Origin of the sequence: Streptomyces sp. NBC_01551, assembly GCF_026339935.1 — a bacterium.
Lineage (GTDB): Bacteria > Actinomycetota > Actinomycetes > Streptomycetales > Streptomycetaceae > Streptomyces.
On the sequence record NZ_JAPEPX010000001.1, the window covers coordinates 6,359,288 to 6,471,426 of the forward strand.

At 73.8% G+C, this 112,139-nt stretch carries 107 protein-coding genes and 1 pseudogene (2 of these 108 running past the window's edge); 68 read left to right on the plus strand and 40 right to left on the minus strand.

The features are described 5' to 3' along the window. The 6 genes in view from OG982_RS28595 to OG982_RS28620 are tightly spaced (at most 20 nt apart) and all read right to left on the minus strand, a layout consistent with a single transcriptional unit that may run on beyond the window. On the minus strand, window positions 1–309 hold the 5' end (the start) of the coding sequence (locus tag OG982_RS28595) for an ABC transporter ATP-binding protein (protein ID WP_266781892.1). The gene continues 489 nt to the left of window position 1, outside the view; the window shows 309 of its 798 coding nt (coding positions 1–309); the start codon lies at window positions 307–309; its stop codon lies beyond the left edge, outside the window. Further along, entirely contained in the window at window positions 306–1,289 is a 984-nt protein-coding gene (locus OG982_RS28600; protein WP_266949698.1) for an ABC transporter ATP-binding protein, read from the minus strand. Before OG982_RS28600 ends, OG982_RS28595 begins: the two co-directional genes overlap by 4 nt. Beyond that, a complete protein-coding gene (locus tag OG982_RS28605; protein ID WP_266949699.1) occupies window positions 1,286–2,143 on the minus strand; it encodes an ABC transporter permease in 858 nt (285 codons plus the stop codon). Before OG982_RS28605 ends, OG982_RS28600 begins: the two co-directional genes overlap by 4 nt. Next, window positions 2,140–3,099, minus strand: a complete 960-nt coding sequence (locus OG982_RS28610) for an ABC transporter permease (protein WP_266781886.1) — start codon at window positions 3,097–3,099, stop codon at window positions 2,140–2,142. Before OG982_RS28610 ends, OG982_RS28605 begins: the two co-directional genes overlap by 4 nt. Next, entirely contained in the window at window positions 3,096–4,784 is a 1,689-nt protein-coding gene (locus OG982_RS28615; RefSeq protein ID WP_266949701.1) for an ABC transporter substrate-binding protein, read from the minus strand. Before OG982_RS28615 ends, OG982_RS28610 begins: the two co-directional genes overlap by 4 nt. Window positions 4,785–4,804: 20 nt before the next feature. Further along, on the minus strand, window positions 4,805–5,827 hold the full coding sequence (locus tag OG982_RS28620; protein WP_266781882.1) for an agmatine/peptidylarginine deiminase: 1,023 nt from the start codon (window positions 5,825–5,827) through the stop codon (window positions 4,805–4,807). Between the two features lie 247 nt (window positions 5,828–6,074). Between OG982_RS28620 and OG982_RS28625 the strand changes: the two genes are divergently transcribed. Then, window positions 6,075–6,647: a TetR/AcrR family transcriptional regulator gene (locus tag OG982_RS28625; RefSeq protein WP_266781880.1), complete on the plus strand. Its 573-nt coding sequence runs from the start codon at window positions 6,075–6,077 to the stop codon at window positions 6,645–6,647. A 20-nt stretch (window positions 6,648–6,667) separates the two neighbouring features. On the opposite strand, the gene OG982_RS28630 is transcribed toward OG982_RS28625, so the two are convergent. The 4 genes from OG982_RS28630 to OG982_RS28645 form a co-directional block, all read right to left on the minus strand. Further along, a complete protein-coding gene (locus OG982_RS28630; protein WP_266949703.1) occupies window positions 6,668–8,434 on the minus strand; it encodes an urease subunit alpha in 1,767 nt (588 codons plus the stop codon). Next, window positions 8,431–9,150, minus strand: coding sequence for an urease subunit gamma (gene ureA, locus OG982_RS28635; RefSeq protein ID WP_266949705.1), 720 nt, complete (start codon window positions 9,148–9,150; stop codon window positions 8,431–8,433). Before ureA ends, OG982_RS28630 begins: the two co-directional genes overlap by 4 nt. Window positions 9,151–9,167: 17 nt before the next feature. Continuing rightward, window positions 9,168–10,337: an agmatine/peptidylarginine deiminase gene (locus OG982_RS28640; protein WP_266949706.1), complete on the minus strand. Its 1,170-nt coding sequence runs from the start codon at window positions 10,335–10,337 to the stop codon at window positions 9,168–9,170. A gap of 147 nt (window positions 10,338–10,484) precedes the next feature. Further along, a complete protein-coding gene (locus tag OG982_RS28645) occupies window positions 10,485–11,036 on the minus strand; it encodes a TetR/AcrR family transcriptional regulator (RefSeq protein WP_266781876.1) in 552 nt (183 codons plus the stop codon). Window positions 11,037–11,358: 322 nt separating this feature from the next. On the opposite strand from OG982_RS28645, the gene OG982_RS28650 reads away from it, so the two are divergent. Then, window positions 11,359–12,522, plus strand: a complete 1,164-nt coding sequence (locus OG982_RS28650; RefSeq protein WP_266791652.1) for an agmatine deiminase family protein — start codon at window positions 11,359–11,361, stop codon at window positions 12,520–12,522. 323 nt (window positions 12,523–12,845) lie between these two features. On the opposite strand, the gene OG982_RS28655 is transcribed toward OG982_RS28650, so the two are convergent. Continuing rightward, on the minus strand, window positions 12,846–13,595 hold the full coding sequence (locus OG982_RS28655) for an anti-sigma factor (RefSeq protein ID WP_266781874.1): 750 nt from the start codon (window positions 13,593–13,595) through the stop codon (window positions 12,846–12,848). Then, window positions 13,592–14,116: an ECF RNA polymerase sigma factor SigK gene (gene sigK, locus OG982_RS28660; protein WP_266791650.1), complete on the minus strand. Its 525-nt coding sequence runs from the start codon at window positions 14,114–14,116 to the stop codon at window positions 13,592–13,594. The genes OG982_RS28655 and sigK overlap by 4 nt, the downstream gene beginning before the upstream one ends. 405 nt (window positions 14,117–14,521) lie before the next feature. Here sigK and OG982_RS28665 point away from each other — a divergent pair, with 405 nt between their 5' ends. The 4 genes from OG982_RS28665 to OG982_RS28680 are packed head-to-tail and all read left to right on the plus strand — an operon-like array spanning window position 14,522 to window position 18,658. Beyond that, window positions 14,522–15,766, plus strand: a complete 1,245-nt coding sequence (locus tag OG982_RS28665; RefSeq protein WP_266949707.1) for an NAD(P)/FAD-dependent oxidoreductase — start codon at window positions 14,522–14,524, stop codon at window positions 15,764–15,766. After that, window positions 15,763–16,539: a DUF1365 domain-containing protein gene (locus OG982_RS28670; protein ID WP_266781871.1), complete on the plus strand. Its 777-nt coding sequence runs from the start codon at window positions 15,763–15,765 to the stop codon at window positions 16,537–16,539. Before OG982_RS28665 ends, OG982_RS28670 begins: the two co-directional genes overlap by 4 nt. Beyond that, window positions 16,536–17,837, plus strand: a complete 1,302-nt coding sequence (locus OG982_RS28675; RefSeq protein ID WP_266949709.1) for a cyclopropane-fatty-acyl-phospholipid synthase family protein — start codon at window positions 16,536–16,538, stop codon at window positions 17,835–17,837. Before OG982_RS28670 ends, OG982_RS28675 begins: the two co-directional genes overlap by 4 nt. Beyond that, the gene (locus OG982_RS28680; RefSeq protein ID WP_266781869.1) at window positions 17,834–18,658 is read left to right on the plus strand and encodes a DUF1295 domain-containing protein; all 825 of its coding nucleotides are present in this window, start codon (window positions 17,834–17,836) and stop codon (window positions 18,656–18,658) included. The genes OG982_RS28675 and OG982_RS28680 overlap by 4 nt, the downstream gene beginning before the upstream one ends. Here the strand turns inward: OG982_RS28680 and OG982_RS28685 are convergent. Continuing rightward, window positions 18,609–21,263, minus strand: coding sequence for a SpoIIE family protein phosphatase/ATP-binding protein (locus OG982_RS28685; protein WP_266781867.1), 2,655 nt, complete (start codon window positions 21,261–21,263; stop codon window positions 18,609–18,611). The genes OG982_RS28680 and OG982_RS28685 overlap by 50 nt on opposite strands. Before the next feature lie 269 nt (window positions 21,264–21,532). Between OG982_RS28685 and OG982_RS28690 the strand changes: the two genes are divergently transcribed. The 3 genes from OG982_RS28690 (at window position 21,533) to OG982_RS28700 (ending at window position 26,337) form a co-directional block, all read left to right on the plus strand. Continuing rightward, the gene (locus OG982_RS28690) at window positions 21,533–22,261 is read left to right on the plus strand and encodes a VOC family protein (protein ID WP_266791645.1); all 729 of its coding nucleotides are present in this window, start codon (window positions 21,533–21,535) and stop codon (window positions 22,259–22,261) included. 129 nt (window positions 22,262–22,390) lie between these two features. Next, window positions 22,391–25,678: an amidohydrolase family protein gene (locus OG982_RS28695; protein WP_266949710.1), complete on the plus strand. Its 3,288-nt coding sequence runs from the start codon at window positions 22,391–22,393 to the stop codon at window positions 25,676–25,678. A 122-nt stretch (window positions 25,679–25,800) separates the two neighbouring features. Further along, a complete protein-coding gene (locus OG982_RS28700) occupies window positions 25,801–26,337 on the plus strand; it encodes a hypothetical protein (protein ID WP_266781863.1) in 537 nt (178 codons plus the stop codon). A gap of 79 nt (window positions 26,338–26,416) precedes the next feature. Here OG982_RS28700 and OG982_RS28705 read toward each other — a convergent pair whose 3' ends face one another. After that, window positions 26,417–26,590 carry a CsbD family protein gene (locus OG982_RS28705; protein ID WP_266781861.1) on the minus strand — a complete coding sequence of 58 codons (174 nt, stop codon included), beginning with the start codon at window positions 26,588–26,590 and terminating at the stop codon, window positions 26,417–26,419. Window positions 26,591–26,737: 147 nt separating this feature from the next. Between OG982_RS28705 and OG982_RS28710 the strand changes: the two genes are divergently transcribed. The 3 genes from OG982_RS28710 to OG982_RS28725 all read left to right on the plus strand — a co-directional run bounded on the left by OG982_RS28710 (window position 26,738) and on the right by OG982_RS28725 (window position 29,184). Further along, on the plus strand, window positions 26,738–27,082 hold the full coding sequence (locus tag OG982_RS28710) for a hypothetical protein (RefSeq protein WP_266781859.1): 345 nt from the start codon (window positions 26,738–26,740) through the stop codon (window positions 27,080–27,082). Between the two features lie 440 nt (window positions 27,083–27,522). After that, complete coding sequence (locus OG982_RS28720; RefSeq protein ID WP_266781855.1) at window positions 27,523–28,149, plus strand: alpha-ketoglutarate-dependent dioxygenase AlkB; 627 nt, start codon at window positions 27,523–27,525, stop codon at window positions 28,147–28,149. Window positions 28,150–28,230: 81 nt separating this feature from the next. Further along, window positions 28,231–29,184 carry a hypothetical protein gene (locus OG982_RS28725; RefSeq protein WP_266949711.1) on the plus strand — a complete coding sequence of 318 codons (954 nt, stop codon included), beginning with the start codon at window positions 28,231–28,233 and terminating at the stop codon, window positions 29,182–29,184. Here OG982_RS28725 and OG982_RS28730 read toward each other — a convergent pair. Beyond that, window positions 29,138–29,893: a YoaK family protein gene (locus OG982_RS28730; RefSeq protein ID WP_266949712.1), complete on the minus strand. Its 756-nt coding sequence runs from the start codon at window positions 29,891–29,893 to the stop codon at window positions 29,138–29,140. The two genes, OG982_RS28725 and OG982_RS28730, sit on opposite strands and share 47 nt — an antisense overlap. Before the next feature lie 83 nt (window positions 29,894–29,976). On the opposite strand from OG982_RS28730, the gene OG982_RS28735 reads away from it, so the two are divergent. The 4 genes from OG982_RS28735 (at window position 29,977) to OG982_RS28750 (ending at window position 33,320) form a co-directional block, all read left to right on the plus strand. Further along, entirely contained in the window at window positions 29,977–30,411 is a 435-nt protein-coding gene (locus OG982_RS28735) for a VOC family protein (protein ID WP_266781849.1), read from the plus strand. Between the two features lie 19 nt (window positions 30,412–30,430). Then, entirely contained in the window at window positions 30,431–31,111 is a 681-nt protein-coding gene (locus OG982_RS28740) for an NAD-dependent epimerase/dehydratase family protein (RefSeq protein ID WP_266781847.1), read from the plus strand. 61 nt (window positions 31,112–31,172) lie between these two features. Further along, window positions 31,173–32,384: an RNA ligase gene (locus OG982_RS28745; protein ID WP_266781845.1), complete on the plus strand. Its 1,212-nt coding sequence runs from the start codon at window positions 31,173–31,175 to the stop codon at window positions 32,382–32,384. A gap of 3 nt (window positions 32,385–32,387) precedes the next feature. Continuing rightward, the gene (locus OG982_RS28750) at window positions 32,388–33,320 is read left to right on the plus strand and encodes an AAA family ATPase (protein WP_266949714.1); all 933 of its coding nucleotides are present in this window, start codon (window positions 32,388–32,390) and stop codon (window positions 33,318–33,320) included. A 71-nt stretch (window positions 33,321–33,391) separates the two neighbouring features. Here OG982_RS28750 and OG982_RS28755 read toward each other — a convergent pair whose 3' ends face one another. After that, entirely contained in the window at window positions 33,392–34,096 is a 705-nt protein-coding gene (locus tag OG982_RS28755; protein WP_266781841.1) for a hypothetical protein, read from the minus strand. A 359-nt stretch (window positions 34,097–34,455) separates the two neighbouring features. Between OG982_RS28755 and OG982_RS28760 the strand changes: the two genes are divergently transcribed. The 3 genes from OG982_RS28760 (at window position 34,456) to OG982_RS28770 (ending at window position 36,647) form a co-directional block, all read left to right on the plus strand. Beyond that, complete coding sequence (locus tag OG982_RS28760; RefSeq protein WP_266949716.1) at window positions 34,456–35,379, plus strand: sensor histidine kinase; 924 nt, start codon at window positions 34,456–34,458, stop codon at window positions 35,377–35,379. 44 nt (window positions 35,380–35,423) lie between these two features. Next, window positions 35,424–36,176, plus strand: coding sequence for a response regulator transcription factor (locus tag OG982_RS28765; RefSeq protein WP_266949718.1), 753 nt, complete (start codon window positions 35,424–35,426; stop codon window positions 36,174–36,176). Window positions 36,177–36,272: 96 nt separating this feature from the next. Beyond that, window positions 36,273–36,647, plus strand: coding sequence for a YbjQ family protein (locus OG982_RS28770; protein WP_266781835.1), 375 nt, complete (start codon window positions 36,273–36,275; stop codon window positions 36,645–36,647). Window positions 36,648–36,821: 174 nt separating this feature from the next. Here the strand turns inward: OG982_RS28770 and OG982_RS28775 are convergent, their stop codons facing one another. Beyond that, window positions 36,822–37,769, minus strand: a complete 948-nt coding sequence (locus OG982_RS28775) for a DMT family transporter (protein WP_266781833.1) — start codon at window positions 37,767–37,769, stop codon at window positions 36,822–36,824. Window positions 37,770–37,798: 29 nt separating this feature from the next. On the opposite strand from OG982_RS28775, the gene OG982_RS28780 reads away from it, so the two are divergent. From OG982_RS28780 to OG982_RS28795, 4 genes are read left to right on the plus strand one after another with little or no spacing between them, the layout of a single operon-like run. After that, window positions 37,799–39,304, plus strand: a complete 1,506-nt coding sequence (locus OG982_RS28780; RefSeq protein ID WP_266781831.1) for a PLP-dependent aminotransferase family protein — start codon at window positions 37,799–37,801, stop codon at window positions 39,302–39,304. Window positions 39,305–39,354: 50 nt separating this feature from the next. Beyond that, window positions 39,355–39,849 carry an LAETG motif-containing sortase-dependent surface protein gene (locus tag OG982_RS28785; RefSeq protein WP_266949719.1) on the plus strand — a complete coding sequence of 165 codons (495 nt, stop codon included), beginning with the start codon at window positions 39,355–39,357 and terminating at the stop codon, window positions 39,847–39,849. Window positions 39,850–39,856: 7 nt separating this feature from the next. Beyond that, window positions 39,857–40,531 (plus strand): RNA polymerase sigma factor, encoded by a 675-nt coding sequence (locus OG982_RS28790; RefSeq protein WP_266781827.1) that lies wholly within the window; start codon window positions 39,857–39,859, stop codon window positions 40,529–40,531. Next, the gene (locus OG982_RS28795; RefSeq protein WP_266949721.1) at window positions 40,528–41,112 is read left to right on the plus strand and encodes a hypothetical protein; all 585 of its coding nucleotides are present in this window, start codon (window positions 40,528–40,530) and stop codon (window positions 41,110–41,112) included. Before OG982_RS28790 ends, OG982_RS28795 begins: the two co-directional genes overlap by 4 nt. Window positions 41,113–41,235: 123 nt before the next feature. Here the strand turns inward: OG982_RS28795 and OG982_RS28800 are convergent, their stop codons facing one another. Next, window positions 41,236–41,718 (minus strand): MarR family winged helix-turn-helix transcriptional regulator, encoded by a 483-nt coding sequence (locus tag OG982_RS28800; RefSeq protein ID WP_266949723.1) that lies wholly within the window; start codon window positions 41,716–41,718, stop codon window positions 41,236–41,238. 167 nt (window positions 41,719–41,885) lie between these two features. Between OG982_RS28800 and OG982_RS28805 the strand changes: the two genes are divergently transcribed. The 3 genes from OG982_RS28805 to OG982_RS28815 all read left to right on the plus strand — a co-directional run bounded on the left by OG982_RS28805 (window position 41,886) and on the right by OG982_RS28815 (window position 45,525). Continuing rightward, on the plus strand, window positions 41,886–43,112 hold the full coding sequence (locus OG982_RS28805) for an MFS transporter (RefSeq protein WP_266949724.1): 1,227 nt from the start codon (window positions 41,886–41,888) through the stop codon (window positions 43,110–43,112). Window positions 43,113–43,314: 202 nt separating this feature from the next. Continuing rightward, window positions 43,315–43,794 carry a heme-binding protein gene (locus OG982_RS28810; RefSeq protein WP_266949725.1) on the plus strand — a complete coding sequence of 160 codons (480 nt, stop codon included), beginning with the start codon at window positions 43,315–43,317 and terminating at the stop codon, window positions 43,792–43,794. Between the two features lie 87 nt (window positions 43,795–43,881). Continuing rightward, the gene (locus tag OG982_RS28815; RefSeq protein ID WP_266949726.1) at window positions 43,882–45,525 is read left to right on the plus strand and encodes a glycoside hydrolase family 20 protein; all 1,644 of its coding nucleotides are present in this window, start codon (window positions 43,882–43,884) and stop codon (window positions 45,523–45,525) included. Window positions 45,526–45,548: 23 nt separating this feature from the next. Here the strand turns inward: OG982_RS28815 and OG982_RS28820 are convergent, their stop codons facing one another. Beyond that, window positions 45,549–46,385: an endonuclease I family protein gene (locus OG982_RS28820; protein ID WP_266781815.1), complete on the minus strand. Its 837-nt coding sequence runs from the start codon at window positions 46,383–46,385 to the stop codon at window positions 45,549–45,551. A 250-nt stretch (window positions 46,386–46,635) separates the two neighbouring features. Here OG982_RS28820 and OG982_RS28825 point away from each other — a divergent pair, with 250 nt between their 5' ends. Then, entirely contained in the window at window positions 46,636–47,202 is a 567-nt protein-coding gene (locus tag OG982_RS28825) for a DJ-1/PfpI family protein (RefSeq protein ID WP_266781813.1), read from the plus strand. A 147-nt stretch (window positions 47,203–47,349) separates the two neighbouring features. Next, a complete protein-coding gene (locus OG982_RS28830; protein WP_266949727.1) occupies window positions 47,350–48,327 on the plus strand; it encodes an SMP-30/gluconolactonase/LRE family protein in 978 nt (325 codons plus the stop codon). Here OG982_RS28830 and OG982_RS28835 read toward each other — a convergent pair. Further along, a complete protein-coding gene (locus tag OG982_RS28835; protein ID WP_266781810.1) occupies window positions 48,311–49,117 on the minus strand; it encodes a glutamate ABC transporter substrate-binding protein in 807 nt (268 codons plus the stop codon). The genes OG982_RS28830 and OG982_RS28835 overlap by 17 nt on opposite strands. Before the next feature lie 267 nt (window positions 49,118–49,384). On the opposite strand from OG982_RS28835, the gene OG982_RS28840 reads away from it, so the two are divergent. From OG982_RS28840 to OG982_RS28870, 7 genes and pseudogenes are all read left to right on the plus strand, one after another. Then, on the plus strand, window positions 49,385–50,455 hold the full coding sequence (locus OG982_RS28840) for a hypothetical protein (protein ID WP_266949728.1): 1,071 nt from the start codon (window positions 49,385–49,387) through the stop codon (window positions 50,453–50,455). Between the two features lie 83 nt (window positions 50,456–50,538). Beyond that, window positions 50,539–50,611 (plus strand): annotated as a pseudogene (locus OG982_RS28845). 57 nt (window positions 50,612–50,668) lie between these two features. After that, window positions 50,669–51,808, plus strand: a complete 1,140-nt coding sequence (locus OG982_RS28850) for a gala protein (protein ID WP_266949729.1) — start codon at window positions 50,669–50,671, stop codon at window positions 51,806–51,808. Further along, window positions 51,805–53,652 carry an ankyrin repeat domain-containing protein gene (locus OG982_RS28855; RefSeq protein WP_266781804.1) on the plus strand — a complete coding sequence of 616 codons (1,848 nt, stop codon included), beginning with the start codon at window positions 51,805–51,807 and terminating at the stop codon, window positions 53,650–53,652. Before OG982_RS28850 ends, OG982_RS28855 begins: the two co-directional genes overlap by 4 nt. Further along, window positions 53,649–54,851 (plus strand): AAA family ATPase, encoded by a 1,203-nt coding sequence (locus OG982_RS28860; protein WP_266781802.1) that lies wholly within the window; start codon window positions 53,649–53,651, stop codon window positions 54,849–54,851. The genes OG982_RS28855 and OG982_RS28860 overlap by 4 nt, the downstream gene beginning before the upstream one ends. An 18-nt stretch (window positions 54,852–54,869) precedes the next feature. Continuing rightward, a complete protein-coding gene (locus OG982_RS28865; protein WP_266781800.1) occupies window positions 54,870–56,075 on the plus strand; it encodes a VWA-like domain-containing protein in 1,206 nt (401 codons plus the stop codon). A gap of 95 nt (window positions 56,076–56,170) precedes the next feature. Beyond that, window positions 56,171–56,722 carry a TerD family protein gene (locus OG982_RS28870; protein ID WP_266781798.1) on the plus strand — a complete coding sequence of 184 codons (552 nt, stop codon included), beginning with the start codon at window positions 56,171–56,173 and terminating at the stop codon, window positions 56,720–56,722. A 174-nt stretch (window positions 56,723–56,896) separates the two neighbouring features. Here the strand turns inward: OG982_RS28870 and OG982_RS28875 are convergent, their stop codons facing one another. Further along, on the minus strand, window positions 56,897–57,493 hold the full coding sequence (locus tag OG982_RS28875; RefSeq protein ID WP_266781796.1) for a TetR/AcrR family transcriptional regulator: 597 nt from the start codon (window positions 57,491–57,493) through the stop codon (window positions 56,897–56,899). A gap of 195 nt (window positions 57,494–57,688) precedes the next feature. Here OG982_RS28875 and OG982_RS28880 point away from each other — a divergent pair, with 195 nt between their 5' ends. From OG982_RS28880 to OG982_RS28930, 11 genes are all read left to right on the plus strand, one after another. Beyond that, entirely contained in the window at window positions 57,689–58,555 is an 867-nt protein-coding gene (locus OG982_RS28880) for a phosphatase PAP2 family protein (RefSeq protein ID WP_266781794.1), read from the plus strand. After that, a complete protein-coding gene (locus OG982_RS28885; protein ID WP_266781792.1) occupies window positions 58,552–59,385 on the plus strand; it encodes a hypothetical protein in 834 nt (277 codons plus the stop codon). The genes OG982_RS28880 and OG982_RS28885 overlap by 4 nt, the downstream gene beginning before the upstream one ends. 5 nt (window positions 59,386–59,390) lie before the next feature. Further along, window positions 59,391–59,678 (plus strand): hypothetical protein, encoded by a 288-nt coding sequence (locus OG982_RS28890; RefSeq protein ID WP_266949730.1) that lies wholly within the window; start codon window positions 59,391–59,393, stop codon window positions 59,676–59,678. A gap of 134 nt (window positions 59,679–59,812) precedes the next feature. Then, window positions 59,813–60,079 (plus strand): GlsB/YeaQ/YmgE family stress response membrane protein, encoded by a 267-nt coding sequence (locus OG982_RS28895; protein ID WP_266781788.1) that lies wholly within the window; start codon window positions 59,813–59,815, stop codon window positions 60,077–60,079. Window positions 60,080–60,165: 86 nt separating this feature from the next. Beyond that, entirely contained in the window at window positions 60,166–60,669 is a 504-nt protein-coding gene (rraA, locus tag OG982_RS28900) for a ribonuclease E activity regulator RraA (protein WP_266781786.1), read from the plus strand. Between the two features lie 125 nt (window positions 60,670–60,794). Continuing rightward, window positions 60,795–62,420: a peptide-N4-asparagine amidase gene (locus OG982_RS28905; RefSeq protein WP_266949731.1), complete on the plus strand. Its 1,626-nt coding sequence runs from the start codon at window positions 60,795–60,797 to the stop codon at window positions 62,418–62,420. A gap of 27 nt (window positions 62,421–62,447) precedes the next feature. Then, a complete protein-coding gene (locus tag OG982_RS28910) occupies window positions 62,448–64,130 on the plus strand; it encodes a serine/threonine-protein kinase (RefSeq protein WP_266949733.1) in 1,683 nt (560 codons plus the stop codon). Window positions 64,131–64,217: 87 nt separating this feature from the next. After that, complete coding sequence (locus OG982_RS28915; RefSeq protein WP_266781780.1) at window positions 64,218–65,135, plus strand: ABC transporter ATP-binding protein; 918 nt, start codon at window positions 64,218–64,220, stop codon at window positions 65,133–65,135. Further along, entirely contained in the window at window positions 65,135–65,851 is a 717-nt protein-coding gene (locus OG982_RS28920) for an ABC transporter permease (protein WP_266791643.1), read from the plus strand. Before OG982_RS28915 ends, OG982_RS28920 begins: the two co-directional genes overlap by 1 nt. Window positions 65,852–65,878: 27 nt before the next feature. Next, a complete protein-coding gene (locus tag OG982_RS28925; protein ID WP_266781778.1) occupies window positions 65,879–67,045 on the plus strand; it encodes a sensor histidine kinase in 1,167 nt (388 codons plus the stop codon). Beyond that, window positions 67,042–67,647: a response regulator transcription factor gene (locus tag OG982_RS28930; RefSeq protein WP_266781776.1), complete on the plus strand. Its 606-nt coding sequence runs from the start codon at window positions 67,042–67,044 to the stop codon at window positions 67,645–67,647. The genes OG982_RS28925 and OG982_RS28930 overlap by 4 nt, the downstream gene beginning before the upstream one ends. On the opposite strand, the gene OG982_RS28935 is transcribed toward OG982_RS28930, so the two are convergent. Further along, a complete protein-coding gene (locus OG982_RS28935; protein WP_266949734.1) occupies window positions 67,644–68,405 on the minus strand; it encodes a transglycosylase SLT domain-containing protein in 762 nt (253 codons plus the stop codon). The genes OG982_RS28930 and OG982_RS28935 overlap by 4 nt on opposite strands. 351 nt (window positions 68,406–68,756) lie before the next feature. Continuing rightward, window positions 68,757–69,449: an AraC family transcriptional regulator gene (locus OG982_RS28940; protein ID WP_266949736.1), complete on the minus strand. Its 693-nt coding sequence runs from the start codon at window positions 69,447–69,449 to the stop codon at window positions 68,757–68,759. Between the two features lie 49 nt (window positions 69,450–69,498). Between OG982_RS28940 and OG982_RS28945 the strand changes: the two genes are divergently transcribed. Further along, a complete protein-coding gene (locus OG982_RS28945) occupies window positions 69,499–69,972 on the plus strand; it encodes a DUF2000 domain-containing protein (RefSeq protein WP_266949737.1) in 474 nt (157 codons plus the stop codon). Between the two features lie 20 nt (window positions 69,973–69,992). Here OG982_RS28945 and OG982_RS28950 read toward each other — a convergent pair whose 3' ends face one another. After that, complete coding sequence (locus tag OG982_RS28950) at window positions 69,993–70,901, minus strand: dihydrodipicolinate synthase family protein (protein ID WP_266949739.1); 909 nt, start codon at window positions 70,899–70,901, stop codon at window positions 69,993–69,995. A gap of 71 nt (window positions 70,902–70,972) precedes the next feature. Here OG982_RS28950 and OG982_RS28955 point away from each other — a divergent pair, with 71 nt between their 5' ends. The 3 genes from OG982_RS28955 (at window position 70,973) to OG982_RS28965 (ending at window position 74,533) form a co-directional block, all read left to right on the plus strand. Continuing rightward, window positions 70,973–71,959, plus strand: coding sequence for a LysR substrate-binding domain-containing protein (locus tag OG982_RS28955; protein WP_266949740.1), 987 nt, complete (start codon window positions 70,973–70,975; stop codon window positions 71,957–71,959). Between the two features lie 73 nt (window positions 71,960–72,032). Then, window positions 72,033–73,118 carry an S-(hydroxymethyl)mycothiol dehydrogenase gene (locus tag OG982_RS28960; RefSeq protein WP_266781767.1) on the plus strand — a complete coding sequence of 362 codons (1,086 nt, stop codon included), beginning with the start codon at window positions 72,033–72,035 and terminating at the stop codon, window positions 73,116–73,118. Window positions 73,119–73,222: 104 nt separating this feature from the next. Next, complete coding sequence (locus tag OG982_RS28965; protein ID WP_266781766.1) at window positions 73,223–74,533, plus strand: alpha/beta fold hydrolase; 1,311 nt, start codon at window positions 73,223–73,225, stop codon at window positions 74,531–74,533. Window positions 74,534–74,563: 30 nt separating this feature from the next. Here OG982_RS28965 and OG982_RS28970 read toward each other — a convergent pair whose 3' ends face one another. From OG982_RS28970 to OG982_RS28980, 3 genes are read right to left on the minus strand one after another with little or no spacing between them, the layout of a single operon-like run. Continuing rightward, a complete protein-coding gene (locus OG982_RS28970) occupies window positions 74,564–75,385 on the minus strand; it encodes a hypothetical protein (RefSeq protein WP_266949742.1) in 822 nt (273 codons plus the stop codon). Between the two features lie 16 nt (window positions 75,386–75,401). Then, window positions 75,402–75,779, minus strand: a complete 378-nt coding sequence (locus OG982_RS28975; protein WP_266781762.1) for an NUDIX domain-containing protein — start codon at window positions 75,777–75,779, stop codon at window positions 75,402–75,404. A gap of 35 nt (window positions 75,780–75,814) precedes the next feature. Then, complete coding sequence (locus OG982_RS28980; RefSeq protein ID WP_266949743.1) at window positions 75,815–76,606, minus strand: MBL fold metallo-hydrolase; 792 nt, start codon at window positions 76,604–76,606, stop codon at window positions 75,815–75,817. Window positions 76,607–76,624: 18 nt separating this feature from the next. Here OG982_RS28980 and OG982_RS28985 point away from each other — a divergent pair, with 18 nt between their 5' ends. After that, window positions 76,625–77,389 (plus strand): PIG-L deacetylase family protein, encoded by a 765-nt coding sequence (locus OG982_RS28985; protein WP_266781758.1) that lies wholly within the window; start codon window positions 76,625–76,627, stop codon window positions 77,387–77,389. A gap of 57 nt (window positions 77,390–77,446) precedes the next feature. Then, the gene (locus tag OG982_RS28990) at window positions 77,447–78,280 is read left to right on the plus strand and encodes an enoyl-CoA hydratase/isomerase family protein (RefSeq protein WP_266781756.1); all 834 of its coding nucleotides are present in this window, start codon (window positions 77,447–77,449) and stop codon (window positions 78,278–78,280) included. Between the two features lie 165 nt (window positions 78,281–78,445). Here the strand turns inward: OG982_RS28990 and OG982_RS28995 are convergent, their stop codons facing one another. Further along, window positions 78,446–79,942, minus strand: coding sequence for a PLP-dependent aminotransferase family protein (locus OG982_RS28995; RefSeq protein WP_266949744.1), 1,497 nt, complete (start codon window positions 79,940–79,942; stop codon window positions 78,446–78,448). Window positions 79,943–79,988: 46 nt separating this feature from the next. Here OG982_RS28995 and OG982_RS29000 point away from each other — a divergent pair, with 46 nt between their 5' ends. Further along, window positions 79,989–80,444 carry a carboxymuconolactone decarboxylase family protein gene (locus tag OG982_RS29000; RefSeq protein WP_266781752.1) on the plus strand — a complete coding sequence of 152 codons (456 nt, stop codon included), beginning with the start codon at window positions 79,989–79,991 and terminating at the stop codon, window positions 80,442–80,444. 35 nt (window positions 80,445–80,479) lie between these two features. Further along, on the plus strand, window positions 80,480–81,688 hold the full coding sequence (locus OG982_RS29005) for an MFS transporter (RefSeq protein WP_266949745.1): 1,209 nt from the start codon (window positions 80,480–80,482) through the stop codon (window positions 81,686–81,688). 8 nt (window positions 81,689–81,696) lie between these two features. On the opposite strand, the gene OG982_RS29010 is transcribed toward OG982_RS29005, so the two are convergent. After that, window positions 81,697–82,635, minus strand: a complete 939-nt coding sequence (locus tag OG982_RS29010) for an SDR family oxidoreductase (RefSeq protein WP_266949746.1) — start codon at window positions 82,633–82,635, stop codon at window positions 81,697–81,699. A 50-nt stretch (window positions 82,636–82,685) separates the two neighbouring features. Further along, entirely contained in the window at window positions 82,686–83,849 is a 1,164-nt protein-coding gene (locus OG982_RS29015; protein WP_266949747.1) for a hypothetical protein, read from the minus strand. A gap of 200 nt (window positions 83,850–84,049) precedes the next feature. Between OG982_RS29015 and OG982_RS29020 the strand changes: the two genes are divergently transcribed. The 5 genes from OG982_RS29020 to OG982_RS29040 all read left to right on the plus strand — a co-directional run bounded on the left by OG982_RS29020 (window position 84,050) and on the right by OG982_RS29040 (window position 89,156). Then, window positions 84,050–85,036 (plus strand): NADPH:quinone oxidoreductase family protein, encoded by a 987-nt coding sequence (locus OG982_RS29020; protein WP_266781744.1) that lies wholly within the window; start codon window positions 84,050–84,052, stop codon window positions 85,034–85,036. Beyond that, the gene (locus tag OG982_RS29025) at window positions 85,033–86,220 is read left to right on the plus strand and encodes an acyl-CoA dehydrogenase family protein (protein ID WP_266949749.1); all 1,188 of its coding nucleotides are present in this window, start codon (window positions 85,033–85,035) and stop codon (window positions 86,218–86,220) included. The genes OG982_RS29020 and OG982_RS29025 overlap by 4 nt, the downstream gene beginning before the upstream one ends. An 80-nt stretch (window positions 86,221–86,300) precedes the next feature. Beyond that, entirely contained in the window at window positions 86,301–87,419 is a 1,119-nt protein-coding gene (locus tag OG982_RS29030) for an acyl-CoA dehydrogenase family protein (protein ID WP_266791642.1), read from the plus strand. 475 nt (window positions 87,420–87,894) lie between these two features. After that, window positions 87,895–88,269 carry a tyrosinase family oxidase copper chaperone gene (locus tag OG982_RS29035; RefSeq protein WP_266781740.1) on the plus strand — a complete coding sequence of 125 codons (375 nt, stop codon included), beginning with the start codon at window positions 87,895–87,897 and terminating at the stop codon, window positions 88,267–88,269. A gap of 26 nt (window positions 88,270–88,295) precedes the next feature. Then, a complete protein-coding gene (locus OG982_RS29040; RefSeq protein ID WP_266949750.1) occupies window positions 88,296–89,156 on the plus strand; it encodes a tyrosinase family protein in 861 nt (286 codons plus the stop codon). Window positions 89,157–89,244: 88 nt separating this feature from the next. Here OG982_RS29040 and OG982_RS29045 read toward each other — a convergent pair whose 3' ends face one another. Continuing rightward, window positions 89,245–89,523 (minus strand): chaplin, encoded by a 279-nt coding sequence (locus OG982_RS29045; protein ID WP_266781736.1) that lies wholly within the window; start codon window positions 89,521–89,523, stop codon window positions 89,245–89,247. A gap of 128 nt (window positions 89,524–89,651) precedes the next feature. Beyond that, window positions 89,652–89,987 (minus strand): hypothetical protein, encoded by a 336-nt coding sequence (locus OG982_RS29050; protein ID WP_266949751.1) that lies wholly within the window; start codon window positions 89,985–89,987, stop codon window positions 89,652–89,654. 133 nt (window positions 89,988–90,120) lie between these two features. Here OG982_RS29050 and OG982_RS29055 point away from each other — a divergent pair, with 133 nt between their 5' ends. Continuing rightward, complete coding sequence (locus tag OG982_RS29055) at window positions 90,121–91,587, plus strand: carboxylesterase/lipase family protein (protein WP_266949752.1); 1,467 nt, start codon at window positions 90,121–90,123, stop codon at window positions 91,585–91,587. Here OG982_RS29055 and OG982_RS29060 read toward each other — a convergent pair. Continuing rightward, entirely contained in the window at window positions 91,565–92,773 is a 1,209-nt protein-coding gene (locus OG982_RS29060; protein ID WP_266949754.1) for an esterase family protein, read from the minus strand. The genes OG982_RS29055 and OG982_RS29060 overlap by 23 nt on opposite strands. A gap of 264 nt (window positions 92,774–93,037) precedes the next feature. On the opposite strand from OG982_RS29060, the gene OG982_RS29065 reads away from it, so the two are divergent. The 3 genes from OG982_RS29065 to OG982_RS29075 are packed head-to-tail and all read left to right on the plus strand — an operon-like array spanning window position 93,038 to window position 96,252. Then, entirely contained in the window at window positions 93,038–93,919 is an 882-nt protein-coding gene (locus tag OG982_RS29065) for an alkaline phosphatase family protein (RefSeq protein WP_266949756.1), read from the plus strand. A 2-nt stretch (window positions 93,920–93,921) separates the two neighbouring features. Then, window positions 93,922–95,190 (plus strand): MFS transporter, encoded by a 1,269-nt coding sequence (locus tag OG982_RS29070; protein WP_266949758.1) that lies wholly within the window; start codon window positions 93,922–93,924, stop codon window positions 95,188–95,190. A 33-nt stretch (window positions 95,191–95,223) separates the two neighbouring features. Continuing rightward, a complete protein-coding gene (locus tag OG982_RS29075; RefSeq protein WP_266949759.1) occupies window positions 95,224–96,252 on the plus strand; it encodes a hypothetical protein in 1,029 nt (342 codons plus the stop codon). 38 nt (window positions 96,253–96,290) lie between these two features. On the opposite strand, the gene OG982_RS29080 is transcribed toward OG982_RS29075, so the two are convergent. After that, on the minus strand, window positions 96,291–96,977 hold the full coding sequence (locus OG982_RS29080; protein WP_209522160.1) for a GNAT family N-acetyltransferase: 687 nt from the start codon (window positions 96,975–96,977) through the stop codon (window positions 96,291–96,293). Between the two features lie 532 nt (window positions 96,978–97,509). Here OG982_RS29080 and OG982_RS29085 point away from each other — a divergent pair. Beyond that, window positions 97,510–98,190, plus strand: a complete 681-nt coding sequence (locus tag OG982_RS29085) for a (2Fe-2S)-binding protein (RefSeq protein WP_266781723.1) — start codon at window positions 97,510–97,512, stop codon at window positions 98,188–98,190. Window positions 98,191–98,264: 74 nt separating this feature from the next. Next, complete coding sequence (locus OG982_RS29090) at window positions 98,265–99,692, plus strand: S9 family peptidase (RefSeq protein WP_266949761.1); 1,428 nt, start codon at window positions 98,265–98,267, stop codon at window positions 99,690–99,692. 7 nt (window positions 99,693–99,699) lie between these two features. On the opposite strand, the gene OG982_RS29095 is transcribed toward OG982_RS29090, so the two are convergent. Together OG982_RS29095 and OG982_RS29100 are read right to left on the minus strand one after the other, a co-directional pair. Continuing rightward, window positions 99,700–101,472, minus strand: a complete 1,773-nt coding sequence (locus OG982_RS29095) for a S8 family serine peptidase (RefSeq protein ID WP_266949762.1) — start codon at window positions 101,470–101,472, stop codon at window positions 99,700–99,702. Window positions 101,473–101,766: 294 nt separating this feature from the next. After that, window positions 101,767–103,137, minus strand: coding sequence for a cation:dicarboxylase symporter family transporter (locus OG982_RS29100; RefSeq protein ID WP_266781717.1), 1,371 nt, complete (start codon window positions 103,135–103,137; stop codon window positions 101,767–101,769). 105 nt (window positions 103,138–103,242) lie between these two features. On the opposite strand from OG982_RS29100, the gene OG982_RS29105 reads away from it, so the two are divergent. Continuing rightward, window positions 103,243–104,892, plus strand: a complete 1,650-nt coding sequence (locus OG982_RS29105) for a sensor histidine kinase (RefSeq protein ID WP_266781715.1) — start codon at window positions 103,243–103,245, stop codon at window positions 104,890–104,892. Next, window positions 104,889–105,590, plus strand: coding sequence for a response regulator (locus OG982_RS29110; protein WP_266781713.1), 702 nt, complete (start codon window positions 104,889–104,891; stop codon window positions 105,588–105,590). The genes OG982_RS29105 and OG982_RS29110 overlap by 4 nt, the downstream gene beginning before the upstream one ends. Here the strand turns inward: OG982_RS29110 and OG982_RS29115 are convergent. Then, on the minus strand, window positions 105,548–106,393 hold the full coding sequence (locus tag OG982_RS29115; protein WP_266781711.1) for a tyrosinase family protein: 846 nt from the start codon (window positions 106,391–106,393) through the stop codon (window positions 105,548–105,550). The two genes, OG982_RS29110 and OG982_RS29115, sit on opposite strands and share 43 nt — an antisense overlap. Then, complete coding sequence (locus OG982_RS29120; protein ID WP_266781709.1) at window positions 106,390–106,794, minus strand: tyrosinase family oxidase copper chaperone; 405 nt, start codon at window positions 106,792–106,794, stop codon at window positions 106,390–106,392. The genes OG982_RS29115 and OG982_RS29120 overlap by 4 nt, the downstream gene beginning before the upstream one ends. 255 nt (window positions 106,795–107,049) lie before the next feature. On the opposite strand from OG982_RS29120, the gene OG982_RS29125 reads away from it, so the two are divergent. Further along, a complete protein-coding gene (locus OG982_RS29125) occupies window positions 107,050–108,441 on the plus strand; it encodes a glutamate decarboxylase (protein ID WP_266949764.1) in 1,392 nt (463 codons plus the stop codon). A 100-nt stretch (window positions 108,442–108,541) separates the two neighbouring features. Here the strand turns inward: OG982_RS29125 and OG982_RS29130 are convergent, their stop codons facing one another. Next, window positions 108,542–111,007, minus strand: coding sequence for a DEAD/DEAH box helicase (locus OG982_RS29130; protein ID WP_266949765.1), 2,466 nt, complete (start codon window positions 111,005–111,007; stop codon window positions 108,542–108,544). A gap of 136 nt (window positions 111,008–111,143) precedes the next feature. Next, window positions 111,144–112,139: the 3' portion of a sigma-70 family RNA polymerase sigma factor gene (locus OG982_RS29135; RefSeq protein WP_266781703.1), read on the minus strand. Its footprint extends 696 nt past the window's final position; 996 of the gene's 1,692 nt are visible here — the last part of the coding sequence; its start codon lies beyond the right edge, outside the window; its stop codon occupies window positions 111,144–111,146.

Genomic DNA, 112,139 nt, shown 5'->3' on the forward strand with positions numbered 1-112,139 from the left:
CACGGTGACGCGCGGGTCCAGGGACAGGAACGGGTCCTGGAAGACCATCTGCACCTCCCGCGCCCGGGCGAGCCGTTCGGACCTGCCGCGCCGGCGCTCGCCGCGGTCCCGGCCGTGGACCGCGACCCGGCCCCCGTCCGCGTGCTCCAGTCCCACCACGATCCGGGCCGTGGTCGTCTTCCCCGAGCCCGACTCGCCGACGATGCCGAGGGACCCGCCCTCGGACAGCCGGAACGAGACGTCGTCCACGGCCGGGACGCTCCCGTAGCTCCGGCGCAGCCCGACGGCCTCCAGGACGGTCTTCCTCATCGGTGGCTCTCCTTTCGCGACGGGGACACCAGGTCGCCGTGATGGCACGACGCCAGGCGCGCCCCGCCGTCCGCCAGCGGCAGCAGGGCCGGGGCCTGCCGGGTGCAGAGGTCCGTCGCGTACAGGCAGCGCGCGGCGAAGGGGCAGCCCGTCAGCTCCTCGCGCAGGCTCGGCGGGCGGCCCTCGATGGCGGCGAGCCGGCCCTGCGGGGCGTCCAGGCGGGGGGTCGAGTCGAGGAGCGCGGCCGTGTACGGATGGCGCGGCCGGGCGAACAGCTCCTCGGCGGGGCCCGTTTCGACGATCCGGCCCGCGTACATCACGTACACCCGGTCGCTGATGGCCGCCGCGAGCCCGAGGTCGTGCGTGACGAACAGCAGCCCGGTGCCGAAGCTCTCGCGGAGTTCCCCGAGGAGCGCGACCACCTCCGCCTGCGTCGTGACGTCCAGGGCCGTGGTGGGCTCGTCGGCGAGGATCAGCGCCGGGTCACCCATGAGCGCGGCCGCGATCATGACCCGTTGCAGCATGCCGCCGGAGAGCTGCCCCGGGTACGTGCGCAGCGCGGCCGCCGTGAGGCCGACGGCCTCCAGCATCCGCACCGCCCGCTCCTCGGCGGCCTCCTTCCCCGTCCGGGCGTTGAGCCGCAGGCTCTCGGTGAGGAAGTCGCCGACGCGGCGCATCGGGTTGATGGCGGCCCGGGGGTCCTGGAAGATCATGGCCGCCGTGCTCGTGCGCAGGGCGCGCAGCCGCCCGGGGCCCATCGCGAGGACGTCGTCTCCGACGACCCGCACCGTCCCCTCCGCCCGCGCTCCCAGCGGCAGCAGCCCGAGCACGCTGCGCGAGGTCAGGCTCTTGCCGGACCCGGACTCACCGACCAGGGCGACGGTCTCCCGGAACCCGACGGTGAGATCGACCCCGTCGAGAACGGGCCGGGCCGTGTCGGGCAGCCGCAGCCGCAGCGCCTGGATGTCGAGGGTGTTCATCGGTCCCTCCTGGCGACCTTGTCGGCCCAGCGTTCGCCGACGACGTTGAAGGCGACCACGGTCAGCACGATGGCGACGCACGGCACGATCGCCGAGAGCGGGTAGCCGTACTGGATGGCGGTCTTGCCGTCGAAGACCATGCGGCCCCAGTCGGGGGTCAGGGCGGGCACGCCCAGGCCGAGGAAGGAGAGGCCGGCCAGGTCGATGAGGGCGTAGCCGAAGTTGATCGTGGACTGGGCGAGGACGACGGGTGCGACCCCGGGCACCACGTGCCGCAGGCAGATCTGCGGCCCGGAGTGGCCCTGCACCCGGTACGCCTCCACGTACGGGCGTTCGCGCTCGGCGAGGACGAGGGAGCGGGTGAGCCGGCTGACGTACGGGAGGTACGCGCTGGCCAGGGCGATGACCGGAGCCAGCAGGCCCTCCCCGTAGACCGACACGATCAGGATGGCCAGCAGCATGCCCGGGAAGGCGAAGACCAGCTCGGTGCTGCGGGACAGGACGGAGTCCAGCCAGCCGCCGCGCCAGGCGGCGGCGGTGCCGATGGCGACCCCGGCCACGGTGGAGAAGACGACCACCCCGAGCGGGCCGAGCAGGGAGGTACGGGCGCCCAGGACCAGGCGGGACAGCGTGTCGCGTCCGGAAGCGTCGACGCCGAGGAGGTGCTCGGAGGAGGGCCCCGCCAGCGCGTTGCCGAGGTCGACGGCGTTCGGGTCGTACGGGGCGATCCAGGGGGCGAGCACCGCGATGACGACGACCACGGCGACGAAGCCCAGGCAGAGCAGGGACAGGGGGGCACGGGAGGTCCGGATCCGGGCGAGCCCGGGCCGGCGCAGCAGGGTCGTGGCGCTCATGCGGCCCGCTTCCTGGGGCCGAGGGCGACCCGGGGGTCGACCAGTGGATGCAGCAGGTCGACGACGAGGTTCACCGTCATGAACAGCGCGACCATGATGAGGGAGATGGCCTGCACGGTGGGGAAGTCCTTGGTGGTGGTGGACAGTTCGAGGAGCTGGCCGATGCCGCCGACGCTGAACGCGGACTCCACCAGGACGGTGGTCACCAGCAGCGTGGAGACGATCAGCCCGCCGGTGGTGAGCACGGTGCCCAGCGCGTTGCGGAACACGTGGCGCCGGATCACCTGGTGGTCGCGGACGCCCCGGCTGCGGGCGACGGTGACGTGCTCCTGGCCGAGTACGTCGAGCATCGCGGCCCGGGTGACGCGCGCCAGCATCCCGATCAGGTAGAGCGCCAGCGCGACGGCGGGCAGCGTCAGGTGCCACAGCATCTGCCCCAGGCCCTCGCCGGTGCCCCCGGTGGGGAACCAGTGCAGTTTCACCGCGAACAGCCCCTGGAGCAGGACCGCGGCCACGAACGACGGCGTGCCGATGGCGAAGGTGGTCGTGACGAGGATCGTCGAGTCGGCGCCGCCGCCGCGGACCGCGCCGATCCAGCCCAGCAGCAGACCGAGGACGACGACCAGCACCAGCGCCATGGAGATCAGCAACAGGGTGCTGGGCAGCCGGTCGACCAGCAGCCGGGACACGTCCGTGCGGTACGTGATCGAGCGCCCGAAGTCGCCCCGGAGGACCTGGCCGAGCCAGCGGACGTACTGCACCGCGAACGGATCGTCCAGGTGGTACTGCGCGTTGATCGCCCGCAGCGCCTCCGGGGAGGCCGACCGCCCGGCGAGCAGGAAGCTCGCCGGATTGCCGGGCGCCAGGTACATCGCGCCGAAGATGACGAAGGAGGCGCCGAACAGGGTGGCCGCCATCTCGGCCAGCCGCCGCACGGCGAATCTCAGGAAACTCATCGCGCGGCCGCCCCGACGTCGGCGGCCCACGGGTAGTACAGGTACGAGATGGTGGTCGGTGCCCCGGTGATCCGCTTGTTCAGGAACACGGCCGTGGGCCACTCCGCCACCGGGATCCACAGGACCTGCTCGGCGGCCTTCTTCTGGAGCTGCGCGGCCGCCGCCGTCCGCCGGGCCGGGTCGTAGTCCGCGCGGGCCTTGGCGACGAGGTCGTCGTAGGCCGGGTCGCTGTAGCCGGCGTAGTTCTGGAAGGCCCCGGTCTGGAAGTTGCTCAGCAGGTCCATCGGGTCGGTGATGGAGTCGTAGTACGTCTCGGGGAACATGTCCAGGCCCTCGCGTGCCTGGGGGTCGGTGAACAGCGCGGTGAAGGCGTTCGGCGCGATGGTCTTCAGCCGCACGTCCAGGCCGATCTTGCTGCCGGCCGCCTGCACGGCGGTGGCCAGCAGGGAGACGTCCTGGCCGATCGGGCTCGTGGCGATGGTGACCGTCTTGCCGGTGGCGCCCGCCTCCTTGATCAGCGCCTTGGCCTCCTCGATGTTCTGCTCGGGCGAGGGCAGCCCGTCGAAGGCGGCCTTGCGTACCTCCTCGGGGGCCGCGGCCCAGACGGCCTTGGTGGTGAGCGAGTTGGTGGCGGTGCCCGCGCCGCCCAGGCCCGCCTTGACGAACCCGCGGCGGTCCAGCGCCATGGACAGCGCCCGCCGGACCCGTACGTCACCCAGGGGCCCCTTCATGCTGGTGACGTTGACGTTGACCGTGCTGAGCCCCTCGCCGAAGTAGAGCGTGCCGACCCCGCTCTTGCTCAGCCGGTCGTAGCTCTCGGTGGGGATCAGGTAGCCGCCGTCGGCCTCGCCGTTGAGCATGGCGTTGGTACGGGCGGACGGGTCGGTGAGGAAGGTGAAGACCGCCTTCGCCGACTTGGCCTTGCTGCCCCAGTAGCCGTCGAAGCGATGGAGTTCGATCGACTGGCCCTTGTTCCAGGCGCCCAGTTTGAAGGGGCCGGTGCAGTCCAGGCTGCCGGAGGTGCCGTAGTCCTCGCCCGCCTTCTCCACACCGGCCTTCGAGGCCACCACACCGGCCGCGGTCGCCATGTACTGGGGGAACTGCGAGTCCGGCTGCTTCAGCTTGACCGTGACCTGGAGCGGACCGGTCTTGGTGAGCGATTCGACGTTGGAGAAGTTGCTGTTCCAGGCCGATCCGCCGTCGGGGTCGAGCTGGCGTCCCAGGCTGAAGACCACGTCGTCGGCGCTCATCACACCGCCGTCGTGGAACTTCACGCCCGGGCGGAGGTCGTAGACCCAGGTGGTCGGGTCGGGGTTGGAGGCCTTCTCCGCCAGCCCCGGCGCCACGGTGAGCTGCGGGGTCCACCGCATCAGGCTCTCGCAGACGTTGGACAGGACCGTGTTCTGCGGGTAGTCGAAGGCGGCGATGTAGTCCAGCGTGGGCGGCTCCGCGTACAGGGCCCAGGTGAAGGAGTCGAGCTCACCGGCGGCCGCGGGCGTACCGGGGGACAGCTTGAAGGCGGCCGCGCCGCCGGGCGCCGGGCCGTCCTTCGGCGGGCCGGCGCAGGCGGTCGCCAGGCTCAGCGCGGCGACGGCGGCCAGCGCGGCGGCGCGCAGCGCGTACGTCCGGCGCGTGGATCCACGGGCTCCGGACCGGGGCAGGGAACGCGGCAGGGAACGTGGCATCGGTGCTCTCTCTTCCATGCTCAGCGGGAGGTGGCGACGGGCGCCGCGGCGGGCACCTGCTGGGTGATGCAGTGGACGCCGCCACCGCCGTACGCGATCACGCGCGAGCGGACGCCGACGACCTTGCGGCCGGGCAGCGCGGCCGCGATGACGGCCAGCGCCCCCTCGTCCTCGGTCAGGCCCGCGACCGGGACGACGACGCCGCCGTTGGCGACGTAGAAGTTCAGGTACCCGACCTCGGTGCGGCGGCCGGCCACCTCCACGAACGCGCTCTGCGGCAGGTCGATGATCTCCAGCGGGCGCCCGGCGGCGTCCGTGGCGGACTCCAGCACGGCGCGGTTCGCGCGCATCCGCTCGTAGTCGGGGTGGGCGGGGTCGCTCGGGAGCTGCACCACCACCGTGCCCGGGGCGACGAACGCGCAGACCCCGTCCACGTGCCCGTCGGTCTCGGTGTCCAGCAGGCCGCCGTACGGCAGCCAGATCACCTTGGTGACGCCGAGGCGGGCGATCAGCTCCGCCTCGATCTCCGCCTTGCTCATCCCCGGGTTGCGGTTCGGGTGGAGCAGACACTGATCCGTGGTGATCAGCGTGCCCTCGCCGTCGACGGTGACGGAGCCGCCTTCGAGGATCATGTCGGACGCGACGCGCTCCACGCCGAGGTGCTCCAGCAGGGCGGCCGCGATCTTGTCGTCGGTGTCGTAGGGGTGGTGCTTGCCGCCCCAGGCGTTGAAGCGGAAGTCGACGCCGGCGCGCTCCCCGTCGGGCCCGAGGACGAAGATCGGCCCGGAGTCGCGGAACCAGGAGTCGTCCAGGGGCAGCTCGACCACCTCGACACCCGCGCCGCACAGGGCGCGGGCCTCGGCTCCGCTGCCGGGCAGGGCCACCACGGTGACCGGTTCGAATTCCGCGATCGCGCTCGCGACCTGCGCGTATTCCGCCTTCACCGCGTCGAAGACCTCACCCCACAGCTCCTGGCGGGTGGGCCAGGCCATCAGGCAGCGCTCGTGCTCGGCCCACTCGGCCGGCATGCGGAAACTCGTCATGGTCTGCTCCTGTGTGAATATTCAGTCAGTTCAGAGAAGGAGTGTGCCGGTGATGTGCCCCGCATCCTTCACCGAACTGAAAATTCAGTCAATGGTTCTGGCCAAGCAGTTGCGGAATCGGCCTCATGGGGGCACTGGGCCACCCTGTGGCCAGGTGTGATCGCCTCGACGGGGCGCCTGATCGGCCCTGAAGATCCGGTCAGGAAATAGCCCCAGGTGACGGAGTCGGCGGGTAGAGTGACACCTCGTGTCAGACCGTCGAACAGAAATACTCAGAGCCGCCACGCGAGTGATCGCCCGCCGTGGCGTGCGCGGCCTTCGCGTGGGAGAGCTGGCAGCCGAGGCGGGGGTCTCCACCTCGCTGATCTACTACCACTTCACCGATCGCGCCGGGATCCTGCGGCGGACCCTGGAGTTCATCAGCGATCGCGCCGACCGCTACACGGCCGAGCGGGAGCCCGGCCTGGCGCCGGTCGACCCCCGGACCGAACTGGCGCAGGTCCTGCTGCTGGAACTCCAGGACACCCCGGAAGTACGCGAGAACAGCACCGCGTGGGGAGAGCTGCGGGCGAGCGCCGTCTTCGACGCCGACCTGCGGGAGGACGTCGCCAAGGCCACGCACACCTGGGTCCACGAGATCGCCGACCTCCTCGCCCACGCCCGGCCCACGGGCACGGCTCCGGCGCACGCGGCCGCCGCCGAACGCCTGACGGCCCTCCTCGAAGGCCTCAGCGTCCGCTGGCTCAGCGGCTCCCTCCCGCTGGAGCACGCGCGCCGGCTCCTGGCGGACGCCATCGAGGCCGAACTGGACCACGGCTGACGTCCGGAACGCCCCGCCGGCTACAGGAAGTAGAGGCGGCTGAGCGAGACCGAGTCGGTGGGCTCCGAGACGAGCGGCTCGCCGTCGAGTGACACCAGGCCGGTAGCGGGGTGTACGTCGACCGTGCCGGTGCGGGCGTTGCGGAGCATGCTGCGCGGCCCGATGCCGCGGGTGCCGCGGACGGCGACGCGGCGGCGCCGGGTCGGCATCCGGTCGCTGCCGAGGTTCGCGGCGGCGGCCGAGACGAAGGCGACGGAGATGTCGGCGGCGGTGGCGCCGTAGGCGCCGAACTGCGGGCCGAGGACCAGCGGTTCGCACCGGTCGGTCGACGCGTTGGGATCGCCGGTGACCCCGTAGGCCGGGAAGCCCGACTTGAGGACCAGTTGCGGTTTCGCGCCGAAGTAGCGTGGCCACCACAGCACGATGTCGGCGAGCTTGCCGACCTCGATGGAGCCGATCTCGTGGGCCAGGCCGTGGGCGATGGCCGGGTTGATCGTCAGCTTGGCCATGTACCGCAGGACCCGCTCGTTGTCGTCCCCGCCCGCCGCCGTGCCGTACGAGCCCTCGCCGTCCAGCGGGCCCAGCTCGGCCTTCATCTTCCCGGCCAGGGCGAAGGTGCGGCGTACCGTCTCGCCGGCCCGCCCCATGCCCTGGGCGTCCGAGGAGGTGATGCCGATGACCCCGAGGTCGTGCAGGACGTCCTCGGCGCCCATGGTGCCGGCGCGGATCCGGTCGCGGGCCATGGCCGCGTCGCCGGGCAGGTCCAGCCTGAGGTCGTGCGCCGAGACGATCATGCCGAAATGCTCGCCCAGCGCGTCGCGGCCGAAGGGGAGGGTGGGGTTGGTGGAGGAGCCGATGACGTTGGGGACGCCGGCCATCTTGAGGACGTTGGGGACGTGTCCGCCGCCGCAGCCCTCGATGTGGAAGGCGTGGATGGTGCGGCCGTCCAGGACGCGCAGGGTGTCCTCGACGGAGAGGCATTCGTTGAGGCCGTCGCTGTGCAGGGCGACCTGTACGTCGTGCTCCTCGGCCACGCGCAGGGCGGTGTCCAGGGCGCGGGTGTGGGCGCCCATGTCCTCGTGGACCTTGAAACCGGAGGCGCCGCCCTCGGCCAGCGCCTCGACCAGCGGGGCGGCGTCGGAGGAGGAGCCGCGGGCGAGGAAGCCGATGTTCACCGGCCAGGCGTCGAAGGCGTTGAAGGCGTGCTTGAGCGCCCAGGGGGAGTTGACGCCGACGCCCCAGACCGGGCCGAACTCCTGGCCGATGACGGTGGTGACGCCCGCGGCGAGCGAGGCCTCCATGATCCGCGGCGAGAGCAGGTGGACATGGGTGTCCACGGCGCCGGCGGTGGCGATCATGCCTTCGCCGGAGACGATCGAGGTGCCGGTGCCGACGACGACGTCGACCCCGTCCAGGGTGTCCGGGTTCCCGGCCCGGCCGATGGCGTGGATGCGGCCCTCGCGGATGCCGACGGAGACCTTGCGGATGCCGAGGACGGCGTCGATGACCAGCACGTTGCTGATCACGACGTCGCAGGTCTCGCGGACGGCGGCGGCCTTCAGGTGCAGGCCGTCGCGGGCGGTCTTGCCGAAGCCGGCCAGGAACTCGTCCCCGGGCTTCTGGGCGTCGTACTCGACCCGGACGGTCAGCCCGGAGTCGCCGAGCCGGACCCGGTCCCCGGCCCGGGGACCGTGGACCGCGACGTAGTCGTAGGGGTCGCCGCCGTCCGCCGGGACCGCACCGGGGCGGCCGTGGCAGCCCGCCGCGTCGAAAATGCTGCCACTCATGCCTGCTCGCGCTCCTGCTCCTGGTCCGGAAATGCGGTGAGGTAGCCCGTGGCGCGGGCCTTGGCCAGCGCGGCCTCGCGTGCGCCGGGGGCGTCCAGGGGGCCGTCGACCAGCCCCGCGAACCCGATCGCGACGCGGGCCCCGCCGATCGGAAGCAGCTCCACCGAGGCGGTGGACCCGGCGTCGAACCGGACGGAGGAGCCGGCCGGGACCGCGAGCCGGGTGCCGTACGCCGCCGCGCGGTCGAAGGCCAGGCGCGGGTTCGCCTCGAAGAAGTGGAAGTGCGAGGTGACGCTGATGGGCACGGCCGCCGTGTTGCGCACGGGCAGTCGCAGTGTCGGTTCGGCGGGGTGGTAGCCCGCCCCGTCCCCGGGCAGGGCCGCGCCCGGGGCGTCGGCGCCCAGCGAACCCCGCTGCCCGAAGGGGTCGTCGACGACGCACAGCCGGGTGCCGTCCTCGAACACCGCCTCGACCTGAAGGGTGGTCACCACATCGGGAACGCCGGGCAGTACCTCGTCGGCGCTCAGAACGCGCCGCCCCGCCTCGATCGCCTCGGCCAGCCGGCAGCCGTCGCGGGCCGCTTCGCACACGGTGTCCGCGATCAGCGCCGTGGCTTCCGGCACGTTGAGCTTCACACCCCGCTCACGCCGGGCGCGGGCCAGCTCCGCCGCCGTGAAGAGCAGCAGCCGGTCCCGCTCGGTCGGTGTCAGTCGCATACTGCCTCATCTGGGAGCTACGGAAGGGGTTCGTGCATCGTGGAGCAGTGGATGCCGCCGCCGCCCGCCATCAGCCGGTCGACGTCGAGCTGGACGACCGTCCGCCCCGGATAGGCCTCCGCCAGGGCCCGCTTGGCGGCGGCGTCCTTCGCCGCGTCACCGAACTGGGCGGTGACGACCGCCCCGTTGACCACGTGGAAGTTGAGGTACGAGTCCACGAACTGGGAGTCCTTCGACCGGACGGTGTCGGGGCCCTCGACGCGGATCACCTTCAGCCGCCGCCCGCGTGCGTCGGTCGCGCCGGAGAGGACGGAGAACTGTTCACGGGCGTCCCGCGCCCACACGTCGTCGCGGTCCGTCGGCGGGACCTGCACCATGACCACACCCGGCCGCACGAAGCGCGAGGTCACGTCGATGTGGTCGTCGGTGATGTCCTTGCCCTTGATGCCCGGGACCCAGATCATCCGGTCCGCGCCGTACGCGTGCAGGACGGCGTCCTCGATCTCGGCCCGGCTCATGCCGGGGTTGCGGTTCTTGTTGACGAGGCTGCTCTCGGTGGCCATCACGGTGCCGTCGCCGTCGGTCTCGATCGCGCCGCCCTCACCGACGAAGTCCGTCCTGGTGAAGGAGAGGTAGCCGTCGTCCGCGATGCGCCGGGCGACTTCGGCGTCACGGGAGTGGGTCTGCTTCCTGCCCCAGCCGTTGAAGTTGAGGCCGATCGCGTCGAGCCCGCCGCGGCCGTCCCGGCGGAAGACCGGCGCGGTGTCCCGCATCCAGAGGTCGTCCGTCGGGATCGAGTCGAGGACGGTGACCGCCGGGCCGCAGCGGGACCGGGCGGTGGCGGCGGCATCGGCGCCCGGGGCGCACATCGCCACCGGCTCGTAGCGAGCGATCGTCCGGGCGATCAGGGCGATGTCCTCCTGGACCCCGGCCAGCCGTCGGCCGCCCCAGATGGACGTGCGGGTCGGCCAGGACATCCAGGTGCGGGCGTGGGGGACGTCGTCCCGGTCCACCCACCAGCGCGGCGCCGCCGCGCTGGCCCGCTGCGGGGCCATGGCGAGGGCGCCCAGCGCCACACCGGCCGCCCCGACGCCGGCGGCGCCGAGGACGCACCTGCGCGAGGGTTCGGCCGAGCCGCCGAGCAGGCGGCCGAGGAGGGAGCGGCTGTCGCCGTGGGATGCGCTCATGGGTCTCTCCGGATCTCTTGGGGGGAGGAGGAGGTGTGGCTCGACTCTGCCATTGACTGAAAATTCAGTCAAGGTGCGGGTCAAACGAAAGCCCGACGCGGCAGGAGCCGGGTCGGGCGAGCCCGCCAGGAGAGTCGGGCGAGCCCCCTAGGAGAGTCGGTCGAGTTCGGCCGCGATGGCCGTGGCCATCAGCTCGCGCGCGTGCCCCAGGGGCAGGCTGCCGCTCAGCCAGCGCGAGCTGAGGCCTTCCACCAGCGCCGTCAGACGTTCGGCGGCTCCGGCGAGGGCTGCCGCGCCGGCCATCGGCCGGACCCGGCCCAGGAGCTCGCCCACCTCCTGCACCCATACCAGGGTCGCGCGGGCGAGGTCCTCGCGCAGATCGGGGTCGAACACCGCACTGGCCCGGAGCTCTCCCCAGGCCGTGCTGTTCTCGCGGACCTCGGGGCTGTCCTGGAATTCGAGGAGGAGGGTCTCCTCCAGTTCGCCCCGCGCGTCGAGCGGCGGAGCGTCGGGCTCCCGTTCCGTGGTGTACCGCCCGGCCCGATCGTTGATGAACTCCAGGGTCGCGCGCATGATCCCGGCGCGATCCTTGAAGTGGTAGTAGATCAACGCGGTGGACACGCCCGCCTCGGCGGCGAGTTCCTCCACGCGCAGGCCGCGCACGCCGCGTCGGGCGATGACCCGCGCGGCCCCTTCCATGATTGCTGTTCGACGGTCAGCCACAAGCCGACACCCTACCCGGGCGTCGATCTCCACCACGACCTCGGTCCTGACCGAAATTACAGCCGGTTGGGATCCGGCGGGCGGCAATTGACTGAATATCCAGTCAGTGGCAGAGTGGGGTACATCGCCGCGGAACTCGATGGTCCGTCCCGGGTCCGCGGCACGGCCGCTGGATCGCCGTGTCGTGTGCCTCGTGCCGACAATGGAACGGACGACGTTCTGCGAGCGCGGCCCTGACCGCTGCCCCTCGGTGAAAGCCCTCAGCTGAATGCCGGAGCCCTCTGTGTCCCCTTCGCCCCTGTCCTCCCCCCTCTCCCGTCGCACGGCGCTGCGCGCCCTCGCCGGCGGCGCCCTCGCCCTCGGAGCCGCCGGCTGCGCTCCCTCCTCCGACCCGGCGGACCCGGCCGCCTCGTCCGCCCCCGGTGCGCGCGAGGAGAGCGGCGCGGGGCGCAGGTTCGGCGCCGAGTGGGAGAGCCACGCCCGCACGTTCATGTCCTGGCCCGCCCTGGAGAACGTCTGGTACGAGGACCTGCCGGCGGTACGGGCCGACATCGCCCGCGTGGCCCGCGCGGTGGCCGCGTACGAACCCGTGGTGCTGCTCGCCCGCCCCGAGCAGCAGGCGGCGGCCCAGCAGGCCTGCGGTTCCGACGTCGAGGTGATCGCGCTGCCGGTGGACGACCTCTGGGCGCGCGACACCGTGCCGGTGTTCGTGGAGCAGCCCGGCAAGGGCAAGGCCCTGGGCGTCGACTTCAACTTCAGCGGGTGGGGCAACAAGCAGGAGCACCGCAACGACGCCCAGGTGGGTCGGCTCCTGCTCGCGAAGTACGGCATCGAGCGGGTGCGGGCGCCGCTCGTCGCCGAGGGCGGCTCCTTCGAGACCGACGGCCAGGGGACCCTCCTGGTCACCGAGAGCTCGGTCGTCAACGACAACCGCAACCCCGGCAAGAGCCGCGACCGGATCGAGGCCGAGCTCAAGGACGCCCTCGGCGTCAAGAAGGTGATCTGGCTCGCCGGCGTGCGAGGCCAGGACATCACGGACGCGCACGTCGACAGCCTCGTCCGCTTCACGGCCCCCGGCGTCGTCCTCCTGGACCAGGCGTTCCCCGACTCCCCGCCCGACGTGTGGTCCCGCGCGGCCGACCAGGCGAGGGGCGTGTTCAAGGACGCGACGGACGCGCGGGGCAAGCGCCTGGAGGTCGTCGACCTGCCCCAGCCCGACCTGGACAAGATCACCGGCCGTGGTGACGCGTTCGTTTCCACGTACGCGAACTTCTACGTGGCCAACGGCGCCGTCTTCATGCCCCGCTTCGGGGACGCCCGGGCGGACGACCGCGCGAAGGGCATCCTCCAGGAGCACTTCCCGGACCGTGACATCGTGCCGGTGAAGATCGACACCATCGCCTCGGGCGGCGGCGGCATCCACTGCTCGACCCACGACCAGCCGGGCAAGCCGACCGAGTAGCGCGCCAGCTCAGGCCGCGGACGGGACGGGCCGCTTGGACTCGTGGACGGGGACACAGTTGCCAGGCAGGGTGTGCGGGACGTGCGCGGTCTGGACGGCAGCGCGGGTGGTCCGGGCGACGTCCGAGGGCGAAACGGGAGAGGACCGGGCGCAGGGGAGACCTGACCGGATGGACGAGCAGCTGCTCGACCTGGCGTGACCCGGCCGAGCAGCTGCAAAGGACCCAAGGGGGCCTCAAACCCCTCAGGCGCCGACCCGCTCCGGCGGGCGCGGCTCCGAGATCCGGACCACGGCCGCCCCGCCGCCCCGCGCCGCCGCCGTTCTCAGGCGGGCAGGGCCAGCAGCATCAAGGGCGCGGAAGTGGGCTGCGGTGAGCCCCCGGCGGGTTCGAGGGTGAGGCCCACACCGACGGCCTTGCGCAGGTCGCCCTGGAGGAGGGTGGCTCCGTCGCGGTCCAGCAGCCCGGCCGGGCGCATGGTGCCGTGGTCGTCGTACCAGAGCTGGTACGTCCGGCCCGGCCCCGGTTCGGGGAGTCCCGCGCCCACGAAAACGGCTCGGTTCAGCCGCTGCGAGCCGACCACGGAGGTGACGGCGCCGGTGCTGGTGCGGCCGTGCACCGTGCGGGCGTCGGGCGCCGCCAGCACGGCGGTCACGTCCCGCATCCGCAGCTCCGTGCCCTGAGCCTGCTGCCGGGCCTCCTCGGCCTGTTGCTGCTGCCACACGGCGAGCCCGCCGAACGCGGCCGCCGCAGCGACGGAGGCGGCGAGCGCCAGCGGTAGCGCCTTGCGGCGCAGGACGGAGCCGACCGTACGGGGCCGGTCCTCCGCCGGCAGCCGCGGCGGCACCTGCCGTACGGAGTCGATGCCGTGCATCACCGCGTCCTTCATCCGCGCCGGCGGCGGCGCGGACACCGCGGCGGCGAGGCGGGCGGTCGTACCGCCGAACTCGGCCACTTCCTGGCGGCAGGATCCGCACTGCGCGAGGTGCGCGGTGAACGCGGCGTGCTCCTCGCCGCTCAGGGCGTGAAGGGCGTAGGCGCCGGTGAGGGTGTGCAGGTCTGCTTCGTTTCTCATGTGGTCACCCCCATGCAGTCGCGCAGCCGGATCAGCCCGTCGCGCATGCGTGTCTTGATGGTCGGAAGCGGTGCGCGAAGCGTCTCGGCGACTTCACGGTAGGTCAGGCCCTGGTAGTAGGCCAACGTGACGGCCTGGCGCTGGAGTTCGGTCAGCCCGCGCATGCACCGCCGCACCTGTTCGCTCTCCAGCCGGGTCTCGACCTGCTCGGCCACCTCGTCGTACGGCCGCTGCTGCTCGCGCGCCGCCCGGTCGTACTCGCGGTTGGTCGAGGCCTGGGCCGAGCGGACCCGGTCGACGGCGCGGCGGTGCGCGAGGGTGGCCGCCCAGGCGGGCACGCTGCCCTGGTCGGGCCGGTACCGGGCGGCCTGGCGCCAGAGGTCGATCATCACCTCCTGAGCCACCTCCTCGGACTGGGCCCGGTCGCGCACGACCCGCACGACGATCCCGAAGACCGTGCCGGCGAGGGCGTCGTAGAGCGCGGAGAACGCGTCCTTGTCGCCGCGGGCCACCCGGGCCATCAGGTCCTCGAGGGGCGAACCGCCGCCGTCGCGGGCGACGAAGGGGAGAGGTTGCCTCACCGCCGCCCCTTCCCGCCGGCCCGCGCCGCGCGGCGCCCGGTGGGGGCGGGCGGTCTGCCGGGATGCGTCTGCGTCCATTGCATGACAGTCCTTCGGGTCGGGATCAACCGGGACCCGCACAGTACGCGGGCCCGGCTCCTGAGCCCTCTTCGGAGTGGACACCCGTACGGATTGCCCTGGTCGTCCGGCAATTGCGCCGCGTAGCGGAAGCCAACAGGAACTCCACCGGAACGTGACCGCAAGGCGGACCAATCCGGGGTCCCGTCCGCGCCGAAGTACCCGTGAACGGCCGCCCCTGGCGGCGTGGCGACTCGTGGGGAGCTGGTACCTGTGCACACGCGGAGAGTGGCCGTCATCGGAAGCGGCGTCGCGGGACTGACCGCCGCCCACGTCCTGGGGAAGGCCTGCGAGGTCACCCTCTACGAGGCCGACGACCGGGTCGGAGGCCACGCCCACACCCACGAACTCCCCGCCGACGGCGGCGGAACCGTACGCGTGGACTCGGGTTTCATCGTCCACAACGAACGCACCTACCCCACCCTCCTTCGGCTCTTCGGCGAACTCGGCGTGTCCACCCAGGACTCCGAGATGAGCATGTCCGTCCGGTGCGACGGCTGCGGCCTCGAGTACGCCGGGGCGCGCGGCGCGGCGGGCCTGTTCACCGGCCGACCCGCCCTGCGCGGCCGCTACCTGCGGCTGCTGGCCGAGGTGCCGCTCTTCCACCGCCGCGCCCGCACGCTGCTGCGCGAGAGCCGCCCCGAGCACCACACCCTGGGCGACTTCCTCAGTGACGGCGGCTTCTCCCCGTACTTCGTCTCGCACTTCATCACCCCTCTCGTCGCCGCCGTCTGGTCCTGCCCCGCGCGGACCGCCCTGTCCTACCCGGCCGCTTACCTGTTCCGCTTCCTCGACCACCACGGACTGCTCTCACTCACCGGATCCCCGCAGTGGAAGACCGTCACCGGCGGCAGCTCCGCCTACGTCGACCGGATCGTCAAGGAGATCGGCGACGTCCGCACCTCCACCCCGGTGACCCGGGTCAGCCGCCACCCCGGAGCCGTCCTCGTCACCACCGCGGACGGCCTCACCGACGCCTACGACGCGATGGTGATCGCCACCCACCCCGACCAGGCCCTGCGCCTGCTGATCGACCCCACCCCGGACGAGCGCAGGATCCTGGGCGCGTTCACGTACGAGGCCAACCCGGCCGTCCTGCACACCGACACCGGCCTGCTGCCCCGCTCGCCCCGGGCCCGCGCGTCCTGGAACTACCACCTGGCCGACTGCCGCACCGCCGCCGACGCCGTGCGGGTCAGCTACGACATGACCCGCCTCCAGCGGCTGCCCGGTGCCACGGAGTACGTCGTCACCCTCAACCCGGGCGACCACGTCGACCCCGACCAGGCCCTCGCCCGCATGCGGTACGCGCACCCCGTCTACACCCACGCGTCGGTGGCCGCGCAACGGGAGTTGCCCCGGCTCAACATACGCGGCACCGCCTACGCCGGCGCCTACCACGGCTGGGGCTTCCACGAGGACGGCTGCCTCTCCGGCGTACGGGCGGCCGCCGCCCTGGGCGTCGAGTGGTGAGCGCCGGACCGGCCGTCGCCCCCGCCGCGGCGCCGGCCCTGTACGAGTGCGTCGTCGCGCACGCGCGGACCGCCCCGCTCCGGCACGCCTTCCGGCACCGCACGTACATGTGGCTCGTCGATCTGGACGCGCTGCCCCGACTCCCGCGCATGCTGCGCCCGTTGGCCCGCTTCGACGGCCGCGACCACTTCACCGGCGCCGCGCCGGCCATCCGCGCCGGCCTCGACGCCTACCTCGCCTCCCAGGGCGTACGGCTCGACGGCGGCCGGGTGCTGATGCTGGCCCACGCCCGCGTCTTCGGCTACGTGTTCAACCCCCTGACGCTGTACTGGTGCCACGACCGCACCGGGGCGCGGGTCTGCGTCGTCGCCGAGGTCCACAACACCTACCGGCAGCGCCACTGCTACCTGCTGCGCCCCGACGCGGCGGGCCGGGCCGAGGCCGCGAAGGACTTCCCCGTCTCGCCGTTCTTCCCCGTCGACGGGCACTACCGCATGCGCCTGCCCGAACCGCGCGAGCGGCTGGACGTCACCGTCCAGCTCGCGCGCGCCGGGCAGCGGCCCTTCACCGCGACCCTGCGCGGCCGGCGCCGGAGCGCCACCCCGCTCGCGCTGCTGCGCGCGGCAGCCCGGCACCCGTGGTCCACGGCCGCCGTCGCGGCCGGGATCCGCCGCCACGGCATCCGCCTCTTCCTCCGCGGCCTGCCCGTCCACCCCCGCCCGGCCCCTGCCCCCGTACCCGTACCCGTACGTCAGGAAGGCATCGCCCCGTGACCCTCTCGATCCCGCGCCCCGCCTATGCCCCCGACCCGCCCCGCGCGTACGTCGACGCCCAGGCCTGGCCGGACGTGGCCCGGCCGTCCGCGGCCCCGTTCGGGCACGCCGCCATCGCCCGCCGGATCATCCGGAGCGCGGTGGCGGCGCTGCCCCTGCGCTGCCGTTTCGGAGACGGGCCGGCCACCGGCACCGGGCCCTCGCTCACCGTCCACGACCCGGAGGCCTTCTTCGGCCGGATCGGGGCCGACGGCCTGATCGGGTTCGGCGAGTCCTACATGGCGGGGGAGTGGGACAGCGACGACCTGCCCGGCCTGCTGACCGTACTGGCCGCGCACGTGGACGAACTGGTGCCCGCCCCGCTGCGGCGCCTTCGCGGGGCCTGGGCGCACGGCAGGCCGCTGACGCAACTGAACTCGCGGTCGGGCGCGCGCGAGAACGCCCACCACCACTACGACCTCTCCAACGAGCTGTTCGCGCTGTTCCTGGACGAGACGCTGTCCTACTCCTCGGCGCTCTTCGCCGCCTTCCCCGCCCGCCAGGAGTCCCTCGGCACCGCCCAGCACCGCAAGATCGACCGGCTGCTCGACCTGGCCGACGTCGGCGAGGGCACCCGCCTGCTGGAGATCGGCACCGGCTGGGGCGAGCTCGCCCTGCGGGCGGCCGCGCGCGGCGCCCAGGTGACGACCGTGACCCTCTCCGTCGAACAGCACGACCTCGCCCGACGCCGCGTCGCCGAGGCGGGCCTCGCCGGCCGGGTGGACGTCGAGCTGCGGGACTACCGGGACGTCTACGGCCGCTACGACGCCGTGGTCAGCGTCGAGATGGTCGAGGCGGTCGGCGCCGAGTACTGGCCCGCGTACTTCGGCGCGCTGCGCCGGGCCCTGCTGCCCGGCGGCCGGATCGCGCTCCAGGCCATCACCATGGGCCACCGGCAGATGCTCGACACCGCCGCCACCCACACCTGGATCAGCAAGTACGTCTTCCCCGGCGGCCTGATCCCCTCCCGCGAGGCCATCGAGGAGAACGCCGCCGCCGTGGGCCTGCGCGTCATCTCCGACCACGGGTACGCCGACCACTACGCGCAGACCCTGCGCCTGTGGCGGGAGCGCTTCACCTCGCGGGCCGACGCCGTGGAGAGGCTGGGCTTCGACCGCACGTTCCGCCGGATGTGGGAGCTCTACCTGTCCTACTCCGAAGCCGGATTCCGCTCGCGCTACCTCGACGTCCGCCAGCTCCTGCTCACGGAGGCCGACCCCGGGCAGGAACCACAGCCGGATCCGGAGCCCCGGGCGTGACCGGCGCGGCGCGGGAGGCCCTGGCGGCCAACCTGGCCGCCGCCGGCGCCACCGCCCTGGCGGTCATGCTGGCGACGTTCGCCGTCGCGGTCCGCAAGGGGCCGCACCGGATCGTGGACGTCGCCTGGGGCCTCGCCTTCGCCGCCGTCGCCGCGGTCACGTACGGCCTCTCCGCCGGGTACGGGGACGACGCCCGCCGGCTCCTCGTCGCCGCCGCCACCCTCCTGTGGGGCGTGCGGCTGGCGGCGCACATCGCCCGGCGCGGCCGCGGCCACGGCGAGGACCCGCGCTACGCGAGACTCCTCGCCCGGGGGCGCGGCGGCCCGCGCCTGCGCGCGCTGCGCAAGGTCTACCTGCTCCAGGGAGCGCTGGTCTGGCTGGTCTCCCTGCCCGTGCAGGCCGCCTCGTACGTGGCCGCGCCCATCGGCGTCCTCACCGTCCTCGGTGCGGTCCTGTGGGCGGTGGGGCTGGCCTTCGAGGCCGTGGGGGACTTCCAGCTCGCCCGGTTCAAGGCCGATCCCGCCCACCGCGGCACGGTCATGGACCGGGGCCTGTGGGCATGGACCCGCCACCCCAACTACTTCGGCGACTGCCTGGTCTGGTGGGGCCTGTACCTGATGGCCTGCGGGACCTGGCCGACCGCCCTGATGTCCCTGCTCTCGCCGGTCGTCATGACCCTGCTGCTGACCAAGGGCAGCGGCAAACGCCTGCTGGAGGCCCATCTGGCCGACCGGCCCGGCTACGCCGCGTACACCGCCCGCACCAGCGGGTTCATTCCCCGGCGGCCTCGGGGTCCGGCAGGGCCTGCTCGGACCAGATGACCTTCCCCTCGGGCGTGTACCTGGCCCCCCACCGGCGGCTGAGCTGCGCCACCAGGAAGAGGCCGCGACCCCCCTCGTCCGTGGTGGTGGCGTAGTGCAGCCGCGGTGAGCTGCTGCTGCCGTCGAAGACCTCGCAGGTCAGCACCCGGTCGAGGAGCAGCCGGACCCGGACCGGCTCGGCGCCGTGCCGGATGGCGTTGGTGATCAGCTCGCTCAGCACCAGTTCCGTGCCGAAGGTGAGCTCGGAGAGCCCCCACTCCTCCAGCTTCGCCATGGCCAGGGCACGCATGCCCCCGACCGCGCTCGGCTCGAACGGCACGTCCCATTCGGCGATGTGGTCCGCCGGCAGGGCCGACGTCCGGGCGACCAGCAGGGCCACGTCGTCGCGGGGCCGCACCGGCAGCAGCCGTTCGAGGACCGCCCGGCAGGTCTCGGCGGGCTTGCGGTCCGCGTGGGCCAGGGCGGCGCGCAGCAGGTCCAGGCCCTCGTCGATGTCCCGCGTCCGGTCCTCGACCAGCCCGTCGGTGTACAGCACCAGCTGGGTGCCCTCGCTGAGCTGCAGCTCCGCCGACTCGAAGGGGAACCCGCCCAGCCCCAGCGGCGCGCCCGCCGGCAGCTCGGGGATCTCCACGGTGCCGTCCGGGCGCACCACCGCAGGCGGCACGTGCCCGGCCCGCGCCACCGTGCAGCGCTGGTTCACCGCGTCGTACACGGCGTACATGCAGGTGGCGCCGAGCAGGCCGCCCTGGGCGCCGCCGCCCTCCCCGCCGCTCTGGTCGATGTACTGCACGAGGTCGTCCAGCCGGGCCAGCAGCTCGTCGGGGGGCAGGTCCAGGGACGAGAAGTTCAGTACGGCCGTCCGCAGCCGGCCCATGGCCGCCGCGGCGTGCAGACCGTGCCCGACGACGTCCCCGACGACCAGCGCCACCCGGCTGCCGGGGAGCGGGATCACGTCGAACCAGTCGCCGCCCACCCCGGACTGCGCGGGCAGGTAGTAGTGGGCCACCTCCACGGCGCTCTGCTCGGGCAGGTCGCGCGGCAGCAGGCTGCGCTGGAGGGTCACGGCCAGGGTGTGCTCACGGGTGTAGCGGCGCGCGTTGTCGATGCTGACCCCGGCCCGGGCGACCAGCTCCTCCGCCAGCGACAGGTCCTCCTCGTCGAAGGGCTCCGGCTTCTGCGAGCGCCAGAAGTTGACCACGCCGAGCACCACCCCGCGGGCCTTGAGGGGGGCCGTGATCAGCGAGTGCACGCCGTAGTCGATGATGGCCCGCGCCCGCGGCGGGTCCTGGGCGTGCCAGCCGGTCGCGTCGGCCAGCTGGGGCACCACCTCGGCCCGACCGCTGCTGAGGCCGCGCGCCTGCGGGGTGGAGTCCACGAAGTCGATCAGCCTGCCGCGCGGGTAGAGCGGCACGTCGTCGTGGATCCCGCTGAACCCGGTGCGGCGCAAGTCGGCCGACGCGGCGGTGGGCTCCTCGCCGTGCAGCACCGGCTCCGCCAGATCGACGGTCGCGAAGTCCGCGAACCGGGGTACGGCGACATCCGCCAGCTCCTGGGCGGTCTGCTCCACGTCCAGGGTCGTGCCCACGCCGACCCCGGCGTCGTAGAGCAGTTTCAGGCGCCTGCGGGCCGCCTCGGCGCGGGTGCTGAGCACCTGCATCTCGGTCGAGTCCCGGATGGTGACGGCCGCCCCCTCGGGCCCGCCACCGGGCTTGGTCGGCCGCTGGTTGATCACCAGCAGCCGCTCCCCGGCCTCGTGCACCTCGTCGGTGGCCACCCGGCGGGACAGCAGCAGCTCGCCCAGGTGACGGTCGAGCCCCACACGGTCGATGCGCTGCCCCTCGGCGTCCGCCGGCAGCCGCAGCAGCCGTTTGGCCTCGTCGTTGGCGAGCAGCAGCACCCCGGCCCCGTCGGTGATCAGGACGCCCTCGCGGACGGCGTGCAGCACCGCGTCGTGGTGCTCGTACATCCGGGTCATTTCGAGCGGGCCGAGTCCGTGCGTCTGGCGCCGCAGGCGTCTGCTGATCAGTGCCGCGCCCGCGGTGGCCAGGGCCAGGGCCGCCGCGCTGGCGCCGAGGATGACGGGGAGCTGCCGGTTGACCACCCCGGTGACGTTCTCGACCGTGAGCCCGGCCGACACCAGGGCCTCCACCTGGCCGTCGTCGGTGAACACCGGCACCACGGCCTGGATCTCCTGGCCGAGCGGCCCCTTCACGCTTTCGGTGTACACCTCGCCGTTGAGCGACGGTTCGATCGTGCCGACGAACTTCTTCCCGATGCGGTCGGGGAGGGGGTGGGTGTAGCGGATCCCCTCCGTGTCCATGACGACGATGAAGTCCACCCCGGCGGCCTTGCGGGTCTCCTCGGTGAGCGGTTGCAGGATCTTGGTGGGATCCGGGGTCTGGAGCGCCGCGTGCAGCCCGAGCGAATGGGCGAACGTCTCCGCGACCGCGACCGAACGGGCGCGGGCCTCGCGGTCCACGTCGTGACGCGACTGGAGTACCAGCGCGAGTACCGCCCCGGCGGCGAGCAGCACCACGACCGCCACCTGAAGGACGAATACCTGTCGGGCGACGCTTCGCGGGCGATTCCGTCTCAGTGACCGCACCGACGTCCCCGGCACGGGCTGCAAGGATGGGTCACGAACTATTTGTAGCACTGCCGGTGGCCTGAGGTCGGTCGAGATACCCCGGCGGGGTGGCGCGGCGATTCGCGCCGGCCGCCGCGCGGGCGGTGCAACGCGCACCTCACGGCCTTGTCCGGGCTCTGGCACTACCGTGAATCCCGTGGGTCAGTCGCAGCCGCGTGGCGAGGAGGCCGGGAACCGTGTCGACGTCCAGCCATGAGATTTTCGGAGCGCCGTGCTGGGTCAGCCTGATGACCCGGGACCTCGCCTCCGCCCACGCCTTCTACGGCGCCGTACTGGGCTGGCAATTCCGGCCCACCCGGCTCGGCGAGCAGTTCTCGGTCGCCATGCTCGACGGCGTGCCGGTCGCCGGGATCGGCGCCCTGGCGCTGCGGCTGGGCATCCCGGTGGCCTGGACCCCGTACTTCGCGGTCGAGGACGCCGATGTGACGGCCGCGCGGATCCGCGAGCGCGGCGCCACGACGGCGGTCGGCCCGCTCGCCTTCGGGACCGGGCGCGCCGCGCTCGCCGCCGACCCCGACGGGGCGGTCTTCGGGTTCTGGCAGGGCGAGGTCATCCCCGACTGGACCGCCCGCGGGGACGGGGCCGCCGCGTGGATCGAACTCCACACCCGGGACGCGTTCGCCGCCGCGGTCTTCTACGGGGAGGTCCTGGACTGGGCCTGCGAACGGCCGGGCTGCTGCGACGTCTCCTACGAGCAGGGCCGCGTCATCGTCCGCCGGGGCCACGACACGGTGGCGCGGATCAGCGGCGGGGCCGTCGAGGCGGCCCCCGACCCGCAGGTCCGGCCGCGCTGGCACGTCCACTTCTCGGTGCTCGACCTGGAGAAGGCCGTGGAGACCGCCACCACGTTCGGCGGATCGGCCGTCTCCCCCGTCCAGACCGGGCCCACCAGCCGCTCGATCACCCTCCGCGACCCGGACGGCGCACTGTTCACCATCGTCTCGCCGAACACCTGACGGGCCGGTCCGGCCCCCTCCGGCCCCGCCGGCGTTCGAGGCTCCGCGCGGCGGGCCCGTTGCCCAGCGCGGGACCGCTCGTTGACCCGTCTGACGTGGGCGTTGGCGGTACGGGGACGAGGGATCCGGGTGGCGGTAGCACGCAGGACGGTACTGCAGGCGGCTTCTGCCGGTACGGCGGCGGCGCTCCTCGGGTCCGCCCCGGCAGCGGCGGCCACCGCCGCACCGGGCGTCGGCGCACCGGCCGCCGGCGCACCCGCTTCCGACGATCCGGTCAGGCTGCGCCTCACCGCCGCCACCAACGGCGCGGCGACCACCACCGCCACCGCGGACCGCGTCATCGCCGAGGTGCAGGGGATCCTCTGGGAGCTGACGCCGGACGGCTCGGCCGCGCGCGCACTGACCCCGCCCGACCTGGAGCCGACCCGCCCCGTGCTCTCGCCCGACGGCCGCCAGGTGGCGATGAGCGCCTACCGCGACGGCACCTTCCACATCTGGCTGATGAACGCCGACGGCTCGGGCCTGCGCAGGCTCACCGACGGCCCGTTCGACCACCGCGCGCCCGCCTGGTCCCCCGACGGCACCACGATCGCCTGCTGCTCCGAACGCGGTGGCGACCCGGTGGCGGGCAGCCCGTACCGCATCTGGACCGTACGGGTACGCGACGGCCACGCCCGCCGCCTCACCGGCCTCCCCGGCCAGAGCGGGCCCGGACAGGGCGGCGAGTGGGAGGACTTCGACCCGGCCTGGTCCGCCGACGGCTCCCGGGTGCTGTTCGTACGCGGAACCTTCGCCGGGGAAACCCTCACGGCCCGCACCCTCGCCTCGGTGGCCGCCACGCCCCTGGCCGACGCCGACGCCCCTGGGGCCCCCGGCGCCTCCGACGCCCCTGAAGCCGGCGACGACGATGCCCCCGCCGACGCCCCCGCACCTGTGCGGACCGAGCACACCGTCGCCGACGGCCGCCTGCTCGCCCCGGCGCTCTCCCCGGCCGGCCGCACCGCCTGGCTGTGCGCCCTGCCCGGGCCCCGCAAGGCCGAGCACCTGACCCTGTTCGTGGACGGCCGCCACGTCGCCCTCGACGGCGATCTCGCGCCCGCGCCGCCGCGCTGGGCCGGGGACGACCAACTGCTGATCACCCTCGACGGCCGGTTCCGGCTGATCCGCCCCCACCGGGAGAACACCGGCCGCGAACTCCCCCTCGACGCCACCCTCGACATCCGCCGGCCCCGCTACCGGGCCAAGGCGTACGTCCTGGAGGCCGAACGGGACCGCCCGGTGCGCGGCATCCACCTGCCGGCCCTCTCTCCCGACGGCCGCAGCGTGGCCTTCGCCTCCCTGAACTCCCTGTGGGTGGCGTCCGTGACCGGGGGCGCGCCGCGCCGGATCGTCCGCGCCGCCGCCACCACGTACGTCCAGGCCCCCGTATGGACGCCCGACGGCCGCGCCCTGCTCTACACCGACGACCGCGACGGCCTGAACGCCGTCCGCCGCCGCGAGCTGGCCGACGGCGCCGAACGCGTGCTCGCCCCCGGCGGGCGCGTCTACGGCGCCCTCTCCCCGGACGGCACCCGCCTGGCCGCCCTCGACATGTCCGGCCGCCTCCTCGTGCGCGACCTGGCCACCGGGGCCGAGACCCGCCTGGCGGACGCCCTCGGCGGCGGTGGGCTGCCCGGCCCGCCGAGCTGGTCCCCGGACGGCCGCCACCTCGCCCTCTGCGACCGCAACCGGCTCAGCCGGCGATTCCGCGAGGGCTACAACCTCATCCGGATCGTCGACGCGAGCAGCGGTGCGTCCCGTCTGTACGCCCTCGCCCCGCACGCCTCGCTGTCCGACCGCTACGCCTCCGGCCCCGCGTGGTCCCCCGACGGCCGCCACCTGGCCTGCGTCAGCGAATCAGCCCTGTGGCTGCTCCCGGTCACCCCCGACGGCGCCCCGGACGGCCCGGCCCGCCGCCTCACCGACGAACCCGCCGACCACCCCTCCTGGTCCGGGGACTCCCGCACGCTGCTCTACCAGTCCGGCGCCCGGCTGCGCCTGCTATCCCTCGACGCCGCGGGCGCCCCGGCCGGCCCGGCCCGGAGCGTGCCGGTCGCGCTGAGCTACCGCAGGCCGGCCCCCGTGGACACCGTCGTACGGGCCGGGCAGCTCTGGGACGCCACCGGCTCCGCGCCGCGCGCCGACGTGGACGTCCTGATCAGCGGCGGCCGGATCACCGCCGTCGAACCGCACCGGCCGGGGGTGCGCCGCCGGGCCACCCGTACCGTCGACGCGTCCGGTGCCACCGTGCTGCCGGGTCTGTGGGACGCGCACATCCACCCGTACCTGAACACCTACGGCGCGCGCGAGGGCGCGACCCTGCTCGCCTACGGGATCACCACCGCGGTCTCGCTCGGCGGTTCGGCGTACGAGCAGGCCCGGGTACGGGAGGACATCCTGGCGGGTCGGCTCGCCGCGCCCCGGCTGCTGGCCGGCGGAGAACTCCTGGACGGCTCCCGGGTCGCCTACAGCATGGGCCGCGCCCACCGCACGCCGGAGGGCTTCACCCGCTCGCTGGCCCGGGCCGCCGCCCTCGACTGGGACTTCGTCAAGACCTACGTCCGGGCCCCGTACCCGCAGATGGCGCAGGCCGCCCGATTCGCGCACGAGCGGCTGGGGGTTCCCGCCGGCTCGCACCTGTGCGCGGCCGGGATCCACGCGGGGCAGGACCTGACCACGCATCTGGTGGCCACCGAGCGCGCGGAGTCCGGGCACGGCGCGACCCCGTCGGGCCACACCTACCAGGACGCCCTGGAGCTCTACACCCGCGGCGGCTTCCATCTGATCGCCACGCCGTTCACGGCGCTGCCCCTGCTCGGCCAGGACCCCGGTGCCGCCGCCGACGCGCGGGTGACGGCCCTGATGCCGCCGTGGGACGTGGTGGCGGTCAAGGCGGTGGCCGGGGAGCCGCCCACCGAGGAGCAGCTGACCGCCCTGGAGCGGGAGGTCGCCGTCTACCGGCGGGCCCTGCGGGGCGGCGCGTGGCTGGCCCTGGGCACCGACGCGCCACTGACCCCGGTCGGACTCCAGCTCCACCTGGTGCTGCGGGCCCTGCACCGGTACGGAATGAGCCCGGCCGAGGCCCTGACCACGGTGACGCGGACCCCGGCGCGCGTCTTCGGCGTCGCGGACCGCCTCGGCACGGTGGAGACCGGGAAACTGGCGGACCTGACCGTCGTCGACGGGGATCCGTTCGCGGACTTCGCCGCCCTGATCCGGACCCGCGCTGCCGTCCGGGGCGGCGTCGTCCACGAACGCGCCGCGATCGTCGAGGAGTTCGCCCGGCGCACCCCGGCCGAGAACCCCGGCGACGACTGGCGCGCGGTCGCCCGCGAGCTGGCCCGGGACAGCTGCTGCGGCTCCCCGTTCGCGGGCTGACGGGCCGGCGGGCAGAGCGGCCGACGGGCCGGCGGGCTGGCCGAGTCCCGCCCTGGTGGCCGTCCGCGCCGGTGCGGCACCATCGCCGTGTCCGTACGGTCGCCGAGCCGAAGGAACCGCCCGTGCACACACCACCCCGCACGCACCCGCGCATCCGCTCCCTCGTCACCGCACTCGCCCTGATCGCCGGCGCGCTCCTCGCGCCCGGCGTCGGGGTGCTGGCCGGGGCCACCGACGCGCACGCCGCCCCCACCAAGATCAGCCACGCCACCGCGACCTCGATGTTCCGCCAGTCGGGGATCACCTGGTCCTCGTCGGGCAACTGCTCCGACCGCAACAATGGCAGCTGCACGTCGTTCGAGCAGCTGAACCTCGCCACCGCCCAGGCCGCGCAGACCCTCAGGAGCGCGAGCGGCTGCGCCCTGAACATCACCGGCGGCACGGAGACGGGGCACGCGAGCGGCACGTACTCCCACTGGAACGGCTACAAGCTCGACTTCGGGAAGGCGGGCTGCCTGACCACGTACGTCAAGAACACCTTCACGTACATCGGCCCGCGCGGCGACGGTGCTCCGCAGTGGAAGTCGGGCTCGGGCAACATCTACGCCGACGAGGGCAACCACTGGGACGTCCTCTACTACACCTGCGGCGGCTGCTGAGCCGGCCCTCACCCGCACCGCAGCGCGCCGCCTCCCCGCCGCCGCGAGGGCACCGGGGAGGCAGCGCGCCGTGCGGGCGTCAGTCCTTGAGCGTGTCCTTGATCTTCTCCTTGGCCTGGCGGGCGTCGCCCTTCGCCTGGTCCATGCGGCCCTCGGCGGTCAGACGCTCGTTGCCGACGGCCCGGCCGGCGGCCTCCTTGGCCGTGCCCTTGGCCTGCTCGGTCTTGGCCTTCGCCTTCTCTCCGCGGGACATGTGGTCCCTCCCGTACGTCGGAAACGGTGGACGTGAATGCGTCTGACCGCGAATGGCCCCCGTAAACCTGGCTGATTCGGGTTGATTCCCTTCCGGGATTTCCCGGCTAGGGTCCCGCCTTGTCAGTATTCCAGGGGAGGGAAACAGATGATCAAGCGAATCGCGAAATTATCGGTATTGCCGGCCGTCGCGGCGACCGTGCTTCTCGCCGCCGCTCCCGCCAATGCCGCGGGCTACCGCTGGAGCAGCTGCTACGAAGGGCGCTGCGACTGGGGTTACGTCGACGGTTCCTTCGGCACGATCTGGGACCAGAGCGAGGACGCCGCCGGCGCCGCTCTCGAGGTCCGGATGTACGGCGGCGGAACCGACAGGGTCACGACCCTGAACCACGACATCACGGAGCGGTGGTTCCCGTACGTCATCCGGCAGGCGCGGGTCTGCGAATGGGACGGGTTCAAGCTCTCGTCGTGCGGGGGCTGGAAGTCCTTCTAGTGCGCGCGTGACCGGCCAGGCGCGACAGTGACGCCCCGCCCGCCGCCGACGGCGTCAGGCGGGGCGTTCGCGCTCCGGACCGCGTCGCGGGTCGCCGGGGTCGGGCGTGCCGCCCATCATGCGGAGCATTCAACAGGAACGCGATGTTGAGTCAGGCCGTGCAATTCCAGCGCACGCCCTCCGTGGGAATTCGCGCGTCCGCCGGGTCGGCGCCAGACCGAGCCCGCCGAACATGAACTCAACGACGTATCCGGCGGCCACTGTCGCCAGATGGAAAGCGCCGAGGACGAAAACGGTCATGCGCGGGCCCTGATACGTCCGGTAGATGTTCAGGGTCGCCGCGAGCGGGTGTCCCTCGAAGAAGAAGGCGCGCCAGAAGGAATCCGGCACCCGGGTCGAATAATCGAGCAGGTGTTCGGGTGGCGCGCTACCCTGGAGGCATGCACGCACTCCAGGGCTCGCTCTTCGACCAGACCGACGAGATCGGCCTCGGCCCGCTCTGCGGGCTGCGCCGGACCGAGCTCGGCGCCGGGGCCTGGGTGGACCACCTGCCCGGCTGGCTGACCGGGGCCGACGCGCTGTTCGAGCGGCTGGCCGCAGAGGTGCCGTGGCGGGCCGAGCGGCGCCAGATGTACGACCGCGAGGTGGACGTACCACGGCTGCTCGCCTTCTACGGCGAGGGCGAGGCCCTCCCGCACCCCGCGCTCACAGACGCCCGGGCGGCCCTGAGCGGGCACTACGCCGCCGAGCTCGGCGAGCCGTTCACCACCGCCGGGCTGTGCCTCTACCGCGACGGCCGAGACAGCGTCGCCTGGCACGGCGACCGGGGCGGGCGCTCCGCCACCGAGGACACCATGGTCGCCATCGTCTCCGTCGGCGATCCGCGCGACCTCGCCCTGCGCCCGCGCGACGGCGGCCCCACCCTGCTGCGGCTGCCGCTCGGACACGGCGACCTCGTCGTGATGGGCGGCTCCTGCCAGCGCACGATGGAGCACGCGATCCCCAAATCGGCCCGCGCCGTCGGCCCCCGGATCAGCGTCCAGTTCCGCACCCGCGGCGTCCTGTAACCCCCTTACGGCCGCTCGCGCGGGTTCCTCCGATGGCGCACCGAGCTGGCGCACGCCACGCCGCCGGTGTCCGCTGGAGGGGTGGAGGTCCCCGTACCCGACCGCGGCCGGCCGGCCGGACTCCCTCCGGCGGCGGGCGCGGCCGTCCTGGCCGCCGGGATCCTCTCGATCGGCCTGCACCTGATCGGGCAGGAGCTGCTGTCGCTGGTGGCCCTGGGGATCGCGGGGCTGCTGTGGCTCGTCCTCGCCCGCGACTTCGCGGCCCGGCTGATCGGCGACCGCGGCCGTTTCCGGGCCGAGGCCGACACCCCGGCGGCGCTGACGGCGGTCGCCGCCACCACCGTGCTCGGGTGCCGGCTCTCGATGCTGGGGTGGCAGGGGGCGGCCGCCGCCGCGCTGGCGCTGGCCACCGTGCTCTGGCCCGGGCTGCTGCTCGCCGTCGTACGGCACTGGCACCGGCGGATGCCGGGAGCGGCCTTCCTCGTCTGCGTCGCGACCCAGGGGCTCGCCGTGCTCGCGGCGGTGCTGGCCGCGGCGGACGACGCCGACTGGCTCGCCCGGGCGGCGCTGGCCGCGTTCTGCCTCGGCCTGCTGCTGTACGGAGCGGCCCTCGTACGGTTCGACTTCCGCGAGGTGTTCCGGGGGGCCGGCGACCACTGGGTGGCGGGCGGCGCGCTGGCCATCTCGGCCCTGGCCGGCTCCAGGCTCACGGCGTCACCCGTCTGGACGGGCTGGGCGCACACCACCCTGCGCACCGTCACGCTCGTCGCGCTCGCCCTCTCGCTCGTCTGGTACGTGGTCCTCCTAGCCGCCGAACTGGGCAGCCCGCGCCCGCGCTACGACATCCGGCGCTGGGCGACCGTGTTCCCGCTCGGCATGACGGCGACCGCCTGCCTCTCGGCGGCCGACCCGACGGGCGTGGCCTGGCTGGGCCAAGCGGGTGAGCTGCTGCTGAGGATCGCCGTCGCCGCGTGGCTGCTGACCTTCGTCATGTTCGTCGCGGCCCACCGGCGTCGCCCCGGCCGCCGCCGCTGACCCCGGCGCCGCCCGGATCCCCGCCGCCCGGATCCGCGCCGCCCGCCCGGATCCCCGCCACCGCGACCCAGGCCAGCAGGGCGAGCGCCGCGAGCAGGGCCCAGCGCGAGCCGTGGTGCAGCGTCAGCAGACCGCCCGCGACGGCCCCGCAGAGCAGGGCCGCGACCGAGACCAGGCGCCGAACCGCGGGCGCTCCCCACGGGTCGGCGGCCAGTCCCGTCAGCGCCCGGGTGACCACGGTCGTCGTCAGGTCCGGTACCGCCAGCCGGTGGACGACCGCGTTCTGCAGGCCCATGCCGAGCGCGAGCAGGCCGACCACCGCGAGCTGGCCGCCCCCGGACGCCGTCGCGGCGAGAGCGCCGCCGACCAGGGCCGCCTGCACCGCCACCAGCGGGCCGAACATCCGCGCCGCCGTGCGGTCGCGGCGCAGCCGCCCGGTGGCCATCGCCCCGGCGATGAAGGCCGCCAGCGCCAAGAGCGAGGCCGCGCCGGACAGTTCCCGGTCCCCGGCGAGCGCGAAGCCGAGGAACGCCACGTTGCCCGTCATGTTGGCGACGAAGACGTGGTCGAGCCCCAGATAGCTCACCGCGTCCACCAGCCCGCTCACGAACGTGAGCACGACCAGCAGCGGCGCCACCGCCGCGTGCGGCCCGCTCTCCCCGTCCGGCCCCGGCGGGAACAGCAGGGCGGACAGCCTCCGCCGGATCATCCCGCTCCCTCCCGCCGCGCGACGTGCCCGTGCCGCCGCGTTTCCTGTGGCGGCGCCCCGAGCACCTCAGTAGGGTCCCGGCCATGGCATACACGTTTCAGGTGACCATCGACTCCGCCGACCCGCATCCCCTCGCCGACTGGTGGGCCGACGCCCTCGGCTGGGAGGTGGAGCCCAGCGACGAGGCCTTCATCCGCCGCACCATCGAGGCCGGCCACGCCACCGACGAGGACACCACCACCCACCGCGGCACCCTCGTGTGGAAGGCCGGGGCCGCGATCCGCCACCCGGAGGGCCTGGAGCGCGCGCCCCGCATCCTCTTCCAGTTCGTACTCGACGCCAAGACCGTCAAGAACCGCGTCCACCTCGACGTCCGCACCGCAGCCGACGACCCGAAGGCCGTGGTCGAACGCCTGATCGCCAAGGGCGCCACGCACCTCCACGAAGCCACCCAGGGCCCCTTCCGGTGGACGACACTCGCCGACCCGCAAGGCAACGAACTCTGCGTCTCGCACTAGCCGGGCCTACGCTGCCCCTGTGAACGTCATCCTCTTCGGCGGAACCGGAATGCTCGGCCACGGGGTCCTGCGCGAATGCCTGCGCGATGACGCCGTCGAACGCGTCGTCGCCGTCGGGCGGACCCCGCTCGGCGTCTCGCACCCCAAACTGCGCGAGCTCGTCCAGGCCGATCCCTCCGACCTCTCCGCGCTCTCCGCCGAACTGCCCGGCTTCGACGCCTGCTTCTTCTGCCTCGGCGTCTCCTCCGTCGGCATGAAGGAGGAGGCCTACCGCCGCATCACCCACGACCTGACGCTCGCGGTCGCCCGCCCCCTCGCCGCGGCCAACCCCCGGATGACGTTCGTGTACATCTCCGGGGAGGGCACCGACAGCACCGAGAGCCGCCGGGCCATGTGGGCCCGCGTCAAGGGCAAGACGGAGAACGAGCTGCTGTTGCTGCCGTTCCGGGCCTACATGTTCCGTCCCGGCATCGTGCAGCCGATGCACGGCCTGCCGTCCAAGACGCGTCTGCACCGCACCGTCTACACCGTCGCCGGCCCGCTCATCCGGCTGCTGCGCCGGATCGCGCCGGACCGGATCACCACCACCGAGCTCCTCGGCCGCGCCATGATCGCCGTCGCCACCCCCGCGACGGCCCCCGGCACCCATGTCCTGCGCACCCGTGACATCAACCGTCTCGGCGGCGCGGACCAGGCATAATTCGCTGTCGGACCGTCCTCCCGCACGTGAGAATGGAGCATCTCGATCCGGGAGGAACCCCATGAGCCAGGCCCACCTGACTCTGCACGACCTGCTGCCGCCCCAGGACCTGGCGGCCGCCATCGACGCCGGGCACGTGACCCGCAAGTCGCACCCCGAACTGCCGCTGTCCATCTACACGTACACGCGGACGGCCCAGTACGAGCAGGTGTGGAACCAGGTCACCACGCGTTGTCGAGGCCTCGTCGCCGACGACACCACCGGCGCCGTCGTCGCCCTGCCGCTGCCGAAGTTCTTCAACGTCGGCGAGCACGAGGCCGGGCGGCCGTACGCGCCCGCGCTGCCGCAGGACGAGCCGTTCGAGGTGTACGACAAGGTCGACGGCAGCCTCGGCGTGGTCTTCCACTACGCCGGCCACTGGCGGGTCGCCTCCAAGGGTTCCTTCATCAGCGCCCAGGCCACCTGGGCGCAGCGCCGCCTCGACGGCAAGGACACCTCGGGCCTGGTCCCGGGCGTGACCTACCTCGCCGAGATCCTGTACCCGGAGAACCGCATCGTCGTCGACTACGGCGACCGCCGGGACCTGGTCCTGCTCGCCGCCTTCGGGCGGGACGGCACCGAGGTCCCGCTCGCCGAGGCCGCCGCCCACTGGCAGGGCATCGGCTCCGTCGTCACGGTGTGGCCCGCCATGCCGCTGGCCGAACTGATCGCGCTGACCGAGTCCAACACCCTGCCCGGCGGCCGCACCGCCACCGGTACCGACGCCGAGGGCTTCGTGCTGCGCTTCGCGTCCGGCGTCCGGGCGAAGGCCAAGATCTCCGAGTACGTACGGCTGCACAAGGTGCTGACCCGGGTCACCGAGCGCGACATCTGGCGCGGCCACGGCATCCAGCGCTTCGCCGGCCTGCCCGCCAAGCAGCTGGCCCAGCACCTGGGTTGCACGGTCGCCGACATCGACGCCTGGGGCGACAAGCCGCTCGACGCGCTGCTGGACCAGGTGCCCGACGAGTTCGACACCTGGGTGCGCCAGGTCATCGCCCGCATCGAGGAAGAGGCCGCGCGGCGCGAGCGCGCCATCGACGAGGCCTTCCGGGGCCTCGCGCACCTGACCGGCGACCGGGGCGCCTTCGCGCGGGCCGCGAAGGCGCTGCCCGACAGCCGGCTGCGCGCCGCGATGTTCCTGCGCCTGGACGGCCGGTCCACCGAGCTCGCCGTCTGGCGGGACGTGCGGCCGGAGACGGCCGACCCCTACACCACCGACGAGGAGAACTGACCAGTGTCCGAAGACCCCGCACGCCCCGTCGTCCATGTCATGACGGGGCTGCCGGCCTCGGGGAAGACGACCGCGGCGCGGGCCCTGCAGGCCGAGGCCGGAGGGCGGATACGCCGTGTCAACCTGGATGACCTGCGGGCCATGCTCGACGTGCCCGACCCCGAGCGGAGCCGTTCGTACAAGCACGAGCAGACCGTCCTGGCCGTCCAGGACGCGGCCGTGCGCGCGGCGGTCGAGGACGGGTTCGACGTGGTCGTCGACAACACGCACCTGACACCGCACATCCCCAAGCGGCTCAAGGCCGCGGTCGGGGGGCTCGCCACCTTCGTCGTGCACGACTTCACGGACGTGTCGGTGGAGGAGTGCGTGGCCCGGGACGCCGCGCGGGAACGGCAGGTCGGCGAGGAGATCATCCGGATCCTCGCGGACAAGCACCAGCGGTCCCGCAAGGGCGGCTGGCGGCTCACCGCCGAGTGGCTCAACGACCAGCCCCCCGTGCAGCCGTACGTGGCCGACCCGGCGCTGCCCGCCGCGGTGATGTGCGACATCGACGGGACGCTCGCGCTGACCGGCGACCGTCACGTCTACGACTTCACGCGTTGCGGACTCGACCTGCTCAACGAGCCGGTGCGGTACGCCCTGGACGCCTTCAGGCGCGCCGAGGGCGACACCATCGTGCTGCTGTCCGGGCGGAGCGAGGACCACCGGGTGCAGACGGAGGAATGGCTGGCGCGGCACGAGGTGCCGTACGACGAGCTGTGGATGCGCGCGTCCGGGGACCAGCGCCGCGATGACGTGGTGAAGGCCGAACTGTTCGACGCGCACGTCCGCCACCGGTACGCGGTGCGGATGTCGCTGGACGACCGGGACCGGGTGGTCGCGGTCTGGCGCCGGATGGGCCTGCCCACCTGGCAGGTCAACTACGGGGACTTCTAGCGCGGCCGTGCGCCGCCACGCCCCGGAAGGCCGGCCCCCGAGGTGCGGGGGCCGGCCTTCCGGCTGCCGGGTTACGGCATCGGCACGGGCTGCGGGCGCGGCTCGCGCGGACGCGCCGGGCAGGCCTTCACGGGGCCGAGGTTCTGGACGTAGCGCGCGGCCACCCAGCGGGACTCGGAGCCGGCGAGGCGGTACCAGATGTCGTTGCCGTCAACCAGGTCCCCGGTGTTCTTGCACACGAGCTCGACGTGCCGGCCGGGCTGGAGCGTGCCGAGGTTGTTCGATCCGACGTAGGGCTTGTTGCGGATGGTCAGCGGGCCCTTGGAGACGACCTTGCCGTAGACGGCCTTGACCTGGGTGCCGTCGGTGGTGTTTCCGTTCGAGTTCTCGCCGGACCCGTTCGGGGTCCCGGTGGAGTTCTCCGAGTTGTCCCAGTCGCCGGTGTTTCCAGTGTTACCGGTGTTGCCCGTGTTTCCAGTGTTGCCCGTGTTTCCGGTGTTTCCAGTGTTGCCCGTGTTGGCGTCGGAGTTGCCCGTGTTGCCCGTGTTGCCCGTGCTACCTGTGTTGCCCGTGCTGGCGTCGGAGTTGCCGGTGTTCCCCGAGTTCTCGGTGCCGTCGTCCGGCCAACCGTGCTCGGTGCCGTCGTCCACCACGCTCCCCTGCTCCGGCGTGTCGGGCAGCGGGTCCTCGTCCGCCGCGGCGACGCCCGCTCCGACCAGGCCGAGCACCAGGCTTCCGGCGGCGAGAGCGAGGATGGTCCTGGGGCGCTTCAGCATGAGCCGGCTCCTCTATGAAGACGTCCGCCCGGCCGCGGCGCGCGGCCGGAGGCGGCGACCAGGCGGTCACCACGGACGACTATGACGAGGGCGTGGCCCAACGGCCCGGCGGCGCACCGCCGATTAACCCGATATGCGCAATATCTGGCGATGGTGCGCATGTGCGAGGCCATGCCCGCCCCCGAACGGGCACGGCCGCGCGGCGGGGCCCCCGGGGGGAGGGGCCGATGCCGGAGTGGACCGGCTCCGGGAAATCTACGGGCGGACCGCCACCGCCCGCGCCCATCCACAGGGTGAAACCCGCCTACCCCCCAGGGTGGGGACCCTGTACAACCAGGGGTGTACCAGAGGGGGTTGACGTGCAGTTGTCCGCGCACCCGGCGGCGGTCCGGATCCGCGCCGGGCTTCCGGTGACCGGCGAGGTCGTGTATGCCGTCGGCTCGCTGTGGATCTCCTCCACCATGGTCCGCAACTGGCCCGACCCCCAGGGCTACTGGCGCGACACCGACGCCCTCGCCTACGCGCTCCTCGTCGCGAGCTACCTGCCGCTCGCCCTGCGGCGGCGATTCCCCGTCGCCATCCTGGCGAGCACCGCGTTCTGCGTCGCCGCGTACTTCACCCTCGGCTACTACCACGTCGTCGCCGTCTGCGGGCTGCTCCTCCCGCTCTACACCGTCGCCTCGCTCATCCCCCGCCGGGTGTCGGCCCGGTGCGCGGCCGGGGCGCTGCTCGTGCTCCTGTGGGGCACCCGGCTCGCCGAACCGGGGATCGGGCCGCTCAGCGCCCGCGAGGCCCTCGCGGAGATGCGCCGGATGCTGGTCCTGCTGCGCGCGCGGGAGGCGGCGCCCGCCGACCCGGCCCTGCCCGGCGTACCCCGACTCGCGCAGCTCGACGAGCCCGCCAAGCGGGTCGGCGAGGCCGGGGTGGGCGTCGACGTACAGGTCACGGGCGCGGCGTACCCGCTGCCGTCCGGGATCGACCTGTGCGCGTACCGCGTCGTCCAGGAGGCGCTGACGAACGTGCTGAAGCACGCGCCCGCCGCCCGGACCACCGTTCGCGTGCACTACGCCGAGGACGAGGTCCGGGTACGGGTGAAGGACGACGGAAAGGGGCATGCCGGCGCGCGGGATTCAGTCCCTCGCGGGGCGCCCGGCCAGGGCTTGATCGGCATGCGCGAGCGGGCGACGATCTACCACGGCACGGTGAGCGCCGAACCCGCCCCCGAGGGCGGATTCGAGGTCAGGCTGCGGATTCCCGTGCCCCGGGCCGGCCGTGGTGCGTGAACCGGGACCGGGCGAGCCGGGCGAGCTGGGGAGGAGGTGCGGCGATGCCGAGCGTGCTCGTCGTAGACGACCAGTTCCTCATCAGGTCCGGGCTGACCGCGCTGCTGACCGCCGCGCCCGGCTTCGAGGTCGCCGGGGAGGCCGCGGACGGCGAGGAGGCGGTGCGGCTCGCCGCCGAGACCCGCCCCGACGTCGTCCTCATGGACATCCGGATGCCCGGGACCGACGGGATCGCCGCCACCGAGCGGATCCTGGCGCAGTACGCGGAGCGCGTGAGGGAGCCGGAGCGCGCGGAGAACGCGGGGCGCGCGGGGGAGCCGGAGCGCGTGGGCGAGCCGGAGCGCGCCGGGGAGGCGGGCGGACGCGGGGGCCCCAAGGTGCTCGTGCTGACCACCTTCGACTCCGACGAGCACGTCTACCGCGCCCTGCGGGTCGGGGCGAGCGGCTTCCTCGTCAAGGACACCCCGCCCGACCGGCTGCTCGCCGCCATCGCCACCGTCCACGCCGGCGAGATGCTGTTCAGCCCGCGCGCCCTGCGCGGACTGATCGACACCTACGCCGCCCCGGTCGCCGGCGCCCCGTACCCCGCTCTGGACACCCTCACCCCGCGCGAGCGCGAGGTGCTCGGCCTGGTCGGTGCCGGGTTGGCCAACGGCGACATCGCCGCCCGGCTCGTCCTGAGCGCCGCCACCGTCAAGACCCACGTACACCGCTGCATGAGCAAGCTGGCCCTGTCCAGCCGCGCGCAGGCCGTGGTCGTCGCGCACGAGTTCGGGCTCGCCGTCCGGACGCCGTGACGGCGTGCCGGAGCCGCGTGACCTGGATGGCCTGAACCAACCGTCTTCGAGGCCTTCCGGATGCGGGCGGCGGCCACCGGCGCCAGAGTGGGCCGCATGGGTATCGAAGACTACAGCGGCGGCCCAGGGCCCCAGCAGACCGGCGTCATGGTCGTCACGACCAACGACGTCCCCGGCTACCGGGTCGAGCAGGTCATCGGGGAGGTCTTCGGCCTCACCGTGCGCTCCCGCCACCTGGGAAGCCAGATCGGCGCGGGCCTGAAGTCGATGATCGGCGGCGAGCTGAAGGGCCTCACCAAGACGCTGGTGGAGACCCGCAACCAGGCCATGGAGCGGCTCATCGAGGCGGCGAAGGCGCGGGGCGCGAACGCGGTGCTCGCGATGCGCTTCGACGTGACCGACGCCGCCGACGTGGGCACCGAGGTGTGCGCGTACGGGACAGCCGTGGTCCTGGTCCCGTCGGCCGGCTGACCCGCGCCAACCGCCGCGGCGGCGGCCGGCCCCGTGACGATCAGCTCGCCCGAGCTGTCCGTCACCGTGGACAGCGCCTTCCCGCGTGTCGTCGACTACACCCGCCGCGCCACCGGGGACGTCCTGCACGGCAACGAGGAGGGGGCTTCAGCGGGGCGCCTTCAGAGGGGGCCCTCAAGGGGCCGTGCGCGGCGCGGACGGTGCGGGCTCCCGCAGGCCCGCCGCCAGCCCGGCGAGGACCACGGCCAGGCCCAGCCAGACCGCCGGGCCCGGTACCCCGCCCCCGGTCAGGACCCCGGCGCCGGCCGCGGCGAGCGGGGCGACGCCGGTCAGCAGCCCGGCTCGGCCGGAGCCCACGGCGGCCACGGTGCGGTACCAGAGCAGGAAGGCCACCGCAGTCACCATCACGGCCAGGTACCCGGCGGCCGCCCACTGGTCCGGGCCCAGCTCCACGAGGTCCGCCGGGCGCTCGAAGAGCAGGGTGAGCCCCGCCAGCATCACCGCCCCCAGCCACACCGCGTGCAGCGACACCCCCCACGCGCCGTGCCGCCGCAGCACCGGCACCGCGAGCAGCGTGAACCCCGCCTCGCAGGCCAGCGCGAGCGCGGCCCAGGCCACCCCGGCGGCGTCCGTGCGGCCGGTCCCCTCCACCAGTACGGCCCCGGCCACGACGACCGGGGCGGCCAGCAGGATCCGGCGGCGGGGCCGACGGCCCTCCAGCAGCGGGCCGATCACCCCGAGGAGGACCGGCACGGAAGCCACCGCGACGGCGATGACGGCCGGTTCGGCGTGCGCGACGCCACGTACGACGGCCACGTTGAACAGGACCAGGCCCGTCGCGGCGATCCCCGCCAGCCACAGCCATTCCCGGCCGCGCGGGAGCAGCAGTCGCACCCGCGCGGCCCGGGCGAGGGCGAGCAGGATCAGCGCGGCGGCCGCGTAGCGGACGGCCTGGGTGGCGAACAGCGGGGCGTCGACGAGCGAGCGGGAGACGGTGACGCTGCTGCCGACCAGGGCCATGCCGGCGATACCGGGCGCGAGGTCGCGCAGCGAGGCGGAGGGGGCGGGTGGGGCGGAGGGGACGAGGGTGGCGGGTGCGGGGTGGGTGGTGAGTGGCTCCATACGATCGAGCCTGGCCCCAGAATGGTCCCATGAGCAGGTCCAATGAGAGCGTGTCCCAGGGGTCCAAAGCCGGATCGGACTTCCTCCAGCTCGACCTCGGCCGGGCCCCGCTCGGCGGCCGCACCGAGTGGCTCGCCGGGCGCCTGCGCGCCGCGATCGCCGACGGCACGCTCCCGGTCGGCACCCGGCTGCCCGCCAGCCGGGTCCTCGCCGCCGAACTCGGCGTCTCGCGCGGCCTGGTCACCGAGGCCTACCAGCGGCTGGCCGAGACCGGCCAGGTGGCGGGGCGCGGCCGGGGCGGCACCGTCGTGGTCGCGGCCCCACCGCCCGCGCCGGCCGCCCCCGTGCGCACCCCGGACCGCGGTGGGCTGGTGGACGCGCTGCGCGCCGTACCCTGCCGGATCGACCTCTCGCCCGGGGTACCCGACCTCACCGCCTTCCCCCGTACCGCCTGGCTCCAGGCCGAACGCCGGGTCCTCGGCGGCCTCACCGCGGCCGACTTCGGCTACGGCAACCCGCAGGGCGCGCCCGCGCTGCGGGAGGCGGTGGCCGGCTGGCTGGCCCGCAACCGCGGCATCCGGGCGGACCCCGACGAGGTGGTGATCGTCGCCGGCGTCGCCCAGGCGCTGGCCCTCCTCGCCGTGGTGCTCCGCGAGGACGGCGTCCGGCGGATCGCGGTGGAGGACCCCGGCTCGCTCGGGGCGCGGCAGCAACTGGAGTACGGGCGGCTGGAGACGGCCCCGGTACGGGTGGACGCGGGCGGCTTGGACGTTGCCGCGCTCCGGGAGAGCGGGGCCGCGGCGGTCCTGCTGACGCCCGCGCACCAGTTCCCGACCGGCGTCGTCCTCGACGGCGAGCGCCGCCGGGAGTTGCTGGGCTGGGCGGCCGCGGGGGGAGTGGTCATCGAGGACGACTACGACGCCGAGCACCGCTACGACCGCGCGCCGGTCCCCGCGTTGAAGGCGATGTTGCCCGAGCGGGTCTGCTACGCGGGCAGCGTGTCCAAACTGCTCGCGCCCGCGCTCCGGTTGGGCTGGGTGCTGGCGCCGGAGCGCTACCGGGACGCGGTGGTTCAGGCCAAGCGGTACGCGGACCTCGGCAACGCGGTGCTGGCGCAGCTGGTGCTGGCCGACCTGATGGACTCCGGGGAGCTGGAACGCCACCTGCGCTTCGTGCGGCGGCGCCACCGCCGCCGCCGGGACGCGATGCTGCGGGCGATCGCGGCCCGTTTGCCGGGAGCCCGGGTCCACGGCGCGGCGGCGGGGCTGCACCTGATGGTCACCTTCGACGAGGACCGCTTCGAGGACACCGCCCTCGCCTCGGCGGCCCTCGGCCTCGGCGTCAAGGCGCACCCGCTGTCCTGGCACCGCCTCGGACCGGGCCCGCCCGGGCTGATCCTGGGCTACGCGGCGGGCCCGGCCGGCGAGATCGAGGAGGGCGTCGCGGTCTTCGGCGAAGCCTTGGGGACACTGCGGCGAAAAGTTTTTTCGCCGGGGCGGCAACCTCCGGCCCGGTCGCGCGTCGTGCGGGGGTGAAGGGCGTGATCCCGCGCCCCTCACCGACCGTGGAGAACCGGAGAACCACCGTGAAGAACCTGAAGAGCGTCACCCCGACCGCCCGCCGGGTGGCCGCCGTCACCACCGCCGCCGCCGGGGTGGCCGTCGCTCTCGCCGCCGGGCCGGCCTTCGCCGCGCAGGGCCCGTCCGCCATGCCGTCGCCCGTCCCCAGCGTGTCGGCCAGCACCGCCCCGGCGCCCTCCGTCAGCGTCCCGCCGCGCGGTACGCCCACCCCGAGCCGCAGCGTCCCGCCGCGCGGTACGCCCACCCCGAGCCGCAGCGTCCCGCCGACCTCCGCCCCGTCGCCGTCGGTGAGCCGCGCCCCCGGCAGCGCCACCCCGTCCCCCGCGCCGAGCGGCGTCCCGTCGGCCGCGCCCAGCGCCACCCCCGGCGGCGGCGAGGGTTCCGAGCTCGCGCATACTGGCTCCTCCGCCACCACCATGGCCCTCGGGGCCGGCGCCGTCGCGCTGATCGCCGTCGGTGGCGGCGCCCTGTACACCGTGCGGCGCCGCGTCAGCAGCTGAGGAACCCGTGCTCCACCTCGTCTCAACCGCAGGCCCCCTCGCTCCCGGTCACGGCCGGGAGCGGCGGGGTCCGTGGTGGTGGCTGCTGCGCCGGGAGCGGCCCGCCCCGGCCGCTGAGCGCCGGCCGCGCCAGTTCTCGTACACCTACGGCCAGGAACAGGACCGCTCCGGCTCCGGGCACGGCGATTTCGGCCAATCTCCCACCGTGAGCGCGCTCTACCACGCGCACCGGCTGCGCATGGTGCGCCTCGCGGTGCTGCTCGTCGACGACCTCGCCACCGCCGAGGACGTGGTGCAGGACGCGTTCACCGCCCTCTACCGGCGGCACGGGGAGCACATCACGGAGGTGGACAACGCGCTCGGCTACCTGCGCACCGCCGTCGTGAACACCTCGCGCTCCGTGCTGCGCCGCCGGCGGACGGCGCGGGCGTGGACCCCGCCCGAGGCCGCCGACGTACCGTCCGCCGAGGCGCACGTCGTCCTCGACGAGGCGCACCGCGAAGTGCTCGCCGCCCTGGGGCGGTTGACGCCGCGCCGGCGGCAGGTGCTGGTGCTGCGCTACTGGGCCGACCTGAGCGAGGCGGAGATCGCCGCCACGCTCGGCATAAGTCGGGGCGCGGTCAAATCGAACGCGAGCCGCGGGCTGGACGCGCTGGAACGGATCCTGGAGGGACGGATATGACGCCGTACGGCGAAGCGCCGGGTGGGAACCCGGCCGAGCGCCCCGTCGAACGGCGGCTGCGGCAGGCCCTGGCCGCGCGGGCGGGGGAGATCTCCGTGAGCGAGCTGCGGCCCGCCGATCCGCCGGGACCGCACGTCCGCGGGATGTCCGGTGTCGCGTGGCTGCGTACGCGCCGCTTCGCGCTGCCCCTGGCGGCCGGGCTGGCCGCCGCCGCGACGGTCATCGGCTTCGTCGTCCTCGCGCCCGGGGCCGGCCCGGCGCGCCAGGAGCCGCCGGCCGCGCCGCCCGAGTTCAGCACCCCGGGTACGCCGCGGCCCCCGAACACCTCCGGTCCGACGCCGCAGCGGGGAACTCCGACGCCGGAGCCGTCGGCTTCGCCGTCCCCCGGGGGCAGCTCGACGCCGAGTCCCTCCGTGTCGTCGCCGCCGGTTAGCCCGTCGCGGTCCGCCGTTCCGCCCTCGCGGGGCCCGACGCCGTCGGGTTCCCCGCGGCCGCCGTCGGCGTCCTCGGCCCCGCCGACCGGCACGGGCAGCCCGTCGGCTGCCCGCAGCGCGACGTCGTCGGAGCCGCCGAGGCTCTGACGGGCCGAGGAACCGAGGCTCTGACGGGCCGAGAAGAAGGGGTGCCCCGCCGATCGCGTCGGCGGGACACCCCTTTCCTCGCGTCGTGCCGCCTCCGCTTCCTTCGCGTCGGGCGGCTCCGCCTCAGGCGGCCCGGGCGGCGCCCGCCACCAGGGACGGCCCGGTGCGGTGCATGTTCTCCAGGGCGGCGACCAGCGGCGCCAGCTCCGGATCCCGCGCGGCCTCGTCCAGAGCCTCCCGCAGAGCGGCGTCGTTCGTCGGCCGCGCGGCGGCGAGCAGTTCCAGCCCGGCCTCGCTCACGTCGGTGTAGATGCCGCGCCGGTCGGTGTCGCAGATGAAGCGGTTGAGCAGCCCGCGGTCCTCCAGCCGGCTGACGAGCCGGGTGGTCGCGCTCTGGCTCAGCACCACCGAGTCGGCGACCTGCTGCATCCGCAGGTGGCCGGTGTGCTGGCGGCTGAGCACGTCCAGCAGGGAGTACTCGCGGACGCTCAGGTCGTGGCCGCCCTGGAGCGCCCGCTCGATGTGCGCCTCGATCCGGCCGTGCAGGAGGGAGAGGGCACACCAGCCCTGGGAGAGGGCGGTGGTTGCAGTGTCCGCGACCGTCATGGACTCCTCCTTCAGATCCTTCTGAGCGTTGTCTCACCAGGATATGACACTGCCGCAATAGCCCGCGTTTGCGATTAACCCGCGCCTGCAACTAATGTGGTCGCACGTAAGCCGCGAAAGCAACCGAATGCGGCCTGCGCTGTCTCACCTGAAAGACACCTCCCCTCATGCCTCTCGCACTCCTCGCCCTGGCCATCGGAGCCTTCGGGATCGGCACCACCGAATTCGTGATCATGGGCCTGCTCCCCGAGGTCGCCGCCGACTACGGTGTTTCCATCCCGACGGCGGGCTTCCTGGTCACCGGCTACGCCCTCGGCGTCGTCCTCGGCGCCCCCCTGATGACCGTGCTCGGCACCCGCGTCCCCCGCAAGCGGATGCTGATGCTCCTGATGGGCCTGTTCATCGCCGGCAACGTGCTCTCCGCGCTCGCCCCCGCTTTCGAGGTCATGCTCGCCGGGCGTGTCGTCGCCTCCCTCGCCCACGGTGCCTTCTTCGGCATCGGCTCGGTCGTCGCCGCCGGACTCGTCGCCCCCGAGAAGAAGGCCGGCGCGATCGCGATGATGTTCACCGGCCTGACCGTGGCCAACGTCGTCGGCGTCCCCCTCGGCACCCTGGTCGGCCAGAACGCCGGCTGGCGCGTCACCTTCCTGATCGTCGCCGCGCTCGGCGTACTCGGCCTGCTCGGCATCGCCAAGCTGGTCCCCGAGCTGCCCCGGCCCGAGGGGGTCCGGATCCGCCACGAGCTGGCCGCCTTCCGCAACGTCCAGGTACTGCTCGCCATGGCGATGACCGTCCTCGGCTTCGGCGGGGTCTTCGCCGCCATCACCTACATCACGCCGATGATGACCGACGTCGCCGGGTTCGCCGACACTTCCGTGACCTGGCTGCTCGTGCTCTTCGGCCTCGGCATGGTCGCCGGGAACCTGATCGGCGGCCGCTTCGCCGACCGGGCGCTGATGCCGATGCTGTACGTGTCGCTGGGCGCGCTGGCCGTCGTACTGGCCGTGTTCACCGTCACCGCCCACACGAAGGCCGGCGCCGCCGCCACCGTCGTCCTGATCGGGGCGCTCGGCTTCGCCACCGTGCCGCCGCTGCAGAAGCGGGTCCTGGACCAGGCCGCGGGCGCCCCGACGCTGGCCTCCGCCGTCAACATCGGAGCCTTCAACCTCGGCAACGCCCTCGCCGCCTGGCTGGGCGGGCTCGTCATCGCCGCCGGGCTCGGCTGGACCGCCCCGAACTGGGTGGGCGCGGCGCTGGCCGGCTCCGCGCTGGTCCTGGCCCTCGTCTCCGGCGCGCTGGCGCGCCGCACGGCCGGGTCGCGCCCGGGCGGCGCCGAAAGCCGCGTCGCCGCGGGCTCGACGGCCGAGGCCGAGGCCGTGCCGGTCCGCCACTGACCCGGCCGCCCGCGGTGCCGGTCCGCCATTGACCCGGCCGCCCGCGGTGCCGGTCTGCCATTGACCCGGCCGCCCGCCGTGCCGGTCCGCTTGCTGGGCCGGCCGGCCGGCCGCCCGCCGATCCGGTCCGCCGCTGAGCCGGGTCACCCCTGATCCGCTTCACACCGCATTGCTCGTTACGTCACCCACAGGAGAACCCCGCATGTCCCGCACCGCCGCCACCGCCGCCACCGCCGCCGCCCGTACCGCCGTCGCCCCGCTGACCACCGAGGACGCCGAGCTGCTCGTCGCCGCCGCCCGCGCCGCCGCCGAGCGCGCCGGGGTCGCCGTCAGCGTCACCGTCCTCGACGCCGGCGGCCACCTGCTCGCCTTCCGCCGCGACGACCGCGCCGTGCTGATCTCCGGCGAGACCAGTACCCGCAAGGCCTTCACCGCCCTCCAGCTGAACGCCCCGACCGCCGACCTCGTCGACGCCGTCCAGCCCGGCGGGCTCTTCCACACGCTGCCCACGGCCCTCGACCGCCCGCTGCTGTTCATCGCCGGCGGCCTGCCCGTCCACCGCGACGACCGCCTCATCGGCGCGATCGGCGTGGGCGGCGGCGCCCCCGACCAGGACCACGGCTTCGCGGCCGTCGCGCTCGCCGCGCTCGAAGGGCTGACCGGCGAGCCGATCACGGCCTGAGCGAGGAGCCGGCCGGGTCGAACTGACGCCCCGGGTCGCGCCGCCCCGTCCCCCGTGCCACTTTGGTACGGGGGACACGGGCACATCATGAACCAGTCCACGCGGATCAGGAGAGGCAACGTGATCGCGACGGCCACGGTCGCCGCGCTGGTCTCCCTCGTCTCCGTACCGGGCTGTACGGCGAGCCCCGCGAGCCCGGGCGCCACCCGGTCCGCCGCGACGGGCGGCCCGACCAGCGGGGTCCCCGCCGCCTCCGACACGGACACCCCCGAGGCCGCCGCCCCGTCGCCGACACCGTCCTACCCGCTCTCCACGGCCCCGCGCACCATCCCGGCGGTGCGGGAGCACGAGCCGGCCCGCGGCCCCGGCTGGAAGCCCGCCCCCGACGCCCGCGTGGTCGTCCCGCCGGCCAACAGCGCGGCCCTGTCCGACGAGGGCAAGCTGCTCGCCGGCGAACTCGGCATCGGCTACGCGGAGTCAGCCGAACCGCGCCGCGGCGACGTCCAACTCGCCCTCGGCGCGAAGAACTCCGGGACCCCCGAGTCGTACACCCTCACCGTGCGGGACGGGCAGGCGCACATCACCGGCCCCGACGAGGCCGGCGTCTTCTACGGCACCCGCACCCTCAAGCAGGCGGTGAAGAGCGGCGGTTCGGCCCCCGAGGGAGTCGTGCGCGACGCTCCCGCCAAGCCGCAGCGCGGCCTCAACCTCGACATAGCGCGCAAGCACTTCAGCCCCGACTGGATCGAGGACCGGCTGCGCGAGATGGCCGACCTTAAGCTCAACCAGCTCGGCCTGCACTTCTCCGATGACCAGGCCTTCCGGATCGAGTCCGACACGCACCCCGAGATCGTGTCCGAACCGCACCTCACCAAGGCCCAGGTCCGGAAGATCAACGCCCTCGCCGCCCGGCTGCACATCACGGTGGTCCCCGAGATCGACTCGCCCGGCCACCTCGGCGCGGTGCTGCGCGCCCACCCGGACCTCCAGCTGCGCGACGTACAGGGGCGGGCCGTCAAGGGCGCCGTGGACATATCCAACCCGGCGTCGGCCAAGCTCGTGGACGAACTGCTGCGCGAGTACCAGCCGCTGTTCCCGGGCGGGGCCTGGCACCTGGGCGCCGACGAGTACCAGGCGCTGGTCTACCGCGACCCGCAGGCCTCCTTCCCGCAGCTCGCGCAGGCGGCGCGGCAGCGGTACGGGCCCTCGGCGCGGGTCCAGGACCTGGCGACGGGCTGGCTGAACGACCGCGCGGACGTGGTGCGGCCGTCGGGGAAGGCGCTCAAGGCGTGGAACGACGGGTTCTTCGCGGGCGGGGTGACGAGCGCCGCCAAGGACATCCAGGTCGAGTACTGGACCGGTAAGGAGCTGGGCGCCCGGCCGCCGCTGGAGTACCTGCGCGAGGGCCGCAAGCTCGTCAACCTGAACGACGAGTACCTCTACTACGTGCTGGGGCAGCCCAACCAGTTCACGTACCCGACCGGCCAGCGGATCTACGAGCAGTGGACACCGCTGGTGCTGCGCGGTACGACCCCCGTGCCCGCGACGTACGCGGACCAGATCCTGGGCGGCCGGCTCGCCGTCTGGAGCGACCTGGCCGGGGCCCAGACCCAGGACCAGGTCGCGGCCGGCATCCGGCTCCCGCTGGCGGCGCTGTCCCAGAAGGTCTGGGACGCGCGCACGCCGCAGCAGCCGTGGACGGACTTCAAGGCCCTCGCGGACCGGCTCTAGCGCCGGACCGGACCGGGCCCGGACTACCAGATGGAGTTGACCCACTCGGGGTGGTCGATGAACGGGTTCCGGTTGTGCTGGTAGGTGTCGAATATGACCTGGTTGCGGCGCTGCTCGAAGGCGTCCGGCGGGTCCGCCTGGTTCCACTGCTTCAGCAGGCTGATCTTGCCGAACAGCGGGGCGGACCCGTTGTTGACCTTGTCGTTCATCTCCAGGTCGGCGAAGCCGTCGCCGCCGTCGTAGCGCACGGCCATGTAGAGGAGCATGCGCGCCACGTCGCCCTTGACCGCGTCGCGCGGCTCGAAGGAGTCGGAGTCGGTGTAGCTGCCCGGGGCCTCGGAGACCGGGCTGCCGCCCTTGTCGAAGTCCTTGTTGCCGCGGGTGCTGTTGACGGTGACGTCCTCGGGCCGCAGGTGGTGCAGGTCCGTGCCGGGGCCGGTGGCGGTGCCGAAGTCGCCGTGGCTCTTGGCCCAGACGTGCTCGCGGTTCCAGTCGTTGACGCCGCCGCCGTTGGTGTTCTTGGACTGTGAGCGGCCCGAGTAGACCAGGATGACGTTGTTCGGGTTCGCCGGGTCCTGGTCGGTCACCTTCAGCGCGTTCCACACGCCGTCGTAGGTCACCTTGGACTGGTTCTTGATGATGTCGTGCAGCGCGGTCTTCAGCGCGGCGCCGGTCTTGCCCTCAGTGCCGGCGTAGTACGCGTCGACGGCCGAGGTCGCGGTGGTCGCGGCGGCCGGGGCAGCCGCGTCGGCGTGGGGAGCCGCCGCGCGCTGCTGGCCGGCCGAGGCGGCCGCCGGTACGAGGAACACGGCCGCGGCGGCGATGCCGGCGGCCCATGGGGTACGACGGAAGATTCTCATGACGTGGGGGAACCTCTTCACACGCACCGCCCCCGCCTGGCAGTTGGCGGGGCGTCAGTGGCAGAGCGAGGGTCACATTGTCATGTGCCCAACAGGTTAAGGAAACGTGTCGGACCGGGGGACTTCGTCGCTGGTCCGAGTGGGTGATGGCGGGTGAGGCCCCCTTGGCAGGGAGGTCCGGGGCGGGCACGGTAGCGGGGGTCCCAGCGGGGGCCGAGCCGAGCGTGAACAGCCCCACCGGGAGCAGCCCATGGCAGTGAAGATCCTCATCGTGACCGGCGACGCGGCGGAGTCGCTGGAGGTCCTCTACCCCTACCAGCGCCTGCGCGAGGAGGGGTACGAGGTGCACATCGCGGCCCCGTCGGTGAAGAAGCTGCGTTTCGTGGTGCACGACTTCGAGGACGGCTTCGACACCTACACCGAGAAGCCCGGCTACACCTGGCCGGCCGACCTGGCCTTCGCCGACGTCGTCACCGAGGACTACGCGGCCCTGGTCGTCCCGGGCGGCCGGGCGCCGGAGTACCTGCGCAACGACCCGGAGGTGCGGCGGATCCTGTCCGCGTTCGCCGACGCCGACAAGCCGATCGCCCAGATCTGCCACGGGCCGCTGATCACCGCCGCGAGCGGCGCCCTGGACGGCCGCCGGGTCACCGCCTATCCGGCCCTCGAGCCGGACATGAAGGCGGCCGGCGCCGCGTTCCAGGACGCGGAGGCCGTCGTCGACGGCACCCTCGTCTCGGCCCGCGCGTGGCCCGACCACTCGGCCTGGATGCGGGAGTTCCTGAAGGTGCTGCGGGCCAAGGCGCCGGTCTCCTGAGTGCCTCAGGGCCGGCCGTGAACGAGAAGGGGAAGCTCCTCATTCCCTTGTGAAGTGTCCGGGTCCGGGACTGACGGGGCGCGGGTGGTGTGCTGAGGTGGGCGGGTCAACCCATGCTGTTGCCAAGGCATTTGGAAGGACACCGCCGTGACTGGAACGACCGGATCCCTGGGCCGACGCGGTTTCATCGGCGCGGCCGCCGCCCTCGGCGGCGCCGCGCTCGTCGGACCGCTCGCACCGCTCGCCCACGCGCGGGCCGCCGGGACACACCGCCCCGACACCATCGCCACCCCGGCCGGCTTCCAGCCCGAGGGCATCGCGGTCTCGCCCCGGGGCACGGCCTACACGGGTTCGCTCCTCGACGGCTCGCTCTACCGCGTCGACCTGGCCACCGGCGCCGGGCGGATCATCAGCCCGAGCCCCGGCCCCGGCTCGATGTCCGTCGGGCTCAAGTTGGACGCGTACGGCCGCCTCCTCGTCGCGGGCGGCGCCGACGGCCGGATCCGCGTCGTCCACGCCGGTGACGGGCGGGTGCTGGCGACCCACCGGGCCGCGACGGGCACCGCCTTCGTCAACGACGTCATCGTCGGCTGCGGCGGGGCCTGGTTCACCGACTCGTTCAACGACGTCCTGTACTTCCTGCCCGCCGAACGCGCTCTCACCGGCGCCGGCAGTGCCCCGCGCCCGCTGCCGCTCGGCGGCGAATGGGTCCCGACCCCGCCCGGCGGCCAGTACTGGGGCGCCAACGGGATCGAGCGGACCCCGGACGACCGGGCGCTGCTGGTGGTCAACGACAACGCGCGGGCGCTGTTCCGCGTCGACCCGCGCACCGGCGCCGCCACCCGTACCGTGCTCGACGGCGGGGCGGTGGGCAACGGCGACGGGCTCGTCGTACACGGCCGCACGCTGTACGTCGTACGCAACTGGGACTACGCCATCGACGTGTTCACCCTCAGCGTGGACGGGCGGCGGGCCCGGTTCGTCAAGCAGATCACCGACCCGCGCTTCGACGAGCCGACGACGGCGGCGGTGCACGGCGGCCGGCTCTACGTGGTCAACGCCCGCTTCGACTCCGACTGGTCGGACCCGGCCACCGCCTCGACGATCGTCAGCTGCTCGACGTGACCGCGGGGGCGGGCTCGTACTTGTAGTTCGCCGGGCCGAAGTTCTTCTTCACGGCCGCTTCCCAGGCGCCGTCCGACACCATCTTGGTGAGGGCGTCGTTGATCTTCTTCTGGAGTTCCTTGTTGCCCTTCTTGACGCCGATGCCGTAGTTCTCGTTGCTCAGGCTCAGCCCGAGCAGCTTGAACTTGCCCTCGTTCCCCTTCCTGGCCGCGTAGCCGGCCAGGATGGAGTTGTCGGTGGTCATGGCGTCGGCCGAGCCGTCCTGAACGGCGACGAGGCACTCCGAGTAGCTCTCCAGCTCCATCACGCTGGCCTTGGGCGCGAGGGCCTTCACCTTCGCGGCCGAGGTCGAGCCGGTCACGGAGCACAGCCTCTTGCTGTTGAGGTCCTCGGCCTTGGTGATGCCGGCGTCGTCGGCGCGGACCAGCACGTCCTGGTGCGCGATGAAGTACGGGCCGGCGAAGTCGACCTTCTCCTTGCGCTTGTCGCTGATCGAATAGCTGGCGGCGACGAAGTCGACCTCGTTGTACTGGATCAGCAGTTCCCGGTCGGCGCTGTAGACCTGCTTGAACTCGATCTCGTTCGCCTTGTAGCCGAGCTGCTTCGCGAGGTACGTGGCCACATCGACGTCGAACCCGGTGAAGCTGCCGTCCTGCTCGCGGAACCCGATGCCCGGCTGGTCGAACTTGATGCCGATTTCGATGGGCTCCTTGGCGTCCTCCGAGCACCCGGAGGCGGTCAGGGCTACCGCGATGGTCGCGGCGACCGCACCGGCCTTGGAAACCTTCATGCTGGACTCTTTCCTCGGGAACACGGGTCACGCGGGTCACGCGGGAGACGCGGGAAGGGTGAATCGGGTAAATCGGAGAATTGGGTAACTCGTTCACGAGCGGAACCATGGGTTCGGCTTGGCGCGTGTATGAGGAAGCTAGGAAGGTCGCGGCGCGGTGTCACGGGATCTGAGCAAAATTTGAGGATAACGATCCGGCCCCGGCGAAGGATCTTCGGCGAATATGGATCTTGACGTGGATCTCGATGGAACGAGGGGCGGGAAGCGGTGACGGATTCGGTGAGGATCGACGGCAATACGCTGCTGTTGGGTGATGGAGTACATGTCCGATTCATCAGGACATTGCGGCTTCCTGAATCGGGAACGCACGCATTGCCGCCGAATCTGGGGGAGTTCCCGCTGCGGCGGGTCGAGGATTACCCGGACACGGTTCCGGCGGAATGGCGGGCCAAAGGTGGCGTGATGCTGCCGGTGTACCTGCGCGAGGCGATGTGGCTGAGCTTCGCCGGGACCCGGGAGCCGGCCGCGCTCCAGGTCGGCGTGGGCAAGGTGTGCGCGGTCTCCGGCGAGCGGTGGTCGGGGCGGCTCGCGCGCGACCCGCAGAACTACGTGGTGCTGCCCCGGCAGCCGTGGCTCGACGGGATCAACTCGGGCGACGGGACGGTCCGGCAGTTCGTGGCGGTGCCCCTCGGGCTCGGCGCGACGGTCGAGGGACAGGTCACCGGCGAGGAGACCACGGGCGGGGTCCAGCTCCAGGCGTTCGGGCTCGGGCCGCAGGCGCTGGAGCGCTGGCGGGAGGCGGAGCGGGCCCGGCTGCTCCCTCCGCCGCCGCCCGCGCCGGGAGGCGGCGGCCTGTACGGCGGCCCGGCGGCTCCCGCCGGGGGCTTCGGCTACGGCGGTCCGGTGCCCCCGCCGGCGGCCGCCCCGGCCGCTCCCGCCATGGCCGCCGCTCCCGCGATGGGGCTCGGCGTCGGCGGCTCGATGCAGCAGGAGGTCTACCGCGACGACCGGGCGCTGACCGCCTGGGCGCGGGAGCCCGCCGCCCGGGTCTTCGTCCACCTGGTGACCCCGCCGGCCTGGCGCCGCATCACCGGCGAGGAACCGCCGCCCTCACCCGTCGACCGCGCCGCGTACACCAGGGCCGGGCTGCCCTGGTACGACTACTACGACGAGAGCGGCCACGACCTCCCCTCGACGGGAACCCTGGCCCAGGTCAAGCCGGTCGGTGACTGGCTCGGCGACGACCACACCCCCTGGACCCCGCCGACCCCGCCCCAGATCAAATCCGTCGGCCCGACCCCAAGGCCGGGCAAACCGGTCCGGGACGGCGACTGGTAGCCCTCGGGCCCCGTTCGGGTGGCGGGAACCGGTCAAACTGGTGATCGAGTTCCGGTCGGCGGGTCGGTATGATCGCGGGCAGCAAGGCCGTAGCGCAGAGGTCGTCGCGCCCACGCATCGAGCTGGAGGACGTCGGTTCGAATCCGACCGGTCTTGCGTCTTCTTCATGTCGTTGTGGACGCCGGGCACCGGCGAAGGACCGGTGGAGTGGTGATGACACAGCCGACACCCGTACGCTGCCCCGCGATCGAGCACCCCGACCTGCCACTCGCAGACCCGGCCGGGCTCGACCCGCTGCTCGAACGGCTCGCGGCGGCCGAACGCGTCGACACCGACGAGGAGTTCCCGCTCGGCACCCTCCGCAGCGACGGCCGCGTCGACCTGTGCAAGCAGGGCCTCGGTCCGGCCGGCGCGGCCCGGTTGCTGCCGGTGGCCGCCGCCTCCGCGCACGCCCGGCACCTGCTGCTCGGCACCAACTCCATCGGCGACGACGGCGCCCGCACCCTCGCCGGAGCCCTCGGCGAGGGGCACGGGCTGCGCACCCTGTACCTCGGCTGCAACCGGATCGGCCCGGACGGCGTGAGCGCCCTCGCCGGGGCCCTCGCCGACGACACCACCGTCCATGCCCTCTGGCTCAAGCGGAACCCCGTCCACGAAGACGGCGCCCGCGACCTCGCCGCCCTGCTGCGCCGCAACACCACGCTGCGCACCCTCGACCTGGTCAACACCGGCGTCGGCGCCGAAGGCGTACGGCACCTCCTCGACGCCCTCACCCACCGCGAGACCCCCCTGGAGCGGCTCTTCCTCGGCGGCAACGGCCTCACCGCCGCCGACGCCCCGCTGCTGGCCGCACTCATCCGCGACGCCGGGGTCCGCGAGCTGTACCTCCCCGCCAACCACCTCGGCGACGCGGGCACGGCCGTCCTCGCCGCCGCCGCGGCCGCCGACCCCTCCCGCCCCGTCCGCCTCGGCCTCGGCGGCAACGGCATCGGCCCCGCCGGCGCCCGCTCCCTCGCCGACGCCCTCGGCGGCATCGACACCCTGGACCTCGGCCGCGCGATGTCCGAGCGCAGCCTCGGCTCCCACGGCAACTCCACCGGCGACGAGGGCGCGTACGCCCTGGCCTCCGCGCTCCCCGGCAGCCCCCTGCGCCGCCTGGAGCTGCGCCACACCGGACTCACCGGGCGCGGCGCGAAGGGCCTGCTGGCCGCGATGCCCGCCGACTCCCCACTGGAGTACGTCGGACTCGGTCCCGGCCTGCCCCGCCGCGTCAAGCGCTCCTTCGCCGAACGCCTGCGCCCCGCCCGGCCCACCCACCCCGACCTGCGCGCCATCGGCAGCGTGTACCGATGAGCGGGGCGGGCCCGGGGTACCGGTACAAGGAGGTGCCCGAAGGGGTCCTGCCCGGCGGGATCGCGCCGGAGGACGTCTCGACCTGGCAGCGGATCCGCCGCTACGCCGTACCCGGCTGGATGATCGAGCGCGCCACCGCGCACCGGCTGGCCGGCGACTGGCGGGCCGCCTGCGCCGCCGCGGCCGTGGACGTCCGCTTCGAGCCGGCCGACATCGCGTCGCGCTACGGGGCGTCCGTCGCCGAAGCCCTGGAGGACGACCTCCGCCACCTGGCGCCCGACCTGCTGCGCTGGCACCTGCCCCGCGGGCTCGGCGGCCGTACGACGATCGCCACCGACCTCCGGGTGCTGCTCGCCACCTACGGCACGGCCCCCGGCGCGCCGTCCCTCTCCGTCTCCACCTCCGCCATGACCGAGGGGCCGCAGCGGCTGCGGCTGCTGTGCGAGCCGGTCGACCCGGTACGGCCGTACGTCCCGTACTCCGGCTTCCTCGTGGAGAACTGGACCGCGGCCCGCCCGCTCTGGGACGCCCGCCGCGCCGGCGCACTGCGCGAACTGCTCGGCGCCGGCGACGGACGGCTGCCCTTCTTCCACGCCGACGGCACGCCGCTGCGCCCCGACGAGCTGCCCCGCGCCGACCCCGGCGCCGCCGACCCCGCCGGCAACGCCGAGTGGATCACCCTCCTCCAGTCCCGCGGCGACTCCCGCGAGGCCTACGCGGCCGCGGGCGTCGAGCGGGACCTGACCGCCCCCGAGCGGACGCGGACCTACGGCCGCCCGGCGGACCCGGAGGCGGTCCTCGCGACCAACGCCCTCGACCTGACCCGGCTGCGGGCCGGAGTACGCCGCCTCGCCGCCGCCGGAGCCGGCGCCGCGTTCCGGGTCAGCACCGGCTACCTCACCATCCGGCTCGACGCGGTCGGCGAGGCCCCGCACGGCCCCGACGGCCCGGTCCGGGCCCGGTACATCGCACAGCGGGACGAGGCGGCGCGCCTCGCCCGGCTGCCGGAGTACGCCTGGAAGCGGCTGCCCGACCTCGAACTCGTACGGCTCGGCCGGATCACCCCGCGCGAACTCCACCCGCTCGTCACCGACGCCCTGTTCCCGGGCGCCGGCCCCGCCGTCGGACCGCCCGGTCCGGCCGAGGGCAAGCCCGTCCGGGTGCGGTGCCGCGGCGGCTGGCACGAGGTGCGCTCGCGCGGCGGCCTGCTGGAGATGCCGCACACCCCCGAGGAACAGCAACGGGAGCGCGCACTGAGGGCGTTCGGCGGCGCCGTCACCGGCTGCTTCGCCGTCGAGCAGACCTGGATCACGGGGGAGGGCCGGCTGCCGCGCGCCCTGCGCGCCGAGCACCGGGACTTCTTCCTGCGGGTCCAGCACGGCGACACCCCGGGCGTCCTGGCGCTGCTGGACGCCGGCGTCAGCCCCCGGATCCGGGACGGGAGGCGGCGCGGGCTGCTCCACGCACTCCACCTCCTCGACCACGAGCAGCTGCTGCCCAGGCTGTTGGCGGCCGGGCTGGACCTGGAGTCCCAGGACGTGAACCAGCGCACCCCGCTCCAGTCGGCGGTGCACTGGGGCGGCTCGGCGGACCTGGTCCGCGCGCTGCTCGCGGCCGGGTCCCGGATCGACGTCGTCGACGACATGGAACTGTCCCTCTCCCAGGACATCCGCCGCTACAAGCGCACCGACCTGGCCTTCCTGCGGCGCCGGGCGGACGAGGAGTTCCCCGGCATCGGCGCCGACTGGTGGGACGAGTACATGGAAGAGTCCGCGTACGACGAGGACCCCTCGGAGCCCGAGGACCCCGAAGACGGGTCTTCCGAAGGCGGGGAAGACGCATGAGCGCCCAGCGGCATGCGCAGCCCCCGCGCGCCCTCGCCGCGGCCGACGCCCTCAACGCCCGCCTCGGCGGCACCCGTACCGAGCCCGCCGTCAACCCCCAACTGGAGGCGCTCGCCCTAGCGGTGACGGCCAATCAGCCCGTCCTCCTGTGGGGCGAGCCCGGCATCGGCAAGTCCGCCGGCATGGAACGGCTCGCCACCGCCCTCGGGGTCGGGCTGGAGACGGTCATCGCCAGCGTCCACGAGCCCTCCGATTTCGCGGGGCTGCCCATCGTCGGCGACGACCCCGCCACCACCGGCGTCCCCATGGCCCCGCCGGACTGGGCGGTCCGCCTCGCCCGCACCGGCCACGGGCTGCTGTTCTTCGACGAGTTGTCCTCCGCCCCGCCGGCCGTGCAGGCCGCCCTGCTGCGCGTGGTGCTGGAGCGCCGCGTCGGCAGCCTCGCGCTGCCCGAGTCGGTACGGATCGTCGCCGCGGCCAACCCGCCCTCCAGCGCGGCCGACGGCTGGCACCTCAGCCCGCCGCTGGCCAACCGGTTCGTGCACCTCGACTGGACCCACGACCCCCGCACCGTCGCCCGCGGCATGGCCGGGACCTGGCCCGAGGTCGCCATCCCCGCCGTCGACCCCGCCCGGATCCCCGGCTCGGCAGCCCGGGCGCGCGGCGTGATCTCCGGCTTCCTGACGGCCCGGCCCGGCCTGGTGCACCACATGCCGAAGGAGGCCGAGGGCCGCGGCCGCGCCTGGCCCTCGCCGCGTACGTGGGAGATGGCACTCCGGCTGCTGGCCGCCGGGTACGCGGCCGGCGCGGGCCGCGAGGCGCTGGCCACCGCCCTCACCGGGGCCGTGGGGGAGGCCGCCGGCCTGGAGCTGCTCTCGTACATGGAGCACCTCGACCTGCCCGACCCGGACCGGGTGCTGGCCGACCCGGACGCCTTCGCGCTGCCCGAGCGCGGCGACCGGCAGCTGGCGTTCCTGATCGCCGTGGTCGCGGCCGTGCAGAGCGAGCCCACCCGCCCCCGCTGGGAGGCCGGCTGGGCGGTCCTGGCCAAGGCCGTCGACGCGGGCGTGCCCGACGTGGCCGCGCGGGCGGCCGCCGACCTCGCCGCGATGCGTGACCTGGACTGGCCCGTACCCGCCGGGATCGACGCCTTCGTGGAGCTGCTCCAGCTCGCGGGCGCGCTGCCCGGCAGCGGCTGAGGCCGAGGGCGAGGGGGAGTGGCAGACCCCGTCGGCGCGGCCGCGGACCTGGACCGGGCGAAGCTGCTCGCCGCCCGCTACAAGGCGGCGCAGGCCCGCCCGTACCTCGCCTCCGCCCTGTACGCGCTGACGGTGGTGCCGTCCGCGCACGTCCCCACCATGGGCGTGGACCGGCACTGGCGCTGCTACGTCTCGCCCGCCTTCGTCGACGCGACGCCCGTCGCCGAGCTCGCCGGGGTGTGGATCCACGAGGTCGCCCACCTGCTCCGCGACCACCACGCGCGGGCCGGCCGGCTCCCGGCCGCAGACCAGCGCGACCACCTCCGGGTCAACATCGCCCAGGACTGCGAGATCAACGACGACCTCCTCGCCGACGGGCTGGCCCTGCCCGAAGGCCGGGTGGAGCCGAGGCACTTCGGCCTGCCCACGGGCGGCATGTTCGAGAGCTACCTCCCCGCGATCCCGGCCACGCCCCCGCACGCGGCGGACTGCGGCTCCGGCGCGCACGGCACCCCGATGCCGTGGGAGCTCGGCGAGGCCGCGGGCCCGGCACGGCTCGGCCCGGTGGAGGCCGAGGCCCTGCGCCGCCAGAGCGCCGAGGCCATCCGGGCCCACCAGCGCGCCCGCGGCACCGTCCCGGCCGGCTGGCAGCGCTGGGCGCGGCAGCTGCTGGAACCCACCGTCGACTGGCGCCGGGCGCTGTCCGGGGCGGTCCGGGAGGCCGCCGCCTGGGCGGCGGGCGCGGTGGACTACACCTACCGCCGCCCCTCGCGCCGCACCCCCGCGCTCGGCGGCCGCGTGGTGCTGCCCAGCCTGCGGAGGCCTTTGCCCCGGGTGGCGATCGTCATCGACACCTCGGGGTCGATGGGCGAGGACGATCTCGCCGCCGCGCTCGCCGAAGTCACCGGTGTGCTGCGTGAGGTGGGCATCGGCGGCAACCGGGTCGCCGTGCTGGCCTGCGACGCCGACGTGCACGCCGTGACCCGGGTGACCAGTGCCGAGCAGGTGACCCTGGCCGGGGGCGGCGGCACCGACATGACCGTCGGCATCCGCGCCGCGCTGGCCCTGCCCGACCGGCCGAACATCGTCGTCGTGCTGACCGACGGGTACACGCCGTGGCCGCGGGAGACCCCGTCCTGCCGGCTGATCGCCGCCCTGATCGGGCAGGCGGCGCCGGAGCCGCCGGGCTGGGTGGAGACCGTACGGATCGACCTCGGGCAGTGACCCGGTTTGGCCGGGAACCTACGGTGGGGCCTGCCCGGTTCGCGCGCGCGTGACAGCATGGCCGGGCAACACCCGGTACACGGAGGGGGAGTTCAGTGAGCGGAGTACGCAAGGGCCTGGCCAAGGTGGAGATCGCGCTGCGGTGGGACCCCAGCCCGGCGGGCACGCCCGCGAACGACCTGGACATACTGGCCGCGGTCTACGGCGCGCGGGACCCGCACGGGGAGCCGGTCTACCTCGTGCACTTCGGCAGCCGCGCCCCCGACGGGACGATCACCTTGAACCGGGACAGCCAGACCGGCCAGGGCTTCGGCTTCGACGAGGTGATGACCCTCGAACTCGACCGGCTCTCGACCGAGTTGACCCGGGTCGTGGTGGGCGTGGTGATCCAGGACGCCGAGGCGGGCACGGGAGCGGGGACGGGGGTGAAGACCTTCGCGGACATCGGCGGCGCCGGGCTCCGCGTCCGCGAGGGCTACACGGACCTCGCCGAGACCGACTTCGCCGCCGTCGCGGCGGCCACGGCGGCCACGGTCGCGGAGTTCGTCCGCGACGCCTCGGGCGCCTGGACGCTGGACGCCGCCGTACGGGGCTACGAGGCGGGTCCGGAGGAGTTCGCCCGGACCATGGGGGCCGTCCGGTCATGATCTGATCAACCGTCGGTCCTGATGCCGCCTCGCGGCCGGGGCCGCACAGATCGGGCGGCGGGCACTCGTCGCGCGAGTGTCCGCCGCCCGGTCCGGGTGGCGCGCTGCCGCCGTCCCCACGAGGCAGCGCGGGCGGGTCGCCGTCCGGTCATCGAAGACGGCGGCCCACCGGTTCTAGGGGGTGAGCCCGAGGGCGGGAAGCAGGGCCGCGTCGACGAACCGGACCAGATAGTCGGCGTCGGCGTAGCGGCCCTCCAGCACCGGGCGGATCCGCAGCACACCCATCAGCTGCGCCGGCAGGAACTCCACCGCCGGATGGTCCGCGGTGATCTCACCACGCGCGACGGCCCGCTCCACCATCGCGTTGAACGCCGTCAGCTCCGGCTCCACCAGCGCCTCGCGCAGCGCCGCCTGTAGCTCCTCGTCGCTGAGCACGGCATGCCCGAGGGCCTGGGTGAGGCGGGTGTCGCGGCCCGAGGTGCCGGCCGCGATCCGGGCCGCCTCGCGCAGATCGCCGGCCAGCGAGCCGGTGTCCACGGCGGCGAGCGTGCCCTGCCGGTTCGCCCGCAGGGCGGCCGCCACCAGCTGCGGCTTGGTCTTCCACTGCCGGTAGAGCGTCGACTTGCCGCAGCAGGCGCGGGCGGCGACGCCCTCCATGGTCAGCGCCTCGTACCCGTGCTCGCGCAGCTGCTCCAGGACGGCGTCGTAGAACTCCTGCACACGCTCCGGGCTGATCTTGGAGCGGCGCGCGGCGGTCGGCGTCGACGTCATGGGGTGCGGCTCTCCTCGGCTGCTTGGTCCGGTAGGGCGAGTGTACGGGAATCGAGCGCTATCGCTACACCCGCGTATCGATACGCCAATGTATCGATACACTGGCGTGTCGATGTGCTCCGCGGCCCGACCGGCCGGTGCGGCGCAGCGCCGCGACACCCGTCGCGCAGGCTGTACAGGAAGTGAGACCGGGGGATGACCTCTCCTACGAAACCCGCCGGGCCGGCCCCCGGCCCCCAGGCGGCGCGCCGCCGCCTCATACGCGAGCTGCTGCTCGTCGCGGGCCTCTTCGCCGTCTACAAGGCCGGCCGGACGCTGTCGACCGGCCGCACGGACGAGGCGTACCGCAACGCCGGGTGGATCTGGGACGCCGAACGCGCCCTGCGCCTGCCCGGCGAGGGTGCGGTCCAGCGGCTGCTGCTGCACGGCGACGCCCTCGTCCACACCGCGAACACGTACTACGCGGCCGTCCACTTCCCCGCGACCGCCCTCTTCCTGATCTGGCTGTACGTGCGCAGGCCCGCCCACTACCTGTGGGCCCGGCGGGTGCTCGCCGTCCTCACCGGCGCCGCCCTCGCCCTGCACCTCGCCTTCCCGCTCGCGCCCCCGCGGATGCTCGACGCCGCGCGCCTGGTGGACACGGGGCAGGTCTACGGGCCCAGCGTCTACGGCGCCGCGCCGGCCACCGACACCATGGCCAACCAGTTCGCAGCGATGCCCTCGCTGCACTTCGGGTGGGCGCTGATGCTGGCCCTCGGGATGATCGCCGCGACCCGGTCGCGGTGGCGGGCCCTGTGGCTGCTGCACCCGCTGCTGACGCTGCTGGTGGTCGTCGGCACCGCGAACCACTACTGGCTCGACGCGATCGTGGCCACCGCGCTGCTCGGCGGGGCGCTGCTGCTGATCCCGGGGCCGGTGGTGAAACGTACCGCCGTCGTCCGGCGGCACGTCCCGGGCCGGGGCGTCGTCGCCGAGGCTGCGGGCGCCGCCGAGGGCCCGGGCGGCGCCGAGGCTGCTGGCGCCGCCGAGGCCCCCGCCGTGACCGTAGGGGCGGGACGATGAACGCCACGGCCCTCGCGCTGCTGCTGTGCCTCGCCTCCGCCGTCGCCTACGCGTCCGCCGCCGTGGCCCAGGAACGGCTCGCCCGGCGTGCCGTGGCCCGCAGCGCCAAGGCCCTCTTCGGCTCCGGCGCCTGGTGGTCGTCGGCCGGACTGAACGCCGCCGCCGCGCTGCTGCACGCCGCCGCCCTGCGGTACGGGCCGCTCACGCTGGTCCAGCCGCTGGGCGCCCTCACCCTCGTGGCCGCCGTCCCGCTCGGCGCGCGCGGGGCCGGGCGCCGGGTGGCGGCCACCGAGTGGCGGGGCACCCTGGCCACCGTCGCCGGGCTCGGCCTGCTGCTGCTCCCGGCCTCGGGCCCGGCCCCCGACGACACCCTCAGCCTGGCCGAGGCGCTCGCCGTGTCGGGCGCCACCGCCGCCGTGATCCTGCTGCTCACGGTACGAAGGGACCCGCGCTCGGGGCTCCGGCACGCCACGGCGTCCGGGCTGGCCTCCGCGGCGGCGTCCGCCCTGACCCAGACCGTGGCCATGGCGGGAGGCCGCGGCGGATCCCTGCTGAGCTTCCGGGTCGTGGCCGTGGCCCTGCTGGTGGTGGCGTTCGCGATCGGCGGGCTGCTGCTGTCCCAGCGGGCCTACCGGGGCGGGCTGGGCGCACCGCTGGCGGTGGTGAACCTGGCCAACCCGCTGGCCGCGGCCGCCATCGGCATGGTCCTGCTCGGCGAACGCCTCCAGGGCGGGATGCTGGGGGTCCTGCTCGCGGTGGCGGGCGCGTTCGCGGCGGCGCGCGGGGTGCTGCTGCTGACGCGGGCGCCGGGCGTCCGTGTGGCAGCATGAAACGCATGCCTGGTGTCGCCGGTACGGCTTGCGCGGATGACGGATCGTTCCTCTCGCTGTGGTCCAAGGGATCGGTGCTCTCCATCGGGTCGGTCGGCTCGGTGCTGTCCGTGGGCTCGGTCGGCAGCGCCCTGTCGGTGGCTTCGGTCGGCTCCTGGCTGAGCGTCGGCTCCCTGCTCTCCGCGCAGTCGTCGTGGTCGGTGATGTCGTGGCGTTCGCGCTGCGGGGTCATGGCGGCGGGGGTGGGGGCCGGGGTCGGTCTGGCCCTGGTGACGCTCTCGCGGGGACGCTGAGGTCCCGCCCGTTCCACCGGGATCCCGTTCCACCGGGATCCGGCTCCGCCGAGAACCGCTCGGGGCTGATCCGCGTCCTCGCTGGTGAGCGCGCGTACGGGTACGCGTGACGGACCAGAGTGGAGTGGACGGGCATGGGCATACTCAGCTGGATCATCCTCGGGCTGCTGGCGGGCGGCATCGCCAAGGTCCTGCTGCCCGGCCGGGACCCCGGGGGCCTGATCGGCACCACCCTCATCGGCGTCGCCGGAGCCTTCATCGGCGGCTGGCTCTCGGCGAAGTTCCTGGACCGGCCGATCCAGAACGAGTTCTTCGACCTCGCCACCTGGGGCTCGGCCATCGCCGGCTCCCTGGTGCTGCTGATCGGCTACCGCATCCTGTTCGGCAACTCCCGCGACTGAGGCCGCGCGGCCACACCACTTGGACGACAGGGCCTAGGCTGGGCGCGCACGGCGCGACGCACGAGCTGTGAGGAGCCCAGAGCATCATGAGCATCACCCCCGCCACCCCGGTCGTCCCCGTTGCGACCGCCGACCTGTACGACGAGCACGGCGAGAGCCTCGCGATCTGCGCGACCGGGTTCCGCGGCTTCGGCGGGCGCCGCCTCTTCGCGGGGCCGGTGCGGACCCTGTCCTGCCTGGAGGACAACGCCCTGCTGCGGGAGCTGGTGAACACTCCGGGGGAGGGCGCGGTGCTCGTCGTGGACGGCGGCGGCTCGCTGCGGACCGCGCTGATCGGCGACCTCATCGCCGGGGCCGCCGTCCGCAACGGCTGGGCCGGCCTGATCATCAACGGCGCCGTGCGCGACAGCGTCGCGCTCGGCGGTCTCGACCTCGGCGTCAAGGCCCTGGGCACCACCCCGCGCAAGAGCGCGAAAACCGGCGCGGGCGTCGCCGACGCCCCGGTCACGATCGGCGGCACCGTCTTCCACCCCGGCGACACGGTCTACGCGGACGAGGACGGCGTGGCCGTCCTCCCAGCCGGCTCCTGACCGGATCCTGACCGGCCACGCTCGCGCGCGCCGTCGCGCGCCGGTTCGGGCGTGGGCGAGATCAAGCCAGGGGCCGGGCGGGGGCCCTGGCGGGGGTGGCGCGGGGCCGGTTTCACTGCGGGGCCATGAGACGACACATCATGGGCCTGCTCGGCGCGCTCGCGCTCGCCGCGGGGACGTTGGCCGGGGCGGGACCCGCCGGCGCGGCCGCCTCCGATCAGGGGAGCGCCGTGCGCGGCGGGGCGGAGGTACCGCCGGAGTTCGGGAGCGACTGGCACGACCCGGTCAGCGCGGGGCCGGCGGTGGAGCGGCCCTCGACGCGGGCGTGCGAGGTGGTCCTCGCCGAGGCGCAGTTCCGGGACTTCACCCCGTACCGGGGGAGCTACACCCCGCCCGCCGCGTGCGGCTCCGGCCGCTGGGGCAAGGTCGTGCTGCGGCTCGACGGCAAGGTCAAGGGCCGCCAGTACGACCGCCTCGGCCACCTTTCGCTCGGCGGGGTCGAGATCCTGCGCACCTCCACCCCGCAGCCCTCGCCCGACGGCATCACCTGGTCCGTCGAGAAGGACGTCACCCGCTACCGGGACACGCTCGGCCGGCCCCAGCCCGTCGAGATGCTGATCGGGAACGTCGTCAACGAGACCTACACCGGCGTGATCGACGTCAAGGTCACCCTCACGTTCTACGCCGGGGCCGGCCCCGACACCCCGGACCGCGTCCTGCCGCTCGGTGATCCGGGCGCCGTCACGACTCCCCGCAACAGTGAACGGATCCTCGCCGAGGTCTACGCCACCGGCTCCGGCGGCGGGTGCGAGGAGTACTGGTACATGACCACCCCCGACGCGGCGCCGTACTCCTGCAAGGCCGCCGACGGCCCCTACCGCGAGGTCCGCGTCCTTGTCGACGGACAGCTCGCCGGGATCGCCGCGCCCTTCCCGACCGTGTGGACCGGCGGGTGGTCCAACCCGTTCCTGTGGTACGTGACGCCAGGGCCCCGCGCCTTCGACGTCCAGCCGGTCCTGTACGACCTCACGCCCTACGCCGCGCTCCTCAACGACGGCCGCCCGCACCGGATCGAGGTCTCCGTCGCCGGCGTCCCGGCCGGCCAGAGCGGCTGGAGCACCCCGACGAACCTGCTGCTGTGGCAGGACGAGGGACGCGCCGTCGTCACCGGCGCCCTCACCCGGCACGAGGAGGGCGAACCGGCCAACTCCTCCCGCTGGACCCCCGCCGCCGAGCACCGCCTCGACACCGAGGGCGGCCACCGCCTCACCGTCGCCGGCTACCTCGACACCTCCCACGGCAGGGTCACCACCACCGTCACCCGCGACGTGCGCAACACGTCCGTGCACCGCTGGACCGACGGCGAGAGCCGGGACGCGCTCACCGCGACCTGGACCGACCGGGAGAGCGTGACCCGCGGCGCCACCACCACCCGCACCGAGCGCACGTACACCATGGACGGGGCGACCACCCTCGGCACCGGGGACCGGCTGCGCACCGTCCTCTCGCTCGGCGACCGCGCCGACACCGTCACCCTGCGCGGCGGCCGACCGGTCGACTCCTCCCGGCTCGACGACCGGTACACGGGCGACGCCACCTACACCACGAACGTCCCGCGCGACCAGCGGCACGCGGTCGGCACCACCACCGCGCGCTACCGCCTGTACGGGTCGGAAGTGTCGGGCGGTTGTTACGACCGTACGGTGGGCACCGCACAGGGCGCCGTGACGGTGGACCGCCGCCGCTGCTGACACCGCGGGCGCCTACGATGACCGGCCATGGACACGAGTGAGGCCGGCAGACAGCTGGTCGATGGCCGATTCGAACTGATCAGCCCGCTGGGCGCCGGAGGCATGGGCACGGTGTGGCGCGCCCGCGACATCGCGTTGCACCGCGACGTGGCGTTGAAGGAGGTGCGCCCGCCGGACCCGGCGACCGCCGCCGCGCAGCCCGGGCTGGCCACCCAGCTGCGCGAACGCGCGATCCGCGAGGCCCGGGCGCTGGCCCGGCTCGCGCACCCGCACGTGGTGACGATCCACCACATCGTCGAGCCCGCCGACGGGGTGGAGGGCCACCCGTGGATCGTGATGGAGCTCGTCAAGGGCGGCTCCCTGCACGACCGGCTGGAGTCCGGGCCGATGCCGGTCGCGGACGTGCTGCGGCTCGGGCTCGACGTGCTGTCCGCGCTGCGGGCCGCGCACGCCGAAGGGGTGCTCCACCGCGATGTGAAACCGGCCAATGTGCTGCTGCGGCCCGACGGTTCGGCCGTGCTGACCGACTTCGGCATCGCGGCCCTGCACGGCTCGACCGCGCTCACCTCCACCGGGGTGCTGATCGGCTCGCCCGAGTACATCGCGCCCGAGCGGGTGCGCGGGGAGGAGGGGCTGGCGGCCTCCGACCTGTGGTCCCTCGGCATGCTGATGTACGTGGCTGCCGAAGGGGCGAACCCGATGCGCCGGGCCAGCAGCCTGGCCACCGTGGTCGCCGTGCTCGACGACCCGATCCCCGCGCCCGTGCGGTCCGGCCCGCTGGGGCCCGTACTGGAGCGGCTGCTGGTACGGGACCCTGCCGCGCGGCCCGACGCCGAGGAGCTGGAACTGCTGCTCCGGAATGCGAGCAGTGCTCTTGGCGGGGCGACGCCGGTCACGCCGCCCGTGCTCCTCGGTCAGTACGGGCCGCCGACCCCGCCGCCGTTCAGTGCGCCGACGTTCACCCCGGGCGGCGGATCCCCCTACTCGCCGACCACGCCCGTCGCGGCGCCGCGCACCCCGCGCCGGCGTCCGGCGCTGATGGCGGCCCTGCTGACGGTGGCCATCACCGGCGGCGTGATCGGCATCGTCCAGGCGCTCCCCGACGGCGGCTCCGGTTCGGGCAGCGACGCGAAGGGCTCCACGGCCTCCCACTCGGCCTCCGCTTCCGGCTCCGCTTCCGTCTCCGCTTCGGGCTCGGGTTCGGGCAGCGGCTCCACGCCCGGCCCGAAGGCGAGCGCCTCCGAGGCCGGCTCCGCCACCGTGGCCAAGGGCAGCATGCTCACCCCCGCCAACATCCGTATCGCGCTGGCGGCGTTCAAGGAGAAGACCGGCACCACCACCTTCGTGGACCTGCGGATCTACGACGGGTACGTGCTCGCCTCCATCCCCACCGCGCCCGACGCCAAGACCGTCGACGCGTGGCAGTACCGCGACGGCGCGGCCAAGCGGACCGGCCCCGACGGCACGGTCGACGAGGACGAGCCGCTGATCGACATGTCCAAGGTCAGCTGGGACGCCCTCCCCGAACTGATGGAGCAGTCCAAGAAGGAACTCAAGATGCCGAACCCCACTACGCGGTACGTCATCGTCGAGCCCTGGATGATGGACGAGGTCCCCTGCATGCGGCCCTACCTCAGCGACGAGTACGGCCAGGGCGGCTACGTCCTCGCCGGGATCGACGGCAAGATCAAGAAGGTCGTCGCCTCCTGACGGTTCCCCGGGCATGACATTTGTCCTGCCCGGGTCCGTACACGCGGATCTGATGCGCTGCCCGCCCCGTTCCATAGCGTGGCGGACATGCAGCAGCACACCACGAAGGAACCCGCCCCCGCGGTCCGGTTCCGGCACGCCGCCAAGTCCTTCGGCGCCGTCCGGGCCCTGGCGGGCATCGACCTCGACATCCGGCGCGGCGAGAGCGTCGCCCTGCTCGGCCGCAACGGCGCCGGCAAGTCCACCGCCATCAGCCTGCTCCTCGGCCTGGACCGGCCCGACGCGGGCGACGTCCGCCTCTTCGGGACGGCCCCCGCCGAGGCGGTACGGGCCGGGCGGGTCGGCGCGATGCTCCAGGAGGGACGCGCCGTCCCCCGGATCACCGTCCGCGAACTCCTCGCGTTCGTCGCCCGGACCTACCCGGCCCCGATGTCCGTCGCCGAGGCCCTGGACCTCGCCGGCCTCACCGCCGTCGCCGGCCGCCGCGTCGACCGGCTCTCCGGCGGTCAGGCGCAGCGCGTCCGCTTCGCCGTCGCCCTCGCCGGGAACCCCGAGCTGATCGTGCTCGACGAACCGACCGCCGCCCTCGACGTCGAGGCCCGGCGCGCCTTCTGGCAGTCGATGCGGGCCTACGCCCTGCGCGGCAACACCGTCCTGTTCTCCACGCACTACCTGGAGGAGGCCGACGCCCACGCCGACCGCGTCGTGGTCGTCGACCGCGGCCGGATCGTCGCCGACGGCACCGGGGAGCGGCTCCGCAGCGCCGCCGGGGGAGCCCTGGTCGCCTTCGACCTGGCAGGCCGCCCCTCCGGCGACCTGGCCGGGCTGCCCGGGGTGGTCTCCGTAGAAGTGCGCGGGGACCGTGCGCGGCTGCGGACGCTGGACCCGGACGCCACCGTGGTCGCCCTCGCCGGGCTCGGCGCCGTCCGCGGCCTCCGGGTCACCGAAGCATCGCTCGACGAGGCCTTCCTCGCCCTGACCACCGCCACCGAGGACACCCGATGATCTCCGCCTACGTCCGTCTCGAGGTCCGCCGCGCACTGCGCGACACCGCCTACGTCGTCTTCGGCATCGGCATGCCCGTGCTGATGTACCTGCTCTTCACCAACCTCGGTACCGTCGACGCCGAGTGGCGAACGGCTTCCATGGTCGCGATGGCCGCCTACGGAGCCCTCGGCGCCGCCCTCGGCACCGGTACCGGCGTCGCCGAGGACAAGGGCGTCGGGTGGCTGCGCCAGCTGCGGGTCACCCCGATGACCCCGCGCCAGGTGGTGGCCGGGCGGGCACTGACCGGCTCGATCGTCGTGCTCCCGGCCGTTCTCGCGGTGCTCGCGGCGGGCGCCCTCGTCAACGGGGTCCGGCTCGACGCCTGGCAGTGGGCGGCCGTCGCCCTCGTCCTGTGGATCGGCGCGTTCCCCTTCACCCTGCTCGGCCTCGGCAACGGCTACCGCCTCACCGCGCAGTCGACCGGCCTGGTCAACGTCGGGTGCAGCCTGGCGCTCTCCGTCGTAGGCGGCCTCTGGTTCCCCGTCGAGCTGTTCCCGCACTGGCTGCGCTCGCTGTCCGGCTTCACCCCCGGCCACCGGTTCGCCGAGGTCGGCCGGTCCCTCGCGACCGGCGCGGCCCCCGGCCTCACGGCGGTGGCCGTGCTCGCCGCATGGGCCCTGCTGTTCGGTGCGTACGCGGTCCTCTCGTACCGTCGGTCCGCGGAGACGGTGTAAGCCATGGGTACGGAACGGGGAACACGCATGTTCGGGGCGAGCGGACGGAAGGCGGCGCGCCGCGAGGAGGACTGCCGCGACGGCGGTACGGGCCCGATCGGCACGCCCAGGGGCTTCGCCCTGCTGCCCTGGCTGCTTCTGGGCATGGGGGCGATCTCCAACGTCGTCAAGGGTGAGACCCCCAACCCCTGGATCGGCGTCGCCGGGCTGCTCGCCTTCAACTCCCTCTACGTCACCCTGGTGTTCCGGGCCTTCGACCGCAGGGCCCGCGAATCCGCCGCCACCCGCTGGTGCCTGGTCGCGCTGGGCCTGGTCACCTTCGCGCTCGCCGTGGCGTACGGGGGCAACTGGCTGCTCTTCTTCCCGCTCGTGGGACTCGCCACCGGCGCCGTGGTCCGGGGTCGGCGCCTCGGCCCCGCGCTGTTCGTGGTCACGGCGACGGCCACGGCGGTCGCCGTGTACCAGGAGGGCTGGGACGCGGTCGGGGTGGTGTACGGGACGCTGGTGTCCGGCACGGTCACCGCGGCCATCCTGGCGCTCTCCGAGACCGTGAAGGAACTCCGCGACACCCGGCAGGAGTTGGCGCGCGCCGCGGTGGACCAGGAGCGGCTGCGCTTCTCCCGCGACCTGCACGACCTGCTGGGCCACACCCTGTCGGTGATCGTGGTGAAGTCGGAGGCGGCCCGCCGGGTCGCGCCCCGCGACATGGACGCGGCCCTCGCCCAGGTCCGCGACATCGAGTCGGTCGGCCGTCAGGCGCTGACCGAGATACGGGAGGCCGTCACCGGCTACCGGGAGGCCAGTCTGGCCGCCGAACTCGACCGGGCCCGGGGCGCGTTGACGGCGGCGGGCATCGAGCCCGTGGTACGGCAGTCCGGACCCCCGCTGCCCCCGCAGGCGGCGGCGCTGCTGGGCTGGGTGGTCCGCGAGTCCGCCACCAACGTGATCCGGCACAGCGGCGCGGCCCTGTGCGAGATAGAGGTGCGGAGCTCCGCCGAGCGGGTCCACCTGGTGATCACCGACGACGGGGGCGGCGTAGGCTCGACCCCGCCGGGCAGTGGCCTGACCGGCCTCACCGAACGCCTCGCGGCGGCCGGTGGAACCCTGGACAGCGGCCCGGCCCCCGGCCGCGGTTTCCGGGTCACCGCCGAACTCCCGGTGGAGCCGGCGGACCGGGGCGAGGAGAGTCGATGATCAGGGTCCTGCTGGCGGAGGACCAGGGCATGATGCGCGGCGCCCTGGCCCTGCTGCTCGGGCTGGAGGAGGACATCGAGGTCGTGGCGCAGGTCGCCGCCGGGGACGAGATCGTGCCCGCCGCCCTGGAGGCCCGGCCCGACGTGGCGCTCCTGGACATCGAACTCCCCGGCCGCAGCGGCCTCGACGCCGCCGCCGACCTGCGTTCCCGGTGCCCCGACTGCCGGGTGCTGATCCTGACCACCTTCGGCCGGCCCGGCTACCTGCGCCGGGCCATGGAGGCCGGGGCCGCCGGGTTCCTGGTCAAGGACGGCCCGGTGGAGGAACTCGCCGCCGCGATACGGCGGGTGCTGGCGGGGGAGACGGTGATCGACCCCGCACTCGCGGCCGCCGCGCTCAGTGCCGGACCGAACCCGCTGACCGCGCGGGAGCGGGACGTGCTGAACGCCGCGGTGGACGGGGCGACCGTGGCCGACATCGCGGCGAAGGTGTTCCTGTCCGAGTCGACGGTACGCAACTACCTGTCCTCGGCGATCGGCAAGACGGGCACCCGCAACCGCATGGAAGCGGTCCGCGCGGCCCGTCGCCAAGGATGGCTCTAGTACGGGCCGTTGACGTTGTCGATCGAGCCGTAGCGGGCGGCCGCGTAGTTGCAGGCGGCGGTGATGTTCGCGACCGGGTCGTACGAGTCCGTGGAGGTGCCGGGCACGTGGTAGGCCCGGAACGTCGGGTCGATGACCTGGAGCAGGCCCTTGGAGGGGATGCCGGCGGCGGCGTTGGAGTCCCAGTTGTTGATGGCCAGCGGGTTGCCCGAGGACTCGCGCATCACGTTGCGGTGGATCCCGTTGTAGCTGCCGGGGATCCCGTGCTTGGCCATGACGTCCAGCGACTGGCGGATCCACCCGTCGAGATTGTTCGCGTAGGTGGTGGCGGCGGCGGGCTTGGCCGCCGTCGCGGTGGCCCGCGCGGCGGCGGCCTTGGCCGCCGTGCCGAGCTTCAGTTTGAGGCCGGGCTGAATGATCGACGGGTTGCTGCCGATGGAGCTCCGGTTGGCCTCGTAAAGTGCCTGCCAGCCGCCGCTTACGGAATGCTCGACCGCGATCTTGGAAAGGGTGTCGCCGCCGATCACGGAATAGGTGAGGGGCGCGGCGGCCTTTTCCGCGGTGGGCGCGACCGCGGGTGCGGACGCGGGCGTGACCGCGGTCACGGAGGCGATCTTGGCGGGCTGCGTGACGGCCGCCCCGGCGGTGGTCGTGCTGATCAGCGGGAGGGCGAGGGCCGCGCCGCCCGTGCCGGCGAATGCCAGCCTGCGGGCGATCGGGTGCTGCTTCGGCCGACGGTGCTTAGCCTTTGCGGGCATGGCGGAATTCCTCACGTGGGGGGTACGGGAGACTCCGGGCGGCGGCCGGATTCGGCAGGGGGCCACCGGGAATGATGGTGACCGTAGGCCTTTCCTCCGGGCGGGAACAAGACTGGAATTTCCCCCGGAGATCGACTTCCCGGAATAGGTCCGTCAAATGACCATGAAGGCACCTTCGCCGGAAGCTCAAATCTCTTTCCGGGATAAGGGAATGGGTCGTTTCGGGAAAATGATGTTGGCGCGTTCCGCGTGACTCACATCACGGTTTAAGGGTGCGAGGGATGAATTCGGACAAGTCGCCCTTCCCTGGTGCCGATTCGGGCGACTCGCCTGATAGTGGCGAATCGCCCACTAGCGGGCGAAGCGGCCGGGAGTCGTGCCCACGAGCCGTTTGAAATGCCGGCTCAGGTGCGACTGGTCGTAGAAGCCGGCCGCGACCGCCACCTCCCCGGGCGGCTGCCCGCCCAGCAGGCTCGCGGCCTCGTCCAGGGTCACCCCCTGGTGCAGCCGTTCGTCGAGGAGTTCCCGCAGGCGGTGCGCCACACCGCGATCCGGCCGCTGCGGGCGCGTGACCAGCCGGGGCCGCAGGTGGGTGTGCAGCCGTTCCCGGATCAGGGCGAGGCGGCTCTGCGCCTCCAGCTCGTCGCCCCGGTCCGCGAGCGCGGTGTGCAGCCGGGCCACGCGTCGGCGCAGGAGGGGATCGACGAGATCGGGCCCGTCCACCGCCGCGCCGATGAGGCCCTCGTCCAGCTGGGTCAGGTCCAGGTAGAGGACCCGCTTGCGAAAGCCGTGGGAGGTCGCGGGCGAGCCGTTGTGCGCCACCTGTGGCGGGAGCAGGGACACGGTGTCGCCCGGAGTGCCGCGCTCGTGCCGGTCCAGGTCGTAGCGGACCGCCCCGTCGTCGACGATGAGCAGCGTCCACACGTCGTGGACGTGCATCGGGTACGCGTGCTCGGTGAAGCGGGCATGGAAGACCTCCACCACCCCCGGGACGTGCGGGCGCCACGCGGAAACCCGCTGCCCGTCCGTCCGACCCGCCACCATGCAAGGAACGTACAAGACCGCCCGGCGCGGGGTTCGGCAGTCTCGGATCATGAACACCGACACCGACACCGACACCGACACCAAGACCGACACCGGCAGCGGAACCGCTCCGGTACGTTTCGACACCAAGATCGCCGTACTGCTGCGCGAGGACCTGGAGACCTGGCAGCGCCTGAACGTGACCGCGTTCCTGGTCAGCGGCCTCGGCTCGGAGCGGCCCGAGGTGATCGGCGAACCGTACGCGGACGCCGACGGCACCCCGTACCTGCCGATGTTCCGCCAGCCCGTCCTCGTCTTCGAGGGCACGAAGGAGACGCTGGCCGCCGCGCACGGCCGCGCCCTGTCCCGGTCGCTTCCCCTCGCGGTGTTCACGTCCGGCCTCTTCGCCACCGGCAACGACCGGGACAACCGCGCGGCGGTGCGGGCGGTGGGGAGGGAGCGGCTGGATCTGGTGGGCATCGCCGTCCACGGGCCGCGCAACGCGGTCGACAAGGTGCTCAAGGGCGCCCGGATGCACCCCTGACCCCGGCCGGGGCCCCTGGGTCAGAGCCGGCCGTCCAGCACGCGCAGGGCTTCCGCCGTCGCCGCGTCGCTCGCCGGGAGCAGCGGAAGGCGGACGTGCGCCGTCGGGATGCGGCCCCGCGCGTGCAGGACCGCCTTGATCACCGTCGGGTTGGGCTCCGCGAAGGCCGCCGCCGACAGGCGCGCCAGCGCGTGGCCCAGCGCCCGCGCCCGGGGGACGTCGCCCGCCGCCCAGGCCTGTCCGAGCTCCACGAAGCGGGCCGTCGCCAGGTGCGCCGAGGCCAGGATCCCGCCCGTGGCACCGAGGGCGAGCATCGGCGAGACGTACGCGTCGTCGCCCGCCAGCACCTGGAACCCGTCCGGCAGTTCGCCCAGCAGCGCCACCGTGTCCTGGTCGATGCCCCCGGCCGCGTACTTGACCCCGGCCACCCCCGGCAGCGCCCCCAGCGCCCGCAGTTGCGCCGCGTCCAGCGGCTGCCCGGTCCGGTACGGGATGTGGTAGACGACCAGCGGTACGGGGCTCACCTCGACCAGCCGGGCGAAGTGCGCGAGCGCCCCCGCCGCCGAAGGCCGTACGAAGGCCGGCACCGTCACCAGCGCGGCCCGCGCCGTCGGCCACCGCTCCAGCCGGGTGAGCGAGGCCTCGGCGGCCCGCGTGCCGCTCGCCCCGGCGCCCACCGTCAGCAGCGCGCCGCGCTCCCGGCAGACCCGGGCGCAGACGTCCGTGACGAGGTCCCGCTCGCCCTCGTCGAGCGAGGCCGTCTCGGCGGTCGTGCCGAGCGCCACGATCCCGGTCGCGCCCGCGTCCAGCACCTCGTGGGCGAGGGCCTCCAGGGCGTCGGCGGCGATGTCCCCGGCCGCCGTGAACGGGGTGATGAGCGGTACGTGGATCCCGTGCAGGGAGAGCCGTGTGTCCTGTCGCGTTTCCATGCCGTCGAGCCTCGCCCACCCGAAGCGTCGAATCCAGTTCGCGTTTCTTACCCGAACCGTAAGCTGAGCCGATGCTCGACGTCCGGCGCCTGCGCCTGCTCCGCGAACTCGCCCGCCGCGGCACCATCGCCGCCGTGGCCGAGGCCCTCGCCTTCAGCCCTTCGGCCGTGTCCCAGCAGCTCGGGGTCCTCGAACGGGAAGCCGGCCTGCCGCTGCTGGAGCGCACCGGCCGCCGGGTCCGGCTGACCCCCGCCGGGGAGGGCCTCGTCCGGCACGCCGAGGCCGTCCTGGAGCGGCTGGAGCAGGCCGAGGCCGATCTCGCCGAAGCGCGCAGCGGCCTCGCCGGCGCCCTGCGCATCGGCTCCTTCCCCACCGCCACCCGGGCCATCGTCCCGGCAGCCCTGGTGAACCTCGCCCGCCGCCACCCGGGACTGGAGCCGATGGTGTCCGAGACCGACCCGGCGGCCGTCGCGCACGCGCTGCGGGCCGGCGACCTGGACGTGGCCCTGGTCCACGAGTACGACTTCGTCCCGGCACCGCAGGAGCCCGGCCTGACCACCGAGCCGCTGTACGGGGAGGCGATGTACTTGGCGGCCCCGGCGGCCCCGGCGGCTCCCGCGGCCTCGCCGGCCCCGCTGGGAACGCCGGCCTCGCCGGGAACGCCGGGTGCGCCGGACGGGGCGGGCTCCGGCCAGCGCGCGGTTCTCCGTACGCACGCGCAGGCACCCTGGATCATGGCCACTCCCGGCACGCTCTGCCACGCCATGACCGTACGGGCCTGCCAGGCGGCCGGATTCACCCCCCGCGTCCGCCATCAGGTCGACGAGTTCGCCACCGTCCTCGCCCTGGTCGCGGCCGGCCAGGGAGTGGCCGTCGTACCGCAGCTCGGCATCACCGGAGCCGACCACGGCGTCGGCCTCACCCGGCTGCTGATGGAACGCCGGACCATGCTCGCCTACCGCAGCGGAGCCGCCGCGCACCCCGCCGTGACCGCCTTCGGCGCGGCGCTGCGGACCGCCGTACCTCCGGAACTGGCCACTCCGCGCGCCGAAGCGTGACACAACTCCCGCACCGCGCCCCGCCCGTGTACGTTCGATGATCCAGACGGATCCGATCAGAGCGGGGTATGACGTGACACATCGCGTACGTGGGGTCATCGCACGGAGCAAGGGCGCACCGGTGGAGACGACGACGATCCTCGTGCCCGACCCCGGCCCCGGCGAGGCGCTCGTGCGGGTCCAGGCCTGCGGGGTCTGCCACACCGACCTGCACTACCGCGAGGGCGGCATCAACGACGAGTTCCCCTTCCTCCTCGGCCACGAGGCGGCCGGAATCGTCGAATCGGTCGGTCCGGACGTCACCTCCGTCGCGCCCGGGGACTTCGTCGTCCTCAACTGGCGCGCGGTGTGCGGCACCTGCCGGGCCTGCAAGCGCGGCCGCCCCTGGTACTGCTTCAACACCCACAACGCCACCCAGCCCATGACCCTGGAGGACGGCACCCCGCTCTCCCCGGCGCTCGGCATCGGCGCCTTCGCCGAGAAGACGCTGGTCGCCGCCGGCCAGTGCACCAAGGTGGACCCGGCCGCCTCCCCGGCCGCCGCCGGACTCCTCGGCTGCGGCGTGATGGCCGGCCTCGGTGCCGCCCTGAACACCGGCAACGTCGGACGCGGGGACTCCGTCGCCGTCATCGGCTGCGGGGGAGTGGGCAACGCGGCCATCGCCGGAGCCCGGCTGGCGGGCGCCTCGCGGATCATCGCCGTCGACCTGGACGACCGCAAGCTGGAGTGGGCCCGGGGCCTCGGCGCCACCCACACCGTCAACGGCCGCACCGAGGACGTCGTCAAGGCCATCCAGGCGCTGACCGGCGGAAACGGCGCGGACGTCGTCATCGAGGCCGTCGGCCGCCCGGAGACCTACCAGCAGGCCTTCTACGCGCGGGACCTGGCGGGCACGGTGGTCCTGGTCGGCGTCCCGACCCCGCAGATGAAGCTCGAACTCCCGCTCCTCGACGTCTTCGGCCGGGGCGGCGCCCTCAAGTCCTCCTGGTACGGGGACTGCCTGCCCGAGCGGGACTTCCCGCTGCTGATCGACCTGTACCTGCAGGGCCGCCTCGACCTCGACGCGTTCGTCTCCGAGACGATCCGGCTCGACGGGGTAGAGGAGGCCTTCGCCCGGATGGAACGCGGCGAGGTGCTCCGCTCGGTCGTCGAGTTCTGACCCCGCCGTCATCACCCGGACCGGGCGGCCCCGCCTCCGGCCGCCCGGTCCGGGCGTCTGACCCAGACTCCCGCACACCCCACCACCGCACCCAGGGAACCCCCGTGACCTCCGATCGCAGCTACCGTCAGCCCGGTGTCGTCCTGACCGACCACCGGTTCACCGTCCCGCTGGACCACGCCCACCCGGAGGGCGAGTCCATCGAGTTGTACGCCCGTGAAGTCGTCGCCACCGGCAAGGACCCCGAGACCCTGCCCTGGCTGCTGTACCTGGAAGGCGGCCCCGGCTTCGGCGCCCGCCGGTTCGTCGGGCGGCAGGCCTGGCTGGAGCGGGCCCTGCGCGAGTACCGGGTGCTCCTCCTCGACCAGCGCGGAACCGGCCGCTCCACCCCGGTGTCCCGGCAGACCCTGCCCCTGCGCGGCACCCCCGAGCGGCAGGCCGCGTACCTCGCCCACTTCCGCACCGACTCGATCGTGCGCGACTGCGAGGCCATCCGCCCCCGCTTTACCGGCGGCGCGCCCTGGACCGTGCTCGGCCAGAGCTTCGGCGGCTTCTGCACCACGAACTACCTCTCCACCGCCCCCGAGGGCCTGACCGCGGCCCTGATCACCGGCGGCCTGCCGTCGCTCGACGCCACCGCCGACGAGGTGTACCGGGCGGCGTACCCCCGGATCGAGCGCAAGAACCTCGCCCACTACGCCCGTTACCCGATGGACGTCGAACGCGCCCGCCGGATCGCCGCCCACCTCGCCGAGAGCCCGGCGGAACTCCCCGGCGGCCACCGCCTCACCGTCGAGGCCTTCCAGTCCCTCGGCATCCTCCTCGGCACCGGCGACGGCAGCCACCAGCTGCACTACCTCCTGGAGGACGCCTTCGTACCGACCCCGGCCGGGTCCGCCCTCTCCGACGCCTTCCTGGAGGGCGTGCGCGCGCAGCTCTCCTTCGCCGGGCACCCGCTGTACGCGCTGATCCACGAATCGATCTACGCCCAGGACCCGGCCGTGCCCACCGGCTGGGCCGCCGAGCGGGTGCGCCCCGAACACCCCCGCTTCGACGCCGCCAAGGCCCTGGCGGGCGACGAGCCGCTCCTGTTCACCGGCGAGACCGTGCACCCCTGGCACTTCACCACCGACCCGGCGCTCGCCCCGCTGCGCGAGACCGCCGAACTGCTGGCCGCCCGTACCGGCTGGGAGCCCCTCTACGACCCGGACCGCCTCGCCGCCAACGAGGTCCCGGTCGCCGCCGCCGTCTACCACGACGACATGTACGTGGACACCGTGCACTCGCTGCGCACCGCCCGCGCGATCCGGGGCCTGCGGACCTGGGTGACGGACGAGTTCGAACACGACGGCGTCCGCGCCGGCGGTACGCGCGTACTGGACCGACTGCTGGCCCTGGCCCGCGACGAGGCCTAGGTAGTTTGACGACACGACCTGGCGCGCCCGCTACGGGCGGGCGTACGAGCCGATGCCGACCAGGCAGTACACGTACTCGTTGACGGGGATCCCGTTGCGGGTGTAGCGGTACGAGAACGCGTACTGGGTCTTGGGGTTGTCGTTGCAGCGGTTGAGGTCGGAGGTCAGCGGGATGCTCTGGATCACCTTGTAGTGCGCGTCGGAGGCCGAGCAGGAGACCTCGCTCACGCCGGTGACGGTCTGCGCGGTCGTCGAGTCCGGCAGCCTTCCGTTGAGGCACGTGCCCCGGTCGAACGGGCTGGGGGCGGCCTCGGAGGGTGAGGCGGCGGGCGGCGCGGCGGCCTCGGTCGAGGGATCGGCGGGGGTGGTCGGGGCGGCCGACTGCGGCGGGGCCGGGGCGGACGAAGGCGGCGTGTACGAGGGCGTGTCGGAGGGGCTGGGCGCCGGGCTGCCGGAGGCGGTGGTGTCGTCGTCGTTCCCGCCGTTCAGCAGGACCAGGCCGACGATCACGGCGGCGACCACGGCGACCGCCACCAGGCACCCCCGCGCGCCTGGTGTGCCCTTCGCCCCCGGGGTGCCCGCCGCCGCGGGGTGTTGCCCCGGGACCGGGACCGGGACCGGGATCGGGATCGGGGCCGTGGTCGGGCCCGCGACCGGGCCTGCGCCCGCGGCCACCCGGATGCGCAGCAGCACATCGGTGTCGCCGAGCCGGGCCCGGACCAGTGCGCCGTCCTGGGTGGACGGGATTCTGAGCCGGGCCGTGCCGGTCCCGCTCGGCAGCGGCACGGTGAGGATCACGCCGTGCGCCGCCTGTTGCGGGGTGAGCGTTATGGGGATCTCTTGCGAGGACACCGGTTGCTCCCAGAGGTCATGGTGGTGGTGAACCTGGTGGTGACGAACCCTCACGGATTGTGCCCGCTGCACGCTGGGTGACGCAGGCGTTCCGCCGCTCCAGGTAGTGCACGAGTGCCTCACGGGCGTCCGGAACGAACTCCTCCGTCAACTCCCGTGCGGCGCCCGCCTCGTACGTCTCTCCCACCTCGACGGCGCCGCCCACCATCCAGTTCAGCCGCCCCGGGAAGCGGGACACGCCCTCCGGGCGCCGGTGCAGGAGGATCCGGCCGTCGGCGTCGCGGCAGACAACCGTCGCGACGCGGTGCGGCCAGCCCCGGCGTATCGCCTCGGCCCGCTCCACCACCGCCACCACGTTGTCCCGCCCATCGACCCGCTCGACCAGTTCGCCCATGAGACCGACGATGACAGACGGGTCTGACAACGGGCCTACGCCGGCTCGACGAACGCCCGCGTCAGGTGCGCCGTCGCCAGCAGCGCCCCGCGTTCCACCGCCCGCGCCAGCAGCTCCTCCCGCGAGGCCCGCGCCACGGCCCGGTCGCGTTCGTGGGAGTACGCGACGGCCGGACTGCCCAACTGCACGGCATGCACCAGCACATCACCGGTGACCAGCACGTCCCGCGCCCCGCCCGGCTGCTCCACCAGCACCGACTGGTGCCCCGGCGTGTGTCCCGGCGTCGGCAGCAGGGTCAGACCCGGGGCGAGCCGGTGCCGGCCGTCCACCTCGTGCAGCTGCCCGGCGGCGCGCAGCGGGGCCACCGCCCAGTCCCAGACCGGGTCCGCCCGGTCCAGCGCCTCGACCTCCGCCCGCTGTACGAGGTACCGCGCCGCAGGGAAGTACGGCTCGCCGGATTCCCCCAGCGTCCAGCCCGTATGGTCCTCGTGCAGATGCGTCAGCACCACAGCGGAGACGTCGGCCACGGCGATCCCCGCCTCGGCCAGGGCCGCCGGGAGCCGCCCCGGCACCGGGGCCCAGCCGGCCGCCGGGCCGTGCGCCGGGCCGACCCCCGCGTCGACCAGGACCCAGCTCCCGCAGGGCCGGGCGATCGCGAAGCACCGGAAGTCCAGCCGCCAGGACCCGTCCGGGCCGGCCGCGCCGGGGTCGAGGCGGGCGGCCCGCGCCCAGTCCCGCGTACGGGCGCCCGGGAAGGCGACGGCGGCCGCTTCGAAGAAGGTCCCGGTGGCGTCGAGGAGCGCAACCACCTGCCCGTACCTGTCCATTCGCCTATTGTGCGCGGTATGACGAACGAAGTGGATCAGCCCGCGCCCCTGGAGCCCATGCCCACCGACTGGGAGCGCGCCCTGGCCGTGGTCGCCCACCCCGACGACCTCGAGTACGGCTGCGCGGCGGCCATCGCGGACTGGACGGACGGCGGCCGGGAGGTCGTGTACCTCCTCGCCACGCGCGGCGAGGCCGGCATCGACACCATCGCCCCCGAGGAGTGCGGCCCGCTGCGCGAGGCCGAGCAGCGGGCCAGCGCGGCCGTCGTGGGGGTCTCGGAGGTGGAGTTCCTCGACCACCGCGACGGTGTCATCGAGTACGGCCTCGGACTGCGCCGGGACATCGCGGCGGCCATCCGCAGGCACCGCCCCGAGCTGGTGATCACCCTCAACCACCGCGACACCTGGGGCGGTCAGGGCGGCGGGGGCTACTGGAACACCCCCGACCACCAGGCCGTCGGCCGGGCCACGCTGGACGCGGCCGGCGACGCCGGGAACCGGTGGATCTTCCCCGAACTCATCGCCGAGCAGGGCCTGGAGCCGTGGAACGGGGTGCGCTGGGTCGCGGTGGCCGGCTCCGCAACGCCGACGCACGCGGCCGATGCCGGGCCGGGGCTGGAGCGCTCGGTGAAGTCCCTGATGGAGCACAAGGCGTACATCGAGGTCCTCACCGACCAGGACCCGGAGGAGTACTGCCGCACCTTCCTCACGGGCAACGCGCGGCAGGCGGCGGCCCGCTTCGGCGGCAAGCCGGCGGTTGCGTTCGAGGTCTTCCCGCGCTGAGCGGCACCCCGTAAGGTCTGACGACTTGTCAGACCATCGGGGAGGGGCGGTTCGGAATTGATCGACACCGTGTCCACGGAGATCGCGGAAGGTGAGGAACGGATCCGCCTGGAGGTCGCGGACGGGATCGCGGTCCTCACCCTCTGCCGCCCGGACAAGCTCAACGGCTGGAGCTGGGAGTCCACCCGCCAGCTGGGCCTGCTGGCGGACCGGATCCGCTTCGACCCGGACGTACGGGTGGTCCTGCTGCGGGCGGAGGGGCGGGCCTTCTGCGCGGGCATCGACGTCACCGCCCCGGGCGGCGCGATCACCGGGGCCTCGGCCGCCGAGCGCACCCGCAACTACTACGAGGGCATCCGCTGGGTCCACGAACGCTTCGCGGTGCTCTCCCGGCTTCCGCAGCCGGTGGTGGCGGCGGTGCAGGGCTACTGCCTGGGCTTCGGCTTCGAACTGGCGCTGATGGCGGACGTCCGGGTGGCGGCGCAGGACGCGGTGTTCGCGCTGCCGGAGGCCCGGCTGGGGGTGGCGGTGGACGCGGGCGGCGACCTGCGCGTGGCCCGCGAGGCGGGGGCGGGCTGGGCGAAGCTCCTGGCCCTGACGGGTCGGCGCATCGACGCGGCGACGGCGGAGCGGCTGAGGCTCGTGCAGCTGGTGGTGCAGGTGGGGGAGCTGGAGGGGGTGGCCCGGGGGGTGGTGGCGGAGATCGCCGCAAACGCCCCGCTGGCGGTGCAGGGCATCAAGCGCGGCATCGACGCCTATGCCGACGCGGCGCTGCCGGCCGCGCTGGACCGCGTCGCGATGACGGCGGCCCTGACGCTGACGTCGGAAGACTCCCGCGAAGGCTACGCCGCCCAGGCGGCCCGCACCCCGCCCCACTTCAGGGGCGCCTGACCCCGCCCGGCGGCCGGGCCGGCCGGGCGTAGCGGCGTTCGGGCTGAAGCCCCTGGGGCTCCGCCCCAGACCCCGCGCCTCAAACGCCGGCGAGGCTGAACTGCCCCGCCCCCGGCAACGGTGCCGCACCGGGCCCGGTTCCGGTGGCCGGACCGCCGGGTCGGCTCAGCCGCGGCGGCGGCTCGGCGGCGGCTCGGCGGGGTCCTCCGGGGGATCCGGCAGGGCCAGGCACAACGCGTCCAGCGCCGCCGCGAACGCGTGGTCCGGCGGGGTGCCGTAGCCGATGACCAGGCCGTCGCGCGCGGTCATGGGACTGTCCGGGTGGAGGTAGGGTCGCAGGCCGTCCAGGGACAGGCCCTGCCGCCGGGCCGCGCGCAGGGCGGCCTCCTCCGTGTCCGGCGGCAGCTCCAGCACCGCGTGCAGCCCGGCCGCGACCCCGCTGACCCGGACGTGCGGCGCCTGCGCCGCGAGCCGCGCCGCCAGCAGGTCACGCCGCCGCCGGTAGATCCCCCGCATCCGCCGCAGGTGGCGGTCGTAGCCGCCCGAGGCGATGAACTCGGCCAGGGTCAGCTGGTCCGTCACCCCCGACCACAACTCGCGCTGCCCCTTGAGCGCCAGCACCCCGTCCACCAGCCGCCCCGGCAGCACCATCCAGCCCAGCCGCAGCGCGGGCGACAGGCTCTTGCTCACCGAGCCGATGTACACGATCCGGTCAGGGTCGAGGCCCTGGACCGCGCCGACCGGCTGGCGGTCGTAGCGGAACTCCCCGTCGTAGTCGTCCTCGACCACCACGCCACCCGTCGCCCGCGCCCAGTCCACCACGGCCGCCCGCCGCTCGGGGTGCAACGGCCCGCCGGTGGGGAACTGGTGCGCCGGCGTCAGCAGCACGGCGCGGGCGCCCGTCCCCGGGAGTTCCTCCACGCACGCACCCCGGTCGTCCACCGTCAGCGGCACCGTCGTGCGCCCCGCCCCTTCCAGTACGTCCCGGTGGAAGGACAGGCCGTACGACTCGACCGCGATCGAGCCCGTCAGTACCCTCCCGAGCAGTCCCAGCCCGTGCGCGAACCCGGAGCACAGCACGATCCGGTCCGCGGAGGTCCGTACGCCCCGCACCCGCGCCAGGTACTCCGTCAGCGTGCGCCGCAGTTCGATCCGGCCGCGCGGGTCGCCGACCCCGAAGGCGTCGTGCGGGGCGGCGGCCAGGGCCCTGCGGGCCGAGGCGATCCAGGCGGTGCGGGGGAAGGCGGAGGCGTCGGGCGAGCTGGGCATCAGGTCGTGGACGGTACGCCGCGGGGTGGGCCGGGCCGGGCCGCGCGCCATGTCGCCCCGCAGCGGCGTCGCACGGCGGGCGACCCGGGTCCCGGAGCCCTGGCGGGCCGAAAGCCAGCCCTCCTCGACCAGCTCCGCGTAAGCGCCCGCGACGGTGTTGCGGGCGATCCCGAGGTCGACGGCGAGGGTCCGGTAGGGCGGCAGCCGGGTGCCCGGTGCGAGCCGGCCCGATTCGATGGCCTCGCGCAGGGCGCGCATCAGCCGGTTGCGCAGACTGCCCTCGCCGGTCAGCTCCAGGTGCAGGTCACTGCCGCCGGAGGGCTCTTCGGAGGTTTCCCCGCACGGCTCTTCGCACGGCTCTTCGGAACCGGAATTGACCCATGATCTCTGCATGGGAATGAACCCTACCCGGGGCCAATCGGGCTCGTAGGTTCTTCACATGACCACTTTTCAGGTTCCTGAGCGCATGAACTTCTCCGCCGTCGCCCCCAAGATCTTCAAGGCCGTGCTGGCCCTCGACGGCGCCGCCCGCAAGGGCGTCGACCCCGTCCTCCTGGAGCTGGTCCAGATCCGCGCCTCGCAGATCAACCACTGCGCCTACTGCATCGACTACCACGCCGGCGACGCCCGCAGGGGCGGCGAGTCCGAGGAGCGGATCCACCAGCTCAGCGCGTGGCGGGAGTCGAGCCTGTTCACCGTCGTGGAGCGCGCGGCCCTCGCCCTGACCGAGGCCGTCACCCTCCTGCCGGAGGGCGTCCCGGACTCCGTCTACGACGAGGCCGCCCGGCACTTCGCCGAGGAGGAGCTGGCCCACCTCATCGCGGTCGTCTTCACCACCAACGTGTGGAACCGGATGAACGCCACCACCCGCAAGACCCCCGGCACCCCCGCGTAGCGCCCCCGGACCGGACCGCCGACGAAGGAAGCACCGTGCCCACGCTTGCACCCGTACCGCACGCTCCCCGGAAAGACCGGAACGAGCCGTCCGCCGTCCGCGGCTGGCTCGCCGTCCTGGCCGTGACCCTCGGCATCTTCTCGCTGATGACCTCCGAACTGCTGCCCGTGGGCCTGCTCACCCCGGTCGGCGCCGCCCTCCACGTGTCCGAGGGCACCGCGGCCCTCATGGTCACCGTCCCCGGCCTCGTCGCCGCGGTCTCCGCGCCGCTGGTCACCGTCGCCACCGGGAGGTTCGACCGCCGCCTCGTCCTCGCCGTGCTGATCGCCATCGTGGGCCTGGCGAACCTCGCCTCCGCCTTCGCGACCGGCTTCGCCGTCGTCCTCGCCGCCCGGTTCCTGATCGGCATCAGCGTCGGCGGCTTCTGGTCCGTCGCCGGCGGTATCGCCCTGCGCCTCGTACCCGAACGGCACGTCACCCGGGCCACCGCCGTCATCTTCGGCGGCGTCGAGACCGCGTCCGTACTCGGTGTGCCCGCCGGCACGTTCATCGGCGACCTCTCCGGGTGGCGCACCGCGTTCGCCGCCGTCGGCGGGCTCGGCCTGGTCGCCCTCACCGCCATGCTGTTCCTGATGCCGAAGGTCCCCGCCGGGCGCACCCTCACCTTCGGTGACCTGCCCAAGGTGTGGAAGGGGAGCGCCGGCGTCCGTATCGGCATCGCGATGACCTTCCTCGTCATCACCGGTCACTTCCTCGCCTACACGTTCGTCCGACCGATCCTCCAGGAAGACGGCGTGGGCCACGGCATGACAGGTGTGCTGCTGATGGTCTTCGGGGTCGCCGGGATCGCCGGCAACTTCATCGCCGGCGCCCTCGTCGCCAAGCGGCTGCGGCAGACCGTCGCCGGAATCGCGGTGCTCCTCGCGGCGGCGATGCCGCTCCTCGCCCTGGTGGGCGACACGACCCCGACGGCCGCGATCGTCCTGGTCCTGTGGGGCCTGGGCTACGGAGCCGTCCCGGTGGCCTTCCAGACCTGGATCCTCGATGCCGCCCCCGGGGCGACCGAGGCGGCGTCCTCCCTCTTCGTCTGCGCCTTCAACCTCTCCATCGCCCTCGGCGCCCTCTTCGGCGGCTTCGCGGTGGACGGCCTGGCGACCGTCAGCGTCCTGTACATCGGAGCCGCTCTGGCCCTTCTCACCCTGCTGCTGGTCGCCCGTCGCGGCGCCGCCCCCGCCCGCGCGTGAGGTGCGGGTCAGGGAGTGAAACGGCCCCGGCCCAGTTGGGCGCGGACCGGGGTGACCTCCGGGTTGACCAGGGCGCGGCGCTGCCAGTTGGCGCCGTCGACGACCAGGGTGTGCCCGGTGATGAACCGCGCGTACGGCGAGGCCAGGAACGTGGCCGCCCACCCGAGCTCGCGCGGGGCGCCCACCCGCAGGGCCGGCTGGCGCGCGCCCAGGCCGCGGTCGCCGTCGCGGGCGGGCTGGGCGTCGTGGCCGTCCCGGCCGCCGCCCTGGTCCAGGCCGGCCCGGATCGCCTCGGTCATGTCCGCGTGCGGGACCAGCCCCGGGACCAGGCCGTTGACCTGGATGCCGTACGGGCCCCACTCCACGGCCAGCGTCTCCACCAGGCTCTTCACCCCGGCCTTCGCGGCCGCGCTGTGCGCGAACCCCGGCCCGCCCGTCCAGGCGTACGAAGCGCCGATGCTGACGATGGAGCCGGGCGTCCCCGCGGCGAGGTGGCGGCGGCCGAACTCCCGCGTCATGAACCAGGTGCCGGTCAGCGTGATGTCCACCACCGCCCGCCACGCGTTGGGGGACAGGTCCTCCGCCGGCGACGGGAAGTTGGCGGCGGCGTTGTTGACCAGTACGTCCGGCAGCCCTACCGCCGCCTGTGCTGCGTCGAAGACCTCCGCGACCCGCTCCGGGTCCCGGATGTCGCAGACGGCGGCCGTCACCCGGCCCGCGCCGGGGACGGCCGCCAGCTCGTCCCGCGCCGCCTTCAGCCGGTCGGCCCTGCGGCCGGCGATCACCAGGTCCGCGCCGAGCCGCGCGAACTCGGCGGCGATCGCCTTGCCCAGCCCGGTGCCGCCGCCGGTCACTAGGGCCACCTGCCCGGCGTACGTACCGGGCGGCAGGGCGGCGGCGCCGGACGGCGGCGGTGCGGGCAGGCCGCGCGTGATGTCGTCAGTCATGCGGGCATCGATAGCGCGTGGCCGCTCAGATCACCATGCCCGGGACCGGATCAGCCCTGCGGCGCGTACGCCTGCTTGCTCGCGCAGGTCCAGATCACGGCGCTGCCCTGCCGGGTCTCCCGGTCGAGGAGGGTGCCGCCGACCCGGTCGTCATCGCCGGCCGCGAAGGCGCGGCTGAGCGGCGTGCCCGGGGTACCCGCCGGGAACGGCAGCGCCAGCGGGGCCCCCTTGCCGGGCCAGTAGACGGCCTGGAAGCGGCTGGGCCAGCTCTCCTCGAAGGTGGTGGCGGTGCCGACGGCCACGTTCGTGGTCGGGCTGCTCCCGTTGAACTCCAGGTCGTGGTAGCCCTTGACCCGGCCCGGGTCGGTGGGCAGGGCGTCGTACGGCTTCTGCCAGACGGCCGGCGTCAGCAGCGGGTCGTTGCGGTAGTAGTAGTCCTCCAGGCCGACCACCCGGCCGCGGTCGTCGATGTCCCTGCCGACCGTGGAGTACGCCCGGTGGTAGCCGTTCCACACCTGCAGGCTGTAGGGCGGGTAGCCGCCGCCGGCGGGCCACACCACCGGGAAGGTCTTGGTGACCTCGATGTCGTTGTCGGCGTCGAAGTAGGAGCCGGTGACCGTGCCGACGATGTCGCCGCGCTTGTTGATGCCGTTCAGCGAGACGACCTTGGAACCGGGGATCGCGTCCGCGGGGACCGGCAGCTCGCGCACGGCCTTCCCGTTCACCCACTCCTTGGCGACGCCGGCGTCCACGGCGACGACCCGCCCCGCCTCGTTGACGTCCACGGCCACCTCGGCGTGCCCGGGTGCGGGCGCCGTGAGCGCCCGGGAGGCCGCCGCCCCCTGCTGGTGGGTGAAGGCGACCGCGGTGTTGTCCGAAGACCGCAGGGCCGTGCCCACCATCAGCCCCTTGGCGCTGACGGCCTTGACGCTGCCCCGGTCGTAGCCGGCGGGCAGCGGCACGGCGTGGACCGTGTGCTCGGCCCCGGTCCAGTAGACGGGCCGGTCGCCGCTCTGGCCGACCACGAGTCCGCCGGCGCCGAAGCCCGCCACGGAGCCCCCGGTCATCCCCGGCAGGGCGGGCAGCAGCTCGATGGCCGGGGCGCACGCGGCCGCGCCGGCCGCCGCGGCCGGTCCGGCGGCGGTGATCAGCCCCGCGAGGACGGCGGCGGCCCCCGCCGCGGCCGTCACGCTTCTCAAACGGATTCCGTTCATGGTTGGTTCCCCCTGGTGTGCGTGGTGCCAGGCGCCGCGCGTCATGTGCCGTACGGCACCGGCCGGTTGATCGTTGATCTACGGACACATGCTGCCCGACCCCGGGGTCACAAGCCCACCGTTTACTGTTCCCAAGGAGAGAACCGACCGCTTAGTATGCGCGCAGAGTGTGGTCCCTCGACGGCGGCTGGAGGCCCCGGATGCAGGCATGGCGCGTACACACCCCCGGCGAACCCCACGAGGCCATGCGCCTCGAAGAGGTTCCCGAGCCCGTCCCCGGCGAGGGGGAGGTGAGGCTGAAGGTGCTCGCCGCCAACGTCAACTTCCCCGACGCGCTGCTGGCGCGCGGCCAGTACCAGATCCGGCCCCCGCTGCCCTTCACCCCCGGGGTCGAGATCTGCGGCGAGACCGAGGACGGCCGCCGCGTCATCGCCAACCCCAGCCTGCCGCACGGCGGCTTCGCCGAGTACGTGACCGCGTCCGCGCGCGCCCTGCTGCCCGCCCCCGACACCCTCGACGACGCCGAGGCCGCCGCCCTGCACATCGGCTACCAGACCGGCTGGTTCGGCCTGCACCGCCGCGCCCGCATCCAGCCCGGCGAGACCCTGCTCGTCCACGCCGCCGCGGGCGGCGTCGGCAGCGCCGCCGTCCAGCTCGGCAAGGCCGCCGGGGCCACCGTCATCGGCGTCGTCGGCGGCAAGGCGAAGGCCCGTACCGCCGAGGAACTCGGCTGCGACCTGGTCATCGACCGGACGGCCGAGGAGAGCGCCGGGATCGCCGCCCGCGTCAAGGAGTTCACCGGCGGGCGCGGCGCCGACGTGGTCTACGACCCGGTCGGCGGCGACGCGTACACCGTCTCCGCCAAGTGCGTAGCCTTCGAGGGCCGGATCGTCGTCGTCGGTTTCGCGAGCGGCACCATCCCCACCCCCGCCCTGAACCACGCCCTGGTGAAGAACTACGCCGTCCTCGGCCTGCACTGGGGCCTGTACGCCGCCAAGGAACCCGCCGCCATCCTCGCCTGCCACACCGAACTGACCCGGCTCGCCGCCGAGGGCGCCGTGAAACCGCTCGTCACCGAACGGGTCCCGCTCGCCGGTGCCGCCGACGCCGTGCAGCGGCTGGCCGACGGCGCCACCACCGGCCGGCTGGTCGTCGTACCGGCCCTCAGCGAAGGCGGTTCGCGATGATCACCTCCGAGGAACTGGCCGCGCGCGTACGGGAGCTGCTCGCCGCCCACCCGCCCGGCGGGACCGACCGCGAGGACTTCCTGCGCGCCCGCTTCGACGCCGGACTCGCCTGGGTCCACTACCCCGAGGGCCTCGGCGGACTGGGAGCGCCCCGCGCCCTCCAGGCCGTTGCCGACGCCGAACTGGAGGCCGCCGGCGCCCCCGACAACGACCCGCGCCGGATCGGCATCGGCCTCGGCATGGCCGCGCCCACGATCCTCGCGTACGGCACGGAGGAGCAAAAGCGCCGCTTCCTGCGCCCCCTGTGGGTGGGGGAGGAGGTCTGGTGCCAACTGTTCAGCGAACCCGGCGCCGGCTCCGACCTCGCCGCTCTCGGCACCCGCGCGGTCCGCGAGAGCGGCTCCGGCGACTGGATCGTGGACGGCCAGAAAGTGTGGACCTCCAGCGCCCACACCGCCCGCTGGGCCATCCTGATCGCCCGTACCGACCCGGCGCTGCCCAAGCACCACGGCATCACCTACTTCCTCTGCGACATGCACGCCCCCGGCGTCGAGGTCCGGCCACTGCGCCAGATCACCGGCGAGGCCGAGTTCAACGAGGTCTTCCTCACCGGCGTCCGCATCCCCGACGCCCACCGCCTCGGCGCCGTCGGCCAGGGCTGGGAGGTCGCCCGCACCACCCTGATGAACGAACGCGTCTCCATCGGCGGCATGCGGATCCCGCGCGAGGGCGGCATGATCGGCCCCGTCGCCGGGGCCTGGCGCGAGAGGCCCGAACTGCGCACGCACGCGCTGCACCAGCGCCTGCTCGAACTGTGGGTGGAGGCCGAAGTGGCCCGGCTCACCGGGGAACGGCTGCGCCAGCAGCTCGCCGCCGGCCAGCCCGGCCCCGAGGGCTCGGGGATGAAGCTGACCTTCGCCCGCCTCAACCAGGAGATCAGCGGGCTGGAAGTGGAACTCCTCGGCGAGGAGGGCCTGCGGTACGAGGACTGGACGATGCGCCGGCCCGAACTGGTCGACTTCACCGGCCGCGACGCCGGGTACCGCTACCTGCGCGCCAAGGGCAACAGCATCGAGGGCGGCACCAGCGAGATCCTCCTCAACATCGTCGCCGAACGGGTCCTCGGCCTGCCCGCCGAGCCGCGCGACGACAAGGACCTCGCCTGGAAGGACCTGGCCCGATGAGGGACGCGACGGACGAGACGGACCACACGGACGAGACGGACCACACGGACCACACCGACGAGACGGAGCGGACGACCCCGATGGCCTCGCGTGCCCCCTTCGACCTGCTGTACTCCGATACCGAGGACGAACTCCGGTCCGCCGTGCGATCGCTGCTCGCGGACCGCTGCGACGCCGCGAGCGTGCTCGCCCGGGCCGAGACCGACCGGCCGCACGACCCGGAGCTGTGGCGCACCCTCGCCACCGGAATCGGGGCCGCCGGACTGCTCGTCCCGGAGAAGCTCGGCGGACAGGGCGCGAGCCACCGGGAGGCGGCCGTGGTCCTGGAGGAGCTGGGCCGGGCCGTCGCGCCCGCCCCGTACCTGACCAGTGCCGTTCTGGCGACGGAGATCCTGCTCGGCTGCGACACCGCCTCGGCGGAGGTCGCCGGGCTGCTGGCGCAGGTCGCGGCGGGGGCGCGGGTCTGCGTGCCGGCCGTGCCGCTGACGCTGGCGCCGGGGGCGCCGTTGCCCGCCGGGGTGCGGGACGGCGGGGGCGGGGTCCTGACGGGGCGCGTCGGCTCGGTCGCGGACGCGGTCGCCGCCGATGTGCTGCTGGTGCTGGCGGACACCGGGCTGTACGCGGTGCCGGCGCCGGACGTCTCGCTCGTACGGGCGGTCCCGCTGGACCTGACCCGGCCGCTGGCCACCGTGGTCCTGGACGGGGCCGCCGGCACCCGGCTCGCGGACCCGGCCGCGGCGCGGGCGGCGGTGGCGGGGGCGCTGCTGTCGGGGGCGGGGCTGCTGGCGTCGGAGCAGCTCGGGCTGGCGGAATGGTGCCTGACGGAGACCGTCGGGTACGTGCGGGGGCGGCACCAGTTCAACCGGCCGGTGGGGTCGTTCCAGGGACTGAAGCACCGGCTGGCCCGGCTGTGGCTGGACGTGGCCTCGGCCCGGGCGGCGGCGCGGGCCGCGGCCGACGCGCTGGCGACGGGGTCGCCGGACGCGCCGCTGACCGTCGCGGTCGCGCAGGCGTACTGTTCGGGCGTGGCCGTTCGCGCCGCGGAGGAGTGCGTGCAGCTGCACGGCGGGATCGGCATGACGTGGGAGCACCCGGCGCACCTGTACCTGAAGCGGGCCAAGGCGGATTCCCTTGCCCTGGGCACGACCGGTCACCACCGCGCCCTGGTGGCGGACTTCGCGGAACTCCCGTCGCCGTAGCCGGATCCGCTGCCGCCGCCCGAACCCGTGCGGGGCGCCGGCGCGTGCCCGGCCCGCGCACGCGCGTCGGCCCCATGGGTGCCGCCGGGCCCCATGGGTGCGGCCGGACACACGGGTGCGGCCGCGGGGCCACTGCGGGCCCCACGGGGTGCGGCCGCGGGGGCCGCTGCGCGGAGCCCTCCCCGCCCCACCCTTCCACCGTTCCCCGGGGCTGTGCCCCGGGCCCGGTCCGGGCTCCGCCCCCGACCCCTTCGGGGCTGCACGCCGGGCCCCTCCGGGGCTGCGCCCCCGACTGCTGTTCCTCGACGCCGAGACCGGCAGCGGCGCCGAGTACGGGTAGCGCTCCGCCGGGTGGACGGAGGCCGCACCATCCCCGACCACGCCACCACCCCCTTCTGCAAGCACCCCCAGGGGTGACCTCGCCCGCCGCTCCGCGTTAGTCCCCGTACGCGGACCACCGAGCGAGGGAGACCGCATGTTCGCAGCACCGGCCGCCGCACCACTCACCCGTCGCGCGGTCCTTCGTACGGCCTTCACCGCCGCCGTGCTGGCCGGAACGGCCGCCGCGCTGGCCCCCGTACTGCGGGCCCGGCGGCCGCGGCAGACCCTGACCCCGGCCCCGTTCGCAGAGGAGACGTACCGCGGCCGGCACATCGCCGTCGAACTCGCCGGCACGGCCGTACGGATCGACGGCCGCCCCCTGCACGTGATGCGCCGCGCCGACGGCAGCTACCTCAGCGGGATCAACCACTTCCAGTCGTTCGCGACCCCGCTGGAGCTGGCCCGCGCGGCCATCGACGAACTGGGCACCACCCAGCTGGCCTTCGCCGCCCCCCACCACGGCGGCTGACGCACGGGAAGGGGAGGAGCCCCGAGGTGTACATCCGGCAGAACCAGAAGAACCTGACCAGCACCCAGAAAAGGCGGTTCACGGCCGCCGTGCTGGAGCTCAAACGCAACGGCACCTACGACCGGTTCGTGCGCACCCACGACAAGTACTTCGTGCCCGACCGGGACCGCAAACTCCGCGTCGGACACATGTCCCCGTCGTTCTTCCCCTGGCACCGGCGCTACCTGATCGAGTTCGAGAAGGAACTCCAGGCCGTCGACCCCGGGGTCAGCATCCCGTACTGGGACTGGACCACCGACACCAGCCCGGCCTCCTCGCTGTGGGCCGAGGACTTCCTCGGCGGAACCGGCCGCGCCAAGGACCGCCAGGTGATGACGGGCCCGTTCGCCTACGAGAAGGGCAACTGGACGATCACCGTCGGGATCACGGAGGCCCAGTACCTCACCCGCAACCTCGGCCGCCCGCAGAACCCGATCAGCCTGCCCACCCCGGCCGAGCTCCAGTGGGCGATCGACGACCCGACGTACGACGCCTCGCCCTGGGACTCCACGGCGGCCGGCTTCCGCAACAAGCTGGAGGGCTGGGCGGCGCCGAAGAGCGAGCGCTGGCGCAACCACAACAAGGTCCACCAGTGGATCGGCGGCCACATGACGGGCGGTACGGCGCCCAACGACCCGGTGTTCTGGCTCCACCACGCCTTCGTGGACCTGCTCTGGGACCGCTGGCAGCAGCGCCACCCCTCCTCCGGGTACCGGCCGGCGACCGCGCCCAAGGCGGGCGACGCCCAGCGCGGCCGGGTGATCGCGGTGGACGAGCCGATGCCGCCGTGGAACGTCACCCCGCGCGAGATGTCCGGCCACCAGGGCGTCTACCGCTACGAGCTCTGAGCCCCCTGCCCGCGCGGCGGGGAGACGGGAACGCGGAAGGGCCCCCGCCCGGGTGGCGGGGGCCCTCGGTCGGTCCGACGGGGGACGATCAGCCGCCGTAGCCCTCGGTGTGGTGCTCGCCGTGGCCCGAGGCGTTGATGCAGGTGTTGCCGAACGCCGGGTTCAGCAGGCCGACCACGTTGACGCTGTTGCCGCAGACGTTGACCGGGATGTGCACCGGAACCTGGACGAGGTTGCCCGAGAGGACGCCGGGGGAGCCGACCGCCGCACCGTGCGCTCCGGCATCGGCGACAGCCAGACCGGCACCGGCGGCCACCGCGCTACCGGCGACAGCGGTGATGGCGAATGCCTTCGCGATACGCGACATCAAGATCTCCTCGTGAGATATGGGGTTGCCACAGAACCTGCGGCATTTGACATGGCATACAACGCCGGGACAGCCCAGGGGTCACGGCCGCTGGGCCTACCCGGTGACGACTGCGGTGACTGCGGGGCTCAGAACCGCACGGAGGCGAAGTACGGCCGCACCTGGGTGACGGTCCCCGGCCCGAGCCGCTCCACCGGGGCGCCCGCGCAGCCCGGCTCCCGGTAGAAGGTCGCGGTGCCCCGGGTGTGGTTGGTGACCGCCCGGGATCCGCCGCCCTCCGCCGCGACACAGCCCTTCGGGGCGCTGAGGCCGTGCACCCGGTCGTCCTGGCCCACGTACTGGAAGTCCGGACCGGGGGCCGCCTGCGCCGTACCGCCCGTCGCGGCGGCCGCGGCGGCGGCCAGCAGCAGGGCGGGGGCGGCGCCGGCCCGGAGGTGGTTCCGCATGACTCGGATGCCTCGCATGATTCGCATGGTCCGTCAACCGGGACCGACCCCGGCCGGGTCACGGCGGATCACCCGTTGGACGGCTGTGCGACGGTATGCGACCGTGCCTGGACAGGCGAGAACGCGGATCGAGCGGTTCCAGGAGGACGGGATGAGCGCACCGAGCGGCCGGCCCCGGGTCGGTACCGGGTACGGGGTGGTCGAGGGCCGACGCGAGGTCGGCGGCATCGCCGTCTTCCGCGGCATCCCCTACGCCGCACCGCCGGTCGGCGCCCTCCGGTTCGCCGCCCCCGCGCCCCCGCGGCCCTGGGAGGGCGTCCGCGACGCCGGCGCGTTCGGACCCACCGCCCCGAAGGTGCCCTACCCCGACACGTTCGCCGCACTGCTGCCCGACCCGGAGATCCCCGGGGACGACTGCCTCAACCTCAACGTGTGGACCCCGGACCCGGCGCCCGGCGCCCGGCTGCCCGTCATGGTGTGGATCCACGGCGGGGCGCTCACCCGGGGCTCCGCCGCCGTCCCCGTCTACGACGGCGCGGCCTTCGCCCGCGACGGGGTCGTGCTCGTCTCCTTCAACTACCGCCTCGGCGTGCTCGGTTACGGCCTCTTCCCGGACGCCCCCGCCAACCGCGGCCTGCTCGACCAGATCGCCGCCCTGACCTGGGTCCGGGACAACATCGAGGCCTTCGGCGGCGACCCCGCCCGCGTCACCGTCTTCGGGGAGTCCGCCGGCGCCATCAGCATCGGCGCCCTCCTCGGCGCCCCCCGCGCCGCCGGGCTGTTCGCGCGGGCCGTCCTGCAGAGCGGCGCCCCCGAGGTGCTGCCGCGCGACCGGGTGCGCACGATGGTCCGGCGGATGGCCTCGCTGCTCAAGGTGCCCGCCACCGCCGAGGCGTTCACGGCCGCCGCCCTGCCGGACCTGCTCGCCGCCCAGGGCGCGGTGCTGCGCCGCTCCAGCCCGCTGGTCGGCGGCCCCGCCTTCGGGCTGGTCACGGACCCCGACACGCTGCCGGGCGACCCCCTCGAAGCGGCCGCCGCCGGGGACGTGCCGCTGCTGCTGGGATGGACCACCGAGGAGTACCGGCTCTGGCTGGCCCCGACCGGGGTGATGCGGGTGCTGGACCGGCTCGGCCCGCTGGCCTTGGCGCTGGCCCGGGCCCGCAGCGGCAAGGACCGGGCCGCCGTACGGGCGCTGCGCGCCGCGCTGCCCGGTGCCAGCCCCGCCGAGCTGGCGGGCCAGCTGCTCACCGACCGGCTGCTGCGCGACCCGCTGCGGCGCCTCGGCGGGGCCCGGCGGGCGGCGCCGACCCACCTCTACGAGTTCGGCTGGTGCTCCGGCGTACCGGGCCTGGGCTCCTGCCACGCGCTGGAGCTGGGCTTCGTGTTCGACACGCTGGACGTGCCGGAGGCCGCCTGGCTGGCCGGGCGGGACACCCCGCAGGAGCTGGCCGACGAGATGCACGCGGCGTGGGTGCGGTTCGCGGTCACCGGTGACCCGGGCTGGGCGCCCTGGGACGGCAACGGCCCGCCGAGGATGTTCGGCGGGCCGGAGCTCGGGCGGGCGGAAGCCGAAGCGTCCGCCGAGGCGCCGGCGGTTACTCCACCGGCCCTTCCATGACCTTGCTGATGAACTGGATCGGGCCCTCGCCCATGTTCGGGACGTAGGTCTTGGCGTTGTGCTTGCCGCCCGGGATGACCTTCAGGCTGGTGTGGACGGGCCCCTTGTTGCCGTAGGTCGCGATGAACTTCTGCACGTCCGGCAGGGTCCTCTTGTTGCTCTCGCTGTCGCCGACCTGGAACGCGAGGTAGACGTCCGGGCCCTTCTTCTCGATGAGCTGCTTCGCCAGCACCTCGGGGTTGTTCTCGACCTTCTCCTTGTCGTGGCCCTTCCACAGGGAGGAGTCCGGGACGATGTCCGGGCCGGAGGCGATCACGGCCTTGAACTTGTCCGGGTGCTTCAGTACGGCCTTCAGGCCCGCGAAGCCGCCGGTGGAGGAGCCCATGAAGGCCCAGCCGTCACGGGACTTGATCGTGCGGAAGTTCGCCTTCATCAGGTCCGGGACGTCCTCGGTGAGCCAGGTGCCCATCTTGGGCTGGCCGGGGATGTCGGAGCCGTCCCAGTAGACGCCCTTGTCGTCCGGGCCCGGGTTCAGCACGGGCATGGCCAGGATGAACGGCTTGCTCTTCCCCTCCGCGTACCACTGGGAGATGCTGGTCTGGAGACCGAGGTCGGTGCCCATCCAGTAGTTGTTCGGGTAGCCCGCGCCGCCGGGCAGGGCGATCAGGACCGGGAAGCCGCTCTTGGCGAACTTGGGGTCGTCGTACTCCTTGGGCGCCCACACCCAGACCTTGCCCTTGAAGCCGGACTTCTTGCCGTCCAGCGTGGTGACCGCGACGTGCGTGCCGTCCGGCAGGGTCTTCGAGTTCTTGAACTCGGCGGTCGGGTCGGTCGGCATCAGCATCTTCGAGTTCGCGGCCTGCTTGCCGCCGCCCGCCTTGCCACCGCCTCCCGGCTGTCCGAAGGACACGGCCTTGCCCTTGTCCGTGAACGGCGGTATCTCGAAGTGGTTCATCACGCCGGCGGCTATGCCGGCGAGGCCCAGCACGGTCACGCCCGCGATCAGCCAGCGCTTGCCGCGCGAACGGCGGCGCGGCTGCTCCGGCGGGCCGTAGTCGTAGTCGTCGTAGTACTGCTGGGGCTGCCCCGGGCCGTGGTCGTACGGCGGCTGGGGCTGCCGGTACTGCCCTTCCGGTGCCGGCCGGTAAGGCTGGTACTGCTGCTGACCGTCGGGTGCGTACGACATGTGCGGGGCTCTCCGGCTGGTGCTGCCCGGTCGGGGCGTGGGGGTTGGCTGCTTCGTCCCGGAGGATGATCGTAAATACGTTCTGGTTCCGTATTTTTCCTTCTCTTGGGTTGCCTTAGAACTGGACGTTGCCGATCACCCGGAAGGCCGCCGGAGTTCCCGTTCTGTTCTCCGACTGTCCCTGGCCCATGCACATGCCGCTGGGTATGGTGCGTCCGCGCCGCCGCCCCCACCCCCTGCTCGGAGGTATCTTCCGTGTTTGGCATGCCCGCATCACGGTTCAGCCGCAAGACCGCCCTCGCCACCGCCTTCGGCGTCACCGCCGCCGGCGCGGCCCTGTGGGCGGGCATCGGTGCCGCCCAGCCCGCGCACGCCGCCGGCCTGCCCGCGCCCGACCACGTCGTCGTCGTGGTCTTCGAGAACCACGCCTACAACCAGGTCATCGGCAGCTCCAGCGCCCCCTACATCAACTCCCTCAAGAGCGGGGGCGCCAACCTCACGCAGTCGTACGGCATCACCCACCCCAGCCAGCCGAACTACCTCCAGCTCTTCTCCGGCTCCAACCAGGGCGTGACCGGCGACAGCTGCTACACCCCCGGCTTCAGCTCCGCGCCCAACCTGGCCTCCGAGCTGATCGCCGCCGGCAAGACCTGGGCCAGCTACAACGAGACCCTGCCCAGCCAGGGCTCCACCACCTGCAGCAGCGGCAAGTACGCCCGCAAGCACAACCCCTGGTTCGCCTTCTCCAACGTGCCCACCAGCACCGCGAAGACCATGACCCAGTTCCCGAAGGACTTCACCACCCTGCCCAAGGTGTCCTTCGTCGTCCCCAACCTCTGCAACGACATGCACGACTGCTCCGTCGGCACCGGCGACACCTGGCTCAAGAACAACCTCAAGGCCTACGCGGACTGGGCCAAGACCCACAACAGCCTCCTCGTCGTCACCTTCGACGAGGACAACCGGCTGGCCGGCAACAAGATCCCGACCGTCCTCTACGGCCAGCCCGTCACCGCCGGCAGCACGTCGAGCACCAACTACAACCACTACGACATGCTGCGCACCCTGGAGGGCCTCGCCGGCCTGACCACCCACGCCGGGAACGCCGCCGGCGCCAAGGACATCACGGGGATCTGGGCTTCCTGACCATGTACGTTGCGGACAGCCGCGGTACCCCCGCGCCCGCCGTGACCCCCGAGCCGCAGGCCGTCGTCCCGGGCACCGGCCCGGGGCGGCGCGCCGCGCTCGCCCCCACGGTGCTCGCCCTCGGCACGGTCAGCCTGATCACCGACGTCTCCTCCGAGATGGTCACGGCCGTGCTCCCGCTCTACCTCGTCGCCGGGCTCGGGCTCTCCCCGCTCGGCTTCGGGCTGCTCGACGGCCTCTACAACGGGGTCAGCGCCCTGGTCCGGCTGACCGGCGGGCACCTCGGCGACCGCCTCGGCCGCCACAAGGCCCTCGCCGGCCTCGGCTACGGCCTCTCCGCCCTGTGCAAACCGCTCCTGCTGTTCGCGCACACCCTGCCCGCCATCGGCGCCGTCCTCGCGCTCGACCGCACCGGCAAGGGCCTGCGCACCGCCCCGCGCGACGCGCTGATCTCGCTGGCCGCCGCCCCCGCGGAACGCGGCCGGGCCTTCGGCGTGCACCGGGCCATGGACACCGCGGGCGCGCTGATCGGGCCGGTCCTCGCCTTCGTGATCCTGCGCGGCGCCGCCGACGGCTACGACGCCGTCTTCACCGTCAGCGCCTGCGTGGCCGCGCTCGGGGTGCTGGTGCTGGTCCTCTTCGTCCCCGGCCGCCGGACGGTCCCCGCCCCCGCGGACGGGCCCGTCTCCCCGCGGGCCTCCGTCGGGCTGCTGCGCCGCCGCGACCTGCGCCGGATCAGCCTCTGCGCGCTGCTGCTCGGGCTGTGCACCGTCAGCGACGGCTTCGTCTTCCTGCTGCTCCAGCGCGCCACCGGGATCGCCGACCGCTGGTTCGCGCTGCTGCCGCTGGGCACCGCCGCCGCGTTCTTCCTGCTCGCCCTGCCGCTCGGCCGACTCGCCGACCGGATCGGCCGCCGCCGGGTCTTCCTCGGCGGCCACCTCGCGCTGCTCCTCGTCTACGGCCTCCTCCTCGCCGGCGGGCAGCACCCCGCGCTGCCGTACGCGGTGCTGCTGCTGCACGGCGGGTTCTACGCCGCCACCGACGGCGTGCTCATGGCCGCCGCGGCCGGGACCGTCCCCGAGGAACACCGGGGCGCCGGCCTCGCCCTCGTCCAGACCGGCCAGGCCCTCGCCCGGTTCGCCGCGTCCCTGGGCTTCGGCGCCGTCTGGACCGTGTGGGGTCCCCGCCCCGCGCTCGCCGTCGCCGCCGCGCTGCTCGCCGCGGCGGCCGCCCTCTGCGTCCGGCTGCGCCCCGCCGACGACGACGCCTGACCCCCACCCCCCCAGCCCCCGGAAAGGCCGCCCATGACCCTCCACCGCCGGATCCTGATCCTCGTCTGCGCCGCCGCGCTGCTCGCCGTGGTGGGCGCGCTCGCCGTCGTACGGGCCTCCTCGCGCGCCGACGAGAAGAACCGGGCCCAGGCCGGCGGGCCGGAGATCACCCGGGGCCAGGTCTCCCTGGACGCCGGCGACGGCGGCCGGCGGATCGTGTTCCGCAACATGGCCTGGGGACCGCACCGCGACGAACTCGCCACCGTCCCGGCCGGCGAGCCCGAAGGGCCCCGTACCGCCTCCGGGGTGACCTGCCTGCGCTTCCACGCCGCCGCGGGGACCGGGGTCTGCCTCCAGGCCGACAAGGGCGGGGTCCAGGACGGCTACCGGGCCGTCGTCCTCGACGCCCGCCTCAAGGAGGTCTCCGCGCACCCGCTGGCCGGCATCCCCACCCGCGCCCGGGTCTCGCCCGGCGGGCACCTCACCGCCTGGACCGTCTTCGTCGGGGGCGACTCGTACGCCGGTACGAACTTCTCGACCCGCACCTCGGTGCTCGACCTGCGCACCGGCACGTACGACGCCTCGCTGGAGGACTTCACCATCCGCAAGGACGGCAAGACGTACCGCAACGCCGACGTCAACTTCTGGGGCGTGACCTTCACCGCCGACGAGCGGGGCTTCTACGCGACGCTCGCGACCGGCGGCAAGACCTACCTGGTCCGCGGCGACCTGGCCGAGCGCACCGTGACCACGCTGCGCGAGAATCTGGAATGCCCCTCGCTGTCGCCCGACGGCACCCGGCTCGTGTTCAAGAAGCGGGTGGAAGGCGCCCCGGCCGAGGCGCCGTGGCGGCTGTACGCGCTGGACCTCGCCTCGATGCGGGAGACCCCGCTCGCCGAGGAGCGCAGCGTGGACGACCAGGTGGTGTGGACGGACGACAAGACCGTCGTCTACTCCCTGCCCGGCGACTTCGGCGCGGACCTGTACTCCGTACCGGCCGACGGGAGCGGCGCGCCGGCCCGCCTGATGGCCTCCGCGCTCGCCCCGGCCTTCCTCGGCTGAGCCGGGGAGGAAGCGGGGCGAGCGCGCCGGCAGGACCGTTACGCCGGGATCAGCGTCTTGCGGCGGCGCTTGCGCTGCGCCGCCGACGACAGCCTGAGCTCGATGATCGACCGGACCGCCGGCCACTCCTCGTCGAGGATCGAGTAGAAGGCCGTACTGCGCACCGCGCCGTCGAGCCCCCGCGAATGGGCCCGGCGGACCCCCTCGCAGGTGAAGCCGAGGCGCTCCATCGCCGCCCGCGACCGTCCGTTGCGGGCGTCCGCGCGCAGCGAGATGCGCCGGACGCCCCAGGTTTCGAAGGCATGGCGGAGCATGAGCAGCTTCGCCTCGGTGTTGATGCCGGTTCCCTGGGCCGCCGGGGACAGCCAGGTGTTGCCGATCTCGGCGGCATCGGGGATCGCCGTCGCCGGATCGCCGAACGGGACTCCCGGCACGGCGGGCCACACCAGGGGCCCCTGCCAGTAGTCGAGTTCCAGGAACCGGGTCGAACCGACGACCCGCCCGTCGGTGGCTCTGACCACCGCGAACGGGAGCGATCGACCCGCCGCCTGATCGGCGAGGGCACGGTCGATGTACTCGTGGGACGCCTGCACCCCATGGGGTACGGGGGTGAAGGCGTAAGTCGTACGATCCTCGGCCCCGGCCATGGCCAAGGCCTCGGTGTGGTGGGGGGCGAGGGGCTCGAGCCGCACGGAGCGGCCGGCGAGGAGTACGGGTACGGGCACGGAGCCTTCGGTCCTTCTGGGCGGTGGGGTGGTTGCACAGTCTGCGCTCCTGACGTCGCCCCCCGTGCAAAACACGGGTGAAAGGCAACGGGCTGTCAGGTGAACGCGAGTGGCTCAATGTAGCCCCTCAACGTGCTCTCATGAACCCCCAAAATGGCAACGTCATGGCGATGATTTTCGATGACTTTGGTCCCCGCCGGGAAGAGGCCGTAATCCTGATCTGGGGACATCCCTTCAACCGGTCGATGTGGACCCGCCAAGCGGCTGCCCCGAGTGGCGAAAGTCACCGGTTCAGCCTCCCTGACCTGCGACGATACGGAGGCGACCCGGCGTCGGCGGACAAGAGCCCAGCCGCCGGGCGGGCGGGCGGCCCCGGCGGGTTCCCCGGCCGCCCGGGCGTCGAACAGGCGGCCGTCGCAGGAGTGTCCAAGGGTGCGCGGGCCGACCGGGATCCCGCGTTGCGCCACCCGGGTCCGCCGGGGGCCGCGGAGGGCCGCTCGCAGGGCCGGCGGCGCCTGAGATCATCGCGTCCATGGACATGGACGACGTACTGCGGCGACTGGCCTCCGTCGGGCCGTTCTTCGGCGTGCCGTACGGGAAGGAGCCGCCCGGCCCCGGGTTCCGGCCGCTCCGGGAGCTGTACGGGGAGCAACTCGGCCCTTACGTCATCGAGGTGGGCCGGCGGATCCGCAGCGGGTCCGGCCGGGTCGCCGCGTCCACCGCGCAGCTCGGGATCGCCTCGCGGCTGTGGTCGCTCGGCCTCGGCTGCGCCGCGCTGGCCGGGCGGGTGCCGGACCTGGGCGTCGACCGGGTGTGGTGGCGGCTGCCCGGCGCGGGCTCGCTGGAGCTGTGGCTGCCCGAGCCCGGGCCGGGGGCGCTGCCGGCCGCGGGGCTGGGGGAGAACGTGCTGGGCAACCTCGCGGTGCTGGACGCGGGGCTGCGCGAGCGGTTCGGGGTGTCGCCCCAGGTGCTGCGCGGAAACGCCGCGTCCGGGCTGGTCGGGGCTCTGCGGGTGCTGATCGACCGGGTTCCCGGCGGCCCGGCCGTCGCCCTGGCGGCGGACCTGCTGGCCGACGGCGGGCCCCTCGGGGGCACCGGGACCTTCGTCCACGAGGAGGGTCTCGGGGTGGCGTTCGTACGGCGCAGCTGCTGCCTCTACTACAAGGTGCCCGGCGGCGGGCTGTGCGGGGACTGCGTGCTGCGGACCAGGTGAGCGGGGGGCCCGTTCGGAGCAGCGGCGGGTGTGGCGCGGCGCGGGCGGACAAGGCGGCTCCTACGGTCCCGAGCATGACGTACGCCCGTACACCGCAGAACCAGCCCCCGACCGCGCTGTCGCGCCGCTCCGCCCTGACCGGGCTCGCCGCGACGGCGGGGGCCCTCGCCGTGGGCGGTGCCACCGCCTGTACCGCGGCCGCCACCCCCGGGCCGGCCGCGGCGACCGCAGCCGACCCCGACCCCACGCCCGGAGCCATGAAGCTGTTCGACGACCCCGGTTTCAACTTCGCCGGCCTGCTCGCCCTCGGCGCGGCCGGAATGAGGGCCTCCGAGGTGGGTGAGGTGCTGACCGCCGTCAACGCGATCAACGCGGCCGGCCTGTCCGAGCAGAGCTTCACCGAGGTCTTCCGCTCCTGGGGCGACAAGCTCTCCGTGCCCCCGCCGGCGGCCGCCGCGGCCCGCGGCCAAGGGGAGGAGACCCCGTCGCAGACGCGCCGGTTCCGGTCGCTGCGCGCCGCCCAGTACTACGCCCAGGCCCTGTTCTTCGTCCTCGGCAGCGCGAAGCCCGGCGACGAGGAGGCGCTCTACCTGGCCGGGCGCCGGGCCTGGGACACCTTCGGCCGGCTGGGCTCCCCGGCCGCCGTCCAGGCGAAGATCCCGTACGAGAACACCCACCTGCCGGTCTGGTTCTTCACCCCCGACGGCCCGGCCGAGCCGCGCCCCACCGTGATCCTCACCAACGGCAGCGACGGCCAGAACGTCGACATGTGGACGTACGGGGTGTCCGCCGCCCTCGACCGGGGCTGGAACGCGCTCGTCTACGACGGACCCGGCCAGGGCCGGCTGCTGTTCGTCGAGGAACGGATCTTCACCACCCGCTGGGAGCACGTGGTCACCCCGATCGTCGACTGGCTGGCCCGGCGCCAGGACGTGGACAGCGACCGGATCGCGCTCACCGGCCTCAGCATGGGCGGCAACCTCGTCGCCCGCGCCGCCGCCTTCGAGCACCGGCTCGCGGCCGTGGTCTGCGAGCCGGGCTGTGTCAGCCCCTGGCTCGGCTTCGACAAGGAGCTGCGCGACATCGTCACCGCCGACAAGGCGGAGACCAACCGGGTCTGGAACGAGGAGGTCGTCCCGGAGCTGACGCCGAGCCTCGCCTACACCGTCAAGAAGAGGTTCGAGATCTTCTCGGTGGAGGCGCTGCGCGAGGCCCGCGCCGGCCGGGTGTTCAAGGACCTGTGGACCCCGGCGCAGGTGGCGATCGGCCTCGACGTCACCAAGGTGGTGCCGAGGATCAAGGCCCCGACGCTCGTCCTCGACTACGACTTCGAGCAGTTCTACCCGGGCCAGCCGCGGCAGATGTACGACCTGCTGCGCACGCGCCGCGAGTACGTGAAACTGACGCAGGCCACCGGGGCGCAGTTGCACTGCTCCCCGATGGCCCCGCAGCAGCACTGCGACGTCGTGTTCGACTGGCTCACCGACGTCCTGCGGCGCTAGTCACCCGCTAGAACGTGAGGTTCCAGGCGTCGATCTTGCCGGTGTCGCCGCCCGCGTTGTCGTTCACGCGGAGCTTCCAGGTGCCGTTCGCGGCCTCGGAGGAGGCGTTGACGGTGTAGACGGTGTTGATGTTGTCGGTGCTCCCGCCGGCCCGGTTGTGGACGGTGTAGACCGTGCCGTCGGGGGCCACCAGGTCGACCTTGAGGTCGCCGATGTAGGTGTGGACGATGTTCACGCCGACCTTGAGGGTGGCCGGGGCGTTGCCGGTGACACCGCTGACGGTGATCGGGCTCTCCACGGTGGTGTTGTCGCCGATGGCGAAGTCACCGGTGTTCTCGAAGAACTTCCCGGGCGGCGGGGTGGCGCCGACCGCCTTGAGGGCGTCGACCTGGCCCTCGCCGAAGAAGGAGTTGTTGGCCGCGGTGCCGGTGCAGCGGTTGTCCGACGGGCAGGCGATGTCGTTGGCCTGGGTGGCCAGCTTGTCGCGCATCTGCGCCGGGGTGATGCCCGGGTTGGCGCTGGCGAGCAGCGCCGCGACGCCCGCGACGTGCGGAGTGGCCATCGACGTACCGCTCTTGGTGCCGTACTTGCCGCCCGGCAGGGTGGAGTAGACGTCGCTGCCCGGGGCCGCCACGTCGATGACGCCCGAGCCGAAGTTGGAGAACGAGGCCTTCGTGGTGCCGGTGCCGTTCGCCGCGACGGTGACGACGCCAGGGAGCTCGGTCGGGATGTCGAGGCAGGCGTTGGTGATGGTGCGGGTGACCGGGGTCGAGTCGTTCGGGCTCGCGGTGTCGGTCGTCTTGTGGGCGAGGTCGTAGTTCTCGTTGCCCGCCGCGGCGATCTGGAGCGAGCCCTTGCTCTCCGCGTACTCCTGGGCGCGCTTGACGCCCTCGATGATGGCGGCCTGGTCGATGTTGTCGGGGCAGTTGAACTGCCACGGGTCCGTGTAGTAGCTGTTGTTGGTGACCTTGAAGCCGTGGTCACCGGCCCACACGAAGCCGCAGATGGTGTTCTCGGCGAAGAAGAACGAGTTGCCCGGCTCGGCGACGCGGACCGCGGAGATCTTCACGCCCGGGGCCACGCCGACGACGCCCTTGCCGTTCTTGGCCGCGGCGATGGTGCCCGCGACGTGGGTGCCGTGGGTGTCCACGTCCCGCCAGGCGCCGGTGCGGGTGTCCGCCTTGCCGTAGGCGCAGGAGACGGAGTCGGCCGCGTTGAAGTTCGGCGCGAGGTCCTGGTGCTGGTCGTCCACGCCGGTGTCCAGGACGCCGACCTTGACGGAGGCGGAGCCGGTGGTGACGGCCCAGGCCTGGTCGGCCTTGATCTGGCTCATGTCGGCGCGGACCGGCTCGCCGGAACCGGTGGCGGACTGCGCCGGGTTGGCGGGCAGGGCCGGGTTGTAGGCGTCGGCGGGGACGTCCGAGGTACGGGTGGCGCCGACCTTCTGGACCCCGGAGACCCCGCGCATCGTGGTGGCGAAGGTGGAGGAGGTCGAGTGGGCGACGATCACGCCGATGGCGTCGTAGGCCGAGAAGACCGTACCGCCGTTGGCGGTGATGGCCGAGCGGACGGCCGTGCTGTCACCGGGGGCGGTGATCACGAGGTAGGCGCGCGTGCCGGCAACCCAGGTCGCACTCTGGGAAGTCGGCGCGGCGGCCTTGGCGGTGGCCGGGGCCTTGGCGACCGAGGCGGGGGCCCCGGACGGGGAGACGGGGGCGGTGCCGGCGAGCGCGGCGGGGGCCCCGAAGGCGAGTGCGGCGCCGAGCGTGGCGGCCAGCACGAGGGTACGTCGAGGTCGGCTGGATATGTGGGGTATCAATGCGTCCTCCGAAGACGGCCCGGCGTCGCTGGTGGCAGCTACCGGGCCGTACGAAACGAGTGGTGGACGCAAGATGTCAGACGTGTGCCCGGCTAGGGAAGTACCTTTTACCGCAGGACTCTTCGTCGGCCGTTGGCTGAAAATCGCCTATGGGTGGGCGGGGTGGACCGGGGCCGGACGAGTGGGGCCGGCCGGGCTGGGCACCGTGGGGGCGAGCCCTGCCCGACCGGCCCGTGCGGGCGCTCCGGCCGCGACCTAGGCCGGTACGCCGTCCTTGGGGGTGGCCGGCTGGACGGGCACGGGAGCTGCGGTCTCCTCCTCGGCCGCCGTGCCGTGGCCGTCGTCCAGCAGCGTGGTCTCGTCGAACGGGACGCGGCCCGCGAGGACTTCGGCGGCCCGCGCCCGGTCGAACTCCTTCGTCCACGTCCCGATCAGCACCGTCGCGACCGCGTTCCCGGCGAAGTTCGTCAGCGCCCGGGCCTCGCTCATGAACCGGTCGATGCCCACGATCAGGCCGACCCCGTCGACGAGTTCCGGGCGGTGCGACTGGAGCCCGCCGGCCAGGGTGGCCAGACCCGCGCCGGTGACCCCGGCCGCGCCCTTCGAGGCCACGATCATGAACAGCAGCAGCGAGATCTGCTCGCCGATGGCCAGCGGCTTGCCCATCGCCTCCGCGATGAACAGCGAGGACATCGTCAGGTAGATCGCGGTCCCGTCCAGGTTGAACGAGTAGCCCGTCGGCACCGTGATGCCGACCACCGGCTTGGAGACCCCGAGGTGCTCCATCTTGGCGATCAGCCGCGGCAGCGCCGACTCCGACGAGGAGGTGGAGAGGATCAGCAGGAACTCGCGGCCCAGGTAGCGCAGCAGCGCGAACACGCTGACCCCCGTACACACCCGCAGCAGCGTGCCCAGCACCACGAACACGAACAGCAGACAGGTCGTGTAGAAGCCGATCATGATGACGGCCAGCGACTTCAGGGCGTCGATGCCCGTCGCCCCGACCACCGCCGCGATCGCGCCGAACGCGCCCACCGGGGCCGCCCACATGATCATCGCGAGGACCCGGAACACCAGCTTCTGTACATGGCCGATCCCGCGCAGCAGCGGCTCGCCCGCCGTGCCCATGGCCTGGAGCGCGAACCCGCACAGCAGCGCCACCAGCAGCGTCTGGAGCACCTGGCCCCCGGTGAACGCGGAGACCAGCGTCGTCGGGATGATCGCCAGCAGGAACTCCGGCGTGCTCTGCGCCCCGCCCGCCTTGGCCTGCGCCTCGCCCGCGCTCCGCGCGGCCTCGGTGAGGTGCAGCCCGCTGCCCGGCTCCAGCAGGTTCCCGACCACCAGCCCGATCGCCAGGGCGACCGTCGACATGACCATGAAGTAGCCGAGGGCGAGCCCGCCCACGGCCCCGACCTTGGCCGCCTTGCGCACCGACCCGATGCCCAGCACGATCGTGCAGAAGATCACGGGCGAGATCATCATCTTGATGAGGTTCACGAAGCCGGTGCCCAGCGGCTTGAGTTCGACGGCCACGCCGGGCGCGGCGAAGCCGACGGCGATGCCGAGCAGTACCGCGCCGATCACCGCGATGTAGAGATAATGGGTCTTGTCGCGTCTGGCGGCCACGATGCCTCCTGGTGGTGAATACGTTCCGGGAGACCATGGCCCGCCGCTGTGACCCCGGTCACCCTTGCGTTCATTGAGTTCATGGCCGGGTACACACTGAACTCCATGTTCCGTTTGCCTCGGCCGCCGCGCAGTCTCGCCGGCCAGCTGTTCGCCATGCAGGTGCTGGTCGTCGCCGTGGTCGTCGCCGGCTGCGCCGTCTTCGCGTTCGCGACCGCCCGCGGCCAGGCCGAGGACGCCGCCCGGCGCCAGGCCGGGGCGGTGGCGCGCTCCGTCGCCGACTCCCCGAACGTCCTCGCGGCGGTACGGGGGGCGGCGCGCGCCGCCGGTCCCGCGGCGGGTGCCTCGCCCGGTGCGTCGGCCGCCGTCGCTTCGGCCGACACCTCGGCGGCGCTCCAGCCCTACGCGGAGCGGGTGCGTGCCGACTCCGGCGTGGACTTCGTGACGATCATGGCCCCGGACGGGCGGCGCTGGACCCACCCCGACCCGCGCCGCATCGGCGAGCGCTTCCTGGGCAACACCGGGCCCGCCCTGCGCGGCGAGACCTTCAGCGAGACCTACACCGGCACCCTCGGCCCCTCGATCCGCGTGGTCACCCCGGTGACCGACGACGGCCGGGTGATCGGCATGGTCAGCGCCGGGATCACGGTCCGCGTGATCAGCGCCCGGCTGGCCGAGCAGCTCTCCGTCCTCGCCTGGGTCGCGGGCGGCGCCCTCGCCCTCGGCGGAGCGGGCACGTACGTGGTCAACGCCCGGCTGAGGCGGCACACCCACGGCATGAACGCCGCCGAGCTGAGCCGGATGTACGACTACCACCAGGCGGCCCTGCACGGCGTGCGCGAGGGACTGCTCATGCTCGACGGCCAGCGCCGGATCACCCTCATCAACGACGCGGGCCGCGAACTCCTCGGGCTGGAGGGGGAGTTCAAGGGCTCGGGCGTCGCGGAGCTCGGGCTGCCCGCGCCCCTGACGGGCGCCCTGCTCGCCGACCGGCCCCGGGTGGACGAGGTGCACCTGAGCGCCGACCGGGTGCTCGTCGTCAACAGCTCGCCCGTCGCGGGCGGCGGCCGCCGCGGCACCGTCGTGACCCTGCGCGACCACACCGAACTCCAGTCGCTCACCGGGGAGCTGGACCACGAGCGGGGGTTCACGCAGGCCCTGCGCTCCCAGGCCCACGAGGCGGCCAACCGGCTCCACACCGTGGTCTCCCTCATCGAACTGGGCCGCGCGCAGGAGGCGGTGGAGTTCGCCACCGCCGAACTGGAGCTGGCCCAGGCCCTCACCGACGAGGTGGTCACCGCCGTCGGGGAACCGGTGCTGGTGGCGCTGCTGCTGGGGAAGGCCGCCCAAGCGCACGAGCGGGGGGTCGAGCTGGTCGTCACACCGGACAGCAGCGCGGTCGACGGCCGCACCGGGGCCTTGCCGGCCCGCGACCTCGTCACGGTGCTCGGCAACCTGGTGGACAACGCCGTCGACGCGCTCACCGGCGTGCCCGGCGGCCGGATCTCGGTGACCGTACGGGCCGAGGAGGAAGGGCTGCTGATCCGCGTCGCCGACAACGGGCCGGGGCTGCCCGAGGGCGAGGACGTGTTCCGGCGCGGCTGGTCGGGCAAGGGTGAGGGGCGCGGCCTCGGCCTCGCCCTGGTGCGCCAGGTGGCCCACCGGCACGGCGGCGGCGCGGAGGCCGCCCCGCGCGCGGAGGGCGGCGCGGAGTTCACCGTACGACTGCCGATGCGCGGGGAGGCGGGGGCATGAGCGCGCCCGAGGTGCGGGTCCTGGTCGTCGAGGACGACCCCGTCGCCGCCGACGCGCACGCGCTCTACGTCGGCCGGGTGCCGGGGTTCACCGCCGTCGGCGCGGTGCACTCGCTGGCCGAGGCCACCCGGGTGCTGGAGCGGACCCGGGTCGACCTGCTGCTGCTCGACCTGACCCTGCCCGACGGGCACGGGCTGCGCTTCGCCCGGGGGCTGCGGGCCGCCGGGCACCCCGTCGACGTGATCGTGGTGACCTCGGCGCGGGACCTGGCGGTGGTCCGCGAGAGCGTCTCGCTCGGCGTCGTGCAGTACGTGCTGAAGCCGTTCGCCTTCCCGACCCTGCGCGAACGGCTCCTGCGGTATGCCGAGTTCCGCGCGACGGCGGGCGAGGCGGCAGGCCAGGACGACGTGGACCGGGCCCTCGCGGCGCTGCGCGCGCCCGGCCCCGCCGAGCTCCCCAAAGGCCTCAGCGCGCCGACCCTGGACAGGGTCGCCGCGCTGCTGCGGGCCGCGCCCGAGGGACTGACCGCCGCCGGGGCGGCCGAGGCGGCCGGGATCTCCCGGATCACCGCCCGGCGCTACCTGGAGCACCTGGTGGACACCGGCCGCGCCGACCGCACCCCCCGGTACGGTCAGGTGGGCCGGCCCGAACTGCACTACCGCTGGCTGGCCGCCGCCGGTTCGGTGTCGAAGGTGTAGAACTTGCGGTGGTCCAGCATGTCCGCCGGGGTCACGTCGTTCCACGGCCGCATGGTGTCGTTCAGGTCCACCACGTTCGCGGTGCCCGCCGCCGGCAGGTACGTGGAGCGCGGGTTGCGGGCCTGCCAGTCGGCCCACAGCTTGTCGACGTAGGCGTGGTGCATCCAGAACACCGGGTCGTTGGGGGAGACCCCGGTCGCCATCTGGCCGCCGACCCACACGTGCACCCGGTTGTGCAGGTTGGCGCCGCGCCAGCCCTCCAGGTTGTTGCGGAAGCCGTTCGAGGAACTGTTCCACGGGGCCATGTCGTAGACCGGCATGGCGAGGACGGCGTCCACCTCGGCCTTGGTGGGCAGCTGGGCCACGCCCGTGCCGAGCGCGCGCCGCAGGTAGTTGCGGCCGTCCACGCGGACGTTGATGTCCCACTTGCCCGTCGCGTACGCGAACGGGCCGTCGGTGACCTGGCCGTCGCGGGCCCGGCCGGTGCCGCCGAGGAAGTCGGCGGCCCACAGGGAGGCGCGGGCGGTGCGGTCCACGGTCCAGTCCCAGTAGGGGAGCGTGACCTTGGCGTCGACCTTCTGCAGCTCCGCCTCGAACTCCAGGAGGAAGCGGCGGTGCCAGGGCAGGAAGGACGGCGATCTGTGGCCGACGCGGTCGCCCGAGTCGGTGTCGCTCATGATGAACCCGTTGTGGGTGGTGACGAAGCGGTCGTAGCTGCCGTTGCGCTTGAGTTCGAGGAGCGCGTTGGTGAAGGCGCGCTTCTCCTCGGTGGTCAGCGTGGCCTGGTTCTTGCGCACGGTCATGCCGCGCCTCCCATCGGTGCGAACGGAGCGAGCTGGGCGCCCTGGAGCTCGCGGACCGCGGCGCGGGCCAGCGAGGTGGGGTCGGCGAAGGTCTCGTAGTGGTTGACCACGCTGATCCAGGTGCCGTCGGCGTTGCGCATCACGTGCAGTTCGCGGCCGTCTATTCGGACGGTGGGCAGACCGGCGCCGCCGTGGTGGCCGCCGTGGTGGCCGCCGCCGGTGGCGACGGAGATCTGGATGCGGCGGCCCTGGTAGACCTCGTCGACGGTGCCGGCCGGGGCCGCGGGGGCGGGGGCCGGGGAGGCGGCGATCGCGCTGTGGGCGGCGGCGCCGAGGAGACCGAGGGCACTGAGCGTGCCGGCGGTCGTGCCCAGGGCCTGCCGGCGGGTGATCTTGTTCATGGCCGAAGAAGTACCAGGGCCACACGACCGGTTGTTCGATATCCGGACATCCTGAGATAAGTTGCCCGTAGAACGAATAGGGGAATATTTCCGTCCACCCCATGATCGGCGTCATGGACGGGAAAATTTTCGGTCGCAGTCCTATTGAACGACAAATTCTTCGACCGTTCGGGGCGGCTATGTGAGGGGTCACACTCTGGAGTCGTCCGGATACAGAAGCCTGAATTATCCCGTTGATTCACTTATAGTCCGGATATGGCTCTGCATGAGACGAAGGACGTACGTGCCCTGGACGCCGACGCGGACGTGTTCGCGTCGGCGCTGAGTGGCCAGATCCTCCCCAAGTACCGGATGCCGGAGGACCACTCGCCCTCCGAGGTCGTCTACGAGCTCCTGCACAACGAGCTCCTCCTCGACGGCAACGCGGCCCAGAACCTGGCCACCTTCTGCACCACCTGGTCCGACGACGGCGTGCGCCGCCTGATGGCCGAGTGCCTCGACAAGAACATGATCGACAAGGACGAGTACCCGCAGACCGCCGAGATCGAGTCCCGCTGCGTCAACATCCTGGCCGACCTGTGGAACGCGCCCTCCGGCGGCGCCGCCACCGGCTGCTCCACCACCGGCTCCAGCGAGGCCGCCATGCTCGGCGGACTCGCCCTCAAATGGCGCTGGCGCGAACGCCGCCGCGCCGCGGGCCTCCCTGTCGACCGCCCCAACATCATCTGCGGGCCGGTGCAGATCTGCTGGGACAAGTTCGCCCGCTACTTCGACGTCGAGCTGCGCCAGATCCCCCTGGAGCCGGGCGCCACCGGCCTGCGCCCCCACCAGCTCGCCGCGTACGTCGACGAGAACACCATCGGCGTCGTCGCCATCCTCGGCGTCACCTACAGCTGCGACTACGAGCCCGTCGCCGAGATCGCCGCCGAACTCGACCGGATCCAGGCCGAACACGGCTGGGACGTACCGATCCACGTGGACGGCGCCAGCGGCGGGTTCGTCGCCCCCTTCCTGCACCCCGACGTGGTCTGGGACTTCCGGCTCCCGCGCGTGGCCTCCGTCAATACCTCGGGCCACAAGTACGGCCTCGCCCCGCTCGGCGTCGGCTGGATCGTCTGGCGCACCGCCGACCTGCTCCCGGCCGACCTCGTCTTCAACGTGGACTACCTCGGCGGCGACATGCCGACCTTCGCCCTCAACTTCTCCCGCCCGGGCGGCGAGGTCATCGCCCAGTACTACCTCTTCCTGCGCCTCGGCCGCGGCGGCTACCGGCGCGTCCAGCAGGCCTGCGCCGAGACCGCCCAGTACCTGGCCGGCGAGATCGCCGCCATGGGCCCCTTCACCCTCCTCTACGACGGCCAGGGCGGGCTGCCCGCCGTGTCGTACACCCTCACCGATTCGGCGGCGACGCCCTTCACCCTCTACGACCTCTCCGACCGGCTGCGGATGCGCGGCTGGCAGGTGCCCTCGTACGCGCTGCCCGCCGACCGCGACGACACGGTCATCCAGCGCGTCCTGATCCGGCACGGGGTGACGCGGGACCAGATCGCCCTGCTGGTCGCCGACCTCCGCGCGGCCGTCGAGCACCTCACCTCCGCGCCGCCGGCGGCGCCGGCCACCGAACCCCGGTCCGCCTTCCACCACTGACGGTCGGGCGGCCGAGCCGCCCACGGTGGGGCCCGGCGCCGCTCACGGTGTTCACGGTGTGGGCCCGGCGCCGCTCACGGCGTGGGGCCGGCGCCGCAGCTCACGTGGACGCCGACCAGCGCATGCCCAGGGCCGTCAGCGCCTCGACCCGCTCCGGGGCGAGGGACGCGGCGCGGGAGCGCTGGTTGGAGATCCACGAGCCCAGCCGGAACTCCCGCCCGCCGACCCGCTCCACGTGCGTACGGGGCACCCTCAGGTGCCGCTCGCGCTCCTGGAACTGCCGGGCGGCCGCCAGGTGCGCCGCCCACGCGGCGGCGTGCCCGACGCGCGGCGCGGGCCGCTCGGCCCCGGTCGCCGGGGTCATCCCGAGGGTGTGTTCCAGCAGCCAGCGCTGCGCCCAGGACATCCGGTCCCACGACAGCCGCTGGCCGCGCACCCACAGCCCCAGGTCCTCGCCCTGCGCCAGCACCTCGCCGGGGCCGAGCGGGAGCCGGCCGCCCGCGTCGAGGTGCAGCCGGGTCAGGTGGAAGGCCCGCTGCCAGGAGACCGGCCAGGCCGGGCACCAGGACGCGTCGATCTCCTCCAGGGCCTCCCGCCGCTCCTGCGCCAGCGCGCCCGGCCCCTCGCGACGGGCCGCGGCCCGCTGGTTCTTCACCCAGATGCCGACCGGCGCCCCGTTCCAGGTGGCGTCCGCCGGCGGCAGCAGGTGCCCGTGCTGCGCCGCCCAGGCGCGGGCCGCCTGGAGCCCCTCCTCGAACGCCACGTCGAAGTGGCTCCACACCATGCCGAGTTCGTCCAGTTGCGCCGCCCGCTCCCGCCCCAGGGCGCCCCGGCGGTACGTGCGCCGCGCGTCCGCGATCCACTGGCCGAGCGGGAACCCGGCCAGCCCCGGCGGCCACTCGGCCCCGCCCGGGGGCACCTTGAAGGCGAACGGCACCTTCAGGTCCCCCACGGTCGCGGCGTGGATCCGGGCCGCCTCGACCCCGCGCCGCCAGTGCTCGTGCTCCGGGTTCAGCACGCGCAGCCGGATAAACGCCGCCAGCAGCGCCGGATCGCGTGGGGTGGCGAAGCTCAGCAGGGACTCCGCGCCGGCCCCCGTACCCGACCGGCCCGCCGGGCGGCCCGGCGCCTGCGGCTGGGCGAGGGCCTCGACGAGCCGGGTGTCGTGCGCCCGCAGCGCCTCCAGCAGCCGCGCAAGGCTCCCGTACGCCCGTGAGGTCAGCATCGACTCCGGCGTCTCGCCCGGCCCGAGCAGCACCGGCACCACCAGCGAGGCGACCTTGCCCTCCCCGGGCCGGATCCGCAGCGCCCGGCCGACGGCCTGCACGAGGTCCGGCATGGAACCGCGGACGTCCGCCCAGTACACGGAGTCGCACTGCGCGATGTCGACGCCCTCGCCCAGCACCCGGACGCTGGCGAGGAAGGCCTTGTCGGCGGCCCCGCCGGCGGCGAACGCCTCCAGCACCCGCCGGCGGTGCGCGGGCGCGTGCAGCCCGCACAGCCAGTCGGCCCAGACGGTACGGGGGTACGAGGGCTCCGCCGGGTCCCGCGGGGTGCGCCCGGCCCGCTCCCGCGGTTCGCGCCCGGCCCGCTTCCGGGGTTCGCCCGCGGCCCGGAGCCGGCGAGCCACCGCCGGGAGCCCGGTGGCGAAGGCCTCGGCCTCCTTGGTCAGGTGGTGGAAGACGAGCGTCCGCCGGAAGCCCTGGTCCGCGGCCGCCTTCACCAGAGCCGTCTGGAGCGCCGCGAGCCTGCTCCCGCGCACGGCGTCCGAGCGGCCGTCCGGGCCCAGCAGCACCGCCGCCTGGAAACCCGGATCGGTGATGTCCACGCAGACCACCCGGTACGGGGCGCAGATCCCCCGGTCGATGGCCTCCGACAGGGTCAGGGTGTGGCAGCGCGCCCCGAACGGGCCGTCCGCGTCGTCCTCCATCGAGGCGACGAGCCCGCCCCGTCCCCGGTCGCCGTCCCGCGCGCCCTCCTCGGGCGGCTCGCCGTCCTGCCACACGCGGGGCGTGGCCGTCATGTACAGCCGCCGGACGGAGGGGATCCGGGCGTTGTCGTGCACCACCGCCCAGGGTTTGCCGATCCGGCCGGAGGTCCGGTGCGCCTCGTCGACCACGATCAGGTCCCAGCCCGGCAGTCCGGCGAGGTGGGCCCGCTCGATTGTGCCCATGCCGAGCGAGGCGTACGTGGCGAACACCGTCACCCGGTCCGCCACCCGGCCGCCCCAGCGGGCCAGTACGGCCGGATCGGTGGTGGTGGGCATCCCGGCGTCGTCGTCGCGCAGCGAGCACACGGCGAAGGCGCGCCCGGAGCGGCCGCCCTCCCGCCACGCCGCCGCCGTCTGGACGAGCAGGTCCAGCGTGGGCACCAGGACCAGCACCCGGGCGGCCCGGAGTTCCTCGGCCGAGCGGACGGCGACCAGCGACTTCCCGGAGCCCGTGGCCATGATCACCTGGGTCCGCAGGCCCGCCCCGGGCACCCGGCCGCCGGCGGGCAGCTCCAGGGCCCGCACCACGGCGTCGACGGCCTCGCGCTGGTGCGGGCGGAGCTCTTTCCTCGCCATGACGCCATTCTCCGTCCGCCCGCGCTCTGAGCAGCCTTTTCGGCTCCAGTCTCCATCCTGCCCCAACGATGAGGCAGGCGGGGGAGGCGCGGGCGGGGTGTCCGGCGGGGCGGGCGACCGGGCGACCCGGGAACCGCTACATCTTGGCGCCGAAGTTCTGGGTCCACCACGGCCCGCCCGCGCCCTGGTGGATGCCCACGCCTATGTCCTTGAACGAGCAGTTGAGGATGTTGGCACGGTGGCCCGGGCTGTTCATCCACGAGTTCATCACCGAATCGGCGGTCTGCTGGCCCCGCGCGATGTTCTCCCCGTACGTCGACCACTTGTACCCGGCGGCCGTGGTCCGCTTGCCCGGGTCGGCCCCGTCGGGGTTGGTGTGGTCGAAGAAGTCCCGCGCGGCCATGTCGTCCGAGTGTCCCTGGGCGGCCGCGCGGAGCTTCGGGTCCTCCTTGAGCGGTCCGCAGCCGGCGGCCGCCCGCTCCTTGTTGACGAGGGCGATCACCTGGCCCGCCACCCCCGCCGGGGCGGGCGCCGGAGCCGGCGCCGAGGGCTTCGGCGGCGTCGACTTGGTGCGGCTCTGCGAGGGAGTCGGGCTCGCCGTGGACGGGCTCGGCGAGGCGGACGCGGAAGCGGAGGCGGAGGTCGACGCGGAGGGGGACGCGGAAGCCGAGGCCGACGCGGACGTCGAGGGCGAGGCCGACCCCGAGGGGAGCACCGCGTCGGGCGCCGACAGCGCCGCCAGCGGCGAGGCGCTCGCCCCGCCCTCGGCTTCGTTGTGCCCGGAGCCCGGCAGCGTGCCGAGGTAGACCAGCCCGCCGCCCGTCACGCACGCGGCGAGCACCGCCCCGCCGATCACCCGGCGGCGGCTCTGGCGCCGCTTGCGCAGGGCGCCGCGACCGCCGCCGCCCGCCTCGGCGGGGGACGAGGAAGCGGACTCGCCCGCGCGCCGCCGCGCCGCCCGGCCCGGACCCGACACGACCGGGGTCAGCTCCGTGGCCGCGTCGTGCATCGCGTTGCCGACGGGGACCATGCCGGTCGCCGAGGCCGACCGTACGCCCGCGAGCAGCGCCGCACCGACCGGCACCAGGGCCAGTCCGGCCAGCAGGCCCTCCGCCGGAACCAGCCCGCTGAA

Excerpts from the sequence above, each read along its gene's own strand:
- OG982_RS28600 (WP_266949698.1), bottom strand. The coding sequence starts at position 1,289 with ATGAACACCCTCGACATCCAGGCGCTGCGGCTGCGGCTGCCCGACACG.
- OG982_RS28605 (WP_266949699.1), bottom strand. The coding sequence starts at position 2,143 with ATGAGCGCCACGACCCTGCTGCGCCGGCCCGGGCTCGCCCGGATCCGG.
- OG982_RS28610 (WP_266781886.1), bottom strand. The coding sequence starts at position 3,099 with ATGAGTTTCCTGAGATTCGCCGTGCGGCGGCTGGCCGAGATGGCGGCC.
- OG982_RS28615 (WP_266949701.1), bottom strand. The coding sequence starts at position 4,784 with ATGCCACGTTCCCTGCCGCGTTCCCTGCCCCGGTCCGGAGCCCGTGGA.
- OG982_RS28620 (WP_266781882.1), bottom strand. The coding sequence starts at position 5,827 with ATGACGAGTTTCCGCATGCCGGCCGAGTGGGCCGAGCACGAGCGCTGC.
- OG982_RS28630 (WP_266949703.1), bottom strand. The coding sequence starts at position 8,434 with ATGAGTGGCAGCATTTTCGACGCGGCGGGCTGCCACGGCCGCCCCGGT.
- ureA (WP_266949705.1), bottom strand. The coding sequence starts at position 9,150 with ATGCGACTGACACCGACCGAGCGGGACCGGCTGCTGCTCTTCACGGCG.
- OG982_RS28640 (WP_266949706.1), bottom strand. The coding sequence starts at position 10,337 with ATGAGCGCATCCCACGGCGACAGCCGCTCCCTCCTCGGCCGCCTGCTC.
- OG982_RS28645 (WP_266781876.1), bottom strand. The coding sequence starts at position 11,036 with ATGGAAGGGGCCGCGCGGGTCATCGCCCGACGCGGCGTGCGCGGCCTG.
- OG982_RS28655 (WP_266781874.1), bottom strand. The coding sequence starts at position 13,595 with ATGAGAAACGAAGCAGACCTGCACACCCTCACCGGCGCCTACGCCCTT.
- sigK (WP_266791650.1), bottom strand. The coding sequence starts at position 14,116 with ATGGCCCGGGTGGCCCGCGGCGACAAGGACGCGTTCTCCGCGCTCTAC.
- OG982_RS28690 (WP_266791645.1), top strand. The coding sequence starts at position 21,533 with ATGACCCGGGACCTCGCCTCCGCCCACGCCTTCTACGGCGCCGTACTG.
- OG982_RS28705 (WP_266781861.1), bottom strand. The coding sequence starts at position 26,590 with ATGTCCCGCGGAGAGAAGGCGAAGGCCAAGACCGAGCAGGCCAAGGGC.
- OG982_RS28710 (WP_266781859.1), top strand. The coding sequence starts at position 26,738 with ATGATCAAGCGAATCGCGAAATTATCGGTATTGCCGGCCGTCGCGGCG.
- OG982_RS28720 (WP_266781855.1), top strand. The coding sequence starts at position 27,523 with ATGCACGCACTCCAGGGCTCGCTCTTCGACCAGACCGACGAGATCGGC.
- OG982_RS28730 (WP_266949712.1), bottom strand. The coding sequence starts at position 29,893 with ATGATCCGGCGGAGGCTGTCCGCCCTGCTGTTCCCGCCGGGGCCGGAC.
- OG982_RS28735 (WP_266781849.1), top strand. The coding sequence starts at position 29,977 with ATGGCATACACGTTTCAGGTGACCATCGACTCCGCCGACCCGCATCCC.
- OG982_RS28745 (WP_266781845.1), top strand. The coding sequence starts at position 31,173 with ATGAGCCAGGCCCACCTGACTCTGCACGACCTGCTGCCGCCCCAGGAC.
- OG982_RS28755 (WP_266781841.1), bottom strand. The coding sequence starts at position 34,096 with ATGCTGAAGCGCCCCAGGACCATCCTCGCTCTCGCCGCCGGAAGCCTG.
- OG982_RS28765 (WP_266949718.1), top strand. The coding sequence starts at position 35,424 with ATGCCGAGCGTGCTCGTCGTAGACGACCAGTTCCTCATCAGGTCCGGG.
- OG982_RS28770 (WP_266781835.1), top strand. The coding sequence starts at position 36,273 with ATGGGTATCGAAGACTACAGCGGCGGCCCAGGGCCCCAGCAGACCGGC.
- OG982_RS28775 (WP_266781833.1), bottom strand. The coding sequence starts at position 37,769 with ATGGAGCCACTCACCACCCACCCCGCACCCGCCACCCTCGTCCCCTCC.
- OG982_RS28780 (WP_266781831.1), top strand. The coding sequence starts at position 37,799 with ATGAGCAGGTCCAATGAGAGCGTGTCCCAGGGGTCCAAAGCCGGATCG.
- OG982_RS28795 (WP_266949721.1), top strand. The coding sequence starts at position 40,528 with ATGACGCCGTACGGCGAAGCGCCGGGTGGGAACCCGGCCGAGCGCCCC.
- OG982_RS28800 (WP_266949723.1), bottom strand. The coding sequence starts at position 41,718 with ATGACGGTCGCGGACACTGCAACCACCGCCCTCTCCCAGGGCTGGTGT.
- OG982_RS28805 (WP_266949724.1), top strand. The coding sequence starts at position 41,886 with ATGCCTCTCGCACTCCTCGCCCTGGCCATCGGAGCCTTCGGGATCGGC.
- OG982_RS28810 (WP_266949725.1), top strand. The coding sequence starts at position 43,315 with ATGTCCCGCACCGCCGCCACCGCCGCCACCGCCGCCGCCCGTACCGCC.
- OG982_RS28815 (WP_266949726.1), top strand. The coding sequence starts at position 43,882 with ATGAACCAGTCCACGCGGATCAGGAGAGGCAACGTGATCGCGACGGCC.
- OG982_RS28820 (WP_266781815.1), bottom strand. The coding sequence starts at position 46,385 with ATGAGAATCTTCCGTCGTACCCCATGGGCCGCCGGCATCGCCGCCGCG.
- OG982_RS28825 (WP_266781813.1), top strand. The coding sequence starts at position 46,636 with ATGGCAGTGAAGATCCTCATCGTGACCGGCGACGCGGCGGAGTCGCTG.
- OG982_RS28835 (WP_266781810.1), bottom strand. The coding sequence starts at position 49,117 with ATGAAGGTTTCCAAGGCCGGTGCGGTCGCCGCGACCATCGCGGTAGCC.
- OG982_RS28850 (WP_266949729.1), top strand. The coding sequence starts at position 50,669 with ATGACACAGCCGACACCCGTACGCTGCCCCGCGATCGAGCACCCCGAC.
- OG982_RS28855 (WP_266781804.1), top strand. The coding sequence starts at position 51,805 with ATGAGCGGGGCGGGCCCGGGGTACCGGTACAAGGAGGTGCCCGAAGGG.
- OG982_RS28860 (WP_266781802.1), top strand. The coding sequence starts at position 53,649 with ATGAGCGCCCAGCGGCATGCGCAGCCCCCGCGCGCCCTCGCCGCGGCC.
- OG982_RS28875 (WP_266781796.1), bottom strand. The coding sequence starts at position 57,493 with ATGACGTCGACGCCGACCGCCGCGCGCCGCTCCAAGATCAGCCCGGAG.
- OG982_RS28880 (WP_266781794.1), top strand. The coding sequence starts at position 57,689 with ATGACCTCTCCTACGAAACCCGCCGGGCCGGCCCCCGGCCCCCAGGCG.
- OG982_RS28885 (WP_266781792.1), top strand. The coding sequence starts at position 58,552 with ATGAACGCCACGGCCCTCGCGCTGCTGCTGTGCCTCGCCTCCGCCGTC.
- OG982_RS28890 (WP_266949730.1), top strand. The coding sequence starts at position 59,391 with ATGCCTGGTGTCGCCGGTACGGCTTGCGCGGATGACGGATCGTTCCTC.
- OG982_RS28895 (WP_266781788.1), top strand. The coding sequence starts at position 59,813 with ATGGGCATACTCAGCTGGATCATCCTCGGGCTGCTGGCGGGCGGCATC.
- rraA (WP_266781786.1), top strand. The coding sequence starts at position 60,166 with ATGAGCATCACCCCCGCCACCCCGGTCGTCCCCGTTGCGACCGCCGAC.
- OG982_RS28905 (WP_266949731.1), top strand. The coding sequence starts at position 60,795 with ATGAGACGACACATCATGGGCCTGCTCGGCGCGCTCGCGCTCGCCGCG.
- OG982_RS28910 (WP_266949733.1), top strand. The coding sequence starts at position 62,448 with ATGGACACGAGTGAGGCCGGCAGACAGCTGGTCGATGGCCGATTCGAA.
- OG982_RS28915 (WP_266781780.1), top strand. The coding sequence starts at position 64,218 with ATGCAGCAGCACACCACGAAGGAACCCGCCCCCGCGGTCCGGTTCCGG.
- OG982_RS28925 (WP_266781778.1), top strand. The coding sequence starts at position 65,879 with ATGTTCGGGGCGAGCGGACGGAAGGCGGCGCGCCGCGAGGAGGACTGC.
- OG982_RS28930 (WP_266781776.1), top strand. The coding sequence starts at position 67,042 with ATGATCAGGGTCCTGCTGGCGGAGGACCAGGGCATGATGCGCGGCGCC.
- OG982_RS28935 (WP_266949734.1), bottom strand. The coding sequence starts at position 68,405 with ATGCCCGCAAAGGCTAAGCACCGTCGGCCGAAGCAGCACCCGATCGCC.
- OG982_RS28940 (WP_266949736.1), bottom strand. The coding sequence starts at position 69,449 with ATGGTGGCGGGTCGGACGGACGGGCAGCGGGTTTCCGCGTGGCGCCCG.
- OG982_RS28945 (WP_266949737.1), top strand. The coding sequence starts at position 69,499 with ATGAACACCGACACCGACACCGACACCGACACCAAGACCGACACCGGC.
- OG982_RS28950 (WP_266949739.1), bottom strand. The coding sequence starts at position 70,901 with ATGGAAACGCGACAGGACACACGGCTCTCCCTGCACGGGATCCACGTA.
- OG982_RS28955 (WP_266949740.1), top strand. The coding sequence starts at position 70,973 with ATGCTCGACGTCCGGCGCCTGCGCCTGCTCCGCGAACTCGCCCGCCGC.
- OG982_RS28975 (WP_266781762.1), bottom strand. The coding sequence starts at position 75,779 with ATGGGCGAACTGGTCGAGCGGGTCGATGGGCGGGACAACGTGGTGGCG.
- OG982_RS28980 (WP_266949743.1), bottom strand. The coding sequence starts at position 76,606 with ATGGACAGGTACGGGCAGGTGGTTGCGCTCCTCGACGCCACCGGGACC.
- OG982_RS28985 (WP_266781758.1), top strand. The coding sequence starts at position 76,625 with ATGACGAACGAAGTGGATCAGCCCGCGCCCCTGGAGCCCATGCCCACC.
- OG982_RS28995 (WP_266949744.1), bottom strand. The coding sequence starts at position 79,942 with ATGCAGAGATCATGGGTCAATTCCGGTTCCGAAGAGCCGTGCGAAGAG.
- OG982_RS29000 (WP_266781752.1), top strand. The coding sequence starts at position 79,989 with ATGACCACTTTTCAGGTTCCTGAGCGCATGAACTTCTCCGCCGTCGCC.
- OG982_RS29010 (WP_266949746.1), bottom strand. The coding sequence starts at position 82,635 with ATGACTGACGACATCACGCGCGGCCTGCCCGCACCGCCGCCGTCCGGC.
- OG982_RS29015 (WP_266949747.1), bottom strand. The coding sequence starts at position 83,849 with ATGAACGGAATCCGTTTGAGAAGCGTGACGGCCGCGGCGGGGGCCGCC.
- OG982_RS29020 (WP_266781744.1), top strand. The coding sequence starts at position 84,050 with ATGCAGGCATGGCGCGTACACACCCCCGGCGAACCCCACGAGGCCATG.
- OG982_RS29025 (WP_266949749.1), top strand. The coding sequence starts at position 85,033 with ATGATCACCTCCGAGGAACTGGCCGCGCGCGTACGGGAGCTGCTCGCC.
- OG982_RS29030 (WP_266791642.1), top strand. The coding sequence starts at position 86,301 with ATGGCCTCGCGTGCCCCCTTCGACCTGCTGTACTCCGATACCGAGGAC.
- OG982_RS29035 (WP_266781740.1), top strand. The coding sequence starts at position 87,895 with ATGTTCGCAGCACCGGCCGCCGCACCACTCACCCGTCGCGCGGTCCTT.
- OG982_RS29045 (WP_266781736.1), bottom strand. The coding sequence starts at position 89,523 with ATGTCGCGTATCGCGAAGGCATTCGCCATCACCGCTGTCGCCGGTAGC.
- OG982_RS29050 (WP_266949751.1), bottom strand. The coding sequence starts at position 89,987 with ATGCGAGGCATCCGAGTCATGCGGAACCACCTCCGGGCCGGCGCCGCC.
- OG982_RS29055 (WP_266949752.1), top strand. The coding sequence starts at position 90,121 with ATGAGCGCACCGAGCGGCCGGCCCCGGGTCGGTACCGGGTACGGGGTG.
- OG982_RS29060 (WP_266949754.1), bottom strand. The coding sequence starts at position 92,773 with ATGTCGTACGCACCCGACGGTCAGCAGCAGTACCAGCCTTACCGGCCG.
- OG982_RS29065 (WP_266949756.1), top strand. The coding sequence starts at position 93,038 with ATGCCCGCATCACGGTTCAGCCGCAAGACCGCCCTCGCCACCGCCTTC.
- OG982_RS29070 (WP_266949758.1), top strand. The coding sequence starts at position 93,922 with ATGTACGTTGCGGACAGCCGCGGTACCCCCGCGCCCGCCGTGACCCCC.
- OG982_RS29075 (WP_266949759.1), top strand. The coding sequence starts at position 95,224 with ATGACCCTCCACCGCCGGATCCTGATCCTCGTCTGCGCCGCCGCGCTG.
- OG982_RS29085 (WP_266781723.1), top strand. The coding sequence starts at position 97,510 with ATGGACATGGACGACGTACTGCGGCGACTGGCCTCCGTCGGGCCGTTC.
- OG982_RS29090 (WP_266949761.1), top strand. The coding sequence starts at position 98,265 with ATGACGTACGCCCGTACACCGCAGAACCAGCCCCCGACCGCGCTGTCG.
- OG982_RS29105 (WP_266781715.1), top strand. The coding sequence starts at position 103,243 with ATGTTCCGTTTGCCTCGGCCGCCGCGCAGTCTCGCCGGCCAGCTGTTC.
- OG982_RS29110 (WP_266781713.1), top strand. The coding sequence starts at position 104,889 with ATGAGCGCGCCCGAGGTGCGGGTCCTGGTCGTCGAGGACGACCCCGTC.
- OG982_RS29115 (WP_266781711.1), bottom strand. The coding sequence starts at position 106,393 with ATGACCGTGCGCAAGAACCAGGCCACGCTGACCACCGAGGAGAAGCGC.
- OG982_RS29120 (WP_266781709.1), bottom strand. The coding sequence starts at position 106,794 with ATGAACAAGATCACCCGCCGGCAGGCCCTGGGCACGACCGCCGGCACG.
- OG982_RS29125 (WP_266949764.1), top strand. The coding sequence starts at position 107,050 with ATGGCTCTGCATGAGACGAAGGACGTACGTGCCCTGGACGCCGACGCG.
- OG982_RS29130 (WP_266949765.1), bottom strand. The coding sequence starts at position 111,007 with ATGGCGAGGAAAGAGCTCCGCCCGCACCAGCGCGAGGCCGTCGACGCC.